Below are 114,428 nucleotides of genomic sequence, written 5' to 3' on the forward strand. Positions count from 1 at the left end.
GACATTCAGTGCGAGCACTCGCTCAGACGGTACATCAATCGTACTGAGTATAATGATTCTCACTGCAACCAGATTGAGTTCCGATCGGATGAATTTGCACAGCCGCATACCACCCATGTCAGGAAGGGAACTATCCAGCAGGATAAACGCGGGTTTGACATGCGACAGCAATCTGATGGCTGAGTCAGCACTCGGTGCGATGAGAATATCAAATCCCGCCTCAGACAGGGCCGACTCCAGGAAGTGGCTCAGCTCCTCATCACCGACTGCGATTAGTACGGCTTGCGCCAGTGTCTTATTCACTCGGAGTCCGTAGCTTGGATATCAGTCCAGATATGGTAGCGGGGCCAATCTGCCCCAACAAACAGGTACATACCCGATGGCGGCCTAGGGAATACCCTATTTATCAAGTCGGGCCGAAGGGATCGCCTTCAGCCAGGCACCGGCTACAGGCGACATCATGGGTGTAGTGGAGTGGGTTTGCTAAAGCGCCTTCTAGGCTGGGCTGGCCAATTTTTGGGCAGCCGCTCTGAAAGTGATATTGATGAAAAATCAAACACTAGCAGCAATGGCGAGATGATCTTGCACCGACGCGGCATCCAAGACTGATTAATTCCCGAAGGGCTGTTGCATTCGCCGGATCGGCTCCCTATAATGCGCAGCCTCGGTTGACGGACTCACTGTCATTGACCGGAACAGTTTTGATGCGGGGTGGAGCAGCTTGGTAGCTCGTCGGGCTCATAACCCGAAGGTCGTAGGTTCAAATCCTGCCCCCGCTACCAAAAAAGCAAAGGCGGATCAGTAGTTTACTGATCCGCCTTTTTTATTGCCGGTATTCCGGCGATTTTTCTGTTTTTACAGTTCTTTTCTAACCCCCAGCGCACTTTGGTATTGATCGTATTCGCTGTGACCAAACAGTTGGTTGTAGGTTAGATAGGCTGACCAGCCGTGGCTGAATTGCAGTATTGCGCCGACCCCGCCCTGAAAATAACTCTGATCCGGTTCTTCACCTTCGATCTCAAACGTAGAGCCTGACGTGTCGCTGACAAAGCCGGCTTTTATGCTCTCATCCTCCCGGTCAAATTCGCGGAAGTAGTGCAAGCTCGCCTGCAAGCTGAGTAAGCCCCAGTCGGTTGAGACCGGAAAATGAAAGTCGCCACCTGCCGAGAATAGTGAGGACGTTTGGGTAAACGACTCATAGCGCATGGCCAGTCCGCTGTTGTTGTCATCATCTTCCCGGTAGCTGTCGGTTTCTGTGCGCGAGTACTGCCAGGAAACCTGTGGCGAGAAAGTCGCTCTACCGTGGTTGTAGTATCTACCGGTGCGCAGATGCAGTGTCTGCAAGTCGCCGCCAACATCGGCGGAGGTATTAACCCGGATATGAGATGTGCGGCTGCCGGGCTGAAAAACGCTGTTGCGCTCAAAGTCATGGTCAATATCGCTGTAACCGAGCGCCCCATCGACAAAAACACCGTTCTTTGCAGAAAAGCTCACGAAGCCGGTCAGGCCGAGGGCGTCGCTTTCGTAGCGGCCGGCTCGTGTCAGCGCAGGGAACGCTCCTTGCGGTGCCAGCGCATCAAACTCCAGCTCGCTGCGTTGAACAGAGAAAATCAGCCCCGACACGAGCGTTTCGCTATGGCGGTAATCAAAAGTGATGGCCAGTTGCTCGGTATCGGTGGTGTAGCCTCGTTCACCGTTGGTGCCGTCGCGGTTGTCCGATTCGATCTCACCAAACCCTGCCTGAGCGGAAATGCTTAAGGGGCCAATCTTCGCCAACTGCGAGCTCAGCGCGTTTTTTTCTGCCTCTTCACTGAGCAGGGCAGCATCGCCGGCGCTGAGCATATGGCTCGGTGTTAGCGAAGATTCACTATCGCCCGACAGGTTGGCTGCTTCGGTGTTACAGCGCGCTTCAAATTGACTGCCCGAGGGTGCACTGGTGCAAGCTTGCTGATAGAAGTTTTCGAATGCTGGATTTGCTGCCAGCGCAGCGTTGGTGCTGGTAAGCAATGTTGCGCCGAGCAGTGTCTGCCCGGTTACCGCCGTTATTTTTCTCCCCCAAAACATAACAGCTTCTCCTAATTGTTGTTATTTACGCTTTAAACATAACGCACTGGGGGCAAATGGCAATATTGCCGTGAGATAAACCGTTTGGGCGTTACACTCGTAAGCATTGGTAATTGATTAAGGCGGCCTATTGAATCGATAGAAAAGATTCATTTTTTCTATTGTGCTTGGTCGCCTAAGGTAAGAGGTAACTTCGAAACCGCATCAGCAAGGAGGAACTATGCGTAACACAGCCCCTGCAATTGATATTGGCATCGAGAAGAAAACCCGTCAGGACATTGCGCAAGGCTTGAGCCATCTGCTCGCCGACGAGTACACCCTGTACCTGAAAACCCACAACTATCATTGGAATGTGAAGGGGCCGATGTTTAACACGCTACACAAGATGTTGGAAGAGCAGTATCTTGAGTTGGCCCCGGCGATCGACGACATCGCCGAGCGTATTCGTACACTGGGTGAGTACGCGCCGGGTTCTTACAAAGAGTTCGCGGAACTGTCTTCTATTGAAGAGGCATCAGGTAAGGAAGACGCGGAAGAAATGATTCGCGAGATCGTACTGGCGCGTGAAGCCGTTGTTCGCACTGCGCGTAAACTGCTGCCGACGGCCGATGAAGCGGATGATGAACCGACAGCAGACCTGCTAACTCAGCGCATGCAGGTGCACGAGAAAACGGCGTGGATGATGCGCAGTCTGCTGCAGTAATTTGTACGAGCTGAGAACGAGAAGCCGGGCACTTAGCCCGGCTTTTTTATGTTTGAACGTTTATTCTGTGTAGCGATGTTTGAGCAGTTCGCGTTCCGCTTTGCCGATGCCCAGCTCGCCCGAAAGGTAGGTGTCGACAGAGTCGTAATGTTCTTCAATGGCGCTGAAGGCGGCGCTTAGATATTCCTCGCGGGTATCCATCAAGGCCTGATAGGCGCTTAAATCTACGTCTCTTGAGCTGTCGGTGTACTTGCTGGCAAGGTATTCCAGCTCACCCTTGGGTGGGTAGTACTGGGCGGTAAGCAGGTAGTCTTCCATGATGGTGTCACGCGGTACGTCCAGCGCTGAGAGAATCAGTGCCGCAGCAAAACCGGTGCGATCTTTGCCCGCCGAGCAGTGAAACAGAAAACCGCCGTCCTCGGTCTCAAGCAGCAGCTCAAACATACGGCGATAGGTCTGGGTCTGTTTCAGGGCCAGCTCGCGATTAATCAGCACCATCCACTCAAACATTTGCTCACCGCTTACCGAGTTAAAGTCGGTCATGGCGATGGAGCGGGTGTGGTCGCCCGGTGAAATAGCGAGGTTGTGAATGGCCGCCTCGGCAAAATCGCCTAGGTCGGTAATGTCCTGCAGGTATTCGTCTTCCCGGCGAAAGTCGCAGATCACGCGCAGATTAAACTGCTGCAGTTGGGCTTTGTCGCGGGCGGTGAGAGATGACAGACGGCCGGCGCGAAAGATGCGGCCCCAGCGGGTAGTACTGCCGTCGAGGGTTTCATAGCCCCCGAGGTCGCGGATATTGGGGGCGCCTTCGAGGTCGAGGCGGCGTTGAAATTCGATTTTCTCTTTTACACTCATGGTCGCGGTCAGTCTCTTTAACAGCCCACTAGTGTACCGCGAGTGGATAAAAAAAGGGCAGCCCGAGGGCTGCCCTTACTAAATGGTCACCTTTCTGGATTAGAAGTCGTAGCGGGCTGTGATGCCTGCGGTACGAGGCTGGCCGACGCGGTAGCCGATGCGAGCTGCACCACCGGCTTCGCGATCAACAGACTGGCGGATATTTTCATCCGTGGCGTTGTTGACGAACAGCGCCAGATCCCAGTTTGCGGTTCTGCCACCCAGACGCAGGTTTACGGTCTGGTAGTTGTCCAGCTCCTGGTCGAAGTTGATAGTTGTCGCCGTCGAGTTGCCAACGGCGTTGCCGCCGCTTACGTCAATGGTTTCGGCGCCATCGGTTTGGTCAACGATTTGTGTGTAGCGAGCGCCGACAGACTGGAAGGCAGCGGTGAAGTAACCTTCCCAGTCCTGATTCCACTGGAAGTAGTTAGTTGATACCAAGGCTACAGAGTAGTCAGGCGCTGTGGGCAGTTCGTTGCCATCTTCAATACCGCCAAGGATAGTGACGTTACCGCCGCTATCGGTGGAGGTGACTGTTGAGTCCAGTTCGGCGTCGATGTAGCTGGCCGCCACACTGACTTCCCAAGCATCGGTTGGGCGTGCAGTGATTTCGATTTCGATGCCCTGGCTGTGAGCCTCTTCAACGTTGTAAACGATACGTGATGAGCAGGTGCCGGCGTCCAGCGTAGCCTGAAGATTCTCTATGTCAGAGTAAAACGCTGAAACGTTGAAGGTGCCGCGTCCGCCAAAGGCCGTTGTCTTAGCGCCAACTTCGTAGTTGATAACTTCTTCGTCATCAAACTCGTTGAAGCCGCCAAAAGTCGCCGCGTCAGCCGGAGTACACAGGTTGGTATTGATCGGATCATTGATGCCGCCGAGGCGGAAGCCTTTGGCGACTTGAGCGTTCAACATTACGTCGTCGTTGAGGTCATAGCGAACCAGCAGGCGAGGGGAGATGCCGGAGCTTTCAGTATCTTCTTCTCGCTCGGTCAGGCCGCCAAATACGCCATTGATGACAACCTCGCGATCTTCATCGAAATCGAAGAAGCGGGCACCGATCGTCATATTCAGACGGCTGGTGACGTCATATGACATTTCGCCGAACAGGGCGGTTTGCGTCAGTTCGTAGGGGATATCTGAGTAGTACAGTTCATCAACGGCGGCATATTTACCTTGCGTTGGTGCACGTTGACCACCGGCAGCTTCATAACCCGGAACCATCAATGACTGCGCGTAGTTGCGGTCGATCTGAGTGTAGAAAACACCTGCGACCCACTGGAGGGCGTCAGCATTGTCAGATGCCAGGCGGAATTCCTGGGTGATCATTTCCACGTCAGTGGTATCGGCGAGAGTTGCATCGAGTGCGTATACAGACTCGCCTTGCGGATCGCCGCTGTTAAAAAAGCCGGTTAACGCAGTGGCGTCACGTTCTACGATCACCTCACGATCTGTCCATGAGGTGATTGACGTGAATACCATTTCATTGAAATTCACCGTTGCGTCAAAATCGACCAGCAGGAACTCATCCTCAAAATTTTCTTCAAGCTGTGTGTACTGCTCGCGCTCGCCGAGTGTTATTGCCGGACGAGTGGTGGTGAACGGGTTGGCCAGTACGTTGTAGTGGTCTTCCCGATTGAAGCCGTCCATATCAATGTCTTGCCAGACGACGCGAGGTGTCAGCGTTACGTTTTCGGTGGGCTGGAATTTCAGTGCAATGCGAACGCCATGTTTTTCACCGCTGTTTACATCTTCCTCTTCACCGCCATTGGGCTGAATAGCATCGATGTAGCCAGCAAACTGTTCGGTGTAAGCAACCGCTCTAAGCGCAGCTCGCTCACCCAGAACAACGTTGGTGTGACCTTTCAAGCTGCCGCCGACTTCGCCGTCTTTGACATGCTGGACAGTGGTTGTCAGTGAGCCGCTATCTTCGGCCAAATCAGGCTCATTGCTGATATAGCGAATGGTACCCGCCAGTGAGCCTGAACCAAACAGGGTACCCTGCGGACCGCGCAGTACTTCCACCCGGTTGGTGTCGTAGAAATCCAGATCGGGAGTAAACAGTGACAGTGAGATCACGGATTCGTCGAGGTAAACACCAACCTGCTCTTTTACGCCGGGCTGGTCACGAACGATTTGACCGGCAGAGATGCCACGAATGGCAACCTGGCTTTGGCCGGGGCCAAGGTTTTGTACGGCAAGACCGGCGACGCCGTCTGCCATGGTTTCAAGGTTGGTAGCGCCAGAGCGGCGTAACTGACCTTCGGTTTTTGCAGCAATAGAGAATGGAACATCCTGCAGTGTTTCTGAGCGCTTCCGTGCGGTTACTACAACCTCCTCCAATACAGCTTGTTGAGTTTGGGCTATGCCCGGTGTGGTATATGACGCAGAAATCGCGGCGATGGCCGCGGCTAAGGACAGGTGTTTTCTCATTCTCGTCTCCCCGTGAAAACACATTATTATCTGCACGCCTATGGTGCGCAGGATTCCGCAACCGACTGTACAAAAATCGGACGCGATTTTCCACGGCTATGTTTACGCCGAATCATCCAGTTAATCAATAGCTTGTATTGATCTTCTGATTGCTTCACTCGGGCCGCAGTCTGTGTAACATACGGGCACCTTAATAAAAACGATGTGCCTATGAATGATGTATCTCAGCCTTCGCGGGCTCGCCGCGCCCTAAAATGGGGCGATGCAGAGCCCAGGGCCGTGTTTCTCCCGGCCAATGGTTTTCCTGTAGCGAGTTACGATTTTCTGTTGTCGGCGCTTGCCGAACGCTGGCCGCTACTTGGGCTTGAGAATCGCGGCGTCTGGGGCGAAGGGCCCCCGACCCAAGGCTTCAACTGGGCCAGTCATGCTGAAGACCTGCTGGGGTTTCTTAATCAAGGCACTATCGATCTGCCCATTATTGGCATGGGCCATTCGATCGGGGCGACCGTGACGGCCATGGCGGCGCGCCAGCAACCCGAGCGGTTTCGGGCACTGGTTTTGATTGATCCGGCGACCGTGCCCGGTCGCTGGCTGCCCTTACTGGTGCGACTGGTGCCCTCGTTGACCAAGCGCATGGATTTAGTGACGCGAACGCGCAATCGCCGCGAAATCTGGCCGGATGCGGAGGCCTTTGTGTCGTATCATCGCGACAAGTCGGTGTTTCGCGCGTTCTCTGAACAGGCGATGGCGGATTATGGCAAGGCTGCGCTGCGGGCCAGCGGCTCAGCCTACAAGCTGGCCTATAGCCGTGAGTGGGAGGCCTGGAATTTTCAGCATACGGCGGTGTTCTGGCCGATAGTGCGCAAGTTGTCGATGCCGACCCTGATTTTGCGTGGGCAGACGTCCTACCTTCATCCCGAGGCTGAATTTACCCGCAACGCCCGCAGGCTGCCGGAGCATATTCAGGCAGTGACCGTGCCGGGTGCAGGCCACATGCTGCCGCAGGAGGCACCGGAACAGGTGCTGTCGTTGGTGAGCGACTGGCTGGCGGCGCTGGATTGATTCCTGCGTTGCACAAGACAGGCTGCGAACACAACTTGGCGCAATATCCCAAGTTTACGGCGACAACTCCCGTCTACACTGCTTACAAACAACGATAACGCGGACCGGAGGAACCATGGCCCTGAGCTTTGACAGCGCCCGCTTGCACAACCCCTACCTGACCGAAGAGCATGAGGCCTGGCGTCACCAGTTGCGGCGATTCCTGGATGCGGAGGTGGTTCCCTATCTGGATGATTGGGAAGAGTCCGGTGAGATCCCCGATGCGCTCTGGACCAAGGCGGCCGATATCGGCCTGCTACAGTTGGGCTACCCCGAAGCCTACGGCGGCCTTTCTGAAGGCATTGACGCCTGGTACAGCAATATCACCAATGAAGAGCTGACTCGCGCCGGTTCGGCCGGTGGGCTTGCCAGCAATCTGCTGATTCACGGCATCGGTCTGCCGCCTGTGGCGCACTTTGGCAGCGAGGCCATGAAGCAGGAAGTGATTCCTCCGATCATGGCCGGTGAAAAACGCATCGCGCTCGGCATAACGGAGCCCTCGGGTGGATCGGATGTTGCGAATATCACCACCACGGCTCGGCGTGAGGGGGATCACTACATCGTCAATGGCAGCAAGACCTTTATTTCCGGTGCCATGAAAGCCAACTGGATCAGCGCGGCCGTGCGTACCGGTGGTGAGGGCGCCAGAGGCGTGTCCATGCTGCTGATTCCCACCGATTTACCCGGCGTATCTCGGACGAGACTCGACCGCAAACAGGGTTGGTGGTGTGCAGAAACCGGCACGCTGTATTTTGATGAGGTACGCGTACCTGTCGAAAACCTGATCGGCGAAGAGGGGCAGGGCTTTCTGGTGATCATGAGCAACTTCAATCCAGAGCGGATTGGCTTGGCGGTGACCATGGAAGCTGCTTCGCGAGTATGCTTGGAAGAGGCCGTGGAATGGGCGCAGCAGCGCAAGACCTTCGGCAAACGCCTTGCCGACCATCAGGTGATCCGGCACAAGATCGCCAGCATGAAGCAGAAAATCAACGCTACCCAAGCCTATATTAATTACGTGACGCAGGCCCATATCGAAAACCGTCTCAGCCCCGGCGATCTGGCACTGGCGAAAGTGCAGGCCAGTGAGACCATGGAATACTGCACCCGCGAGGCGAGTCAGATTCTGGGTGGCGCCTGTTACCTTCGCGGTAATCGGGTTGAGCGCTTCTATCGAGAAGTCCGGGTCAACGCGATTGGCGGTGGCAGTGAAGAAATCATGCGCGACTTGGCCGCACGCCAATATCAGTTATAGGAATGAGTATGACCAAACCAAAACTCTGGCACAGCTATAGTGCCCGCTCACTGCGCCCGCTGTGGGCGCTGGAAGAAATGGAGCTCGATTACGAACTGGAGCTGCTGCCTTTTCCGCCGCGGGTGTTTAAGCGCGAGTATCTGGAATTAAATGCACTCGGTACGGTGCCGTTTTTTACCCACGGCGACACGGAAATGACCGAGTCATCAGGTATCTGCTTATATCTGGTAGAAACCTTTAAGCAGTTGGATTTTGGTTTGCCGGTGGGTCACGCCGAATACGGTGACTACCTGAACTGGCTGTTTCATTCCGATGCGACGCTGACCTTCCCGCAGACCATCGCGCTGCGTTACTCCCAGCTCGAACCCAAAGATCGCCGCTTACCGCAGGCGGTAGAAGATTACAGCACCTGGTTTATCAAACGGCTCAAACGGCTGAACGCACACTTGGAAGGCCGCGAATATCTCTGTGATGGCCGCTTTACCATTGCCGATATCGCGATTGGCTATGCCCTGTATCTGGGGGAGAGTCTCGGTCTGGATCAGTTTTATGAGCCGATTGTTGTTGATTACTGGCAGCGTTTGAAATCGCGGCCGGCGTTTATCAAAGCTGAAGCCATGGGCAGTGAACAAGCGCTGTTCAAAGCTGTGAAATACCCCTTTACCGATGCGCCGGAATTGTTCTGATACCGGCCGGAAAAATAACGAGAGGATAAGCCCATGCGTTTTACCGAAGAGCACACTGCCATTCGCAACACCACCGCCCAGCTCATCGAAAAGGAGATCAATCCCTATTCCGATGCCTGGGAGGAGGAGGGCATCTTTCCCGCCCATGAGGTGTTTAAAAAGATGGGCGATCTCGGCCTGCTCGGTATCAATAAGCCGGTGGAGTACGGCGGTATGGGGCTCGACTACAGCTATCAAATGGTCTTTACCGAAGAGCTGGGGTTGATCACCAGTGGCGGTGTGTCGATGGGCATTGGTGTGCAGACTGATATGGCAACGCCCGCCCTGGCCAAGTTTGGTAGCCCTGAGCTGTGCAAGGAATTTCTGGTGCCCGCCATTGCCGGTGATGCAGTGTTCTCCATCGCGGTCAGTGAGCCCCATGCAGGGTCCGATGTGGCCGCCATTAAAACGACGGCGCGCAAAGACGGCGACGACTACGTCATCAATGGCAGCAAGATGTGGATTACCAACTCCACGCAGGCTGATTTCTTGTGTGTGCTGGCTAATACCAGCGACGACAAACCCCATCTCAATAAATCCCTGATCATTGTGCCGACCAAAACGCCGGGCGTTTCTTTCTCGGAGCGTTTGAACAAGCTCGGTATGCGCTCGTCGGATACGGCGCAGGTATTTTTTGACGAGGTTCGGGTGCCCCAGCGAAATCGCATTGGTGAAGAAGGGCAGGGTTTTGTTTACCAGATGCTGCAGTTTCAGGAAGAGCGTCTGTACGCTGCGGTCGGCTCGCTGAAAAGCATGGATTCGCTGATTGCCCAAACCATTGAATACACGCGCGACCGCAAAATCTTCGGTAAATCGGTGCTGGATAATCAGGTAGTCCATTTCCGGCTGGCCGAGTTGCAGACGGAAGTGGCTGCACTGCGCGCCCTGACCTACGATGCGGTTGAGGGCTATATCAACGGTGAAGATGTCACCATGAAGGCGTCGATGGCCAAGTTGAAAGTGGGCCGCTTGCTGCGCGAGGTAACCGATAGCTGCCTGCAATACTGGGGTGGTATGGGCTTTATGTGGGACAACCCCGTGGCCCGCGCCTACCGCGATACGCGAATCACCTCCATCGGCGGTGGTGCAGACGAGGTCATGCTCAGCATTATCTGCAAGATGATGGGAACACTGCCCAGCAAAAAGGGCTGAAATTCCCGTTTTAATTTAAGTGATTCAATGGCGCCGGCTTGCAATCCGCGGCGGCGCCGTAAAAAATGGCGCATCCCAAAGCCTCGGCGCCAGCATGTCACAAAACCAGCATTCCAAATCAGAAACTGCCAGCGCATTCAGCCGATTCCTGCGCTTCTGGCGCAGCGTCCATAAGGTCAGCCAAGAGGAATTGGCTTTTCGCTTAGGTAGCTCGCCTCGCCATATCAGCCGGCTGGAGAACGGTTCCAGTCGCCCCAGCGAATCCATGGTGACAGAGGTTGCCGAAGCGCTATCGCTCGGTAAGCGGGATCGCAACCACCTCTTAATGGCGGGAGGTTTTGCGCCGGTTGCGGAAGGCCTGGATTTCAATGCGCCCGAGCTGAAGTGGCTGCGCAAGGCCATGATTATGACCATGCGTGGGTTGGACCCTTACCCCGCGTCGGTGATGGATAGCGCTGCAAATCTTTTAATGGTGAATCGCGGGTGGGTAAGTTTTTATTCCCGGGTTGTGCCTGCAGAAGAACTTTCAAATGTTCGAAACCATTACGATTTCATTTTTGATCGCCACGGTGCGGGCAATATTGTCAGTGACTGGGAAGACACCCTGTCAGCCATTCTGATGTCGATTCAGCAGGCCTATCTCTTTACCAGTGACGAAAAAGTACGTGAAACACTGGACAGACTCACCGCCTTCCCAAGTGTTCCAGAAGATTGGCAGCAACGTGCGGCACGCACTGAACCCATGGCCAGTTTCAGGGTGCAGTTGAATGTTGCTGGCGCCCTACGGCGTTTTTTCAGTGTCAGCACCATGGCCGGTGCATTGGGGCCGAACGCTTTTGTTTCTGAGCCGCGCCTTACAATCACAACGCTGTACCCTGAGGAAGAAGGTCTGGATCTGGCTGCCATGCAGGATGAGAATGCCAGTCATCCACTTTTGTTTTACTGAAACAGTCATTAGGTTTTCGCTGATTGCGACGATAGAACTTGCTCAATACTCTGATTGAAGCAAGCAAGCGCACCCTCAAAGCGGCCAAAGGTCAGCGACTCGTTTGCACCGGATGCAAGCCCGCTCTGGATACTTTCACCAATATCAAAGTCTTCGTCCAGCGTGGTCACGGTGATGTCGTGATTCTTCTGCCAGTGAGTAAGATCTTCAGGCGTTTCAATCCGATCTGCCGGAACCAAAGTGTTCACTCGAATACGGGTTTCGTTGGCGCTAAGGGGCTCGAGCTGAATCCACGCCACATGGTCGGACTGCACCAGCAGCATATTCATTGGAAAGAGGGTGTACAACACCTGGCTGTGTTCGCGCAGTCGCCAACTTTCTTCTGGCTGTTGGCCAAGTTCAGCCAAAGATTTCTTGGCGAGGACCGAACGCAGATGGGTGCCAAAACTCCTGTACGTAGACAGATTGTCAAAGAAATACGGTGCGATGGTTTTACGGTGGGCCACCCGAAAATGGTAGGCCTCAATACCGCCTTCAACAAGAATTTTCCAGTTCGCCCGACCAAGCCGCTCGGTAGAATGCTGCAGCGTCAGATCGCTTGCGCCGAACCAGTCAAAGTCCGGTGCCAGCCCCGCAAGCGCTTCATCAATACCCGGCGCGTCTTCAGTGTTAGCCTGTACCCACAGCCAGCCATACGCTTCGCGACAACCCACCCGCTTAAGCCCCATTTTTGATCTATCCATGTCAGGAAAGCCCTGTGCCTCGTGGGGCACCCCAATCAGTTCGCCCTGACTATTCCAGGTCCACGCATGGTAGGGGCATGAAAACCGGTGCTTGCAGCCCGAGTGGTCATCGACCAAACGCGTGCCACGATGCCGACATACATTCAGCCAGGCGTGGGCGACACCGTTTTTATCGCGAGTGAACAGCAGTGGTAACCCGGCAACCGTGCGGCGGAGGAAGGAACCAGGCTCGGGCAATTCGCTGCTATGGACGACAGGGTGAGGCAAGGCGCGAAAAAGATGCTCCTGCTCCGCTGCAAAACGTTCATCGCTGATGTAGTGACTGACTGGATTGCCGGATACCGACTCATCCAGCCAGGCACGTTTGCTTTGCGCCAATCCCAGTAACTCGCGGGTCAGTTCAAGTTCAGTGCGACGTTCCATCGCGTCCTCCTGTGTATAGGCTGATCAATTCAAGGCAACTTACCAGGTGGTAGGTGAATCGTGGCCTACCATGTGGTAAGTTGTCAAGCCTGCACCGATCACCGACCAGAGTCACGATGGAAACCAAAACTCGATTTATCGAAACCGCCACCCGACTATTTGCTGAAAGAGGCTATTACGGCGTTAGTATTGCAGCTGTGGCCAATGAGCTTGCGCTGACAAAACAAGCGCTGCTGCACCACTTTGGCAGTAAGGAAAAACTGTACGGAGAAGTCCTGCAGACGATTTCCAATCGCCTGATGGAAGATATGTCGCGCATCGTTCAGGCGTCAGAAAACCCCCGAGAAGGTTTTGAAGCCTGCCTGATGTACTTCTATGACGCCCTGCAATCACGCCCCGATGACACGCTGGTGCTGATGCGCGAATTGCTGGATAACAAACAGCGCGCCGAGAATGCAAAAACCTGGTATCTGAAGCCCTTTCTGGACAGCCTTTGCGATATGGCGCTCGCCGCGTCGCCCAAGCGCCTTAAGAATCAAGCCCAAGCCTTTGTGGTGGTATATCAAATCCTCGGCGCCATGAAGTACTTTTTGGTGTCTGAGCCGACGCTAGTACAGATGTTTGGTTCGAAAAACTGGAAGGCCTTCACTGAGCACTATGAGCCTGAATTACGGGCGCTAATTGCGGCGAGATTGGACTGAGGTAGATCGACACAGCCTAATCCAAACGGCCGATCTCGCTTTATTGACAAAATGTCAATAGAAGCGGAAGGTAGCATCTCTGGATTTCACTGGAGCCTGCCGTGGCCAACCCCGCCCATCAGTCGTCGTCATCGTTGCAGACCTTGAGTCAGCGCGCTTCTCGCGAAGAACGACGCGAGCAGTTGATCAAGGTCGCGGCGCATATTGTTGAATTCGAGGGCATTGATGCCCTTAAACACGCTCGCATTGCAGAATTGGCAGGCTGCGGGCGACCGCTGGTGTATTCCTATTTCCCCAAGAAATCCGATCTCTATTTTGCAATTTCAGAATCCTTTTACCGCCGCCTCGAGGAGCGTTTTACCTGTGAGGAGCAGTATCAGGCCATTCGCGATTTTCTGGCCGGGGATAGCAACCGCAGTACCCAGCTGGAAAGTCTGATCTGGGATGTGATTGACGAATACGGCTGTGCCGGTTTGATCCTGCGCACGGTGCCGGAGCTGAACGAGGATTTTCAGGCCTACCATCAAGAGCTCGTCAGTCGTTACGAGTTTCGGTGGCAACGGTATTTTCTTGAGCTCGGAGCCGACGAGCTGGCGGCACGCTTGCTGCTGGATAACTGTACGGCCATTACCAAAAATTTTGCGCTGGCCTACCGCCGCGGGGAACTGGATCGGGTGACCTCGCTAAAGCGCACGCTGGCGGCGCTCGGGGCACTGGTGCAAAACGATATGCAGTTCATCCAAAAATCATTGAGTAAAAAATCAGCACTTTGAAGATTAAAGACAAGGAGCAAGGCATGAGTTTCAAACTGAGCATTGGCATTTATGGTCTGGAAAATCTGTATGGCGGCAATCCAAAAGGTTTGATTGAAGTGGCCCAGAAGGCGGAGCAGGCGGGGATCGATCAGCTCTCCATGACCGATCACGTGGTGATGGGCAGTCGCACGGATCGCTACCCCTACGGTGAGTTTCCTTCACCGCCCGAAACGCCCTGGCTGGAACCGATGACGATTGAAGCGGCCATTGCCGGCTCAACCGACAAAATTGAATTGTCGCAAGGCATTCTGATATCTCCGCTGCGCTCGGCGGCCCTGCTTGCCAAGCAGGTGGGTACGCTGGATGCGCTGGCGCCTGGGCGCGTTGTGATGGGCTTGGGAACCGGCTGGCAGCGCGAAGAATTTGAAGCTTCCGGTCTGCCGTTTGCGGGTCGCAAGTCTTACATGTTTGAGCAAATAGGTGCCATGAAAGCCCTTTGGAAAAACGCGCCGGCCAGTTATCAGGGCGAGAAGATTGCGTTTGACGATATCTACTGCCGCCCTGCGCCGGAGACGGTGCCTTGCTGGGTGGGTGTTAAAGCCAATGAAGAAAACAGCAAGGCCATAGCCGAGGTGGCTGATGGCTGGATTCCGATTGAGCAAGACCCTGCGGTTTTTGGGGAGGGCGTAAAAACCCTGCGTCGCGCCTTTGAAAATGCCGGACGTGATCCTGCCGAGCTGCAGGTGCGAGCCATGGTGGAGCACAAGTTCGACAGTGATGGGAATCCTGATTTTCAGGCCACCATTGAAACCATTCCAGCGATGCTGGAGGCGGGGGCGACCTACGTGGAAATCCTGCCGCTGTACTTTGTTTACGACACGGCCATGTTTGACGAATTCTTTGGCCGTCTGACTGAAGTCAAAAAACAGTATTCCTGATAATCATCTGATGAGTGCCTGACAATGGATAAAAATAATCTCCCCTGGCAGCTGGCCAACCAGTATGTGCGGATCGTCGATGACCGCCAGTTTGACGAGGCCGAAGCCATTATGTGGCCGGACTTTACTCAGCATGGGCCCGGTTTCGGTGCTGAGTCGCGGCAGGTATTTATCGACAATCTGGAGTTTCTGCGTCAGTACAGTCGCACGTTTCACCTGATTGGTTCCCAGTTTGGTGAATGGGATGGCGATACCTACAACGGTGAAACCTACTGCATCGCCTCGCATTTTTATGTGAAGCACGAGGTCGAGCACAAGATGGACATGGGGATCCGTTATCAGGAAACCATTGAAATCCGCGACGGTGTAGCGAAATACCTCAAGCGCGATCTGAATGTGGTCTGGACCGAAGACCGGCCGCTGGGAGGTAAGTGAGATGAGTCGACCTGTTGCCTTTATTACCGGGGCCAGTCGCGGTATTGGTGCCGCGACCGCCTTGGCCTTTGCTCGAGAAGGCTATGATCTTGTGCTCACCGCCCGCACCTTGAAAGAGGGCGAGCAACACGAGTACGGCAGTTGGCAGTCAACCACGACAGCATTGCCAGGTTCGCTGGAGTCAACGGCGGCGGCAGCGAAGGAATTCGGTTCCGAGGTGTTGTTGGTTCGCTCCGATATTCTTGATACCGCGTCGGTGCTGGCGGCGGCAGACAAGGCGCTCGATCACTTCGGTCGTGTGGATGTGCTGTTCAACAATGCCTGTTATCAGGGGCCGGGCAATATGCAGCGCGTGCTGGAAGTGGAGTTGGAACAAGTCGAGAAAATCTATCGCGGCAACGTGCTAACCCCGCTGGCGCTGGCGCAAAAACTGCTGCCGGGCATGCTCGAGCGAAAGGCTGGTGCGGTGATCAATATGGTGTCGGGCTCGGCGCTGAATGATCCGCCCGCACCGGCTGATGAAGGCGGCTGGGGTTTTGCCTACCCCTCCTCGAAGGCGGCGCTGATTCGGATGATGCCTTCACTGCGGGTTGAGCATAAAGACAGCGGTATACGCTTTTTCTCTGTGGAGCCGGGCTTTGTGCTGACCGAAGTTATGAAGGCCAATGGTTTTGATGACAAGATTGCCGCGCGCTTTAATCCGACTCCACCGGAGTCGATAGCCGATATCGTGTACTGGCTGGCCAGCAGTGAGGCGGCTCTGGAACACCATCACCGGGCCGTCATTTTTGCGCCGCAACTGCACAAGAAACTTTTTGGCGAGGACAAGTAGATGCTGCTGGAGGGTAAGGTTGGCTTGGTCACAGGCGCCGGCAGCGGCATTGGCCGCGCAACCGCCTGCATGTTTGCGCGAGACGGTGCGCGCGTGGCTGTGGTCGATTATCACCTCGAGACGGCCGAAGAAACCGTTGAGCTGATCCGCAAAGCAGGTGGTGAGGCACTTGCTATTCGCGCCAATGTGGCCAAGGCCGATGAGGTAAAGGCCATGGTTGAGCAAACGGTGGCGGCGTTTGGCCGGCTCGATTGTGCGAGCAACAACGCCGCTTTTGGTGGTGGCTTTGCCTTTGTGCCTGATGTTGACGAAAAGAACTGGCAGCTGGCGCAGGATGTGACGCTGAAAGGCGTGTGGCTTTGCATGAAGTATCAGATACCACAGATGCTGAAGCAGGGCGGTGGCGCCATCGTGAATATCGCGTCTCTGTCAGGGGTTCGGGGTGAGGCCATGCAGGCGCCCTACAGCGCCGCAAAAGGCGGAGTCATAGCGCTGACGCGCACTACCGCCGCTGAGTATGCCCAGAAAAATATTCGGGTGAATGCGATTAATCCCGGCGGCATTCGCACGCCGGCAATCGTGGATTACTTTGCGAAAGTGCCGGGGGCTGAAGAGCACACGGCCGGAGTCCACGCGATGCGTCGCCTTGGTGAACCCGAAGAAGTGGCGGATGCGGTGACTTACCTGTGTTCAGACCGCGCATCCTTTATTACCGGCACGACCTTAGACGTGGATGGCGGTGTGATGGTGAATCCACATACTTTGTAAGTATTTTGGTGCGAGATTGCTTCGCTATGCTCGCAATGACGATCCGGCAGTGTCATTGCGAGGAGCAGAGCGACGCGGCAATCTCGAGATGCGGGTATCGCAGTCGGGGAGATTGCTTCGCGGTGCTCGCCATGACGGTTGGGCAATGCGTCATTGCGAGGAGTCAGTTGTTGCCCATGCTGGGGGCACTTGCCAGGTCATCCGGCAACCTGAAAATGCCGCTGCCAGCAGCCTTGATCGTCTCGCCAGCCACTATGCGCCCTTGGGTATAGCCGGCAGTGCGGGTTGTCTTCAGACACTCAGCCTGTACTTCCAGCCATTCACCTTCTTTTGAGGCAGCCATGTAGTCTATGTTGATGTTCATGGTGGGCGTGCCGGCAAACTTGCCTAGTTTGAAACCGATCGCGCAGGCAAAGGCGATATCAAACAGCGCCATATATACAGCGCCATGACAGATGCCCATCGGGTTAAGGTGCTTTTTTTCGACGAGTAGCCCCACCGCTGAGCCGCGCTCGTCGATACGGATGTACACCGGTGCAAAGGCATCGTTAAAGCTGCCATCGAGTGGCATCGCGGCAAAACCTTCGGGTGGGGTGAAGTCTGTCATGGCTCTGTCTCGTTAATTTTTCACTATTGTGCAGGACAGGGGGGCGTAGGGTATTTACGGCTTGTTAATTATTTACAACGCCCGGATTCGTCTTTTGGCGACACCGTTAAGGTTTCGTTAACTTCTGCCGCGTACACTGGCCTCCAGAATTTTCAAACGATAGTCGACGGAGGAAGTATGCGTGTTTGTAAAGGGGTGGCGGTCGCCGGTCTGTCCTTGCTGATGGGCGTGAGTGCGCCGAGCTGGGCCCGCGATACCTGGTACATTGGTGCCACATCCTACGAAAGCACCATCAACAACAATACCATTCACGACCGCGAGCGTGTTCAAAACTGTACCCCTTTGGGTTGTACCAGCAACATTGTGCGTCGGGATTACCGCGGCCGTTTTGATACCGACAGGCATCCTGCGATCAGCGCCGGTTTTATCAACCGCGACGGTTGGCGTACCGAGTTTGAATACCGTGAAGGTGATTTTGGTATTAAGTCACCTGAGTCCAAAGAGGATTTTATCGAGTCGCGTCGCGTGATGGCTTCATTCTGGCGAGATTTCAAATTTAATGACTCTCCCCTTGGCTATTACGCCGGTATGGGTTTGGGTGTTGGCCAGTTGCGCCAGGGGCCGGCGGATGATGAATTTATCATGGCACAAGCCGGCGCCGGTTTGACCTTTGCAGTAACGCGTAGCCTGCAGTTGGATCTGGGATATCGCGTATATGCGGGCGAGCCCGATATCGTGCTGGAAGATGAAAACCGCGCCATTGATATGGACTACCGCGGCAATAGCTGGAATCTGGGCGTACGCTATTACCTGTATTAATCAGGTGCCGGTGATCAGCATTTGTTGATCCATCCAGTTGTCTCTTTACGTAATCCGTTGGCGCTTGGCGCCAGCGGATTTTTTTCGCCTGTACACTGCGCGCCTCAGTCGATATGCTCACCCGACACATGCGCCGGGTAGGAGACAATAATGCATAAGTGGTTCAGTGTGGTGGCTCTGGTATTGTTGACCAGCGCCTGTTCTAAAGACGCGCCGCGGCCGGTGGAGTTGCCGGATGTTACGAAAGCCGAACAGTATCCGGGGCAGTGGATAACCCACGGCCGGACCTACTCCGAGCAACGATTCTCTCCGCTCAAACAGATCACCCGTGAAAACGTTGATTCACTGGGGCTCGCCTGGAGTTTTGATCTGGGTACCAGTCGCGGAATTGAGACCACGCCGCTGGTCGTCGATGGCGTGATGTATGCCACCGCCACCTGGAATATTGTGTACGCGCTCGATGCGCGTACCGGACAGCCACTGTGGCGCTTTGATCCCAAGGTAGATCGCAGCAAGGCCGCCGATCTCTGCTGCGATGTGGTCAACCGGGGAGTAGCTTACTGGCAAGGCAAGATTTTCACCGGCACCATCGACGGTCGTTTGATCGCGCTGGATGCCAAAAGCGGTGAGAAGCTCTGGGATGTGGTGACGGTTGATCAAAGCAAGCCCTACACCATTACCGGCGCGCCGCGCGTGGTGAAGGGCAAGGTGCTGATTGGTAACGGCGGCGCTGAGTTTGGTGTGCGCGGCTATATTTCAGCGTTTGACGCCGATACCGGCAAGCAGGTTTGGCGTTTTTACACCGTACCCGGTAACCCGCACGAGGGGCATGAGTCGGAAATCATGGCCGAGGCGGCCAAAACCTGGACCGGGCGCTGGTGGCAGTATGGCGGTGGTGGCACCGTTTGGGATTCCATGGCCTACGACCCCGAACTGGATCTTTTGTATTTTGGTGTGGGTAACGGCTCGCCGTGGAATCAGGCGATTCGCAGTCCGGAAGGTGGAGACAATCTGTTCCTCTCATCCATCGTGGCGGTTAAGCCGGATTCCGGCGAATACGTGTGGCACTACCAGACCACGCCAGGCGAGACCTGGGACTACACCGCGACCCAACACCTTGTTCTGGCGGAGCTGAAGATTGATGGCGCCGAGCGCAAAGTTATTATGCAGGCACCGAAGAACGGCTTCTTCTATGTGATTGACCGGGAAACCGGCGAGCTGATTTCAGCCAATAATTATGTGCCGGTGAACTGGGCCACACACATCGATCTCAACACCGGCCGGCCGGTTGAAGTGCCGGAAGCCCGCTGGGGCAATCGCGCTCCCCACCTGCAATTGCCGGGGCCCCTAGGTGCACACAACTGGCACCCGACGGCCTTCAGCCCAGATACCGGCCTCGTGTATATCCCGGTGCTGGAAACCCCTTATATCTACGGTGATGAAGAAGATTTTCAGCAGAGTGATGTGCGCTGGAACGTGGGTGCAAACGCCGGGCTAGGCTCACTGCCGAATGACAAGGCCCAGTACCTGGCTTTGCGGGCGGCTGTGAAAGGTCGTTTGCTGGCCTGGAACCCGGTGACCCAGTCACCCGCCTGGAAAGTGGAACACGACAGCCCCTGGAATGGCGGGGTGCTGGCTACTGCCGGCGGTTTGGTGTTTCAGGGCAATGCCGACGCGAAGCTGGTGGCCTATGACGCGAAGAGTGGCGAACGTTTGTGGGAGCATTTTGCCCAGACGGGTATCGTCGCGCCGCCTATCAGTTATGAACTGGATGGCGAGCAATATATTGCCGTGGCCTCGGGTTGGGGTGGTGCGTTTGCGCTGATCTACGGAGGTCTTTTTCCGGCAGAAAGTGCACCGGGAGTAGGACGCTTGTTGGTGTTCAAACTGGGTGCCGACGGGACGCTGCCGGAATTGGTTGGTCAGTCTGCAGCAAAGCCATCAATACCGCCGCTGGAAGCGTCAGCCGATGTTATTGCCAAAGGCCAGCAACTTTACAATGCCTCTTGTCTGGTGTGTCACGGCGACCACGCGGTGTCGAGTGGTTTATTGCCCGATTTGCGCTGGTCACCGCTGTTGGGCTTGGGTGAAGCCTGGAATGCGGTCGTGCTGGGCGGTGCCCGGGCGGCTCAGGGAATGCCGGTATTTGCGTCTGATCTGGATGAGGCCGACAGCGAAGCTATTCGCCAGTATGTGATATCAGAGGCTAGAGCGCCCTTCGAGGAAAAATTCAAGGACGACTAAACCTCCCTCGTTTGGCGTAGCTGGCGTGAATTTCCCGGGCTCTGAATAGAGCCCGGTTTCGGATCAGGCTAGACTCGATAAAAACGATAAGGAGTCGACCATGACAGGTTTGTCCCACGAGCAGAAAAAAGCGTTCATCGAAAAATACATCAGTTATCACGCGGAAGCCGATCGCCGTAATGAGTGGACGTTTTTCGTCGACGAGATCTACGCGCCGGAATGCGTGTATACCTGCGAGTATGCCGGGGTGATTGTGGTGGAGGCTCGCGGGACTGATCAGATCAAGGCTACTCACTACGGTCGTGATATGCAGCACGGCTGGGAAGATTGGACCTTTCCCTATAAAGGGTTCTATGTGGGCGAGGGGAACGAGATCATTACCCACTGGATGAATCGCGGCCCGGGGCAGCGCGAGGATGGCAGTTATCGGGAAACGCCGGGGATTTCATTTCTGACACTGGATGATAACTGTCAGATTATTCGTCAATTCGATATGTTCGATCTGGCACATCAGATGAAACTCTGTGACGAGCTGGAGGATGCGGGGTTGCTGTCAGCAGCACTGAAAGAGAATTGGGTAATCCCGATGAAGCAGAAGCTGATTGCTCAACTGCAGAAAAATATGTGATTTATAAGGGCGACGATCTGTGGGGTTATACCGCCGCGTAGAAGGGCGCGGTGCCCATGGAATCCTGCATTTTGTATTCTTCAATAATCTCGCGAGCCAGCTCTTCACAGCTCCCGCAATTATTGGCGACACCCAGTGATTTGCTCACCTGACGGAAATTGCGGTCACCGCTGTCGAGAGCGCGGTGGATGTCGCGGTCAGTGATTCCGTTGCAGATACAGACAAACATGGTGTGTTGCTCGCAGGCTCTTAAAACTGTTAAGTAATGCTAATGAGAATGATTGTCAGTTTCAAGCTGTTTTTTCAATTTGTGTCGGAAATTTAATCGATAGATTTTATCTATTGAAAAGCAGGAAAAATCACCTGTGCCTGATCAGAGCAGCCGTGTATCATGCTTGTCACGCTATCTGGCCGGTTGCGCCGGTCATCATAATTTTTCTAACGCAAACCACGCTGGAGGTTAATCACCATGGGTGTACTCGTAGGTAAACCTGCTCCCGATTTTACTTGTGCTGCGGTTCTCGGAAACGGCGAGATCGTTGACGAATTTACCCTGAGCGAAACCATCAAGGGCAAATACGCCCTGATCTTTTTCTACCCGCTGGACTTCACCTTCGTGTGCCCGTCTGAGCTGATCGCTCTGGATCACCGCGTAGCCAAGTTCAAGGAACTGGGTGTTGAGGTGATTGGTGTGTCTATCGACTCTCAGTTCACTCACAACGCGTGGCGTAACACCCCGGTTGAAAAGGGCGGTATTGGTGCTGTGGGCTACACGCTGGCTGCTGATGTTCGTCACGACATCTGCCGCGCCTACGACGTTGAAGCTGACGGTGGTGTTGCCTTCCGTGGCGCTTTCCTGATCGATAAAGAAGGTCTGGTGCGTTCGCAAATCGTTAACGACCTGCCGCTGGGTCGCAACATCGACGAGCTGGTACGTCTGGTTGAAGCCCTGCAATTCCACGAAGAGCACGGTGAAGTTTGCCCCGCTGGCTGGAACAAGGGTGACAAAGGCATGAACGCCTCTCCCGATGGTGTTGCCGAGTACCTGTCTTCTAACGCTGACAAACTGTAAGTCAGACGGAAGAAAGCAAAAAGGCCGCTTTATGCGGCCTTTTTTGTGTCTACAGCTTGGTTTTTTTGCGTTTACGCGAAGGCAAGACTTCGCGGGGCGCTTCGGAGAGGCAGCAGCACGCAATGGCCGCCAAACTCCTTGTTGGCCCAGCTCAGTACGGACATGATGGCGTGATTGCGGGTATCTGCGACCAGTCGATAGGACTGGGTGTCTTCCTGTTCTTCCGTGTTGCGATAGGATACTACGGCGTGAAATAAACGATTATGCTCGCGAAGTATTCTGACATGTCCCAGCGAAAGATCGCTCCTCGATAAACGAAAAAGATCAACGGTTACCATCAGGTGGCTGCCTCAACTACTTTTGTTCAAGTGTTTCCAAGGCCTAAGCATAGGTGATCTGCTCGCAAAAATAGCGGGGAGAGTCGGGTAATATTCAGCGTTCGCCCCGGGTTTTCGGCAATATTTGGGATTTTTACTGCACAGATTTTTCAGAGGTGTGACGTATCGTCGGGCTCGGGCCAGGTCCAGCCGCCGAGAGCTTGCCAGCGGTTGACGATCGAACAGAACAGCTGAGCCGTTTTCTCTGTATCGTAAGCGGCGCTGTGTGCAGCGCGATTATCAAATGGCAGTCCGGCGGCTTCGCAGGCTTTTGCCAGCACCGTTTGGCCATAAGCCAGCCCTGACAAACTGGCTGTGTCGATTACCGAAAAGGGGTGGAAGGGATTGCGTTTGATGGCGCTGCGCTCGGCGCCGGCCATCACAAAGCCGAGATCAAAGTGGGCGTTGTGGCCAACCAGAATCGCGCGGTTGCAGTTAGTGGCTTTTACTTTCTGGCGGACCGCCTTGAGCAGTTCGCCAAATACAATCACTTCTTTTTTAGCTTCGCGATCCGGGTGCTCGGGATCTATGCCGGTAAATTCCAGAGCAGCGGGCTCCAGATTGGCCCCGGCAAATGGCTCGACCTGATAGTCGAGGGTTTCGGTGACGATCAGTTCGCCTTCGTCATTGAAGTCCACAAAGCTGGCGGCGATTTCGAGAATCGCGTCGGTGCTGGCCTGAAAGCCGCCGGTTTCGACGTCCACCACGACGGGCAGAAAGCCGCGAAAACGGGTGGCGATCGGGAAGTCCACGGGCAGGAGGTCGTCAGTCATCGATTACTGACCAGCTCAGCGTTTCGCCCGCGCGCAGGGGAATCAGCGGTGTGCCGCCCATGTCCAGCGACTCGGGTGCCCTCCAGGAAGTCTTTTCCAACGTGATGGTGTCGGTGTTGCGTGGCAGACCATAGAAGTCCGGGCCGTTGAAACTGGCAAAGGCTTCGAGTTGGTGCAGGCCGCCGACACGTTCAAAGGCTTCGGCATACATTTCAATCGCCGCGTAGGCGGTATAGCTGCCGGCACAACCACAGGCGGCTTCTTTCTTGTCTTTGGGATGAGGCGCAGAATCTGTGCCTAGAAAGAACTTGTTCGAGCCCGAGGTGGCGGCTGCCAGCAGGGCGGCCTGATGGCTGCGGCGTTTCAGAATCGGCAAGCAATAAAAGTGGGGGCGAATGCCGCCAACCAACATGTGATTGCGGTTATACAATAAGTGGTGGGCGGTGATGGTCGCGGCCACATTGGCCGGTGCATCGGAGACAAAATCGGCTGCGTCAGCGGTCGTAATATGCTCCAGCACGATCCGGAGTTTGGGGAATGCTGCTACCAGCGGTCTCAGCGTTTTATCGATAAAACGCTTCTCGCGATCAAAAATATCGACACTATCGTTTGTCACTTCACCGTGAATAAGCAGCGGAAAGTCATGCTTTTCCATCGCTTCCAGCACGGGATGCAGGGCATTGATATCGGTTACGCCGGAGTCAGAGTTGGTAGTGGCGCCAGCGGGGTACAGTTTGGCCGCATATACAAAACTGCACTTCGCCGCACGGACAATCTCTTCCGGTGTGGTTTTGTCGGTCAGGTAGAGCACCATCAGTGGCTCGAACTGGCGCGGCAGTTTGCTCATGGCAGCAGTGATGCGGTCCCGGTAGAGGTCAGCGTCCTGCACGGTACGCACGGGCGGCGTCAGGTTGGGCATCACAATGGCCCGGCCCATATAGCGGCTCATATCTTTGGTGGTTAAGGGCAGGGCGTCGCCGTCACGTAGATGAACGTGCCAATCGTCGGGGCGAGTCAGGGTAATGCGTTTCGGGGTGTTCTCAGACATGGGTGCGATCAATGCGGGTTGAGCGCGCATGCTACCGGATTCGGGGGTTTGATTAAAGAGAGGAGGGGCCCCGGGCCGCGTCGATGCGCTACACTCAAAACTGAGATTACGATTGGATGAGACACAGAATGAAGGGATTTGTCGGTCTGTTGGCAGTCAGTCTATTGACGGCGGCAATGGCAGAAACCAAGCCGCTCGAGTCCGCGACCACCGGGGTGTCCTTGCGAGTACCGGCAGGCTTCGAGGGCGACTACGATGCGGATTTTGGCGGCTACGTGCTGCAGAAGGGGCAGACCCGGCTGGGGATATTTGCCTATTCCGAAGGCACCGTGCAGGAAACGGCGCTGGCCGTGTCCACGGCCTTGGAGCAGGCGGGCATCGAGATCAACTATGATCACGAGCCGCGCTATACCGAAAAAGGCGTGTTCGAGGCCTACCCCGGCCGATTCGAAAACCAGCCCATTGCCCTGCATATCTGCGCGGTCAGAGGTGGGGAGGGCAACACCTTTTCGGCGGTGGCGATGGCACCCAAGGGCTCCGAAGCGTCGTTGAAATCTCTGGTTGAGTCCCTGTGCCGCTCAGTGCAGTGGAGTATGCCGACGGGGCGACAGTGGGCGAGATTGTTCTGGGGGCGGCGTTTGACGGCAGCCGGCAGTGCATCCAATTACTCGCAGGGCGGCGCGGGCAATTATGGCTCCTACGCCAGCGGCACCACGGAAACCTATGATTTCTGTCGTAACGGGCAATATGCTTACGATTATCACAGCGAATCATTCATGTCGATTGAAGGCATGTCGGCGTCCAGCACCAATGCTGATAATCACAATGGTCAGTGGTGGCTGGTGGTGGATATCGGCGGCAAGGCGACCATGTTGATGGATGCTACCGACGGTCGGAGCTTCGAATTTCATACGCGCGAGCAGGGCGAGGGCGTGGCCATGGGGAATACCCATTTCACGGTATCCCAGAGCCAGCGCTGCTACTAGCGCGGGTTAGCCTCTGTTGTCGGGGCGGCGAATACGGTAGAATTCCGCCCCTTTTGAACACGCTCAACCGCCGTTTCTGGAGAATTCCATGTCTGCAATCAACAAAGTCGTCCTCGCCTATTCCGGGGGGCTCGATACCTCGGTTATCGCCAAATGGCTGCAGGAAACCTACGACTGCGAAGTAGTGACCTTCACGGCTGATATCGGTCAGGGCGAAGAAGTTGAGCCCGCCCGCGCCAAGGCCAAGGCGTTGGGTATCAAGGAAATCTATATTGACGACCTGCGCGAAGAGTACGTGCGCGATTTCGTCTACCCCATGTTTCGTGCGAACACCATTTACGAAGGCGAGTACCTGCTGGGCACCTCTATTGCTCGCCCGCTGATCGCCAAGCGCCTGATCGAGATTGCCAATGAAACTGGCGCCGACGCCATTTCCCACGGTGCGACTGGCAAGGGTAACGATCAAGTGCGTTTCGAGCTGGGTGCCTATGCTCTCAAGCCCGGCATTAAAGTCATTGCCCCCTGGCGTGAGTGGGATCTGAACTCCCGCGAAAAGCTGATGGCGTATTGTGAGCAACATCAGATCCCGGTGGATTTCTCCAGCAAGAAGAAAAAGTCTCCCTACTCCATGGATGCCAACCTGCTGCACATCTCCTACGAGGGCGGCAATCTGGAAGATCCTTATTGGGAAGCCGAAGAAGACATGTGGCGTTGGAGCGTCAGCCCCGAGGCTGCACCGGACAAGCCTACTTACATTGAACTGGGCTACAAAAACGGCGATCCCGTGACGCTGGATGGCAAGGAACTGAGCCCGGCCACCATGCTGGAGACCCTGAACAAGATTGCCGGTGCCAACGGCATCGGTCGTCTGGATCTGGTCGAAAACCGCTACGTGGGTATGAAGTCCCGCGGTTGCTACGAAACGCCCGGCGGCACCATCCTACTGCGTGCCCACCGTGCGATTGAATCGATCACTCTGGATCGCGAAGTCGCTCACCTGAAGGACGAGCTGATGCCGCGCTACGCCAATTTGATTTATAACGGTTACTGGTGGAGCCCCGAGCGCAAGATGCTGCAGGCCGCGATTGATGAATCACAGGCGTTTGTAAACGGTGTGGTGCGTCTGAAACTCTACAAAGGCAACGTGATTGTTGTTGGCCGCAAGTCCGACAACTCCCTGTTCGATGAAGCCATTGCAACCTTTGAAGACGACGCTGGCGCCTACGACCAGAAAGATGCGGAAGGCTTTATCAAGCTGAACGCCCTGCGTATGCGCATTGCGGCGAACAAGGGTCGTTCGCAATTCTAGAAATCGTAGGTTCCTCGTGTAACACTTACCGCTGTTAACAACATAAGAATTAAGGGGTAAGTGTGGTGCGAAAGGGAATTTTTGGGCTGCTCATGGCTAGCCTGATGTTACCAGTTTCTGCCAGTGCGTCTGACGATTTTGGCGGTTTCTTTTCCTGGAAGGTGCTGGGTGCTGACGCACGTATTGCAGGTGAGGAAGACAATGCACTTGGCTTTGGTTTTTCGGTAGGGGCGCGTTGGAAGAAAGCGTATCTGGAGTACGACTACAGTCGTGTAACCAGTTTCAAACCTGAATTTCAGTTTGATCCATTCTCACCTTCTAGGCATGCTTTTAACCTTGCTGTCGAGCAGGACTTGGCTATTTACAGTCACAATGCCTTTGTCGGTTACCGAGTAGGTCGAATCATTTACGCTGACTTCAAGGCCGGACACAGCTACCAGCGCATCAAGGAGGCTGGTGATGAAAAGCGTGTGTTGGATGAATTTAACACGCCTGCAGCGGGCATTGAGTTGGGCCTTGGAGGCGACTCACTGACACTGGGTCTGCAATATCTGTGGCTTGGTGACAACTACAAACAGACGGCGCTGACCCTGCGCGTGTTCTGGTAACAACAAGCTTTCGAGTTCGGCTCTCACGTCATACTTAGCTCACTACTTACTGCCGCACAGGTTTTTTAAGCAGTTTGCGCTGCAAGGTGCGGCGATGCATTCCCAATGCTCTGGCGGTAGCTGAAACGTTGCCGTCATTCTCTGCCAGTACTTTCTGAATATGCTCCCACTCCACCCGTTCTACGGAGGGCGGGTTGTCAGGTACGTCGACGTCAGCAGAGACCTGTGTGTCGAAGGCGGCGAGAACCTCCTTGATAGACGCCGGTTTGCAGAGGTAGTTATAGGCGCCCAGTCGCATAGCCTCCACAGCGGTGGCAATGCTGGAATAGCCGGTCAGCATGATCACCCGGCACTTGGGCTGTTTTGCCTGCAGCAGCTCAATCAATGAGAGGCCTGAGCGGCCTTCCATTTTTAAATCGACCAGGGCTTTCTGGAAGACTTGCTTGCTCAGCAGAATTTCTGCTTCATCTACGCCATTCGCGCAGCTTATCTTGAAGCCGCGTTTTTCCAGCGCGCGGGCCATGACATCCACAAAGACCTTGTCGTCGTCCACCAGTAACAGGTTCTGTTCACTCATCGGCGGGCCCCTTAAAGACAAAGACCTCGTTTGCGGGAAGGCGCAGTTCGACGCGGCTGCCGCGAGGTTCGCGGTTGTGCCAGACCAGTTTGCCGCCGTAGCGGTGAGCGGCGGCATTACTGACAAACAAACCAAGCCCCAGTCCACGGCCCTTGGTGGTGTAAAACGGTGTGCCGAGTTTTTCGGCCTGTGCGGCGGGAATGCCGGGGCCTTCGTCTTCAATCGCAACGACCAGCTCATCTTCTTCAATAAAGGCTCGCAGTGCCACAAAGGCCGGGCTGGCGTCGGCGGCGTTATTGAGCAAGTTGATCATGGCCTGTTCGAGGGTGGTATCCATCACCATCCGCGTATCGGCTGGCAGGTCAATATCGAAATCAGCATCGTGGGTCGACGGTCTAAGCAGTTGCCAGTGTTCGTGCAGCAGGGCAAAGAATTTACGGGCGGCAATAGTATCGGTGCGACCGGCGCTGAAATCCTGGGCGGTTGAGGTCAGGCGATTAAGAATCTGTTTACACAAACCCAACTGGGAATCGAGGGTGGCCACATCTCCGCGCAGGCTCTCGGGCAGGGCCGGATCATCTTGCAGTTCATCTGTCAGGATACGCATGGTGGCCAAGGGTGTTCCCAGCTCGTGGGCAGTGCCGGCAGCCAGCGTGGCGATGGCCAAAAGTTGTTCATCCTGCAATCGCTGCTCACGCACCTTGGCCAGCGCCTGATCCCGATGTCGCACGGCGCTGGCCATTTGCACCACAAAATAAGTGATAAGCGCGGCGCTGACCGCGAAGTTAAACCACATGCCTACCACATGCAGATTCAATCCGCCGCCACTGTGGTGAGGTTCCAGCGCCGCCAGCGGGTGGTAGAAAAACATGAGTATGCTGTAAGCAGTTAGGCTGGCGCCGGCGACCAAGCCGGTGAAGTGCCAGGGCAGGGTGGTGGCGGCTATACAAATGGGAACCAGAAAAAACGATACAAAGGGGTTGCTGGCCCCGCCCGCCTGATACAACACCAGCGCCAGCGTCAGCACGTCAACGAGCAGCTGGCACAGAAACTCGCCGTCCGTTACGGGCCAGTCGCGATTGGCGCGCCACCAGGTGCCGAGCGTGATCAAGCCAATAGCGCCAAAAATCAGGCTGAGCGTCAGTATCGGCAGGGCCCAGTTCAGCACCTCAACCGCATAAACAAAGGCGGCACACTGACCCACCAGCACCACGCTGCGCAGCAGACAGAGGCGTTTCAGGTTTAAGGGCGCTGAATCGCGCAGCTCGGCGGTTGAACGTTCAGTGGTCACGTCTTGGTCGGTTCAGGGGTTGATGCGTGCAGTATACGGACTCTCCCGGAGGGTGCCAGTGCGTCAGTTTGTCGCATTCAGCCACCCGCTTTGGGTTGTTAGAATTGCGGCCTCGATTTCCGGAGGTCCCCTCATGCCTGCTCAAACCAAAGCTCTGCAAATCGCCTTGCCGCTGCTGGCCTTGATGGCCGCGCCATTGGCGTCAGGCTCCGCCGCCCATCATCATGCCGCGAGCGTCGGTCCTGCCTCACACGCACCCATTGGCGTCATGGGCGATCACCGTCACAAGGCTGGTGAGTGGATGCTGTCTTACCGGGTCATGGATATGCGCATGGAGGGCCTGATGCAGGGCTCCAGTCAGGTTTCGGCTGGCGATGTGACGGGGACGATGATGATGCCCGGCAACTACATGGTCGCGCCCACACGCATGGATATGGAGATGCAAATGCTGGGTGCCATGTACGCACCTAGCGATGATCTGACGTTAATGCTGATGACGTCGTACAAGCGCAACGAGATGGATCACGTGACGCGCATGGGTATGCGCTTTACCACGCGCTCGGAAGGTCTCGGTGATACCAAAGTTGGCGGTCTGATCCGCCTGTTTGAAGCAGATGATCACAGCCACACCCTGCATCTGAATGCGGGGCTGAGTCTGCCGACCGGCTCGATTGATGAGAAAGACGATACCCCGTCCATGGCCGATGCCAAGCTGCCCTATGGTATGCAGTTGGGTAGCGGGAGTCTGGATCTGCTGCCCGGTATTACCTGGCAAGCCTATCAGGGCGCGTATAACTGGGGGGCGCAACTGTCGGCGGTGCTGCCCATGGAGCGCAACGACAATGACTATCGCCTCGGCAACAGTGCAGCGTTGACGGTGTGGCTTGCACGTAAAGCGACAGACTTCCTGTCCTACAGCCTGCGCCTGACCGGCGAATCCCAGGGCAAAATCGACGGCGAGCGCGATGATCTCAATCCGATGATGGTCACCACCGCAGATACCGATAACTACGGCGGCGATCGTCTCAGTCTGAGCTACGGCCTGAACGCCTATATTCCCGACGGCGCGCTACGCGGTCACCGCTTCGCGCTGGAATACACCCTGCCGCTGCATCAGGATCTCAACGGCGTGCAGCTGGAGCGCGAACCCTACTTTACCGCGGGCTGGCAGCTGGCCTTCTGATCAAGCGGCCTGCTGGCCCTTGCCCCCCGTTTTGGTCGATGTCTGGCTGGATGATTTACGCGGTGATGGCTTACCGTCGTTAAGGGCATAACTGTTCAGCCCGGCTATGTGCACCTTGCGGATATAGTGCTCCCAGTCGATCACGGCGGCGTCTACCGGAAAGCGGGCGTCGCGCCCGGTTTCTCCCATCCGTCTGCCCAGTGACTGCAACTGCTCGCTGTGGAACACGTAGTTGGGCGTTGCGTAAAAGGCAAAAATTTCCGCCAGCTTGTTCATCGCATTCAGGTTGCGCAGCAAGCGCGAGGGCTGATTGCGGCCCATCAACTTCAGAGTCTTGTCGCGGGTACTTAACGTGCGGCACAGCAAAAACAGACTGACATCAAACAGCTTGCGGTTAATTACCTTAAAGGGTTTGCGCGGTTCCACCTCAAACAGTTTCTCGTAGGTCATGTGGTTTTCCTGAGCTTCGCGCATCAGATGATCCACAAAGTCACCTAGCAATAGAGGGTTGCGCGCGCCACTGCAGGCCTGATAAATCCGGTGGCAGGGCGCAGCGCTCAGCAGTTCCGCACCGGCCAGAATGACCGCGTTGGCCACCAGGTCCGCCGGGATCACATCGATCACGCCACTGCGTTTGCCGGGGAAAAACACCACTTTCTGGCGGGCGTAGGCCAGCAGTACCGCGTCGGCCACTTTGACGCCTTCTATCCAGCCGGGCGTGGGTTCTTTCAGGGTGCTTTCGATAATCGCTGGGCGTACCACGGTCAGGGCCTTGCCCTTAAGTGCCTTGCGCAGATACTGCTCACCGAGCCATTTGGTAAAGGTGTAGGTATCGTTCCAGCCGTGGCGGCGGGATTCCCGTTCGCCCAATAGCACCAGCTGTTCGGCCAGCGCCCGGCCCTGGTAGTCTTTTTCCAGTTCGGCGATTTTCCCCTGCAGCTCGGCGACTAACGGTTCAATGTCGTACAGGCCGTCCGCATCTTTGGGAAGTTCTTCTCGCGCCGGTGGATTGAAGGTCTCGTAGATTGAGCCCCGCTGAAAACCGTTGACGTAACAAGTCGATACCTGCAGCACCGGAATGGCGCCGCCGGCAGCCGACAGTGCCACAATGTTGTGCAGGCAGAGGGTGTTGATCGACAGGGCGACATCCATGCGTTCGCGAAAATTAACGCTCGCGGCGGAATGCACAATCAGGTCGAGGCGGTCGGCCAGTTGCTGAAAGGCTTCGGCCTTCATCCCGAAATTGGCTTCAGTGACTTCGCCGGTCAGGCAGTGCACTTTCTCCTGCAGAAAACGCTCGAAGGCGGCGCGATTGCGCTGGCGCAGGGTGCTGAAGACCGAGGACGACATCACCTCGGCAATAAAGCGCTCGCGAGCCGTGGGGTAGTGTCGATTACCACGAATCAGCAGGTAAATGCCGCCAACCTGCGGTAAATCCCGAATCAGTTTCTCCAGAATCACCTTGCCAAGAAAGCCGGTGGTACCCGTGATCAGCAGGTGTTTTCCGGCCAGAGAGTGCTCTACCGGACGGTTGGGTGCAGGGCTTGATTTCGGGGTGGATGTTGGTGCGGATGCTGCGGTGGTCATGAATTCCTCCGGCGAGGGTGATAATTCCAATAGGGGTTGCCGCAAAGGCTACTGCGCGTGGATTGCAGGCGCATGACAACTCAGCGGCAAATCAGATAATGCATGAAGCGCGCCAGAACCTTGGCTCCCTTGACGGTGAAGGGGAGCACTGGCAACGAAGGCTTGTAGAGTAGTGGAGAAGAATCCGTGTAGACAGGGCGCGGTGTAGGTATAATTCACGGCCCATTTGCCGGCAGATTATTGAACTTATTCCATGAGCAGTTTTACCGACGCCGTCGCCCGACGCCGCACCTTCGCCATCATTTCTCACCCGGATGCGGGTAAGACCACCATTACCGAAAAGCTGCTCTTGCTGGGCCAGTTGATTCAGGTGGCAGGAACCGTCAAGGGCAAGAAATCCGATCGCCACGCCACCTCGGACTGGATGAGCATGGAGCAGGAGCGTGGTATCTCGGTGACCTCGTCGGTGATGCAGTTCCCCTATAAGGAGCGGATGGTCAATCTGCTGGATACGCCCGGTCACGAAGATTTCTCGGAAGATACCTACCGCACCCTGACCGCAGTGGATTCGGCGCTGATGGTGATCGACGGTGCCAAGGGTGTCGAAGATCGCACCATCAAGCTGATGAACGTGTGTCGCCTGCGTGATACTCCGATTCTTAGCTTTGTGAACAAGATGGACCGCGACATTCGCGATCCGATCGAGCTGCTGGACGAAGTGGAATCGGTTTTAGGAATCGCCGCCGCGCCAATCAACTGGCCGATGGGCATGGGCAGCGAGTTCAAGGGGGTCTACAACCTCTATACCGATACCCTGCACGTATTCAAGCCGGGTCAGAACAAAGTGATTGCCGAAGATATTCAGATCAACGGCCTGGAGTCCGAGGAAGCCAAGAATCTGCTGGGCGATATGCACGAAGATTTCATCGACGAGATCGAACTGGTGCGCGGTGCCAGCCACGAGTTTGATCTGGAGGCCTACCGCGAAGGCAAGCTGACGCCGGTTTTCTTCGGGACCGCACTGGCCAACTTCGGTGTTCGGGAAATGCTGGATGGCTTTGTTGAGTGGGCGCCGGCGCCACTGCCCCGTGCTACCGAAAACCGTCAGGTCGAGGCAACGGAAGAAAAGTTCAGTGGCTTTGTGTTCAAGATTCAGGCGAACATGGACCCGCGTCACCGGGACCGTATTGCCTTCTTGCGCATCTGTTCGGGCAAATACACCAAGGGCTTGAAAATGCGCCACGTGCGCCTTGGTAAGGATGTAAAGATTGCCGACGCGGTCAGCTTTGTGGCCGGTGACCGGGAGCTGGTGGAAGAGGCAATGTCCGGTGATATTATCGGCCTGCACAACCACGGTACCATTCAGCTTGGCGACACCTTTACCGAAGGTGAAGAACTGAAATTTACTGGTATTCCGCACTTTGCACCGGAACTGTTCAAGCGCATTCGCCTGCGCGATCCGATGAAATCCAAGCAGTTGCAGAAGGGGTTGCAGCAGCTGGCGGAAGAGGGTTCGACTCAGGTATTTATGCCGCTCAATAACTCCGATCTGATCGTGGGTGCGGTGGGGGTGTTACAGTTTGAAGTTGTGGCCTATCGCCTGAAGGACGAATACAAGGTCGAAGCCATTTATGAGCCGGTCAACGTACACACGGTACGCTGGGTGGAATGCAAGGATGCGAAAAAACTCGAAGAATTCAAACGCAAGTGTAGCGATAACCTAGCCCTGGACGGTGGTGGTCACCTTACCTATCTGGCCCCCACTCGCGTCAACCTGCAGTTGACCCAGGAGCGCTACCCGGATATAGAATTCTTCTCTACCAGAGAGCACTAAATCGCGAGTACACAATAACAATGAAAGAAAGCCTGCGTCTGGATCGCTATGTTTCGAGTGTCACTGACTACTCGCGTAGCGATGCCAAAAAACTGATCAAAACCGGTGAGGTATCAGTAAACGGCCAGGTTCTGCACAATCCTGCTATCTCCGTTCCCTCTGATGCGCAGCTTGAAATAAGTGGTCAGTTTGTCCGCCAGGCTGAGCATCGCTATTTCATGCTCAACAAGCCGGATGACTATGTCTGCGCCAATCGCGATCGGCGGCATGCAACGGTGATGGATCTGCTCGACGAGGATAATCTCGATAATTTGATTATTGCCGGTCGTCTTGATCGCGATACCACGGGCCTGGTACTGATTACCGACAACGGCCAGTGGGCGCATCAGGTGATGTCACCCAAAAGCCGTTGCTACAAGCGCTACCGGGTCCAATTGGAGAAGGCGGTACCGGAAAGCGCCGTCGATCGGTTTGCGAAGGGGCTTTTTATTCAGGAAGAAAAGCGCCGTACCCTGCCTGCGCGGCTCAATCTGCTGAGTGAAAAGGAAGCCCTGCTCGAAATCTGCGAGGGGCGTTTTCATCAGGTGAAGCGGATGTTCGCCGCCATCGACAACCATGTGGTGGGTTTGCACCGGGAAGCGATTGGTGAACTGGAGCTGGATTTGTCATTGGCGGAAGGTGAATACCGGAGCCTGACAGCAGAAGAAGTCGCTATTGTGCTCGGGAATGCTCAGGCGTGAGTGACGCCTCGCTGGAGCAACTCTATGCCGCGCTGCATGACGATGTGGAATCCCTGCTGATTGCAGACGAGCATTGCTTCAGCGTCCCTCCGGTTCGAGAACTCCGCGTGGTGAGCAATCGCGTGGACGTAGCGGAGCGTATGCAGCTTGCCGGCCTGGACTGTAGCCTCAATGATTTTGAACTTGGTGAATACCAAGGCATTCGCCGCATTTACTACCGAGTTTCAAAAGAAAAGCCGCTTGTTCATCACTGCATTAATCAGGCGCTGGCGCTGCTGCCGCCGGGTGGCGAGCTGGTTCTGTCCGGTGAAAAGGGCGACGGCATCAAAACCTATTACGACAAAGCGCGCGCCTTGGTGGGTGCTGAAAAATCGCTGAAGAAGCTCAAGGGCAATGCTTTCCTCGGACGCATCGTCAAACAGTCAGAACCCTCAGGGCTACTCGACGATAGCGACTATTGCTCGCTGCGCCCCATCACAGATTCGCCTGCCCCGGGCCTTTTCAGCAAACCCGGTGTTTACGGCTGGCAGAAGATCGATCGCGGTAGTGCTCTCCTGATCGAAGCCCTGCAGGCACTGAAACCGGATCCGGAGCGTGTTCAAACCCTGCTGGATCTGGGCTGTGGTTATGGCTATCTGAGTGTGCTGGCGCATCAGCTGTTGCCGCAGACGCGTATTGTGGCGACGGATAACAATGCTGCTGCCATTGCGGCCTGTCAGCAGAATTTTGCCGAGCACGCGATCAAGGGAGAAGTCGTCGCTGCAGATTGTGCGCAGGGCATTGAACAGAGTTTTGATTGCGTGCTTTGTAACCCGCCCTTTCACAAAGGTTTTGATGTGCACGGCGATCTGACTCGCCTGTTTCTCGAGCGCGCTGCCGAGCGGTTAAAGCCAGGCGGTAGAGCATTGTTTGTGGTCAATCAGTTTATTGCGCTGGAGCAAAAAGCCGAGGGCTTGTTTGCGCGCAGTGAGCGGGTGCTTGAAGGGCAGGGCTTTAAGGTTTTGCTGTTGCACGGCCACTGAGAATTTATCACAGCGGCCGCGCGACTGAGGCTGCTTACAACAGTGACTGAATCTTTGCTTCGATCTTTTCCGGCGTTGTCGCCGGGGCAAAGCGCGCCACCACTTCACCTTCACGGTTGATCAGAAACTTGGTGAAGTTCCATTTGATTCTCTTCGTGCCAAGAACACCCGGTGCCTCGCTTTTGAGGTGGTTGAATAGCGGGTGCGCGTTGTCGCCATTTACATCGACCTTGGCGTGCATCGGGAAACTGACACCGTAGTTCAGCTGACAGAATTCCTGTATCTGACCGTTGCTGCCCGGATCCTGCTTGCCGAACTGGTTGCAGGGAAAGCCAAGGATGGTCAGCCCCTTTTCCTTGTATCTCTTGTAGATGGCTTCCAATCCTTCCAGCTGGGGCGTGAAGCCGCATTTGCTGGCGGTATTCACTACCAGTAATACTTGGCCGCGGTAGTCTGCCAGCGATTTTTTGGCGCCACCAATGGATTCTGCTTCAAAGTCATACACCGTACTCATCGTGCTCTCCCTCGTGTTCTCTATAGTTTGTTAAGTTCTGGCATTGTGCTGGAATGTCCGGAAAAAGCAATCGACCGGTCAGCCGGGTGCGGCTTCTGCCCGCGCGGGCTCACCGGTTTGCGGTGCTGTTTCTTCCTGCTCAGGTTCTTCCTGAACTGGTTCCGGAATATCCAGCTCCAGTTTTTTGTTTGGATCACAGGCGCTGCCCGAGTTGGCTGCCCGTTCAATCAGGCTTTGGGCTACCAGTGAGGCGCCGCCGGTGGCCATAGCGGCGCCGGTTGAAAGGGCCGAGGTCAGCAGGCCGCCGGCGTCGACGCCGATGCCGGGCGAGGTGATGGGGCCAGTCAGCTTGACCAGCTTAACCACCTGACTGAGGTTGACGCCCAAGCCCTTGCGGGCAATGGGCGTGAAGTTCATCGACAGCCGCTCCTTGCGAAGATTGACCTTGCCCTTGCCGATAATTTTCATTTTGCTGGTTTCAACGTGCATGGCGCGGTCGCTGGTCATAATCCCGTCTTTGACATCAAAGTACAGGGCCACACATTCCAGTTCAGTGGTTGGGTCGGACTTGGCAAAGGGATTCAGTTTGCCCACCAGCTCGCTAAAGATATCTGAGCCGATCAGGTTGACCTTATTGTTGTTCATCACCATATCCTGGGCTTTGACATCAATGGTGCCGTTGAGCGCGCTGGCCAGTTCATGGGGGCTAAGGCCTTCGGTGCGGAGTTTGATGGTGACCTTGCCGTGGCCATTGCGAATCTGGGCGGCTTGATCCAGCCCCAACCCACCTAGGTTTTTGCTGTCCATCAGCAATTCCGTGCGCACTTTGGTATTTTTGTCGGTGAACTGGCTATCCAGACTGAGATCTACCGAGCTTTCAGGAAGCGCAACGCGGCTATTGCGGGTCGTCAGGCGGCCATCCTTGAGCTGGGCGATAATTGCGACTTCATCAATCTGGTTGATGCCGGTGCGCAGGGATTTGATATCGAGGGAAATCTCCGCGTCCATGTCACGAAGCATTGTCGTGTCAATCGGCTCGCGCGAAAACAAGGGGGCATCCTCGTCTGAGGCCGCGTTGTCGGCTGCGGTCTGCGCAGCCTGAGGTGCGTCAGTTTGTTCCGCTTCCATAAAGCGGGTGTCGAGGTTGCGACCGTTGGCAATAACCTTCAGAAGTGGCCGGTCGCCATCGGTGTAGCGGGCTTCAATATCCAGCTGCTGCTCGCCCAGGGCGATGGCCAGATCGGGCGTCAGGGTTTTATCGTCGCTGTTGAAGGTGCCTGTGATCGCCAGAGCGCCGGCCTCGCGGTAGGGCAGGTTGGCAATTTTCCAGAGTTCGGCGGTGTTTGGGCTGTCCACCTTCAACTCCAGTTCCTGCCCGGCCAGACCATTGAGATTGGCTCGACCGTTTGCTGCGAGCGCTACCGTGCCGTTGAGCTTCGCTGTCAGTGTCACCTTGGCATCGGCGCCTTCCGTTTGCTTGCCCAGCGCGTGGACTTCGGCGTTCACCGCCAGTGCATCGAGCGCATGTTTGTCATAGCGCAGGTTGCCGCCACTCAGTGCCAGCGCCAGTTTTGGCGTGCTGTTTTCGCTGCGCAGTACCAGATGGCTTTCCAGTTGCTCGGCGCTCATACCCTGCGCGATCAGTGAGCCGACTTTGATATCGACATCCAGCGCCAGGTCGCTCAGCGCGCTCCAATCAATGGCCGCCTCACCTTTTTCACCCGGCTCGGTAATGGCCTGCTCCACGTCTTCTGCGCTCTCTTCGGCAGCCTCATCAAAAGTTTCAGAATTCTCGAACAATGCCTGTAACTGGTCGATATCCAGCGCCGGTGACTCGAGGCTGGCGGTCAGGTGACGTTCCTTGGGTGAAAACGTTGCCTTGCCGTTCAGGCGCTGTTCGCCGAGCTGAAGCGCGACATTGTCGAGCTGATAATGGGCACCAATGGCAAAATCGGCGGCCAGCGTAGCTTTGGGCAGCTCCGGAATTTTGGTGCCGAGCAGGGCGCTCAGAAAAGCCGTATTTTCCAGGCTGAGATTGAGCTTGCCGCGGCTGCCATCAAAGTAGGGGCGGGTGCTGACCGTTGCCTGTAGCAGGGTTTCCAGCTGCTCGTGGTTAAGGCCGACGTTGAGCGCAAGCTGGTTTTCAGACTCCAGCACAAAGTCGCCGTTTACCTTGAAAGTCTGCTCGTCGATGGTGGTCTGCAGGGTCAGGGTGGCCTTTTCGGCGGCGGTGCGTTCAAGGCTGAGGTTGCTGACTTTGATGTTGCGGGCCTGACCGGGGAGTCGAATTTCCGCCTGACCGTTTTCAATTTCCAGACTGTAAAAGGCAAAGTCTGCGGGCAGCGGCAGGGCAGTAGGTTCGCTCGGCGGCGCAGGCGGGGCATCGGATTGTGGCCAGTTGCTGCGGCCTTCGTCGTCCATGGTGTAGAAAAACGCGGGAGCATTCAGCTTTAGGGTGAAAAAAGGCGCCGATAGGCTCGGCCAGTCCGACAGCGTCAAGGTGACCTGATTGGCGCTGACCAGTGTCTCACCGCGGTAGGCTAGCCTGAACTCGTCGGCTTCAAGGCGGGTGGGCTTCAGCCCCGTCGTTAATTTGCCAAAGGTGAGGTCCAATCCAGTTTGGTCTGCCACCAGCCGGTTGAGGGGTTTCTTGAACCAGTCGGGCTGAATTAGAACGAGGGAGACGGTGGTGAGCAGCACCAGCAACAGGCTGGCCAGCACGACGAGAAAAAAACGGAATACCTTCATGCCGTTCAGGGTACCAAGGTTGAAGATTTAAAGAGTGTACGTGACAGGGCAAAACTTAGATAAATTCCGTAATTTTGTCGAAACAGCGGCCCGTCATCGAAACTGACATTATCCAGATTGTAGTAAGTCAGGGCTGTGTAGAGATTCCAGTCCTTGCGAAAACGCCAGCGGACAAAGCCTGCCAGCGCGGTTCCGCCATAGCCAGCCTCCGCTTGGTAGATCGGGCGAATGGGGGTCGCAAACTCCGCATCTACATTGTGAAAAAAGCCGTGATAACCGTCATTGCCGTAGAGAGCTTCGAGACTGGCGCCCCAGCGCACAGAGCCCGTTTGCTGAAATTCCCAGCGGAGTTCCGGGTTCAGCACCCAGCCCTCGTAGTGCATACCGCTGTCGCCGACGGAGATCAGGGCGCGACTTTTGAATTCGCCGGTGACGCGATGAGGTGAGTTCAGGGTGAATTTGTAGGTAATGGCAGGCCCGATTTCAAAAGCCGGATCGAGGTCGTCCATGCCTTCCCGGGCACTGTTATCTTCGCTGTTGACGGGCAGTGAACCGCCGCCACTGATATCCAGCTCCAGTCGTTCACTCTTGAAAAACAGGCCCTGAATGCCGTCGTCGTCCGCTTTCAGAAAGTCTCCCCGGTAAACCACGGAGGGAAACGGCAGTAAATAAAGGCTCTCTTCATCCGCGCCCAGATAATCCGGGCGGTGCAACATGACCGTGCCGATGCCCAGCTCCCACAGCGGTTTTTTGCCAGTAGCGGGCACCGGCGCCGCGTCGGGTGTCGCGGTTTCAGCCTGCAAGGGTAGGGCGATGATCAGCCCCAGCAGCGTCAGCGTGATTATTTTCAAGGTCAGGGGTGTCCTGTGGTTGAAGTCGGTCGGGCCAGCGCGCGACGAAACTGTTAGAGTGCGGCTGCCAACTTATAACATATTCTGAATTCCATAAAATTCCGAGCGTAGAGAATGTCTGATCACTGGATTTGTGCGCGCCTGTTGCGACGCTACAAGCGCTTTTTGGCTGATGTGGTGCTGGAGAGCGGCGAAGAAGTTACGGTGCACTGCCCCAATACCGGTGCCATGACCGGTTGCGTGGAGGAGGGCGCCACCGTGTGGCTGTCGGTGTCTGATAACCCCAAACGCAAGTATCCGATGACTTGGGAGATCATAGAGCGCAGCAATGGTGACGCAATCTGCGTGCACTCTGCGCGCGCCAATGCGGTGGTGGAAGAAGCGATTACCAAGGGCGTGATCGCAGAGCTACAGGGTTTTTCCCACTGCCAGCGCGAGGTCAAAATTGCCAGCGGCACGCGCGCAGATTTTGTGCTCAGCGAGCCCGGGCGCTGCGTGGTGGAAGTCAAAAGCGTCACGCTGGGTTTGGGGGATGGCTATGGTGCTTTTCCGGATGCGGTCAGCGACCGCGCGAGACGCCATGTGGAAGAGCTGATTGCTATCGCCGCGCAGGGTGATCGAGCGGTCTTGGTCTTGCTGGCCATGCACACGGGTATCGAGCGACTGGGCCCTGCCGATGGCATCGATCCGCGTTATGGCGATACGCTGCGCCGTGCCATCGCTGAGGGGGTGGAGGTCCTGGCTTACGGCTGTGAGGTTGGCCCGGAAGGTGTTCGCGCGACTGCCGCGCTGGAGTTTCTGCCCCAGTTGCCCGCGGCGATCATTGAGCGAATGTAATATCTCTCAGGCCAGATGCACTTCGCCGTCGCGTTCGCAGATGGCGACCGCTTCCAGCGCCTGTCCCAAACAGGGGCCAGCGACACATTCCCCGCTTTCAATAACAAACAGGGCGCCGTGGGTAGCGCATTGAATCAGGGCGTTGTCAGCATCCAGAAACTGGTGCTCCAGCCAGTTCAGTTCCACGCCCAGATGGGGGCAGTTATTGCGGTAGGCAAAGACCTGACCGTCGCGCTTTACGACAAACAATCCCTGCTCGTCGAGCCCGAGGCTGCCCGGGTCGTCGAGTTCGTCGCTGCGGCAAAGAAAGGTCATGGCATCTCCTGAGGTTGAGTTAAGCGGCGCGCATTGTACCAGTCAGGAAAAAGCGCGGGCAGCTCAAGACCTCAAGATTGTCTCCAATGTCAGCCAAGCGATCTCAGGTTTTTTGTTCTGGCTGAGCTTTATCGCCGATTGCTGACTTGGGGTCGGGGTGCACCTTTTCCATGGTGGCACTGACCATCTTGCTGGCGTCCAGTGGTGGCTGGAGTTCTGGCTCTTCGGGCTCGGGCGGGCGGCGGTGATCATCGTCTGCCAGCTCGAGCGCATATTCGATTTCCGGCCATAGCCGATCCACAACCGCGCGGCCTTCTTCAATGGCGTCTGCCGCCCGGGAAAACTCCAGAAAGCCAACATGAGACAGACGGGGCGACAGCGTGACGTCGGCGGGTTCGCCCGCCATCCGGCTGCGGGTGATGCGATCCTGCATCACATTGATTGCACTGAGCATCACGTTCAGCGCGCCCGGTGCCTGTGCTTTGTCGCCGCTGCTCCACAGGTTGGTAGCCGCACCTTTGATGGATTGGCCCAAGCGGCTCAGCATGGAGAATTCGCTATCGTCCAAAGCTTCGTCAGGAATTTCGGGTTCTGGTTCTTGCGTGTTTACCGAGGTAATTTTTTTCGGGGGTTTAAGTAAATCGCTGTTGAGATTGACCGCGATAATGGTCTCCGCACCCAGTGCGCGACCGACGGACACCGGCACCGGGTTTACCAGACCGCCATCCACCAGCCAGTGATTGCCTTGCGCGATGGGGACCAGAATGCCGGGGATGGCGATAGAGGCGCGTACCGCGTCCCAAATCGGGCCTTCCTGCAACCAGGTTTCGCGGCCGCGGTAGAGGTCTGTGGCAACGGCGGTGTAGCGCAGCGGGAGATCTTCTATGTTCGGGTTGCCGTAGTTTTTCTTGAAAAAATCGATCAGTCGGCCGCCTTGAGCGACGCCGCCGGAGGCCAGTAGGCGAATATCCATATAGTGGAGGATGTCGCTGTTGGTGAGGCCGCTGACCCAGTCGGCAAAGTGGTCGAGTTTGCCGCAGGCATAAACCGCCGCCACCAGTGCCCCTGCTGATGTGCCGCAGACGATGTCCGGTTTAATGCCGCGTTCTTCGAGGCGCTGAATCACACCGATATGCGCCATTCCCCGCGCGCTGCCACTGCCGAGTGCCAGTGCGATTCGCTTTTTATGATCAGCCATTGCAGAATTCCATTCCGATTACCCCAGAGGCAGCGTTAACGCGGTCAGTTACCGCACGCTATTGTCGCTATAGTGGGGGCAAGTTATGAAGCCTTCAACGCCGAAGGTCATGGCATAGGGAAAATGTTTGTGAATGTTGCGCAAATCACCGGTCGGGACGAGAGCTTTCTGATTGAGCTGACACCGCCCCATCGGTTGCATCCCCAGGTTGCTGACGCTTTTTCCCGCTTGCAGGTGCGCGCCCGGAGCGCCGGATTTGATCTGCAGCCGGTGAGTTGTTTTCGTTCCTTTGAGCGTCAGCTCGCGATCTGGAATGCTAAAGCGAACGGTAGTCGTGCGGTATTGGATGCTGACGGTAAGCCACTGTCGCGCGAACAGTTCAGCGATTGGCAGTGGGTCGAGGCTATTTTGCGTTGGTCTGCCTTGCCGGGTGCTTCCCGCCATCACTGGGGTACCGATCTCGACGTGTACGATGCGGCGGCGGTAGCACCCGACTACGCCGTGCAACTAACCCCGACGGAAGTGAATGCCCGCGGCCCATTTGCTCCTCTGCACAGCTGGCTGGATGAGCAGATCGCCGCTGGCAACAGTGAAGGTTTTTTTCGTCCCTATGCCAGAGATAAAGGCGGCGTGGCCCCCGAGCGCTGGCATTTGAGTTTTGCGCCGTTGGCCGCTGAGTGTGAGCGCTTACTTGAGAGCGAGGTGCTGCTGAAGGTGTTGCGCGAGTGTGACACACTGGCGTTGGGATCCGCGGTTGAAGCCCATTGGCAGGAAATTTTTACCCGTTTTGTCACGCCGGCCGTTTCGGCTTGCGAGCAGGAGAACAGGCAATGAGTGTGCAGCACGACAGTGACAAGTTGTGGCAGACCATTCGCGATGAGGTGCGCGAATTCAGTGAGCGCGAGCCGACGCTGGCCAGTTACTACTATGCCAACGTCCTCAGCCACCCCTCTCTGGGGTCGGCGCTGAGTTTTCACCTGGCAACGCGCCTAGGATGTGACAGTGTGCCAGAAATGACATTAAGTGAGGTCTTTACTGCGGCAATGGCCGATGACCCTGCCATACTGGAAGCTGTAGTAGCCGATATTTACGCAGTCTACGAGCGCGATCCGGCCTGCAATCACTATGTGCTGCCGGTGCTTTTTTTCAAGGGTTTTCAGGCAGTTCAGGCCTATCGTTTCGCGCATTGGCTGTGGCGAAAATCACGTCGCTCGCTGGCGCTGTTTCTGCAAAATCGCATTTCTACCACGCTGGATGTGGATATTCATCCGGCGGCGCAGCTTGGCAAAGGCATTATGGTCGATCACGCAACTGGCGTGGTGATCGGCGAAACGGCCCGAGTCGGTGATAACGTCTCATTGCTGCACGGCGTTACACTGGGTGGCTCAGGTACCGGTCATCGGCCTCGGCACCCCCAGGTGGGGGACGGTGTATTGATTAGTGTCGGCGCAAAGTTGTTGGGCAATATCACCATCGGTGAAGGCGCGAAAATTGCCGGGGGTAGTCTGGTCGTTAGTGATGTGCCGCCGCATGTCACGGTGGCTGGGGTTCCGGCAAAAGTCGTCGGAAAACCAGCTCATTACGCGCCCTCGCTGGATATGGATCACGGCATGTAAAAATTTCTATTGAAAGATCGCTCGATAAGCGTAGAGTTAGGCGCACGTAAGTAACGACTAACACGGAACGTTTGTGGCGAAAGCGGGAGGCTGGTGCTGAATTATGAGCGTTAAATTACTGGATAATCAGGCCTTTTACGGCTACCGAGTGCGGCGTACTGTCGACGGTAAACTGTATCAGGAATATTTCTCGTTAAAAGAGAATGGCAAGCGACTTGTCGGTGCAAAGAAAAAAGCGATTGAAGAGGCCGCGATGGCCCGCGATCGCGAACTGGAACAGGCGCAGATTAAGGCGCGTGAGGCAGCAAAGGATATTCGTTGCTTCAACCCGGACGGCAGTGTCAAAGGCATTAGCTATCTCCTCAAAACTGAAAAGAGCGGCAATCTGACGCCGATTTTTCAGGTTGGCATAGCCTCTGAAGTCGAGCGCAAAACGGTGTGTACCAGCTTCTCGCTGAATGCCCACGGTCGCGAAGGTGCTTGGGAAAAGGCAGTCGACGCTTACGCCCGACACAAGTCCATCAAGCGTAATTCCAAGCTCTACAAAAAGCTGAAGTCTGCAATGCCGCGCGTGGGCTAACACCCGCGCACTAACACCCGCGCACTGCCTTGTTTTTAAAGATGTTTCTCTGCTCTGGCTGCGTCGGACTCCAGTGCCTGCAAAATGGTGCAATGCTCGGCTGATGCCTCTGACCCGTCGCAGGCCGCAGACACTTTTTCCAGTGCTCGGTACATCTCTTTCAGTTCGCTGATTTTACGCGCGATGGTTGCGAGCTTGTGCTCGGCAATCTGTTTGACGTCGCCACAAGTGGACGCGTTCTTATCCACCTGAATTGACAGCAACTCGGCAATATCCGCCAGGCTAAAGCCCAGTGACTTTGCGTGAAGGATAAACCTGACTCGTTGCACCGAATCCTGTGGGTAATACCGGTAGCCGTTGTTGCCTCGCGGCGGTGGTGGCAGCAGTCCTTCGCGCTCGTAGTAGCGCAGGGTTTCGATGTTGCAGCTAGTCAGCTTGCTTAGCTCCCCGATTTTATAGCTCATAATGCGGCCCTTGATTCAGCAGCTCACGATGATTAACCCTTGAGTTAACTTTAGAGTCAAGCGACGCTATTCAATAGCCCTACCACGAACGATCGTTATTTTTACAGTGCAAGCTTCTGGATTCCTGATGCAGAGCGATGGCAGGGTGTCTGCTTCGTTATAAAAATTATAAGTTGCTGTTAAATAAATATTTTATTTGTTCTTTTGACCTGTTTGATAAGCGCCTTCGACGCTGTTGCGCTTTTCCGGTGGGGCTAAACACGAACGATCGTTAGATTTTTTCTTGGCAATTGCTGAAACTGCGGTCTATAGTTAAAACATGGCAGTCCCGAATAACCAATAATTAAGCGGTGGCGTCTATGCCTTTGATTCAATGGAATCGCTCACTTGCCTTTTGTCGCTGTGCTCTGCGGCGTTTTCCCATTCCTGGCCGAGTCCAACGTTCCGCGTTCATCCCATACTTGGCAACTCCGGAGAGGTGTTGCTGTTAAGAAGAACCTTTTTCATGTGAGTCATGCTTCAAGGCATGACCGAAACAAGCGAGAGGAGAAGACGATGAGGATAAAAATAATGAACCGTGCGCTATTAGTGGTCGCGCTTATGGCCTTCGGTACCGCTGTTCACGCACAGTGCCGTGACGCGGTGGTCTTGGTTCACGGCAACACAGGTGATCCATCCGACTGGGACAATACCTACACGGAGCTCATGTCACGTGGTTACAACAGCTCCGAGATCTTCCGACCCAGTTGGGGGAGTAAGAGCTGTGCGGCTTGCAACAATCACAACGGTTGGGAAGAAACACCCGTCTACGATGCTTTGAACAGCGCACTTAATGCGTCGTGTACCGGGAAGATCGATGTTATCGGTCATTCCATGGGGGTGACGCTGGCGGCCCAGCAAATTAACTACTTGGGCATTCAGAGCAATGTCGATACTTTTGTCGGTGTCGCCGGGGCTTATCGGGGCCTGTGGTCCTGCGGCACCTACCCCTACAATGTCCAGAATTCGACCTGTGGTTACTGGGGCCTGTCGGTATCCAGCCCCTTCCTCGACTGGCTCTACGGTAAGCCGATTGCCAACAAGGTCTACTCGATCAAGAGCTGGTATGACCAAGTGGTATGCTCGACCGGCTACTGCACAGTTGGCGGTGTGCATTCGAGTCAGATCGCCGGCGAGAACGCCAGCTACACCTACAACCAGTACGGCCATTTTTACCTGCAGGCTTATACCTACACCAAGCAGGTTGACCTGATCCAATGATGCCAACGATTGTTCGGCGTTATACGTAGCTGAACCGAAAGCATCCGCCGCCAACTAAAAAGCCACCAAGCAGCATGTCTGCTTGGTGGCTTTTTCGATGCCAAGTAGCCGTAACTACGTGTCTTAACTTTCTTCGTGGCGCTTAACGCTATCCAGAATTTCTTGCTTGGCGGCAGCGGCGTCGTCCCAGCCATCAACCTTAACCCACTTACCGGCTTCCAGATCTTTGTAGTGCTCGAAGAAGTGTTGGATCTGGTTGCGCAGCAGCTCAGGCAGATCAGTCGCCTGCTCAACATCTTTGTAAGTCGGGGTCAGTTTGGTAACTGGAACCGCCAGCAGTTTGGCGTCAACACCGGATTCGTCGGTCATTTTCAGAACGCCTACCGGACGGCAGCGGATGACAGAGCCGGCCAGCAGCGGGAAAGGCGTTGGAACCAGCACGTCTACCGGGTCACCATCTTCAGACAGAGTGTTGGGCACATAACCGTAGTTGCAGGGGTAGTGCATGCAGGTGGCCATGAAACGGTCAACGAAAATGGCGCCAGAGTCCTTGTCCACTTCGTATTTGATCGGGTCAGCGTGGGCTGGGATCTCGATGATTACGTTGATTTCGTCGGGTACGTTCTTGCCGCTTGGCACGTCGTTCAGGCTCATGGGAATCCTCTGGTGCGTTTATGAAAGAGTGTCGGCTTTGCCTGCGGCAAGCCATTGAAAGGCGCGCATTATACAGGCTGGAGCCCTCCGGTAGAAGCAAGGTGGTGTTTATTTAACCAGCCATGCAGTGGTAAATCGGGCCCCGTAAGTTCGTGGGGTTCTCAGCGCTGGTTTGGCAACCCGGCATCAAGGTCCTCCGACGAGCTGTTCAGCATCTCGTCGTGCTCCACCATGTTCCACGGCAGGTTGCCGGGCGAGATCTCGAGAAAAATCAGGTGTTTCTCGAACTTGTCGAGGATGTCGATGATGATGTCGTGCTGGTCGAAACCGAAAATATCGTAGGACTGACCGCCGAGGCGCAGGAAGACCTCAGCGCGGTAGTACACGCGATCGGTCTCCTTGCCGTGAGACATTTCCGGGAAAGCGTAATCGGGTAGCTGGTGAGCTACGAGGCGGATTTCATAGACAAAATCCACTTTGTCATCGCGCTGCACTTCCAGATAGGTACGGGCGTTTTCTTCATCCACATGCATTTGGGCTGACCAGTCCTGCTTGGCCAGCTCCCGCTTTACCCGCAGCATGGCTTTGGTCACGGTGGTGGCGATAAAGTCCTCTACCTCGTGCTTGTGCGGGAAGGTGACCAGACCGAGCAGGCGACGTTTCCACAGGCCGCGCCCGGAGGTGCCGCTGAAGCGATTGTGGATTTCCAGTTGCAGGGTGCGGTGGTGATGGCCCTCGATGATCAGGGCCCGCCACATACCAATGGCGGAGATGATCATAATGATTGAGAACGGGAGGGCGCTAGCAATCGTCATGGTCTGTAATGCACTGAGGCCGCCGGCCAGCAGCAGTACCGCTGCCACCGCGCCCTCGGAAGTGGCCCAGAATACCCGGTGCCAGACCGGGGATTCCTGGGCGCCGCCCGAGGCCAGTGAGTCAATCACCAGTGAGCCGGAATCCGAAGAGGTCACAAAAAACGTGATGATCAATATCACCGTGAGAAACGAGACAATCGACGAGAACGGCAGGATTTCATAGAGCTTGAACAGGGCGATGGCGTGGTCGGCCTGTACCTCTCCAATCAGCGCGGTGTAGCCCTCGTTCATGATCTTGTGCAGGGCGGTATTGCCGAATATGGAGAACCACAAAAAAGTGAAAATGGTTGGCACCAGCATCACGCCAACCACGAATTCACGGATGGTTCGGCCGCGGCTGATCTTGGCAACAAACAGACCCACAAAGGGAGCCCAGGCGATGGTCCAGCCGAAGATAAACAGCGTCCAGTTACCAATCCAGTCACTGCGGGTATAGGCCTGCAGGTTGAAGGTTCGCTCAACAATAAAGTTGAGGTAGCTGCCGGTGTTTTGCAGAAAACTTTCGAGAATATGAATAGTGGGGCCGGCCACAAAAACAAATAACATCAGCGAGACCGCCAGAATCATATTCAGAATGGACAGGCGTTTAACCCCTTTGTCCATGCCCGCCACTACGGAAAAGATGGCCAGGCCAGTGATCAAAAAGATGCTGACAATCTGCACGGTGGTACTGACGGGGATCTCCGGCCAGAGGTAGTTCAGCCCCGCATTGATCTGGGCAACGGACAGGCCGAGCGTCGTGGCAATCCCAAAGAGTGTGCCGAGAATCGCGAACACGTCGACTACATGACCCGCCGGGCCGTAGATTTTGTCGCCAATCAGTGGGTAGAGCGCAGAACGCATGGACAGCGGGAGACCGTGGCGGAAGGCGAAATAAGCCAGCACCAGCGCCACCAACCCGTAAATTGCCCAGATATGAAAGCCCCAGTGAAAGAAGGCAATCTGCATGGCCTGCTTGGCAGCGTCGACCGTTTCACCGGCGCCGGTGGGCGGCGAAGCATAGTGCAGTACGGGTTCGGCCACCCCGAAGAACAGCAGAGCGATGCCGTAACCGGCAGAGAACAGCATGGCAAACCAGGCCGGAAAACTGTACTGGGGATCGGCGTGGTCCGGCCCTAGCTTGATATGGCCCCAGTCGGTAAAGGCAATGCCGACGATAAAGATCAGGAAGAAGGCCACCGACAGCATATAAAACCAGCCAAAGGTGTCGGTGATGTAGCTCAGGGTGGCGCTGAAGGCGTTGCCCGCCAACTCCGGATTGCTGATGGTGCCAATCACCAGCAGCACAATCACCACAACGGCCGGCACAAACACGGGAACAAGAATGCTGCCGGTGCCCGTGAGTTTATCCTTGGTCATGGTTATCTCCCTGAATTCAGACTGTTTTTCTTCAGGGGACTTACCCTAAAGCACTGAACGCAGGAATGATAGGGTGAGCCGGTCAGGCGGCGGGTTCTAACACCATCAATGGGATCGTGCGCCCTGATACGGCAGAGGCACGCTCCTGGTAGTCATCAAAGCCTTTATAGATCTCTAACATCTTGTTCCACAGCGCCTCTTTTTCTGTGCCTTGCGCTTCACGAGCTACCATGGCGACCGGTTTGCGGCCAATTTGCATGCTGCACTCAGGATTGGCCTGCAGGTTGTAGTACCAGGCCGGGTGACCGGCGCAGCCGGCTTTGGAGGCGATCAGCACAATCTTGTCGTCCACTTCGCCATACACCAGACAAATTTCCCGCCATTCCCCGGATTTTCGGCCCTTGCAGGTGAGAATGCCAACGGGTGACATAAAGAAAAAGGTGCGCATGAGGCGCCCACCGCTTTTCTTGAACACCCACGCCTGAATGCGACTCATGCGCTGCATGATCTTGATGGCGGCGGGTTCCCTCTCCTGCGAGAAGAGTTTGAGTTTCTGCTCTGCCATAACACTCTCTGAGAATCGTTTTCGAAGGGCGAATTATCGTTGAGAGGCGGTTTGCAACCTATGACAAAATTGTCATGCCTCCAATTGGCAGACAGCTTTTAACACTGACTCAGCGACTGATACGGCTCAGCACCGCTTTCAAATAGCGCGTTTCCGGAATCGCCGGGTGCACCGGATGATCTGCTCCTTGCATGCCTTCCATCAACACCTGGGCATTGCGATCAATGTGACGCGAGGCGGCACGAACAATATCGAGTAGTTCCTCGCGGGGCATGTGCATGGAACAGGAGCCGGAGATCAGGTAACCACCGTAATTGAGCAGGCGCATGGCCAGTTCATTGATGCGGCGATAGGCGAGGGCGCCTTCTTTCAGGTCTTTTTTGCGTTTGATAAACGCTGGCGGGTCGACGATTACAATATCAAAACGCTCGCCGTCATCTTTTAACTGGCGCAGCGCTTCAAAGGCGTCGCCTTGCAGGGTTACCAGCTTGTCGCCAACAGCATTGAGCACCGCGTTTTCATGGGCTTTTTCCAGTGCGAGTTCGGATGCATCGTTGCACCAGACTTCGCTGGCACCAAAGGCTGCCGCCTGTACCCCGAAACTGCCCACATAACTGAACACATCCAGCACCCGCTTGCCCGGTGCCAGTTCGCGCAGCCAGGCTCTATTGGGCCGCTGGTCGTAAAACCAGCCGGTTTTCTGGCCAGAGGCCAGCGGAGCAAGAAAGCGCACGCCGTTTTCGACCAGTTCAACATCCTCAGGCGATTCACCGTGGACGCATTCCACCACTTCCGGCAAGCCTTCCAGTTTGCGTACGCTGGCATCATTACGCAGCAGGATCGACTGCGGCTGCAGTACCTTTTGCAGGGCTTGGAGCACCGGTTCGCGCAGGGCTTCCATACCGGCGGTGTTGAACTGTACCGAGAGGTGATCGCCAAAACGATCCACCACCAGTCCCGGCAGCCAGTCGCTTTCACCGTACACCAGTCGGTAGCAAGGCTCTGGGTAGAGCTGCTCGCGCAATTCCAGCGCCTGACGAAGGCGTTGATCGATCTGTTTTTGGCCGAAGGCTTTGCTGTCCGAGTCCAGCAAGCGGGCACAGATCAGCGAGTTGGGATTCACATAGGCTACGCCTAGGGCCTTTCCTTGCGATGATTCCACCAGCACCTGCTGGCCGGCGTCAAAGCCTTTGAGGGGCGTCGCTTTGCTGTCTACCTCATTGCTGTAAATCCACAGGTGACCTCCGCGCAGGCGGCGTTCTTCGTTTTTGTTGAGGCGCAGGGTCGGTAGGCTCATGGCGGTCACGGCAGGAATAAATGTGGCCGCCATTATCCGCGTTGCACTGACGCATTGCCAGACTGTGGCAAGATTCCGCTCTGCTGCTTGCCATGCCATAGCGGAACAGCGAGGATGAGGCTCGACATTTTGTCGCAGACCAAACAATGACCAATAACAAGAGGGGAGTCTCATGGGAGAACAAACGTCAATTCTGGGTCCTGTCGTGGTACTGGTAGCCTGGTCACTGGTGATGTGGCTGTGGATGTACGCTACCCGTATTCCGGCCATTGCGAAGGCTAATATGCAGCTGGACCCGAACGCACCTAATGGGGAGCAAATGGCGCAGTTGCCTCCCGCCGTACGCTGGAAGGCGGACAACTACAATCACCTGATGGAGCAGCCGACCATCTTTTACGCGATTGCGATTACGCTGGCCGTTCTCGGAGCCGGCGATGGCGTTAACGCAACACTGGCCTGGGCTTACGTGGGTTTGCGCGTTTTGCACAGTCTGATTCAGGTGCTGGTCAATAAAATCGAAGTGCGTTTTATGGTCTTTGTGCTGTCGACCCTGCCGTTGATTGCGCTTACCTGGAACGCGGCGATGATTGCGCTGTAACGGAAGGCATGACGATGCAGTCACCAATTGGGTTTGACCCTGACTACCATCAGGAGGCTCCGGAGCGGAGCGCGCTGGAGGCCTTGTCCGGCGATACGCTGCTGGAGTTTGGCACCTCATGGTGTGGTCATTGTCAGCGCGCAGCGCCCTGTGTGGAGCAAGCCTTGACTGCGGCCTCCTTGCGTCATGTGAAAGTGGAAGATGGCAAGGGGCGGCGTCTCGGCCGGAGCTTTGGTGTAAAGCTGTGGCCGACGCTAATCTTGCTGCGTGATGGTGTTGAGGTGGGGCGTATTGTGCGACCGACCTCAACGGAGGATGTGATGGCGCTGTTGGAAACGCCTTGAAGTCTCGCGAACACCTCGCGATTCGTGGAGTAGGGAACGCAAAATGAAAGTCGTAATTATCGGCACCGGCTTTGGCGAAAACGTTGTCGCTCCGGCCTGGCAAAGTCTGGGTTGCGAGGTCGAGATCGTTTCGCCGCGTGATGACGTAGCTGTCCGCAAGGCGCTTGCGGGCAAGCCCGACTTGGTTTCCATTCACTCGCCACCGTTTATGCATAAAGCGCATGTGCTGAGCGCATTGGAGTCCGGTAGTGCGGTTCTCTGTGACAAACCCTTCGGTATCAGTACCGGAGATGCGCGGGCCATGTATGACGCGGCGATGGAGTGTGGAGCGCCGAACTTTCTTAACTTTGAGTTTCGCTGCCGGGCTTCAAATCTGAAAGTCAAAGAGCTGGTCGACAGCGGTGCCATCGGCACCTTGCAACACGGCAGTTGGCAGGCCTGGAATCATCTACTGCGCGAGCGGAATCACGGCTGGCTGTTCGACGCTGCATTAGGCGGTGGCTGGCTGGGCGCCTATGGGTCTCACCTGATCGATAATATTTTGTGGTTGACCGGCAGTCGGGTAATTGAGTGCGGTGGCGTCAGTTCGATCAGTCAGACGCAGCGACCCGACCGCGAGGGTAAATTGCAGGACTGCACCGCAGAAGACGCCGCTTGCTTTCAATTGCTGCTGGAAAACGGATTTACCGCGAATGTCGATATCAGCGCGGCGGCGCCCCTCTATGTGGAGCCGCGTATGACCTTGATCGGCAGCGATGGAATTATTGAGCTTTACAACGATGAAGCCTTGGTGCTCAAACGCCCGGATCAACGCGAGGAAAAGTTCACGATAGAGGGTGAACATAACCAGTTTATGGGCGCGCAAACAGCCTGGCTGAAAAACGTTAAACAGGCTTTGCTTGATGAGGCGCCGCTGTCGCCTTCCTTTGCAGACGGTCTGGCGACTGCGCGGGTATTGGAGCAATTAAAACGATCTTTGGAGAGACCATGACTAAACATATAGGCATCTATCTCTATCCCATGGCCGAGGTGCTGGATTTCTCTGGCCCCTTTGAGGTTTTTACCACAGCGTCTCGCGTTTGCGCTGGCGACGAACCTTTCGCCGTAAGCCTGATTAGCGAGACGGGTGGTGCGGTGGTAGCGCGTGCCGGTTATCGCGTGGAAACTGATTTTGCCATCGATCGGCATCCGCCTTTAGATGCTCTGGTTGTGGTAGGCGGCGTGCACCATCAAGAAATGGAAAAACCTCGGGTCATTGACTGGATACGCCGTCAGGCAAGCCAGATACCAGTGGTGGCGTCGGTGTGCACGGGCGCTTTCTTATTGGCGAAAGCCGGCTTGTGTGAAGGTAAGCGGGTGACCACTCACTGGGAAGATATTCCCGATCTTAAACAGCAGTTTCCCCAGCTTGAGGTGGTTGGCAATGTGCGCTGGGTCGATCAAGGCAATCTGGTGACATCAGGGGGAATTTCCGCCGGCATAGATATGAGCCTGCATCTGGTGGATCGCCTGTATGCCCGCTCGCTGGCAGAGCGTACGGCTAAACAAATGGATTTTGACTGGCGGGAAAATCGCTAGCGCGAGTAAGGTGGCCAGCCACAGCAATCGTGCACTGTGACTGGCCGGGGGGGAGACGTATCGTGTTGTTGCTAGGCGGCAGCTTGGGCTTCGGCGGCGATCAACACCGTATCGCCATCGAGTTTGACATTGTAAGCCGCAATGGATTCATTTTCGTCTTCAATACAGCGGCCGGTAGCCAGCGCAAAATGCTGCTTGTAGATCGGTGACGCGACCACCAGTTCGCCTTCAAGGCTGCCGACGATACCGCGAGAAAGCACGTTGGCGCCACTAAAGGGATCGAAGTTATCCAGCGCGAAAACCGCATTATCGATCTTGAATATGGCAATCTGTTTACCGTCGACCAGTGCACAGACGCCGGCGTTCGGAGGAATGTCGTTGGTGGAGCACACGGCTGTCCAGTTCATGTTGTCTTCCTTTTTAAATATGTCTGTCATCATCGGCCTCGCTATCAGGCTACCGCGATCAGGTCTTTCCCCAGCTCGCGCTCTTCGTCAGTAGCGGGACGAATCTGGCCGCGCTCCTGTACAAAGACCACGTTGCTGTCGCCGCTGTCGCTGTTAACAAAGCTGCGGAACATTTTGACCTTGTCTTCGTTTTCGATGGTGGTTTTCCATTCGCACTGGTAGGTGCCGATCACGTGCGCCATTTCGGCTTCCAGTTCTTCAGCGATGCCCAGTGAGTCATTGATGATGACGTTCTGCAGGTATTCCAGGCCGCCTTCGAGGTTGTCCATCCACACGCTGGTACGCTGCAAGCGGTCAGCGGTGCGCACGTAGAACATCAGGAAGCGGTCGATATATTTGATCAGGGTTTCGGTGTCGATGTCCGAGGCAAACAGATCGGCGTGGCGCGGCTTCATACCGCCGTTGCCACACACGTAGAGGTTCCAGCCTTTCTCGGTGGCGATCACGCCTACGTCTTTGCTCTGGGCCTCGGCGCATTCTCGGGTACAACCGGACACGGCCATTTTCAGTTTGTGCGGTGAGCGCAGGCCCTTGTAGCGGTTTTCGATATCAATCGCTGCGCCAACACTGTCCTGCACACCGTAGCGGCACCAGGTGGAGCCGACACAGGATTTCACCGTGCGCAGGGACTTGCCGTAAGCGTGGCCAGATTCAAAACCGGCGTCGACCAGTTCTTTCCAGATAACGGGCAGTTGATCGACGGTAGCGCCGAACAAATCGATACGCTGGCCACCGGTGATTTTGGTGTAAAGATTGTACTTCTTGCCGACTTCACCCAGCACGATCAGCTTTTCCGGAGTGATCTCACCACCGGCCACGCGCGGTACGATGGAGTAGGTGCCATTCTTCTGCATGTTTGCCAGCATGCGGTCGTTAGTGTCCTGCAGGCCGGCGTGTTCGGCTTCCAGAATGTAGTCATTCCAGCAGCTGGCCAGAATCGAGGCGGCGGTGGGCTTGCAGATATCACAGCCGTGGCCTTTGCCGTGTTTTTCCAGCAGCTCTTTAAAGGATTTGATCTTGCCCACGCGCACCAGGTGATAGATTTCCTGACGGGTATAGGGGAAGTGCTCACACAGATCGGTGTTCACTTCGAGGCCGAGCTTGGCAAGTTCCGCGTTCAAGACCTGGCCGACCAGTGCGCTGCAACCGCCGCAGCTTGTGGCTGCTTTGGTGCAGGCTTTCAGGTCGCCCAGGGTGTGGGTTCCTTCGGCAATCGCGCTGCACAGATCGCCTTTGGTTACGTTGTTACAGGAGCAGATCTGAGCACCTTCAGGCAGGGCATCGACACCCAGACCGGCAGCGGCTGTACCGTCCAGCGAGGGCAGAATCATGGCCTCGGGGTGCTCGGGCAACTCAATGCCATTCAGCGCGTACTGCAACAGGGTGCCATAATCGTCGGCGTCGCCAATCAACACGGCGCCGAGCAGTTTGCTGGCGTCTTCGTTTACGACCAGCTTCTTGTAGACCTCAAGCTGCTCGTCGATAAAGGTGTAGCACTTCGCGCCCGGAGTGTTGGCGTGGGCATCGCCAATGGAGGCAACGTCGACACCCATTAGCTTGAGCTTGGTGCTCATATCTGCGCCGAGAAATTGCTTGTCTTCTGCGCCGCCCAGAATGTGGTCCGCGGCTACGCGCGCCATTTCGTTACCGGGGGCAATGAGGCCGAAGATACGGCCATTCCACAGGGCGCATTCGCCAATGGCATAAATAGAAGGATCAGAGGTCTGGCAGTTATTGTTGATCACAATGCCACCGCGCTCGCCAATGTCCAGTTCGCTTTGGCGTGCCAGCGCATCCTGTGGGCGAATACCGGCGGAGAAGACGATCAGATCTGTTTCCAGTTCTTCGCCATCGGCAAAGCACATTTTGTGAGTAGTGTTGTCGCCGTCGATAATCTGCTGGGTGTTTTTTCCGGTGTGCACGGACACGCCCAGATCTTCAATTTTCTTGCGCAGCAGTTTACCGCCACCGTCGTCTACCTGAACGGCCATCAGGCGCGGTGCAAATTCCACGACGTGAGTTTTTATACCGAGATCGTGCAAGGCCTTGGCTGCTTCAAGGCCGAGCAGGCCGCCGCCGACAACTGCGCCAATTTTTCCGTTTTTACTGGCTTCGGTGATCGCTTCCAGATCTTCAATAGTTCGGTAAACAAAGCAGTTCTCGCGATCGTGACCCGGCACCGGGGGAACGAAGGGATAAGACCCGGTGCCGAGCACGAGTACATCGTACTCAGCGGTGGTGCCGCAGTCAGTGCTAACCACTTTGTTGGCGCGATCAATGCTCGAAACTTTTTTGTCGTTGTGCACGATCATGCTGTGACTTTCGTAAAAGCCTTCAGTCACCATGTTCAGCGATTCCGCTTTGCGGGTTTCAAACCACGCGGTCAGGTGCACGCGGTCATACGCCGGGCGCGGCTCTTCACCGAAAACGGTGATGGAAAATTGGTCGGCCTTGCCACTCTCGACAAGTGTTTCCAGAAACTGGTGGCTTACGGGTCCGTTGCCTACCACTACGAGACGTGTTGTTCCGCTCATGCTGCTTACCTTTATCAGTTCTCCCCGAAGGTGCGGATGTCATGCGCACCGAATGTGCAGGCTATCTAGCAAGGCATGTGCCAAGTGGATGCGGGTGATCTAATGCTATGAATTTAAAGGGTTTAATTCGCTGCGTGCGAAAGTGCACCAAAATTGAGACCTGCTAACCGGGCGTGATGGCACCAAAAGGATGCGCTGGTGCAGTGCGCCGCCACCTCGTTGTGCGCGGGTGGGGCATTTCGTTTGCACCTAATGTTTATCGCGAACGAGTTATAGCGAAAAAAATCGTTATCCGTCATGGGCTTGGTATTTTTTTCAGGTGGTTGGCATAAGCCTTGCTCAAGGCCCGACAGAATCTTTAATTATTCATGGAGTCTGTTATGTCTGGCGGTAACCTCAACCTCCTGGATGTGAAGCAGCCGAATATTCGTCTGTTGCACCTGTCCTGGTTTGCTTTCTTTCTAACGTTCATGGTGTGGTTTAACCACGCCCCCATGCTCGCCTCTATTAAGGAAGCTTTTGACCTGACCAGCCAGCAGGTAAAAGCGCTAATGATTCTGAATGTGGCGCTGACCATTCCATCGCGTATCGTGATCGGTATGCTGGTAGATCGCTTTGGTCCGCGCATTATCTACACCATTCTTTTGCTGATTGGCGGCGGGCTCTGTTTGGGTTTCGCCTTCGCTGATTCCTACGAAACCATTGCGCTGATGCGATTCCTTATGGGCTTTATCGGTGCAGGCTTTGTGATCGGTATCCGCCTGGTTAGCGAATGGTTCCCGGCGCGACAGGTCGGTTTGGCGGAAGGCGTTTACGGCGGTTGGGGCAACTTTGGTAGTGCGGCCTCTGCCATGATCCTGCCGACACTGGCCCTGATCTACGGCGGTGAAGACGGCTGGCGCTATGCCATCGCGACCACCGGTGTGATGGCGATTGCATACGGCCTGTTTTTCTACACCCGTGCACGCAACACCCCCAAGGGCTCTACCTACTTCAAGCCGAAGAAAAATGGCGGGCTGGAAGTGACCAGCAAGCGCGACCTCTACTTTTATATCGGTATGTGCCTGCCCATGTACGCGGCGCTCGCTACTCTGGCCTGGAAACTGTCGCCGGCCAACCTCGGTCTGCTGACCCAAACCGCAACATATGCAACCTATGCCGTACTGGCAGTCGTGGGTGTGGTGCAGATCAGTCAGATCCTGCGGGTGAACAGCCACCTATTTACGGATGAGACGGTTCCGGAGTTTCAGCGCTACAAGTTCAAGCAGGTCGCTATTCTGAATGTGTCCTACTTTGTCACTTTCGGTTCCGAGCTCGCAGTGGTTTCCATGCTGCCCCTGTTCTTTATGGAAACCTTTGAGTTAGATGCAGTAAAAGCCGGCCTGCTCGCGTCAGGTTTTGCCTTTATGAATCTGGTGGCGCGCCCGACCGGTGGTTTCTTCTCGGATAAATTCGGTCGTCGCAAGTCGCTGACGATTCTGATTGCTGGTTTGGCGGTGGGCTATCTGACCCTGAGCCAGATTACCTCCGGCTGGCCGATTGTGCTGGCGGTAATGGCTACCATGATGTGTTCCTTCTTTGTGCAAGCAGGTGAAGGTGCGGTATTTGCGATTGTGCCTCTGGTCAAGCGCAGTATGACTGGCCAGATTGCCGGCATGACTGGCGCCTACGGCAATGTGGGTGCGGTGATTTACCTGACGGCGCTGTCGTTTGTGGATGCGTCTTCGTTCTTCATGCTGATCGCTGCCTCTGCCGCCTTCGTGTTCATTGCGGTACAGTTCCTTGATGAGCCCCGCGGTCACATGGCCGAGGTGAACGATGACGGTTCGGTGGAGCTGATTGAAGTTACCTAAGCTGGCAACCCTCTCTCGAGGGAATAGTCAGAGCCGGTTGCCTTCGCGCGACCGGCTTTTTGCGTTTTGCTGACGGGAGTGAGCATGCATCTGGATGGAACGCTGAAATTCAGCCTCGGGCAGGCGACCTTTGCCGGCGTCAAAAGCGACAACGAAGACAGCATCGGTATTCGTATTCCCGAAGGTCACCTGCTGACCACCAAGGGCGCGGTGGCGATTATTGCCGACGGTGTTTCTGCGGCGGAGGCGGGCAAGGAGGCCAGTGATACCTGTGTGACCTCTTTTCTGTCTGATTATTTTTCCACGCCGGAATCCTGGACCGTAAAAAAATCCACCCAACAGGTGCTCAACGCCCTTAACCGCTGGCTCTATGGTCAGGGGCAGCGTTTTCTTCAGCCGGAGAAGGGCTACGTTTGCACCCTGAGCTTGGTTATCTTCAAAAGTCGAACGGCTCATATATTCCATGTGGGTGATACTCGCGTTTATCGCTATCGTCAAGGCGAGTTGGAGCAGGTCACTCGTGATCACGCCACGCGTATCAATAAAGAGCAGTCCTATCTGACCCGCGCCATGGGGCTGGATATGTGGCTCGACGTGGACTATCGCACCGTCGATCTGGAAGAAGGCGATGTGTTTCTGCTGACCTCGGACGGTGTGCACGACTTTTTAAGCCGGGCTGAGTTGCGCGAACGGCTCGGCCACTTGAGCGCAGATCTGGAAGAAGACTGCAACACCATGATTGCCAGTGCTTTGGAAAACGGCAGTCACGATAATTTGAGCGCTCAGCTGATTCGGGTAGACCGATTGCCCAGCGAAGAGGCGGACGATGCCTTCCTCAAGTTAACCGAGCTGCCGTTCCCGCCGCCCCTCAGTGTCGGGATGACAGTAGACGGTTTTCTGATTGAAAAAGAGCTCCACGCCAGCTCACGCAGTCAGCTGTATCTGGTGCAGGATACTCGCAGCAACGATCCCGCCCGTTATGTGATGAAAACGCCATCGGTAAACTTTGTGGATGATGCGGCTTATATCGAGCGTTTTATTATGGAGGGCTGGATTGGCCGGCGTATCGACTCGCCCCATGTGGTTCGGGTGCTGGATGAAGATCGGGAGCGCAGTTGTCTCTACTACCTTGCTGAGTATGTTGAGGGGGAAACCCTTGAGCAGTGGATCAAGCGCCACCCGAAACCGAATATTCATTCCGTAATGGATATTGCGGAGCAGCTGATCAAAGGCGTGCGTGCTTTTCACCGCCGGGAAACCTGGCATCAGGATATTCGGCCGGCCAATATCATGATTGATGATCAGGGCCATGTAACGCTGGTGGATTTCGGCTCTTGTTTTGTGGGCGGCGTGGCTGAGATTTCAACGGTGATTGAGCGCGATGCGATTCTGGGTACGGCGCAGTATTCTGCTCCCGAGCAGATTCTTCGGCGCCAGGTGACGGCGGCAGCGGATCAGTTTTCGGTAGCGGTGGTGCTCTACGAAATGCTGACCGGCAAGCTGCCCTTTGAGGGGCAGCTGGAGCACTGTACCAGTATCGCAGCCTATTCCCGTCTGAGTTATGTGCCCGCCTATCACTACAATCCGTTAGTGCCGACCTGGATGGACGCGGCTATTCGCAAGGCGCTGAGTATCAGCCCGGAGCTGCGCTATCAGGACGTGTCCGAGCTACTGCACGACCTCCAAAACCCCAATCGCGATTTTGTGCAGCAGGCCAGCCGGCCACTGGCTCAGCGAAACCCGCTGCGCTTCTGGCAGGTGGTTGCCGCCGTACTTTTCGTCACCCAGATCATTACATTGGGCATGCTGTTCTAAGGGCCGTGGCCCCGACTTGGGGCCACGGTGCACCTTTCTGAATTTACGACTTTCTGCCATGCACCAAAATAAATTTCAGGTAGAGTAGGCGCGCGCGTCAAAATCGTGCGGCAGAGGGTTTTGTGCTCCGCGCTTGCGCAAAATAGCCACTTTTATTGGCAGGAGTGGCTTTTTTCTTTTTGGCACGCTAGTTGCTCTTACGTGAGTAGTCGATCGCAAAAAACCTATTCACTACAAACTGCTATTGGGGAAACACCGATGAAGAAATCAGCTTTAACCTGTGCGGTTCTGGCGCTTGCTGGAGCTGGGCCAACCGCCGCCGATGCGTTTATCGACGCCGTGACCGGTGGCAAGGCCTCGGGCGACTTTCGTCTGCGTTATGAGGATGTCAGTCAGGACAACGCCGTCAAAGATGCCTCCGCGCTGACCCTGCGCACCCACCTCGGCTATGAAACCGCCGAGCTAAATGGCTTCTCCGCGAAGATTGAAATGGAAGACGTGCGGATTGTGGCAGGGCAGGGCGACTACACCGTCGGTCCAACCGGCTATAACCCCGGTGAGTATTCCGTTATTGCGGATCCCGAGCACACCGAGCTGGATCAAGGTTATGTGCAGTACAAAACTGATGGCTTCACCGCTAAGCTGGGTCGTCAGGTCATGACCTATGATGGTCATCGCTTTATCGGCCACGTGGGCTGGCGTCAGGATCGTCTAACCTACGACGCGCTAAAACTGGATTATGCGCCTATGAAAGGCGTTAACCTTAGCTATGCCTACCTCGATCAGCGCAACGGTATTTTTGCCGAACAGGCTGACGTAGATAGCAAGGATCACCTCTTAAATGCAGCGATTGATACACCGGTCGGCAAGCTGGTGGTTTACAGCTATATGCTCGAGGTGGACAACGGTACCGATAACGTGCTGGATACGACCGGCGTTAGCTTGAAAGGTGACACGTCACTCGGTGAGGTGAAAGTGATGTATGCGCTGGAGTTTGCCCAGCAGGATGCGGAGCAGGGCACCGTTGATCGCGAAGCCGATTACAGTTTGCTTGAGCTGGGCGCGGCGGCTGCAGGCCTCACCATCAAAGCTGGCATGGAAACCCTCGGTTCCGATGACAGCCTGTATGGCTTTAGCACGCCGCTGGCGACGCTTCACAAGTTCAACGGCTGGGCTGATACCTTTCTCGCCACACCGGCCGTAGGGCTGGTGGACACTTACGTCAGTGTCGGTGGCAAACTGCTGGGTGGCGGCTGGACCGTAGTTCATCACCAGTACGATGCGGACGAGGAAACCACCGCGCTGGACAAGCTGGGTAATGAATTGAACGTGGTTTACGCCCGCAAGTTCGGCAAGTACTACAACGCCGGGATCAAATACGCGGACTACAACGCAAAAGACTTTTCTGTCGATACTGAAAAGCTCTGGGTTTGGGTGGGTCTGAGCTTCTGATCCAACAAGCCTGTCTCCTCCACACTGGCCTGCTTTCGCAGGCCTTTTTTATCCCTCGAAAATCCTCCGTCTGATTAGTGACAGTCGCCCGGCCAGTGCTAACATGCGCACTGACAAAACAGGCTGATCAGCAATGCATATTCATATTCTCGGTATCTGCGGAACCTTTATGGGCGGGGTCGCCCTGCTGGCACGGGAGCTCGGCCACCGGGTCACCGGCTCGGATGCCAATGTTTACCCGCCCATGAGCACCCAGCTGGAAGAGCAGGGTATCGAGCTGATGGAGGGCTATCTGCCCGAGCACCTGGAGCCGGCGCCGGATCTGGTCATCATTGGCAACGCCCTGTCGCGCGGTAATCCGGCCGTAGAACATGTGCTGAACCGAGGCCTGCCCTACGTTTCTGGCCCCCAGTGGCTGGGCGAGCAGTTTCTGCAGGGGCGCTGGGTGCTGGCCTGCGCCGGCACCCATGGTAAAACCACTACCAGCAGCATGCTGGCGTGGATTCTCGAAGATTTGGGTTACGAGCCGGGCTTTCTGATTGGCGGTGTGCCCGGTAATTTTGGCCTTTCCGCTCGCGCCGGGGGTGGCCGCTTTTTTGTGATGGAGGCAGATGAGTACGACACGGCCTTCTTCGATAAGCGCTCAAAATTTGTTCACTACCGCCCGCAGACGGTCGTACTGAATAACCTTGAGTTTGACCACGCGGATATTTTCCCTGACCTCGCCGCCATTCAGCGCCAGTTTCACCATTTGATTCGCACCGTACCCGGTATTGGCCGGATTATTCTGCCCGCCGGTGAGCCCGCGCTGGAAGAGGTGCTGGATATGGGTTGCTGGAGCGAGCAGACCCGGGTGGGCCTGAGTGATAGAGAGGCCGACTGGCAAGCCGAGATTCTCGCGGAAGATTGCTCCCATTTGCGGATACATCACAAAGGCAGTCGAGCTGAACTGAAGTGGGGGCTGACTGGGCGTCACAACCTGTTCAATGGGCTTGCGGCTATGGCGGCAGCCAATCACGTGGGCGTCACTTTGGCTGATGCGGTGGATGCTCTGTCGCGCTTTGAGGGCGTGAAACGACGCATGGAGTTGCTCGGTACACCGCGCGATATCGCCGTCTACGATGACTTTGCCCACCACCCGACCGCTATCGCTTCAACGCTTGATGGTCTGCGCCGCCGGGTTGGCTCGGCGCGGATCTTTGCGGTAATTGAACCCCGTTCCAACACCATGCGACTCGGTCAGCACCGGGCCGCACTGGCGCCGTCCACAAACTTGGCCGATGAGGTATTGTGGTTTTCACCCCCGGGGCTGGGTTGGTCGCTGGATGATGTGGTGGAACAATCCGAGGCACCCGCGGCGGTTTACCCGGAAATAGATCAGATCATTGCTCATTTGCGTACTAACGCCAAGGCGGGCGATCATATCGTCATTATGAGTAACGGTGGCTTTGCAGGTATACACCAGAAGCTGCTGACAGCATTGGCAGAGTAAAGTGACTCAGACGACCTCGACTACAGCTCCACAGCAAAGCCGTCGCGTGACGCTGGCGATGACCGGCGCCTCGGGAGCGCCTTATGGTCTGCGTCTCTTGGAGTGTTTGCTGGCGCAGCAGGTGGAAGTACATTTTATGATTTCCAAGGCGGCGCTGATGGTGCTGGCTACGGAAACTGAGTTCGCCCTGCCAGACAAAACAGCGCCAATGGCGCGCAAATTGCGCGAGCAGTTTGGCGCCAGCGAGGAGCAGCTCAAAGTGTATGGTCGCGAGGACTGGATGGCACCGGTTGCCTCCGGCTCTGGCGCACCTTCGGCTATGGTGATCTGCCCCTGTAGTACCGGCACGCTTTCTGCCATCGCCACGGGTGCCAGCAACAACCTGATTGAACGCGCAGCAGATGTTGCGCTCAAAGAGCGTCGGCAGTTGATTGTGGTGCCGCGCGAAACGCCGCTATCGAGTATTCACCTGCAAAACATGCTGACCTTGAGCCGGGCCGGCGTGACGGTGATGCCCGCCAGCCCCGGCTACTATCACAAACCCCAGTCGGTCAGTGATATGGTCGATTTCATGGTCGCTCGGGTGCTAGATCACCTCGGATTGGAACAGACTCTCGTCCCGCGCTGGGGCGAATAACCGCGCTTGCGGGAACAACACAATAAGGAAAACGGAATGCGTAGTGCTTTTATGGCGGTATACGAGCGCGTGATCATGCGACGCCCCTTGCTTGCACTGTTAGCAGTGCTGGCGCTGATTGGTGGTCTGGCGAGCTTTTTGCCAAACCTCAAACTGGATGCGTCTTCCGATTCGCTGGTGCTGGAGGGCGACAACTCCCTCAAGTTTTTCCGCGAAATCAACAAGCGCTTTGAAACTGAAGAGTTTCTGCTGGTGGTGTATCAGCCCGATGGCGAGCTGATGTCCGATCACACCCTGAGCGAATTGAGCCGCTTGCGCGATGAGCTGGCAGCGCTGCCCATGGTGTCGTCGGTGGTATCCATTCTCGATGTGCCCCTGCTCGACAGCCCGCGCGTTAGCCTGACGGAAGTGGCATCGGGCAAGATTCCCATGCTCAAGCATGAAGACACGGATCGCGAGCTGGCACTGAAGGAGCTTTCGACCAGCCCCCTTTATAAGTCTCTACTGACCAGCACCGACGGCACTACCACCGGCTTGCAGGTGAATATCAAGCGTGACGAAACCTATGCCCGCCTGCTGGAAAATCGCGAGCGCCTGAAAGAAAAGCGTGCCGAGTCCGGCCTGACACCGCTGGAAGAGCGTGAACTCGAAGTGGCCGAAGCCGAGTTTCAGGACTACCTGCCGAAAACCCAGGCCGCCATGACTGAGCTGGTGGAGAGTGTTCGCAGCATTCTCGATAAATACCGCGATGACGCCACGCTCTACCTCGGTGGGGTGCCGATGATTGCGGCCGACATGATTGCCTTTGTACAGAGCGATCTGGTGGTGTTCGGTACCGGTATTATCCTTTTTATTATTTTGCTGCTGGTGGTGATTTTCCGCAGTGTGGTGTGGACCTTGCTGCCGCTCGCGACCTGTGTGTTATCAGCTGTCTTCATGCTCGGCCTGCTGGCCATGCTCGACTGGCGCATGACGGTTATTTCCTCGAACTTTGTGGCTCTGCTGCTGATTATTACGCTGTCGATATCTATTCATTTGGTGGTGCGCTATCGAGAACTTGCGGCTAATAACGCCAACTGGGATCAACAGACTCTGGTGGCCACCACCGTACAGCAGATGGCCAAGCCCTGCTTTTATACGGCCCTGACTACACTGGTGGCCTTTATGTCGCTGGTAGTCAGCGGTATTCGTCCAGTGATTGATTTTGGCTGGATGATGACCATCGGCGTTGTTGTAGCACTGGTGCTGACCTTTATTGTGTTGCCGACGGTATTGCTGCTGATCAACAAGCCTCTGCGCTCGGCGGATGCGGATAACAGCAAAGGCTTTACCCTGCGTTTTGCCTCTGTGGCAGAGCATCATGCGGGTCTTATTTCTCTGGTGGCGGGCGTTCTCTTTGTGGGCAGTCTGTGGGGTATTTCCCAGCTCAAGGTCGAAAACCGCTTTATAGATTACTTCGACGAAAACACCGAAATCTACCAAGGCATGGAAACCATCGACGCCAAACTCGGTGGCACCATTCCGCTCGATATCATTATCAACGCGCCTGAACAGGAAGACATCGCGGAAGAGTTCAGCGACGACTTTGCTGACGATTTCGGTGACGACTTCAATGATGATTTTGGCGACGATTTCGGAGATGACTTTGGTGACGGCAAGCCGGCTGCCAAATCTTCGCACTGGTTTACCATCGCCGGTTTGGAACGGATCAAGTCGGTTCACGACTATGTGGATAGCCTTGATGAAACCGGTAAGGTGCTGTCGCTGGCCACACCCTATGAGTTGGTAAAAATGATCATGGGTGAAGGCATCGACGACCTGCAACTGGCCTTGGTGCAGCGTTCACTGCCTGCGGATATTAAGCAGATCGTGGTGGATCCCTATCTGGCTACCGAAACGGATCAGGCGCGTATTTCTGTGCGAGTAATGGAAACCAGCCACAGCCTGCAGCGGGCCGAGCTTCTAGAAGAGATCCGCACGCACTTGATTGAGGATATGGGCTTTGCCGAGGATCAGGTGCAACTGACCGGCATGCTGGTGCTCTACAACAACATGCTGCAAAGCCTGTATACCTCGCAGATTCTGACCTTGGCGGCGGTGTTTGTCGCGATTCTGGTGATGTTCTTGGTCTTGTTCCAGTCCTTGAGCTTGGCACTGATTGCACTGGCGCCGAATCTGCTGGCGGCCGGTGCGGTGCTGGGTGGTATGGGTTTGTTCGGCATTCCGCTGGATATGATGACCATTACCATTGCGGCCATCACTGTGGGTATCGGGGTGGATCACGCGATTCACTACGTGCACCGCTTTAAAACCGAGTTCCCGAACGATCGTAATTACCTCGCAACCATGTACCGCTGCCACGGCAGTATTGGCAAGGCCATGTACTACACCTCGGTGATTATCATTTTCGGTTTCTCGATTTTGGCCCTGTCCAACTTTACGCCGAGTATCTACTTTGGCTTGCTGACCGGTGCGGCTATGCTGGCAGCGCTGATGGGCTCTATGCTGCTGTTGCCGCGTTTGATCATCTTCTTCAAGCCGCTGGGTAAAGAAGCCGATGGCTGATCGGGAAGTCGCCTTGTTCCCACTGGGCACGGTGCTTATGCCCGGTGGGCGTCTGTCCTTGCAGATTTTCGAGCAGCGCTATCTGACGCTGGTGCGTCGTGCCATGAAGGGCGAGACTGAATTTGGCGTTGTGTTGCTGACACAGGGGCGAGAAGTGGGTCGCCCCGGCGTGAATACCCGCTTTGAACAAACCGCAGTATCTGCGCAGATTGTGGATTGGGATTCCCTGCAAAACGGCTTGCTGGGCATTGTGATCGAGGGTGGGCAACGCTTTAGCATCGGTAATTCACGTCAACAGGAAGACGGCCTTTGGCTCTGTGACGCGAGCTTTTGGGACGACGAGCCCGAGGTTCCCCTGCCGGAAGAACACGCAGAATGGACAGCCTTGCTGCAGCGATTGGCTGAACACCCCCATGTGCAGCGTTTGGGCATTGAGGTGGAAACTCGCGACGCGACGCGTTTGAGTAACCAGCTCGCCCAGCTGCTGCCCTTGCCGGAAAGCGATCGCTACGAATTGCTGACTTTACGCGATCCCATAGACCGTCTGGACGCCATTCACGATCTGCTCAGCCAATACGAAGAATAAGTAACGGCGCTAGAAGCGATAACTCGCCTCCACACCCCAGCTTTTCGGTGGCCCGGAAAGAAAATAGGTGTAGCCAAAGGAGGCCTGCAAATCGATGGCGTAGTAGTCGTATTCCACGTCTTCGATATTTTTCACAAAGGCGGCCAGGCTGTAGCGGTCATCTGCAGAGAACCAGCTCAGGCGCGCATTGAGCAGGTGGTAGGCATCCTGTTTGGTCGCTTCGTATTCCGCGTCATCGTTGTAGGCGCTAAACCACTGTTTGCTCTGATAGGACCCATTAACGTTGAGGGAGAGGTAGCCGTAGTCGGTGACCAGCACATCCCAGTCCACGGAGATATTAAAGTTCACATCCGGTGCTGAGATCAGATCGTTGCCGGCGAGATCCACCTGATCCTCGGGGTTGGCCAAGGTGGTGGTGTCGGCGAGCATAAGCTCCTTGTATTCAGTATCGAGCAGGCCAACGCCGGCATTCAGGAACAGGCGTTGACTGATCTGATATTGAAACTCTGCTTCCACCCCTTGAATCTCTGAGGCGCCGGCATTTTCCAGAAAGACGGAAATACCCACCACGTTGACAAATTGCTGGTCGGTGTAGTCGTAATAGAAGGCGGCAGCATTAAAGCGGGCGCGGCCATCGAGCAGGTCGGCTTTAACACCGATCTCATAGGCATCGATAAATTCAGGCCGGGCATAGGCCTCTTCCAAGTCGCGCTCAAGGTAGTACACGCCGCCGTTGTAGCTGCCGCTACGATAGCCGCGGCTGTAAGAGGCGTAGAGCAATATGTCCGGTGTCAGCGCATAGTCGGCGCCGAGTTTGCCTGTCCATTCCTTTTCAATGGCTTCCAGCGGATCCTGGGATTCCAGTGTGTAATCGCCGTGGGTGTATCCGGGGGTGCCGCTGCAAGCACCGGGATTAGCCGCGCAATAGGCAATCTGGTTAGGCGAAACAATAAGGGGCGTAAAAGCCTCGTCGCGGCCGGTGGAGTTGGCCGGCACCCAGGTGCCGATGGGGCTGCCATCGTAGCCGATTCGCGAAGTGTTGTAGTAGGGCATGTCGTTGCGATCTTCGGTATAGCGCATGCCCAGATCAATGCCGAAACGCTCGGTGGGCTCAAAGCGCACTTGGCCGTAGACGGCGCGGCTGTCTTTTTCGGTGCGCAAGCGCTGATCTACACAGCCAAAGCCCACGAGGAAGGGGGCGAGGCCCGCGGTATCCGAGTTTTCTTCGCCCACGCGCGTGTCTGGAAGGTCTTCAAAAATACAGTAGATATTCTGCAAGCCGAGATTTTCATAACCGTAGTAAACGCCGGCGATCAATTGAAAGGGACTCGCCCACTCACTGACAAAGCGCAGATCCTGGCTGTAGTAAACCGTGTCGGATGACCAGTCGATCTCCAGCAAACGCAGGGGTGAACCGTCTGTGTTGGCATCCTGAAAATACTGAGCGTCGCCGTAGGAGCTGACTGAGACGATAGAGAAGGTCTCGTAGTTCATTGTCACGTTCAGCACGGCGGTGTCGGTAGTGGTAATCAATGGCCCCATCTTGTTGGACTCGATTTCGTGAAAGTCGAGGTCTTCATGGGGGCGCGAGTAACCGGTGTAATCGATAAAGCCATTGGAGTTGGCGGTACTGGAGGTATTGCGGATGTCCACGCCCGGCTCATTGCGCACTTGCGCGGTATTGGCGTCATTTTCGGTGCGGGTGACCTTGAGAATGGCCGTGGTGTTGTCATTGATCGCCCAGTTCAAGGCCAGTCGGCCACCGCGAGTATCGGTCTGGGCACCGTTGGCGCCGCCGAGGGGATTTTCCTGATAGCCGTCATCCTTTTTGAACATCAGTGCAACCCGCGCGGACAGGGTCCCGGGTAGCACAGTGCCTTCCACAGCAGCTTCAGCCACGGTAGCGTCATAGGAACCGACGCCAGCGCGAATACGTCCATTGAAAGGGGTGTCAATCTCCGGTGTGCGGGTAATCATGTTGATGGCGCCACCGGTGGTGTTTTTGCCGTAAAGCGTCCCCTGCGGCCCGCGCAGTACCTCAAGTCGCTCCAGATCAAAGAAGTTGGCACCGTGGGAGTAAACCGCAGGCTGGTAGGCCTCATCCACGTAAACGCCAATGGGGCTGGCCTGATTGGAGTTGTAGTCCGACATGCTCACGCCGCGGATGGCAAAAATGGGCTGCACCTCGCCGTAGGGGCCGCTGACTTGCATATTGGGCACCTGCGCACCCACATCATTGGTGCTTTCCACGCCAAACTTTTCTATCGCATTTCCGGTAAAGCCGGTGATGGCAACGGGGATATCCTGAGTGCTTTCGCTGCGGCGCTGGGCCGTGACGATGACTTCCTCCAGCACCTGAGCCGTGGGCTGGCCTGAGCTGGAGCTAAGTGGAGCAAACACTGATGCGGACAAAACGCAGGCCGGAATCAGGTATTTTTTCATGGTTATCCCCTTGCCGGTTTAAGGTTATACAGGCCTTAACTTACTGACCTGACGGTTTTTTATCAATTGCGGGCGGGTTTCCACGAGCGGAAATTAAAAAATCCGCTTAGGGGGTATACGCGTATGTACTAAGTTCGGATGTCAACAGGGTAGACCATCCTGTTAGACTGTGTCAGGTGTAAACATAGTGAGAAATAGCATGCCTGTAGTTCGTATTGTGAAGGCCTTGTTGGTCCTGCCTGCCGTTGTGATTCTCAGCGCCTGCAATGACAGTAGTTCATCGGATTCGCCTGAGCCAGTAACGGCATCCAGTGTCCCCGTAGTTACCGCGCCGCCGCCGACTCTCCAGTGTGATGAATCTGAGCGATTGCCCCGGGATGAGGAGGTTCGGGTTGTTAAGGTCACCAACAACTTACGGAACGTATACGATACGGACAATTATGATTTCGATCTCCTTGAGATTGACAGCACCACCTTTGAAGTGAGCATTGCCCTACCAGAGCGCTGCCCCGGTGATCGGTTTCCGGTGGTTATTGACTCTCACGGCTACGGCGGGGAACTGTCGGGCGAGATTGATGAAGACGGTGTTGTAGATGAGACGGCACACTTTCCTCAGATTCGGGATCTGTTTCGGACCCTCCCTCATTTTGGTTACGTCGCAGTTTCCTTTAACCAGCGCGGCCACGGCGAATCCCAGCCGGATAACGGTGGTGGTCTGGCGCGAGTAATGGATCCTCAAGCCGAAACGCAAGATGCGATTCGCTTGCTCGACTGGCTGGCTGAAAATGCGGCGACTTACAGTATCTACACTGAAGACGACACCGGCATTGCCAATGACTTTCGTGTCGGCCTGATCGGCTACAGCTACGGCGGAGGTTGGCAGTTCGCGCTTGCCCAGTTGGACAAACGTGTGGATACCATTGTGCCAGTAGGTACCTGGCACAGCCTGATTAATAGCCTCCTGCCGGGCGATGCTGTGAAGCTCTCATTTGATGGCTTGCTTTGCCTGTTTGCCGAAGGTACGGGTGGCCCGGACAATCCCGACGTTACCAATACTCCTGCGGTTGAGGATATGTGCGATCTGATTGGCTACAGAAGTGCTGAGGCCAATTTCATTCGTACGAAAGATGATTTGATGAGCCGGCTGGAGAACGATCATGGCTACAAGCGTGATGTGGTGCTGCAGATGTTTAACCGCCATATGCGTCATTTCCAGAATCAAAATGGTAAAGGGCCCTGGTGCGATACAGATCGCCCCGGCTGCACTGATACCAGCACCTTTGTAGCACGCAACGTTCCTACCTTGCTGATTCAGGGCAACCGCGATGTACTCTTTAACATGACCGAGGCGTATTGGAACTACAAGTTCCTGTCTTCGCTGGGCGATCAAAAAGTGGCAGTGCTTACCAATGAGGGCGGTCATATGAACCCCCTCGATAACCTGTATGAAGGCGACTCCCATTGCGGCGACGTTGACGGCCTTGAGGTAATTCGCAAGTGGTTTGCTTATTATCTCAAGGGCGAAAGCTCGGAGGACTACGAGAACCTGTCTACCGTATGTATCTCGGTGGCGGATACCGATGATGCGCATAAAGCACAGGCCCAGGGGTTGTTACTCGATGATTTCCCCAAAGGTAGCCAGAGCGTGGCAACCGGTGGCGTGCCCACACGGCTGGAAAGCGGCAGCATCAGCATTGGTGCCGGCAGCGGGGGAACTGACGTGGCAACGCCTGCGTTCCTAGAGGTATTCACTGTTCCGGAAAGTGCAGGCGATAACTACGTCCTTGCGGGAATCCCGAGCATCGATGAAATTACCGTTCAAAATGTCGAGGGCAACCCCAATACCGCGATCGCCTTCTTCGGCGTTGGTATTCAACGCGGGGTTCGCAACATTCTGGTGGACGCTGAGGTGACTGGGCTGGTGGAAAACCCAGACTCAGGCGTGCCCTATACCGGTAATCCAAACGTCGTTGGTACCGACAGCTTTCTGTTGCCGGGAGTTGGCGAGCGCCTACAACCAGGGGATCGCGTAGGCTTGTTGTTTTATCAGCGACATGTGCAATTCAGCGCTGTGATCAGTGGTTCATCGGCCACCGGTGGCACAACCTTGGTACAGACCGCAGGGGGCGAACAGCTGCCGGTCGACCCTGTCGCATCCGCGGTCAACGCAGCGAATCCAGATATCAACGAGCCAAACCCCTATACCGTGCAGGTGCGCGGCATCGAATTGCCGATTTTTGACCTGCGTTTGCTGCCTGCCAACGCGCTCAGTCAAGGCCCGGAACCGGCTAACTGAGGGATTGTTGAGTCGGTCATAGGCCTTTGGTATAGTACCGCGCCTCGCCGATATGGCGAGGTTCGCGAGTCAATCGGAGTGTAGCTCAGCTTGGTAGAGCACTGTCTTCGGGAGGCAGGGGTCGGAGGTTCAAATCCTCTCACTCCGACCATTTTTAGATGGTCCAAAAGATACGGTTGACGCGGGTTTAAGAGGTTTTCGTTCAAGAAGCCTCTTTCCTTTTCCCTTCTGAAAAATGCCTAAGCCTTATAAGAAACGCGGTAGTCTCAGGGCTTACTCTTTAACGGGTTTAAACACCTGAATACCGCCCACGGGCTCAAAACCGCTTCTTAGAAAGAAGGGTAACTGCGGATCAACGCCGTACTTAAAGATCGAGGTCGCGGTACCTGAGAGCGTCAAGTAAAGGTTGTTGTCAGCATCCGGGACAACAGGCACCGGAAGCATCCCGGCTATCAAAGGTCGCAATCACCTCGCCAGAGCCCGGGTCAATCTGCGCGACAACGACTTTGCGTGGCTGGGGAAAAGGAGTTGCGCCGAGATCGACCTGATAACAGAGATCGAGAAACGTCCATAAGCCGGTGTCTGTGACGGTAATCAATCCGTCTACGGTTGCAACACGATCAAATAATAGATGCCAATTCAGCTGTTCCTTGGCGACGTGGTGGTAGTCCCGGCGCCACTTGATAGCCCCAGTTTTTCCATCTATAGCGACAATCGTTCCCTGCTCGCCATTAAAGGAATAGACGGTGCCGTCAGGTCCAATGGATGGGGAGGCCTGCCCCATGGTATCGCTGGCGCTCCACTTCACATCACCGCTTTCGCTGTCGACGGCGATCATTACGCCATGGTCGTCAATCGCGTAGACAAGTTTCCCGTCAGGAGAAATGGCCGGGCTGGTGCCGGAGCCGCCCCCCATTGGTGTGGCAAATGCGATCTTTATTTTTGAGTCGGCGATGTCTATGCCGAACAGTACGCCGTCTTCGGGGTTTTCTGCGGCGGAGGTGATGAACAGGCGGCCAGAGGTATTGTGAATCGCCGGGGTATTGGTGACCGCCATATTGCGACCGTAGAGAATATCCCACAGTGGCTGGTGAAAGACTTCAGCGATCAAGCCGCCTTGCCAAATACCCGGCGGCAGGTCAGCGGAGGGTTTGCCCTGGCTTACTGGCAGCGTTAGAACGGGGGCAGCCAGCTTGCCGCTGTCGCGATGAAAAAACGCCACTTTGCCGTCGCTGCTGACGCCGCCGATCCAGCCATTGGGATGAAAGACGGGAGTGATAAACAAGCCATCGATGCGGTGATCCTTGAAATTAACAACCCAGCGTTTTTCGCCCTCCGGCGTAAACGACCACAACTGATTCAAGTCGTTGGAGTAGACATTATTGTCAGTATCGATAATGGGCGCAGAAATGACGGCGCCGTAATCAACATCATCAAGTGACTGCATGGGCGGTGTTTCCCACAGCAGCTTCCCGTCGCGGCTAAAGGCATGCAGATGACTGGTGCCCTGTCCGCGACCGGTGGGCACATACAGTTGACCTTGGGTGTCAAAAATCGGCCCAACAAAAATCGCGGCGCCCTCAAGTGCTTCCCAATAGGGTTCAACCTTGGTGCTTGGCGAGAGAGGAACATAATCCGAGTTGTGGCTGTCACCGTGCACACTCACCCAGTGACTGTTAGCGTAGGGCTCGGGGCTGGTAGCAGCGACTGTCTGACTAAAGAATCCCAACGCCATGGCTGCCGAACACGATCTTATTATTCTTTTCACGCTTTGGGTCTCCTCGAGCGATAAATCCGATGTGGGCGATTGAACTACGCATCGTAAAAACACAGCCGTGCTGTCAGATTGCCATAGGAGTGGTTTATGGAAGCATCCCGCATTTGGATGAGAGGAAAAGTGACCCTGCAAGCCATTTGCACTACAGTCCGGATGCTCGATATCGGGTTTTACAGAGGGTTCGGATGAGTAAGGTAAAGCGCTCAATTGGGATAGGTGTCAACGCCTGGGTATGGACCTCGCCGTTTGATGATAGCGCAATACCGCTGATTCAAAAGGCGGTGGATATGGGCTTTGATGCATTTACCGTACCGGTCGAGGCGCCCGAGCTGATCAATGTCAGTAGCATCCGGTCTGCCCTGCAAGATTCCCCGGTTCGTTTGCATGTGTCCGGCGCCTATGGCCCCGACCGGGATTTAACGCACGACGATCCTGCCGTTCGTAAAAACAGCCTGAATTATATCCGTGACACGCTTCGGCTCTGTGAACAACTAGGCGTGAAAATATTGGCAGGACCGGCCTATTCTGCTGTGGGTAAGCGTCGGCAAATTAGCGCGGAACAAAAGAAAGTCGAGTGGGAGCGGGCGGTCGAGGGGCTGACGCAGGCGGGCAAGATGGCCGCGGATCATGGCGTGACGATGGCGATTGAACCTCTGAATCGTTTCGAGACCGATCTGATCAATACGGCTGCTCAAGTTAAGCAATTGATTCGTGATATCGATTTGCCCTCAGTCAAAATTCATCTGGATACCTTCCATATGAATATTGAGGAAAAGTCGGTTCTGGATGCAGTACGTATAGCGGGAGACGATCTGGTTTATGTCGATGCCAGTGAAAGTGACCGGGGCGCTCCGGGCTCGGGTCAGGTGCATTGGCAAGAGCTGGCCCAGGGGCTTGCCGAGATTGGCTACCGAGGTGACTGCATTATTGAGTCATTTACTCCCGATTGTAAAACCATTGCGGATGCTGCAGCTATCTGGCGGCCGCTGGCTGCCAGTCAGGATGATCTGGCAAAGGACGGCAGGAAATTCCTGGTTCAGCTTCTCCAGTAACGGCTGGCTTGCGCGGTAACCGCGTCAGGTGTAAAACAGATCAAATAACATGCAGAGGCCTCGGTTGTTAAGGTCTGACAATAATCATAAAGATGGCATAGAGAAATGACGCAAAAAGTTCTTCGAATCGGTGTACTGGGAGCGGCTCGTATTACGCCGATGGCACTGGTCTCTCCTGCACGGGAAAACCCGCAGATTGAGCTGGTCGGTATCGCTGCCCGTGATGTAAAACGCGCACAAAAATTTGCGGCCAAGCATGGGCTTACCCAAGTGTTCTCGTCTTACGAAGAGCTTTTGGCCTCGCCCGATATTGATGCCATCTACAACCCCCTGCCGAATGGTTTGCACGGTCATTGGACTATCGCGGCGTTAGAAGCGGGCAAACATGTGTTGTGTGAGAAGCCGTTTACCGCGAATGCCGAAGAGGCCGAGAGAGTGGCGGAGGTTGCACGACGTAGCGGTCTGGTCGTGATGGAGGCCTTCCACTACCGCTATCACGCGCTGACTGCGCGCATGCTTGAAATAATCGCTTCAGGTGAATTGGGTGAGCTGCGTCATGTTAAGTCGTGGATGCATATCCCGCTGGTTATCGAAGATATCCGTTGGGATTACCGACTCGCGGGAGGCACCTTGATGGACGTAGGTTGCTACGCGATACATCTGTTGCGGACGCTGGCGGGGCAGGAGCCTGAAGTGGCATCGGTCGAGACGAAACTGAAACGCGAAAACATTGATCGCCGAGTCGATGCCGAGTTTACGTTTCCCGGCGGTTTTACTGGAGAAATGCATATCTCGATGCTGTCTCGCAAGCTGATCGGGGCGGGCGCGGAAGTGACGGGGTCGCTCGGATCAATGCGAGTATTCAATCCGATTGCGCCGCAGCTATTGCATCGATTGACAGTCACTGCGGGAGGCAAGTCGCGCAAGGAGACAGTGCCGAAACAGCCATCGTCCTATGCGGCTCAACTTCAGGCATTTGCCGATGCGGTTTTGGATGGAGCCCCCTTTCCAACGACGGCCGACGATGCCATCGCGAATATGAAAGTGATTGACGCTTGTTATCGCACGGCCGGCTTGCCATTGCGACAACCGACACCTGTGTAAAGGCTTATCTCAGCGGTAGAGTCGTCGGATCAGGCTGGAAACTACTTTCAGCCGATTCACCAACAGCGACAGAAAGATCAAACCGCAGCCGATCAGCTGCGCGCCGCTCATGCTTTCCGCGAACCAGAAGGCGGCAATAATCGCCACCCATACCGGCTCCAGAATCATAATCACCACCCCGTTGCTGTGGCGCGTAAGGCTCTGGGCATAGGTTTGTACCAGAAAGCGCAACGCGGTACTGATCAGGGCCGAGGCGATAATCCAGAAGGCGAAAATGGGTTTGAACTCGGTAAGGGTTTTTGTCCAGGGTTCGAGCATCAGGGATAGCAAGCCGGTAATGATGCCCACCGAACCGAGCACGACGGTGGTTAATGCCAACACAGGAATTTTGGCGGTTTCACTGGTTCGGCCATCGGCCAGTGTGGTGGATTGGCTGTTGGCGGCCCGGGTGTTGAGATTGAAATACAGGGCAAAGATAGCGGCGGAAACCAGTAGCAGAATCTGTGCGCTTTCAAGTCGCAGGCCGTGACTTAATGACAAAAAGGCCAGACCCGTGACGGCAAAGGGCATGGCCAGCCAGGTATAGAAAGGAATGGCCTCACCGAAGAACAGCCGGGCGATCAGCGGGACCATGATGACGCCCAAGCTGGCGATAAAGGCCGCTTCGCCCACGTGGCTGGATTGCTGTAAGCCAACGACCCAAAAACTCATGGCGATGCCAAATACAGCGCCAACGCGCAGGCAGCGAATTAATCCCGACAGACCGATGGTGGGCAGCTGCTTGCGTGCAAATAGCGCCAGAAAGGCACTGGCCAGCAAAAAGCGAATTGACATGAACTGCAGGGGCGGCATCACGGTAACGGCTTCTCTGGACAGTATCCAGCCCAGCGCCGCCAGCAGTGTGACAACGAGCAGGAGCAAGTCTGATTTTGCGGTGTTGTCCAGCGGCATGGCAGGAACGTTTGTCGAGATAGAGGAAGCATTCTAACGGAAGATGCCCTCAAAGACTTGGTTCCAGAGCGCTTGCCGGGTCATTGTGCAAAGGTGAGTTATAGTTAATCCTGCAGGGCCACCTGCTTGGCATACTGCGTGAACCTCCCCAACGACAAGCAACGGTGATCCTGTGTCGCATACCCAGTTCAGCCCCGGTTATCGAAACTACGTACTCGCTATTCTGACGCTGGGTTACCTGCTGAATTTTGTTGACCGTCAGGTGATGACGATTCTGCTGGAGCCGATCAAGGCGGAGTTTGGCGCCACTGATACGCAGATGGGTTTTCTTACCGGGTTTGCCTTCGCGTTGTTTTACGCCACGCTCGGTGTGCCGGTAGCGAAACTGGCCGATAGTTGGTCGCGAACCAATGTGCTTTCCATATCCATGAGTGTGTGGAGTCTGGTGACGGCACTGTGTGGTATGGCGGTTAACTTCTGGCAGCTGGCCTTGCTGCGCATTGGGGTCGGCGTTGGTGAGGCTGGTGGTACGCCGCCATCCCAGTCGCTGGTGGCCGATTATTTCCCCCCGGAAAAACGTTCGTTTGCTCTCGGTGTGCTGTCGACCGCGCCCAATATTGGTGTGCTGGTAGGTTTGTTTGGTGGGGCGATTATTGCCGATATGTATGGCTGGCGCATGGTGTTTTTTGTGTTTGGCATTCCGGGTATTTTTCTGGCGCTATTACTGAAATTTACCGTGCGCGAGCCGGTAAAGGATAGCGGACCACTGATGCCCGAGGGTTTTATGCAGGGCATTAAGAATATTCTGGCTGTGCCGGCCTTCCCTTATATTGCGTTGGCAGTGGGCTTTACCGCGATCAGCGGCTACGGTTTTGGCGTCTGGTCACCGAGTTTTCTGATTCGGGTGCACGAAATCAGTCTGATAGAGGCGGGTCTGTATCTCGGTTTGATTGGGGCTTTCGGGGGTGGCCTGGGTACTGTGCTGGGCGGCTATATCTGTGATCGTATGGCGGCGAAGGATGTGGTTTGGCAGTTGCGCCTGCCCATGCTCGGTATTTTGATTTCACTGCCCTTGCAGATTGCCTTTCTGCTATGGCCGGAGGGTTCGGTATTTACCCTGTTTGGAAAAACCATTCCCGTTGCGATTCTTTTTATGGCGGTGTCTTCGGTCTTTGCCGGTTTCTGGATCGGGCCGACCTATGCGGCGGTGCAGAACATCGTGCCGTCTCACAGTCGCACTCAGGCTGCGGCATTGCTGCTACTTTCGTTTAATTTGCTGGGGATGGGGCTCGGACCTACGCTGGTTGGTCTGATCAGTGATGCCATTTCCGGGTACGGCGTTAGCTCGATTCGCTACGCCCTGTTGCTGAGCTTGTCGACCACGCTGGTGGGCGCCTTTTTATACTGGAAGGGCGGTAGTCACTATGTTTCCCAGATGAATGTGTCTCAGATGAAAAAGCCGCAGGCATAAAAAAGCGCAGCGGGGCTGCGCTCTCAGAGTGGGGGTGGTTTTGCTGTGTAATCAGGGGCGATTCTTTACCTTGAAGTCGGGCATTGCATTGCCGACGCGCTCTGCCATGGCAGCACCAAGCGCCTGCAGGCCGTTCAAAGGTCTGATCATTACTTCAAAGTCGGTAATCAAACCCTGTTCGTCAAAGCGAATCATATCGATGCCTTTAAGGGTTTTGTCACCCACCTTGGCACTGAATTCCAACACCACATTCAGACCGTCTTCACTGCCAAACTGGCGGTGGTAGGTAAAGTCTTCGAATATCGTGATGACGGTGCTCAGCGCAAGAATCAGCGCCGGTGCCGGGGTGTAGGGGTTGATCGACATGGGCGAGCGGAAAGTCGCGTCCGGGTGGACGATCTTTTCCAGCGCTGCGAGATCCAGCTTTTCTACCATCTCGTGCCAGGCCGCCAGTGATTTGGCGACCGCCGGATGCAGGTTGTTCGGTGCTTCTGTCATGCTGTTCTCCCTTTTATTGTTGAACCGTCTGTTACAGGCTGGCCGCCAGTCGGGTGCCCTGATTGATGGCGCGCTTGGCATCCAGTTCCGCCGCTACATCGGCGCCGCCAATAATATGGACCTTGATGCCTGCGTCCTGCAGTGCATTGGCCAGTGTGCGCTCTGGCTCCTGCCCAGCGCAAATCACGATGTTGTCCACCTCCAGAATCTCCACGCCGTCGGCGGTTTCGATATGCAGGCCCTGATCGTCAATCGCGCGATACTGTACGCCGGGCTGCATGGCAACGCCGCGAGCTTTCAGCGAGCTGCGGTGAATCCAGCCGGTGGTGGTGCCGAGTTGGGCGCCGACTTTGCTGGTTTTACGCTGTAACAAGTGCAGGCTGCGCTGAGCGGGGGAAATATCCGCGGCTTTCAAACCACCGGGTGTGGTGTAGTCGGTATCAACGCCCCATTCGCGGAAAAAAGTTTCCGTGTAGTCGCTGCCCTGCTCGTCATTCGCCGGTTTCTGATGGGCGAGATATTCTGCAACGTCAAAGCCGATGCCGCCGGCGCCGACGATGGCAACCCGGTCACCCACCTCAACGCCGTTTTTCAGCACATCGAGATAGCTCACCACTTTCGGGTGATCGACACCCGGTATTTCCGGCGTGCGCGGTGCAATACCCGTGGCGATAATGACCTCGTCGTATTCGCCGTTTTTTAAGTCGTCGGCACTGACGCGCGTGTTCAGGCGCACGTCGACATTTTTCAATTCCAGCTGACGGCGGAAGTAGCGTAGGGTTTCATTGAACTCATCCTTGCCGGGAATACGGCGGGCGATGTTGAATTGGCCGCCAATGTCCGCGTCCGCTTCAAACAGGGTGACTTTATGGCCACGCTCTGAGGCGGTGACTGCGCAGCTCAAACCGGCCGGGCCGGCACCGACCACGGCGACGCGTTTCGGTGATTGCGAAGGTTCTATCAACAGTTCGGTTTCGTGACAGGCGCGAGGGTTTACCAGACAGGAGGTGATCTTGCCGGAGAAGGTGTGATCCAGGCAGGCCTGATTGCAGCCGATACAGGTGTTGATCTCATCAGCGCGGCCTTCGCGGGCTTTCACCACAAACTGGGAGTCGGCTAGGAAGGGGCGAGCCATCGACACCATATTGCAGTAGCCTCCGGCCAGCAGTTCTTCGGCTACTTCCGGAGTGTTAATGCGGTTGCTGGTGACCAGCGGAATATTCACCTCGCCCATCAGCCGTTTAGTTACCCAGCCAAAAGCGCCGCGCGGTACTTTGGTGGCGATAGTCGGTACCCGGGCTTCGTGCCAGCCGATACCGGTATTGAGAATGGTGGCGCCAGCCGCTTCGATGGCCTTGGCCAAGGTGACGACCTCTTCCCAACTGGAACCGCCTTCCACCAGATCCAGCATGGACAGGCGATAGATGATGATGAAGTTGGTGCCTACTTTCTCTCGAACCCGGCGCACGATCTCGATCGGGAAGCGGATGCGGTTTTCGTAGGCACCGCCCCAGCGATCGTCGCGATGATTGGTGCGCTGGGCGATAAACTCGTTTATCAGGTAGCCCTCGGACCCCATGATTTCCACGCCATCGTAGCCGGCGTATTGAGCCAGCGACGCGCAGTTTACGTAGTCGTCGATGGTCTGCTCGATTTCTTCATCGGTCAGGGCGTGGGGTGTAGCAGAGTTGATGGGTGCCCGAATAGCGCTCGGGGCCACCAGGTCCTGATGATAGGCATAGCGGCCAAAGTGCAAGATCTGCATGGCGATCTTGCCACCGGCTTCGTGCACGGCAGACGTAATAATACGGTGCTCATTGGCCTCTTCTTTGGTGGTTAGTTTGGCGCCGCCGGGCAGGGGAACGCCGCGCTCATTAGGCGCGATACCGCCCGTGACCATCAGGCCAACTTCGCCCTTGGCGCGCTCTGCATAGAACGCCGCCATCCGCTCAAAGCCGTTTTCGGCCTCTTCCAGGCCCACGTGCATGGAGCCCATGATCACGGGGTTACGCAGGGTGGTGAAGCCCAAATCCAGTGGGCGGGTCAGGTTCGGGTAGTGACTCATGGGGTCTGCCTCGTACATTTGTGCAACTAGTTGCAATTAATCCTGCATCAAATTGCAACTGGTTGCAAATAATTTTGGATCGGTCAGACTTTGTCGAAATTGCCCTGTGGATGAATCTATGTCCCTCCGTCACGCCCTGTTGACTGCCTTGATTGAAAAGCCGGCCTCCGGTCTTGAGCTGGCCAAGCGCTTTGATCGCTCTATCGCCTACTTCTGGAACGCGACCCACCAGCAGATTTATCGGGAGCTGTCGCGAATGGAGAGCGAAGGCTTGATTGAATCCACGCCCGAGGAAAACGCGCGCGGGGTGAAGAAAAAGCACCGTGTCTTGCCGGCGGGGCGAAAGGAACTGAAACGCTGGATCAGCGAGGGCAGTGAGCCGGCGCCTTTGCGCGACCCGATGATGGTGCGATTGCGGGCAGAAGGGGTGGTGGGGCCGGCTGGTCTGGCGGATTCCCTGCGGGCTCAGCGCAAGCAGCATTTGGCCAAACGCGCGCTCTATCGGGAGTTTGAGGCGAAAGATTACAGTGAACCGCCGAAAGATCGCGCGGCGGCGCTGCGCTACGTAGTGCTTAAATCCGGTCTCAAATATGAAGACTACTGGATCGAGATGTTGGATGAAGCGCTGGCGGTACTTGAAGAGTTTGACGCCCAGCCTACCGAAAATTAACGATTCCACGCATTGTGCAGCCGCAAGCTGAGCGGTAGGGTTGAGCACCTGAGATCAATAACAACGCGGGGCAGATTATGCACACAATTTCCAAGCACTATATCAACGGCGAGTGGCTTGCTTCAGATGCCGTCAGCTCGGTTCACAGCATTATCAATCCGGCGACGGAAGAGGTAGTCGGCGAGCTGCATTTTGGCGGCAAGGCTGACGTGGATCGTGCGGTGCAGGCAGCGCGCGCGGCTTTCCCGGCGTTTGCTTCTTCGTCTTTGCAGAGTCGGGTCGATATTCTCAAGGCCATTGTGGCTGAGTACGAAAAGCGTTTTGACGATCTGGCTAAAGCGGTCAGCACAGAAATGGGGGCGCCGCTGGAGCGCATTGCCAAGGGCGCGCAGGTGCCGATTGGCATGGGGCATTTTCAGACCGCGATTGCCTTGGCAGATAGCATTGAATGGGAAACCCGCCGCGGCAGTGCGATCGTAACGCGTGAGGCCGCCGGTGTTTGCGCCCTGATCACGCCCTGGAATTGGCCGCTGAATCAGATTGCTTGCAAGGTGGCGCCCGCGCTTTTGTCTGGGTGCACTATGGTGCTGAAGCCCTCGGAATTTGCGGCGCTGTCTGGGCAGATTTTTGCCGAAATTATGGATGCCGCCGGGGTGCCCGCGGGTGTGTTTAACGTGGTCTGGGGCAGCGGTCCGGACATTGGCCCGCACATGGCGTCTCACCCGGAAGTTGATGTGGTTTCACTGACCGGTTCCACTGCAGCCGGTGCTTCCGTATCGCGCAGCGCGGCGGACTCGATCAAGCGCGTATCGCTTGAGCTGGGCGGTAAATCACCCAATATCATTCTTGAAGATGCACCGCTGGAAGAGGCGGTGACAAAAGGTGTGCTCCACCTTCTGAATAACAGTGGTCAAAGCTGCAACGCGCCGTCGCGGATGTTGGTGCCCGAGTCGCGTCTGGCCGAAGCCGAAGCCATCGCCGTGGCGGCGATGGGCTCGGTAAAAGTGGGCGATCCACTGGCGCCGGATACCACTACCGGGCCGCTCGCCAACGGTCGTCAGTTTGAGCGGGTGCAGGCTTTGATTGAGCGTGCCGAATCAGAAGGGGCACGCAAGCTGGTTGGTGGAACCGGCCGCCCCGAGGGATTAGATAAAGGCTACTTCGTCAAACCCACCTTGTTCTCGGTGCCGGATAACAAAGCAACCATTGCCCGGCAAGAAGTCTTTGGGCCGGTGCTGACAATGATTCCCTATCGCGATGAAGCCCATGCGGTCGAAATGGCCAACGACACAGAGTATGGCTTATCGGCCTATGTCTATGGCGGTTCGATTGAAAGTGCACGCAAGGTCGGTCGTCAGATTCGCGCTGGGCAGGTTCACTTGAATGGCGCAGGGCCAGATTTGCAGGCGCCGTTTGGTGGCTTTAAACAGTCAGGTCTCGGCCGCGAGTGGGGGCCTGCCGGGGTAGAGGAATTTACCGAGCTTCGCGCCATGCTGGGCGCTGAATGAAATGATTGGCTAAACCCGAAAACTGGCGCATAGTACGCGACTTATTTTACCCGTTTGTGAGTCGCGCTATGCCGGTTTTCAATCCTCTTTCCCGTTCTGTATCTCTTGGTCTGACCGTCGCCGCTGTTGTGGTGGCAGGTTGTACTGTTACTCACCAGCAGGCTTTAGAGCCGCTGGACTGGGTGGGAGCAGACATTGAGCGCTATCCCGTAACCGGCGCCGGTAGTTGGGCGCGACTGCGCAAGCAACCTTTGTTGTTCGGCCCGTTTACTGGCGAGGTCGTTGCGCAATCCATCTGGAGCTTGCTGCCCGCCACCACAAACTCTGACGTGCAAGTTTCTGTGGGCAGTGACAGTCCGCGTGGTCACCAGCTGAACAGCGGTACCGTGACCCAGCACAACGAATCCGAATTGCAGGTAAATTTCAGTGGGCCGGAAGGTCCGCTGGCTAATCTGCGTTGTCGTCAGATGCTTCATATTGAAGAAAAGCAAACCGGCATTCGTCGCAATGATGGCACCGACTCCATGTCGATGAAGGAAAACGTTGCCTATACCGCCGCGTTGAACTGCAAATCTAAAGGAGCGGGCCCGCAGTGGCCTCAGTGGCAACTGGATATGAGCACTAATGAGCCTGAACCCATGCAGGGTGTTCTGGAGGTTGCCGGTACCCGCTTTGATGTGGTGGGCAGTCAAGCGTCGACCATTGGCCAGGCACCGTCGACGGTCAGTTACGAAATCCGCCGTGGCGAACATACCCTGGCGCTGATTGATCGCAGTGGTGATGGCACGGTGAGTCTGTCCATGCCGGCGGGTGATCGTCAGCACAATGCCTTTGCCGGCGCCGCTGCGGTGCTGCTGCTCGCCAACGATCCTCTCCAGCCCTGACAGGGCCTGTACGCGCTTGACAGGGTATTCTCGGGAAACTAATGTAAACGTTTACGTTGCGTCATTGCTGTCCCTGTTTCTGTAACGCGAGTCTAGGATATGAATAACAACAGACCGCAGCTGAGCCGGCGGCGCCTTATTGGAGGTGTCGCGGTCGCGATCTTTCTCCTCTGGTGTCTTGAGCCTACGGCCTGGCTCTTTTACGAGCTGTACCACCTTAGCGGTATCGGCCCCGTTTACTACGGTTACAGCCTGTTTCGCGCGGGCGGCTATTTCTTTGGTCAGTCGCCTTTACATGTACCAGTGAGTTTTCTGGCTGGACTTATGATTGCGCTGCCCTGGTGGCAGGCCCTGAAATCCTTGATCGGGAGGTCATCATGAATCGCAGGCAGTTTCTGGAATGCGCCGCACTGCTGATTACCGGCGCCACGGCGGCTCAGGCCGGATTTACCTTGACCGAAGAACAGCGGGTCTATCTGGCCACGGCCCCTAACTATATCGCCAAGCCTGGTGAATTTCTGCCCGCTGAGCAGAAGGCAACGCTCGCCATGCTCACTGAAACCATTATTCCGCGCACAGAGACGCCGGGTGCAATCGATGCCGGTGTGCCACGTTTTGTGGAACTGATGGTCTTTGAATGGCTGACTCCAGAGGAGCGCGCCATTTTCCTGAATGGACTCAATGATCTGATGGCGACCACGAAGGAATCCTTTGGGGCACCTTTTGAAAATTTGAGTGAGAAGCAGAGAACCGGGATTCTGGAAGAACTTGAGGCTGACGCCAGTGACTCTCCTTGGTATGACCTGGGGAATACCGGGATGGGAGAGTTTGTTAGCGATGCTCCGTTTATCTGCAAGCTAAAGGAATTCACTATTTGGGGTTTTTTTACTTCTGAGGTGGGCGCGACTCAAGTACTGCGTTATGAAGCTATGCCGATGCGCTTCGATGGAGATTACCCGCTAGGTGAAGACGACAGCTCGTGGTCTGGCATGGTGATTTAGGGGGAAGGATGAAAGCGATTAATCAGGATTTTGATGCGATTGTCGTGGGCTCTGGCATCTCTGGCGGCTGGGCGGCGAAGGAACTGACTGAGAAAGGTTTGAAGGTGTTGGTGCTGGAGCGCGGCGCCGAGCTTCGTCACAGTGTGGACTACCTCGGTGAGCACGCGCCCGACTGGAAGTTGCCCTATCAAGGCAAAAAACCTCGTGAGCTCTACCGCGAAGAGTATCCGGTACAGAGCACCAGTTACGCCTTCAGTGAAGCAACGCGTCACTTTTTCAACAACGACAAACAGAACCCTTACGTTCGCGACGAAGGCAAACCCTTTAACTGGATTCGCGCCAACGTGGTTGGCGGGCGTTCTCTGCTCTGGGGGCGTCAGACCTACCGCTGGAGCGAACAGGATTTTCAAGCCAACGCTCAGGACGGACATGGTATCCCCTGGCCCGTTAGCTACAAGGACCTCGCGCCCTGGTATTCCTACGTAGAAAAATTTATTGGCGTCAGCGGTGAGCCGCTGGGGCTGGATGAGTTGCCCGACAGCGAGTTTTTGCCGCCGATGGGAATGCACAAAATTGAAAAAACCATCAAAGGACGACTGAAGCGCAAAGCGCCCGATCTCAAATTGACAATGGGGCGTGCGGCGATTCTGACACAAGATCATAAGGGGCGTGCTGCCTGTCACTATTGCGGCCCTTGTCATCGAGGCTGTTCGACCGGTAGTTATTTCAGTTCCCAAAGCTCAACCCTGCCTGCCGCCAAGGCTACCGGCAAACTGACCCTGCGGCCGGACTCTGTTGTCGAAAAACTGATTTATGATCCCGACACAAAGCGCATCAGTGAAGTGCGCGTTATCGATAGCCGCACAGGAGAACGTTTCTCTTTCCGCTCCAGAATCGTTTTCCTGTGCGCTTCGACGGTGGGTTCAACCCAAATTCTGATGAACTCCGCAAATGAATACTTTCCTGAAGGTTTAGGCAATCGCAGCGGTGCTTTGGGTCGTTACATGATGGATCACGCGCTGGGAATGTCGGCGTTAGGATTCTTTGTCGATGACATGGATAGCTATTGGTACGGCAATCGACCAAACGGCACCTACATTCCTCGCTTCAGGAATCTGAAGCAGCAGGATGAATCACTCGATTTTGTACGAGGTTACGGTTTTCAGGCCAATGTGGTGAGAATGAATTGGCAAACCGGCTTAAACAAGAAAGGCTTTGGTGCAGACCTGAAAAACTCCCTCCGCAAGCCCGGTATGTGGGTTTGGGCTTTGTCGGCTTTTACCGAGTGTCTGCCTGATAAGCGTAACCGGATGACGTTGCACCCAACAAAGAAAGATCGTTTTGGTATTCCGCAAGTCGTGTTTGATGCCACTTGGCGGGAGAACGAGTACAAGTTGTGGGCGGATGCCGTACAGCAGGCGGATCGTATTATGAAAGCGGCTGGCGCGGTTTTCTCGATCCAGCAGGACAGCATAGAAGTACCTATGGGGTCCGGTATTCACGAGATGGGTACGGCGCGAATGGGGGCTGATCCACAACAGGCGGTGGTTAACGCTAATAATCAAGTGCATGGCATTCCCAATCTGTTTGTGACGGACGGCGCGGCCATGACATCCTCATCTTGCGTAAATCCCTCACTTACCTATATGGCCTTTACCGCGCGCGCCTGTGATTTTGCGGTTAAGCAATTGCAAGCGGGTAAGCTTTGATCTTTTAAATCTCAGGTTGTCTGTAAAGCAGGCTCGTTTTTAAAAAGGAAGTTCACAATGAAAAACTGGCTAAAACCCGTTTTGCTGAGTTTTCTGGTGCTGCTGATAGCACTGCTTGGCTATGGCTATTATCAGTTAAAAGCCAACGGGATCATTCCCCGAAAGATTTATGAAACCGAAGCTCCCGTAGTATCTGTTTTCGACAAACCGGCGATTCTGGTGTTTACCAAAACCAACGGTTTTATTCACAAAGATGCGATTCCTGTCGCCAAGCAAGTACTGGGTGAGTTGATAGTGGCTGAGGGCTGGATCGTTTACCAGACCGACAACGGTGCGATTCATACACCGGAGCTGCTGGAAAAGTTCGATGCTATCGTCTGGAACAACGTCTCCGGTGACGTGCTGACCGCTGATCAGCGTGAGGCCTTGAAACAATGGATTGAAAACGGGGGAGGCTGGTTGGGCATTCACGCTTCCGGCGGCGATTTCAGTTATGAGTGGGACTGGTATGTCGACACGCTGATTGGCGCGCAGTTTATTGGTCACACCATGGATCCTCAGTTTCAGGATGCCGATGTCATGGTGGCTGACAAGACCGTCGAGCTTACCTCGCACCTGCCTGATCCGTGGAGCGTTAAACAAGAGGAGTGGTATGCCTTTGATCAGAATGTACGAGAGAAGGGTTACGAGATTCTGTTAACTCTGGATGAGTCTAGTTACATCACGCAGGGCGAAACCTGGATAGGCAATGACCGTATGCCCGGCGAGCACCCCATTGCGTGGCGTCATAAACTGGGGCAGGGGCGTGTACTCTATTCGGCTATTGGTCACCAGCCGCACACCTACAAAGTACCGGAGTATCAAACCTTCCTGACCAAGGCCTTGCATTGGGTGCGGGGCGAACAGCAATGACAACTATTCCGCGCAAAATCCGCATGGGCATGGTCGGGGGTGGCCCCGGTTCCATGATCGGCCCGATTCACCGCGCCGCTGCTAATCTGGATGGTCAGATTGAATTGGTTTGTGGTGTTTTTTCCAGCAAAGCAGATATCTCTAAAGCGCAGGGACGCGAGCTTTTCCTGCCTGATGAGCGCTGTTACGCCTCATTTGAAGAAATGATGCAACGCGAAGCCCAGTTGCCGAAAGGGGAGCGCATGGATTTCGTCGCGGTCGTGACGCCCAATCACCTGCATTTCCCCGTCGCAAAAGCAGCGCTGGAAAATGGTTTTCATGTCTTGAGCGATAAACCGGCTACCTTGAATCTGAGCGAGGCTGAGGCGCTGGCGGAATGCGTGCAGAAAAGCAGTTTGCTCTATGGTCTGACCCATACTTATGCCGGTTACCCGATGATCAAACAGGCCCGCGACATGGTGCGCGAGGGTCGCTTGGGCAAGGTGCGCAAAGTCTTAGTCGAGTATCCGCAGGGCTGGTTGTCTCAGGCGGGAATAGAAGCGGGTAGCAAGCAGGCCGAGTGGCGGCTTGATCCCGCGCGATCCGGTGCGAGTACCTGTGTCGGTGATATTGGCTCACACGCTGCACATCTCTCTGAATACGTGATCGGTAGCGCGATTACCGCGATATGCGCCGACCTCGGGTCGGTGGTGGAAGGTCGTCAAATGGACGATGACGCGGCAATTTTGCTGCGTTTTCAGAACGGCGCGCGCGGGGTGCTGATTGCCAGTCAGATCTGTGCGGGCGAAGAAAACAATCTCAAAATTCGGGTTTACGGAGAGCATGGGGGGCTGGAGTGGAATCACACCGACCCGAACACGCTACTGCTTAAACCCCTAGATGCTAACCCACAAGTATTTCGCGCAGGTGGCCCGGACATGACGCCACTGGCGGCGGCTAATTGTCGTACCCCCGGTGGCCACCCGGAAGGCTATCTGGAAGCCTTCGCCAATCACTATCGCAACTTCGCCGGTCAGGTGCGTGCGCGCATTGAAGGTCGTGCTGCGACTGATGTTGAGTTGGATGTTCCGGGCTTGTCTGACGCCCTGCGTGGCATGCGTTTTATTGAATCAGCGGTGGCGGCTTCGGCCAGTGAAACGAAGTGGTTTTTGCTGCCTGAGCTTCAGCTTTTACAGGAGAACACACCATGAAAGGTCCGGCTATATTTCTAGCGCAATTTGTTGGCGATGAGCTGCCTTTCAACAGTCTGGATGGGCTCTGTCGCTGGGCCGCAGACCTTGGCTACAAAGGCATTCAGCTCCCCACCTTTGAGCGGGGCCTGATCAATCTCGAACAGGCGGCAGAAAGTCAGGATTACTGCGATGAGTTGAAAGGGCGCATCGCCGATGCAGGGCTCGAAATTTCCGAGCTGTCGACGCATTTGCAGGGCCAGCTGGTTGCGGTGCATCCCGCCTACGATGAGTTGATGGACGGTTTCGCGATTCCCGAAGTGCGCGGCAATCCCGCTGCGCGACAGGCCTGGGCCGTGGAGCAACTGAAGCTGGCAGCAAAGGCCAGCGAGCGTCTGGGGCTGAAAGCCCATGCGACATTCTCGGGTGCCTTGTTGTGGCACACCTTTTACCCCTGGCCCCAGCGCCCGGCGGGCCTGGTTGAAACCGGTTTCGAAGAACTCGGTAAACGCTGGCGGCCGATTCTGGATGCCTTTGACGAGGCGGGCGTGGATTGCTGCTTCGAAATTCATCCCGGTGAAGACTTGCATGACGGCGCCAGCTTCGAGCGCTTTCTCGAGGCGGTCGATCACCATCCGCGCGCGGCGATGTTGTACGACCCCAGCCACCTGATTTTGCAACAGCTCGATTATCTCGCCTTTATTGATCACTACCACGATCGCATTAAGGCTTTCCATGTGAAGGATGCGGAGTTTCGTCCCAATGGTCGCAGTGGTGTATACGGCGGCTATCAGGGCTGGGTAGATCGCCCGGGGCGCTTTCGTTCACTGGGCGATGGTCAGATCGACTTCAAAGCCATCTTTAGCAAATTTGCTCAATACGGTTATGAAGGCTGGGCGGTGCTGGAATGGGAGTGCTGTCTGAAACATCCGGAAGATGGCGCCCGCGAAGGCGCACCTTTTATCCGCGATCATATGATTCGCATGACGGATCGTGCGTTCGACGACTTTGCCGGCGTGGATGCCGATGAAGCCTTTAATCGTAGGCAGCTCGGTCTTGAAAACTAGTGAACCAAGCGTCATTGCGAGCCCGCGAAGTAATCTAGTTATCAACAAGAGATTGCTTCGTCGCAGGGCTCCTCGCAATGACGCAGACAGCAAATAATAAAGGCTCTTAAGGGCCTATAAGAGGAATCGTATGAACACGCCACTTGATCGCAAACGACTCTTTTTGGTCGGCAACCTTTCGATCTTTATGATTGGCCTCGGCTTTGCCGTACGCGCCAGTATTGCCTCCGACATTCAAGGCGATATTTTCAATCAACTGGACCTTGCCCGCTCGGCCGGTTTGGTGGGTGAGGTGTTAGGCGCAACGTTTATCGGCTTTGCGCTTACCTTACTGTTTGGCAGTGCGCTGGTCGACAAGGTCGGTATGCGTGCCATGCTGCTGTTTTCGGCGCTGGGTTATATCGTCGGCAGTATGCTGGTCGTGGCAGCATCGTTTATGCCGGTGACCAGTGTGACCTATTGGCTGATCTTTTTGGGTTTTCTGTTGACCGGTTTGGGATGGGGAGCGGTCGAGGCGGCCAGTAATCCTATGGTGACGGCAATTTACACGGAAGAGAAAACCCATCGCTTGAATGTACTGCACGCCTGGTGGCCGGCAGGTATCGTAGTTGGTGGCGTGGCGGGCCTTGGCTTTGCCGCACTGGATTTGCCATGGCAGACCAATCTCCTCATGCTGATCTTGCCGGGTGCGGTACTCGCGTGGCTGACCTTGTCGACGGTATTCCCTGTGACGGAACGCGTTCAGGCAGGTATTTCTTACGGCGATATGTTTCGTGAGCTTTTCCGCGCACCGGGCTACGTGGTCTGGTTTTTTATCATGATGATCACTGCTGCTGCAGAGTTGGCGCCGGGGCAATGGGTAGACCTAGCGCTGTCTAACATTGTGGGTATGCCCGGTATCATCGTTCTGATTTACGTCAGCATGCTGATGTTTGTTATGCGTCATTTTGCCGGCGTCATCGCCCATCGGATTTCGTCAGTGGGGCTGCTGTTCTTCGGCTGTATTTTTGCGGCAGCTGGGCTCTACGGGCTGAGCTTGTCGACGTCTCCCTTGCTCGCTTTTATATCCGCCACTTTCTGGGGTATAGGGGTGTGTTATTTCTGGCCGACCATGCTGTCTGTGGTCAGCGAGCGCTATCCGCGCGGTGGCGCTTTGTTCCTGGGGCTGACGGGTTTCGCGGGTGGTTTGTCGATCCAGTTTGTATTGCCGCAGATGGGCGCCATTTTTGACACAGCGAAGATTCAGGCGGCCGGCGGTGTGGATCAATTGGCGACTTTGAGCGGGGCCGAGTTGCAGGAGGTCTTGCGATTTGCCTCAGTCGAGTCTTTTCAGGCGGTGGCGCTTTTGCCCCTGTTACTGCTGCCGGTATTTGGCTTGATCTGGTGGCGTGACCGTCGGGTATCCAGCGGATCTTGAGCGCATTAAACTACGTGCGAAATCCGCAGGGAATTCTATGGTTACCATCAAAGATGTAGCAAAAATGGCCGGCGTATCTATTGCGACGGTCTCGCGAACGCTGGCTGAACCTGAGAAAGTCTCGGAGAAGACGCGCGCAAAGGTGATGAAGGCCGTGGAGAGTAGTGGCTATGTTACCAATACGCTGGCGCGAAATTTTCGGCGCCGCCGCAGTAATATGGTGGTGGTGCTGGTGCCGGATATCGCCAACCCCTTTTTCTCCAATATTATTCAGGGCATTGAACGTGTTGCGCGGCGCCACCAGTACCGCATTCTGCTGGGCGATACCCAGGGCGATGTGGCAACGGAAAAAGCCTACGCCGATCTGGTTTCCCAGCGACAGGCTGACGGTGTGATCTGTCTGGGGCGCAATATTCCCTTTGCTTACAAAAAAGGCCGAAAGACGGTCGATCCAAATTGGCCGCCGTTTGCGATGGCCTGTGAATACCATGGTGACATTCCTGTGCCAACCGTGTGTATTGATAATGTGGCCGCGGCCCGTGATGCGGTAAATCACCTGCTATCGCTGGGTCACCGTCACATCGGGTTTATTAATGGCCCTGAAGATTCACCGCTTTGCGAGGACCGCTTAATCGGTTACCGGCAGGCTTTGAAAGCGGCGAAGGTTAAAACCCAGGCCGTCTTCAACGGTGATTTTTCCTTGCAGTCCGGCTATGACCGCATGAATGATTTGCTGAAGCGTGGCGATTTCACTGCGGTATTTTGCGCCAACGATGAAATGGCCATCGGTGCCCTGCAGGCTTGCCGGGATGCTGGGCTGAAACCTCCCGAAGATATGTCAGTGGTTGGTTTTGACGATATTGCCTTTGCCGAGTATACCCACCCCAGATTGACCAGCATTCATCAGCCGCGCAATCGAATTGGTGAGCAAGTTATGAACTTGATGCTATCCATGCTTGCCGGCAATGCGCCTGACACGCCGCGGCTCGTGTTGCCTCATGAGTTAGTGGTCCGCGAGTCATCGGTCGCCAAGGTAGGGTGAACTTTACGCTACCGCTAGTTGTGCAGTGTGCAACGCCAGAAGCTGATGCTGTAAGTGGGCACCTTTCCTGTAAAGGACTTAGCCGGGAAATCTGCCAGCGAAACCTTACCACTGCGCCAGCGCAGCTTTTCGCCATTCAGCCGTAGCCGCCGACTATCGAGTTTTTTGGCGATCAGTTCAAAGCCTTCGGTGGCTTCAAGGTGTGGTGGCAGGCTGATTTTCACTTCGCTGGCAATCAGATTGATCAGCAGGAGTATCCAGCCCTTGCCATCACGCGCCCGATGCAGATAGGCGCGCAGACCATCGGCGCGACTGTCGATGGCGTATACGTCCTGGCCCATCAATTGTCCCCACATCCAGCTGACCCAGTAGTCAGGGCGTGGCTTTAAGGTCAGGCGGGCAATCATGCCGTAGTCACCGCCCAGTAAGGACTGGCGCACCATGACTTTGTGTCCGAGGCGAGCGCCTTGTCCGAGTTGATCCGCCCACCAGAAACTGGAAGCCCAGCGATCTGACAAATCCGGTTGGCCGCCGCACTGGGCAGACCCCGTTTCCCCCGTCCAGAGTTCGGCATTGGGTTGAAATCTATCCCGAAGTTTTTTAAGGCGCTTGCTGTAACGCTCAAAATCTTTGAAAGAAGCGGGGTTGATCAGCGTTTTCAAGCGCGCTCTTCGCGTACGCAAGGGGCTGCGATCACTCTGAAATGGGTAGTAGTGCCAGTCGACTATATCGAGGGGCGTCGTCAGCGAAGCGAGAAAACGCGGCGTGATATTGCTGACGGGACGCACCGTTTCGCCGAGCCTTGGCCAGAAGGCGCTGCCGGGTCCGCAGATACGTGCTTTGGGGAAGCTCGCTCGAACCAGCTGGCTGAAGTGTTCGTAATCTCGGGCGAGATCTGTGGCTTTGGGTTGTGCGCGCAGACCGTGAAAGGCCCAATAGGCATTGAGTTCGTTGCCGAGCTCAAACACGTCGATAGTATAGCCCCGCGCTTTGCTGTAGTTGACGAGCTCTGCGACCTCGCTGCCTTGCCAGCGGCCGTGTTCCTTTCGTGAGAACAGACCGTACTTGCAGGTGAAGAACAGTTTTAGCTGGTTGCGCTCGACAAAGGCGTGCAGGTCGTCCCATTGCTGATGCGTAAGAACCAGAGCATCGGGCTCACTGACAGGGCGATCAAAATAATGGATTTTGTCCGCTTCGGAGCCGCCAATACGCAGATAGGCGGGCCCCAGTTTCTGCACCAGCTTGTCCAGCTTTTTGGTATTTAGATTCATTGGAGGCACGCGCAGGGTGCCGAGGCCGCGCTTTGTGTCGAGGGCTCCTTCCCACCAGTAGCCACCAGCCAGTACGGAAATATCGATAGAAAAGGACAGAAAGCGACGATCGACGAGAGCCACGGGTTCTGTGACTGGCAGGCTTAGAATGACAGTGTGATCTGCGCGTTGGCGAAGCCCTCGACTTTTTTGCCAGTGCGTCAGCAGAAATTTCAGGTGTTTGTAGAGACGACGAAGAAGAAAGGTGGCGCGCATGGACGGCAAGTTCAGCTCGGCAAAAAGTTTATTGCACCGCAGAACTGTTAAATTCTAATGAATATGGGTTAGATCTAAATGTAATTAAATTACAATGGAGTGTGGTTTTGTGGGTGCTTGAGGCGTATCATAATTAATCTTGTAAATAGTGCTGAATACGTCGTTCAGGCGGGGAAAGTGCCGTGCCACATGCAGAGATAGAGCGAGTTACCCAGAGAATTGTTGAGCGCAGTCGCGATACGCGGCAGTGCTATTTGGAAAAAATTCGCAGTGCGCACCAGCCGGGGGTATCCCGGAGCCATCTGTCCTGCGGCAATCTAGCCCACGGTTTTGCCGCCTCCGACGCGCATGACAAGTCGGCGCTGGCGGTCGACAGGGCGGCAAACTTTGCCATCGTGTCGGCCTACAACGATATGCTGTCGGCGCATCAGCCTTTCAAGACCTACCCCGATCAGATCAAGCAGGCCGCCCGCGAAGTCGGCGCGGTGGCCCAGTTTGCCGGCGGCGTGCCCGCCATGTGCGACGGGGTGACTCAGGGTCGAGAGGGAATGGAGCTGTCGTTATTCAGTCGCGATACTATTGCCATGGCCACGGCAGTTGCGCTGTCGCATGATATGTTTGACGGCACATTGGCGCTGGGGGTGTGCGACAAGATTGTGCCGGGGCTCGCCATCGGCGCGCTTGCCTTTGGTCATCTGCCAACGGTATTTGTGCCCGCCGGTCCCATGGAGTCCGGCCTGCCGAATGCCGAAAAAGGGCGCATTCGTCAGCTTTATGCCGAAGGCAAGGTCGGGCGCAAGGAGCTGCTGGAGGCGGAAAGCCAGTCCTATCACAGCGCCGGCACCTGTACCTTTTACGGTACCGCCAACAGCAACCAGATGCTGATGGAAATCATGGGCATGCAATTGCCCGGCAGCTCGTTTATCAATCCCGGAACGCCGCTGCGCGAGGCTTTGACCCGCGCGGCAGTCATGCGACTGAACGAGATCTCGCCGCTGTCTCCAGATTTTCTGCCCTTGGGCGAAATGATCGACGAGAAGAGCATCGTTAATGGAATTATTGGCTTGCTCGCCACCGGCGGCTCCACCAACCACACGATTCATCTGGTCGCGATAGCCCGTGCGGCGGGTGTCGTCATCGACTGGCAGGATATGGCTGATCTGTCCGCCGTGGTGCCGCTGCTGTGTCGTATATATCCCAATGGCTTGGCCGACGTGAATCACTTCCAGGCTGCCGGAGGGATGGCGCTGCTGATCAGAGAGTTGCTGGATAACGGTTTGCTGCATGAGGATGTTAAAACGATTGCCGGTGATGGCGGGATGCGCCGCTATTGCGAGGAACCCTTCCTGAAAGAACACGGCAGCGTGGAATGGCAGGAAGGCCCTGCCAGCTCGCTGGATGCTGAGGTGGTCGCGAGTTGTGCAAAACCTTTCAGTCGCGAAGGGGGGCTACGTTTGATGCAGGGCAATCTCGGTCGTTCAGTGATCAAGACCTCGGCGGTCAAACCTGAGCACCGGGTTGTGCGTGCGCCTGCGGTGGTGTTTGAAGATCAGAATGAAGTAAAAGAGCGTTTTGACGCGGGTGAGCTGGATCGTGATTTTATTGCGGTGGTTCGTTTTCAGGGGCCGAAAGCCAATGGTATGCCCGAGCTGCATAAACTGACGCCCGTACTGGGCGTGTTACAGGATCGGGGATTCAAGGTGGCACTGGTTACCGATGGGCGTATGTCGGGTGCCTCGGGCAAGGTTCCGGCGGCTATACACCTGATACCCGAGGCGCTGGATGGTGGGCCGATTACCTCACTACAGGATGGCGACATGATTGAGCTGGACGCAGAGCAGGGTATTTTACGCGTTGTGGACGACGCTGCATTAAAGCGCGAGTCAGCCAGCTATCAGGGTGGTCATCAGCAAGGTATGGGGCGGGAACTGTTTGCCGGTTTCCGGAAACTGGTTAGCAATGCCGAGGCTGGCGCTTCTGTGTTGGAGGTGTAAGCTCTACCTATGATGGACGCAGGACGCGCTATGTCTCAGCCCTTTGATATCGTTATTTTTGGCGGTGCCGGTGATCTGGCCTACCGCAAACTTTTACCCGCCCTCTACCGAACGGTGGCCGAGGGCAAGTTGCCCAATGGCTCGCGAATGATCGCCTGCTGCCGCAATCCCGACGACGTGGCGACCTATCACGAGAAGGCTTATGCCGCGTTGCGCGAGCATCTTTCAGAAGGCGAATACAAGTCCGATTGCGCGAAGCAGTTTCAGCAGCATCTGCAGTCGTTTGAACTCGATATCGGTAGTGCCGACCAGCGCTGGCAGAACATGGCTGAGCTGCTCGACAGCGAGGCCGACCGGGTGCGGGTGTATTACCTCGCGATACCGCCGACCATTTTTGGTGTCTGCTGCCAGAATCTGCATGCTTTCAAGCTGATTAACGCCAACAGTCGCGTGGTGGTGGAAAAACCGCTCGGCTACAACGCCGCCAGTGCTAACGCCATCAACGAAGAAATTGCGCGTTACTTTGATGAATCTGCGATCTATCGCATTGATCACTATCTGGGTAAGGAAACGGTCCAGAATCTGATGGCGCTGCGCTTTACCAATGTCATCTTTGAGCACCTCTGGGATGCCAAAACCATTGATCATGTTCAGATCAGTATTTCAGAAACGGTCGGTTTGGAAGGCCGTGCCGGTTTTTACAACGAGGCCGGTGCGCTGCGCGATATGGTGCAAAACCATTTGCTGCAATTGCTCTGTCTGGTGGCCATGGAATCTCCACACAAAATGAAAGCGAGCAGTATCCGGGCAGAAAAAGTCAAAGTGTTGGAAGCCTTGCGCCCGCTGCGCGGTGACGACGTACTGCGTAACACGGTGCGTGGCCAGTATGTGGCAGGTAATCACAAGGGTAAGCTGGTACCGGGCTATCTTGAAGAGTTAGGTGAGGCCAGCAGCAACACCGAAACCTTCGTCGCGCTGCGCGCTCATATCGACAACTGGCGCTGGGCGCGGGTGCCGTTTTATCTGCGCACCGGCAAGCGCATGAAGCAGCGTTGTGCCGAGATTGTTATCCAGTACAAGGAGGTGTCGCACCGTGTATATGACGCGGAGGCGGGAGCACTCACCCCCAACCGATTGATCATTCGCCTGCAGCCCGAAGAAAGTATCCAGCTGACCATGATGGCCAAGGATCTCGATACCCTGGATATGCGCTTGCAACCAGCGGCCTTGAACCTGAACTTTTCCGACACTTATAAACGCTTTAAGAGTGATGCTTACAAGCGATTGATACTGGATGCGGTGGCGGCCAACCCCAGCCTCTTTATTCACCGCGACGAAGTGGAGCACGCCTGGGCTTGGATCGACCCGATTATTGAAGCGTGGCAGTCATCTGACGATACGCCGCATCTATACCGCGCCGGAACCTGGGGGCCGCCGGAGTCCGACGAGCTCCTGGCCGAGTATGGCTCAGCCTGGTTTAACGCCGGGGAGCGCGCGTGAGCCAGATAAAAGAAGTTTTCTTTGACGGGCGCGTGGCAATGGTTGAGGCGCTGGTCACTCACCTGGCGGAAACCCTGAAGCAGGCGGTTGCGGAACAAGGTCAGGGTGTCATGCTGGTTTCCGGTGGCAGCAGCCCGCAGCCCGTTTATGAAGCGCTATCCCAGAAAGACCTTCCCTGGTCTGCGATTAGCATTGTGTTGGTGGATGAGCGCTGGGTGGATGTGGATCATCCCGCCAGCAATGAAGCCTTCATCCGTAGGCATTTGCTTGCCGGTGCGGCATCTTCGGCCAGATTTTTCGGCATGAAAACGTCCGCAGCTTCGCCACAAGCGGGTCAACGCGAATGTGAGCAGCGCCTCGCGGTATTGCCAGCGCAGGCAGACATCTGCCTTCTGGGGATGGGAAATGACGGCCATACGGCTTCGCTGTTTCCTTACGCTCAGGGGCTGACTGAGGCGCTTTACGGCAATCAGCGCTGCGCTGCGATTGTCGCCGAGCAGAGTGAGGTCACTGGAGAGCACACTGAACGCATGACCCTCACAGCGCCCCATTTGCTGGCGGCAAAACAGCGCGTGCTGATGATGACCGGAGATGAAAAACTGTCCACCTACCGGAAGGCCGCAAATGGAAAGGATATTGAGGCCATGCCCGTGCGCGCCATTTTAAATGCGTCAGAACCGGTGAGCGTGTTCTGGTCGCCGTAAGCTAATCAGGAATCAAATGATGGAAAGCCTCGACCATATTATGGGCCTCTGCCCGGTCATACCTGTGATCGTTATCGATCAACCGGAACAGGCGGTGCCGCTGGCGAAGGCCTTGTATCGCGGTGGTTTGAAGGTTCTGGAAGTTACCTTGCGTACGGAGTACGGTCTGCAGGCGATCACGGATATCAGCAAGGCGCTACCCGATGCGGTGGTGGGTGCCGGTACTGTCATCACCGCGGACGATGTAAAAAAGTCGAAGCAGGCAGGCGCTCGTTTTCTGGTTAGCCCGGGTTGTACCCCCTCGCTGGTAAACGCGGCGCAAGCAGAAGATATCGCACTGTTGCCCGGCATTAATACGCCGAGTGAGGCGATGGCTCTGTTGGAATTTGGCTTGACGCATTTGAAGTTTTTCCCGGCCGAGGCGGCAGGTGGCGTGCCGATGTTGAAGTCTATCGCCGGGCCATTGCCGCAGCTGCGATTCTGTCCGACCGGCGGGGTAAATCCCGATAATGCCCGCGACTATCTGGCCTTGCCCAATGTCGCCTGTGTGGGTGGTACCTGGATGCTGGATAAGGCGGCGATTGCCAATGGCGATTGGGACGTGATTGAAACGCTGTCTCGAGAGGCCGCCCGTTTAGGCTGAGCTATTTGCGTTTACGTGAGCTGGTTTTGGTGGCGTCGAGACTGTTTTTAATTTTCTTAAGCTGATATTCCACCTCCGACCCCAGCGCCAACGTCATGCCGGTAGCCAGAATATCGATGATGGTTAGAATCACAATGCGCGTGGTCATCGGCACGTAAACGGTGGTGTCTTCCAGTTCATCGCCCGAGGTAATGGTAAGGTCTGCCAGTTTTGCCAGAGGTGACGTCGGGTTGGTAATGGCGACGAGGGTGGCGCCGCTGTTTTTAACCAGCTCCGCGATCTCAATTGAAACCCGCGTGCGACCGGTGAAGGAAAACACCAGAAAACAGTCGTCGCTGGAGGCGCCGGCCGCCGCCATGCGCAGCATCAGATGGTCGTCATAAGCCACCGTGGGAATGCCGAGCCGGAACAGTTTGTGATGAGCGTCTTGTGCGATGGCCGCCGCTCCGCCCATACCGGCAATAATAATCTGGCGCGCACTGCAGAGTGTATCAACCGCTTGATCCACCGTTGTGGCGTCAATGTGGGAGCGCAGATATTCCAGTGCCGCCTGATTGGCGTTGATGCGTTTTTCAATAATGGTGTTGGCGCTGTCGCCGGTGGATACTGCCTCGGTTATAAAACTGGATTTCTTGGCCAGGTCGCGCGCCAACCTGACTTTAAAATCAGGAAAGCTTTTACAGCCAAGGTTGCGACAGAACCGGGACACCATCGGGTCGCTGACACCAGCACGGCCGGCCAGCGTCGCCGTTGCCAGATTCACGGCATCGTCGGGTGCAGCCAGAATCACATCGGCGATCTTGGTTTCGGCACGGCTGAGCGTGTCGTAGCGTGATTTCAGCAGGCTGAGAATACTCATGTCGAATCCGTTATCAGTCTGCCTACAGTATATTACGCAACAAGGGAGAAGGCTCGGTTCAGTGCCGGTGCGGCGGAGTGATAAACTGTCGGTCTTGTCCGATCGCTCCGCGACGCAGACCTACACCCTAAACCTCGCATCAGGTAATTGAAAGCGCATGCACAATCCTACACAAGCCATCTACATCGTCGCAGACATCGGTGGCACCAATGCCCGCTTTGCCTGGGTAAGGGCGGATAAGCGCGATCTGAATGGCATTGAGAAATTTCCCTGCGCTGACTTTCCCCTGTTTGTTGAAGCGGTACGTGCCTATATAAATCGTGGCCATGCCGAGTCAGTCGCCGGCATTTGTCTGGCCGTGGCCGGTCCGGTGGAGCAGGACTGGATCGACCTGCCCAATAATCACTGGGCGTTCAGTCGCCGGGAACTGGAACAGCAATTGGGCATGCCCGTCACGATAATTAATGATTTTAGTGCGCAGGTGCTGAGTATTGCGGCGTTGCGTGAAGACGCGTTGCACTGGATTGGCGAGCCTCGCCCGGCCACTGATCAGCCTGGCGTCACGGCGGTGTTGGGGCCCGGTACCGGCTTGGGTGTTTCCGGGATGATGCCTAGCGGCGAAATCATTCCGTCCGAAGGTGGGCATGTGGGGTTTGCGCCGACCACTCGGCACCAGAGTCAGTTGCTGGATGTCTTGTGGACCCGCTATGAACGGGTGTCGGTGGAGCGTCTTTTGTCGGGCATGGGGCTGGCTAATCTGTATTGGGCCAATGCGCGTTTGCTCGGTCAGGAAAAAGAACTGCCTGCGCCGGAGGTAACCACCGGGGCGCGGGCGGGTGATACCTTATGTGTTCAAGCGGTAAAGGACTTCACCGACATTCTGGGTGCGGTTGCCGGTGATACCGCGCTGGCGATGGGCGCCTATAAAGGGGTTTATCTTTCCGGCGGCATTCTGCCCCAGATGATGGACGTGATTGATGTAAATGACATCCGCCGCAGTTTTGAATTCAAGGGGCGTTTCAGCCCGCTGTGTGCCGAGATTCCGCTGGCGATTATCGTGGCGGAGCATCCCGGACTAGTGGGCTGCGCCCAAGCACTGAAATCGTCCTAGAGCGGTTCATTCAAATTCGCTATTGACCTGCATCAGCTCACTTCATAGGCTGAAAACATTTTAATAACTATGCTTTTGGGGCGCAGACGTTTTTGGCGTGCCAAGCAAGGCTTGTCGAGAACACTATGAAATTGCTGGAACCCACCCGCATCGGAACCATGGCGCTGAAAAACCGCATGGTGATGGCGCCGATGACCACCAACTACGGTAATGAAGATCAGACGCCTTCAGAACGCTTGATCGCCTTCCTGCTGGAGCGAGCCAAAGGTGGTGTGGGCTTGATCACGGTCGAAGTGTGTACGGTCGACGTAAAGCAAAAGTACCAGCCCCAGTCGTTAACACTGGGTGACGATACGTTTATCGAATCCCATCGGCGGCTGACCGAAGCGCTGCACCAGTACGATGTGAAAGTCCAACCGCAGATTACCCACCCGGGTCCGGAATCCCTGAGCGCGATGTATTCCGGCGAGATGCCGATTGCACCGAGTGCGAGCACCGGTGCCTGCACCGGATTACCAGCGCGCGAAGTCACGGTAGATGAGCTGGATGGCATTGTTGAATCTTACGCCCAGGCCGCTCGGCGAGCGCGCGAGGCCGGCTACGACGGTATTGAGTTACATGCCGCCCATTGCTATATGCTGCTAGGCACCTTCCTCTCACCCCTTAAAAACAAGCGACAGGATGAATACGGCGCAGATACGACCGAAAATCGTACCCGTCTTCTGGTGCGCGTATTAAAGCGAATCAAGGCCGTGGCCGGGGCAGACTTTCCCATTACATTGCGAATTTCCGGTTTTGAACGCATTCCCGGAGGTCGGGATTCTTACGACACGGCGGCGATAGCCCCGACTCTGGTTGAGGCGGGGGTGGACGCTTTTCATGTCAGTGGCGGGGTCAGCGATCCGATGGTTTCGCAAATGATTTGCGGCCCCGAATTTCCCGATGGCTATAATCTGCCGGCTGCGGAGGCGATTAAGCGAGTTGTTGATGTGCCAGTGATGGTCGTCGGACGTTTTCTCGATCCGGAATTTGCTGAGCAGGCGCTACAAGATGGTCGGGCCGATATGATTGTGATGGGGCGCCCCTTGTTGGCCGACCCCCACTTGCCCGATAAGCTTGCCGCCGGAAAGCTCGACCAGATTCGGCGCTGTATTTCCTGTCAGAACTGCATTGATTCCATGTTCCTGTGGCCGATGGACGCGCGCATGAACTGTGCCGTGAACCCGGCGGCCGGGCGGGAACTGCAATTGAATTACGCCCCTGCCGAGCAGCCCAAACATGTGGTTGTGGTTGGTGCCGGCCCCGCCGGTATGGAGGCGGCACGGGTAGCCGCAGAACGTGGGCATCAGGTGACTTTGCTCGAGCGGCAGCAGCGTCTGGGCGGCTCGCTGGTATTGGCATCGGCGGTGCACAGTGACAACGGCCGCTTTTTGAAGTACCTGTGCAATGAGATACAGCGATTGCCGATTACCGTTCGGTTGGGTTTTGAGGCAAGCGTTGAGTCTGTCTTGACTCTGGCACCGGATGCGGTGATTGTGGCGACCGGGGCGAAACTCGATTATCACCGACTACCCGGCATGCAGGGCTCAAATGTTTTGACGGGCGGTTTATTGCGCGCTCTGGTCAACGGTGAACTGCCTCCCGCCGCGCAATCTGTGCCGGCGCCTGTGCGCTGGGCGGCTAAGGTTTTTGCGCCACTGATCAGTCGTTACCTGACGCCGGAGCGAATTCGTTTGTTGGCAGACCGATGGTTACCCGTCGGGCGCAGGGTGGCCATTTTGGGGGCTGATTTGGCGGCTATTGAGGTGGCAGAATTTCTCGCCCTCCGTGGCCGTGAGGTGATGATTTTTGAGCGCGGAGAGTTGATCGCGCCGGAAATCGGTCCCAAGCGCCGTCTGGAGCATGAAAAGCGTCTTGAGTCGCTGAGGGTGTCAATCAATACTCGCGCGACAGTCACTGAGATTACGCGCAGTGGAATCAAGCTGGAGCTGCAAAGCGGCTTTCGCAAGATACAGGCAGATACGGTGATTGTGCCGGGAGAGCCGGTTGCGGATACCCGCTTGCATGACGCTTTGTGTGCGGCCGGCATTGACAGTCATCTGGTAGGCGATGCCAGCGGATTGGGCTTAATCGTAAAGGCAGCTTTTGAAGGACATAAAGCTGCGACTCACCTCGTGTGAGTCACAGCTCAGTGAAATGCCTGATCAGTTCGGGAGCTGATTATCCTTGCTGCGCGGGCGGACTTCGGCAGGTAACTTCTCGTAGTGCACCACACGGTTACGGCCATTTTCTTTGGCGGCATACAGAGCAATATCGGCTTGCTTGAAATACAGACTGAAATCGCCCGTATTGCCATTGGCGAAACTATCGAGGGTAGAAATACCTGCCGAAACTGATAATGGACTATATCTCGCCGGGTGATGAATGTTGCCGGCGTAGACCCGTCGTCGCATTTTGTCGACCAGCTCGATAGCTTCTTCGGTGGGTGTCATTGGAATGATGATGGCAAATTCCTCACCACCATAGCGACACACACAATCACCGGCCCGGCGGAAACTCTGCTCGATCATGTGGGCGACCGAAATCAAGGCGCGATCCCCGGCCGCATGGCCGGCGACATCGTTAAAACTCTTGAACCAGTCAACGTCGACAATCGCAAAGCTGAGCGGTTCTTTCAGTCGTGCAGCGCGGCGCAGCTCGGCTTCGGCTTGATGGATCAAGTGGCGGCGATTGTAGAGATTGGTCAGAGCGTCCTTGAGGCCGAGGGCGCGAAAATCCAGGGAGTCCTCTAACAAGCGGACGAGGTTATTCATCGATACCTCATCAACACCTTGGGTGCCAACGGAGTGATCAAAAAACCAGCTGATAACTCCGATGGTCTGGCTGCCATCGCGCAGTACAGGAACGCCCACGTAGCTACATACATCAAGATTGCCGAGCGCGGGGCAGGTACTGGAGAACATGGGGGCTACCGTGGGTTGGATCACGATTTTTCCCGTGCGCAGCACTTCTGCGCAGCCTTTACTGGCACGAATGCCATTTTGCAGGTTCAGTCCGTCTGCGGCTACGAAAGCGGCACTTTTATTAACGGGTACGGAAAACGCCGTCGCGCAGGCACCATGAAGCTGTCTGGCCAGCTGAAGAATCCGGTTCAGGTTATAATCCTGAGATTCGGTCTCCAGTCCCAACTTTTCCATCGCATGTCGGCGAGCTTCAAAAAAATCGCTGTCTTGAGCCGTTGTAATACGCATGTCCACTCCTGCTCGCGCAATTGCCTCCGTGGCTTTGGGTGGAGCTTTATAGTGCAGGGCAAAATCTCCCCTGCTTATGTATTAGCTATACGCTAAAGCTCCGAGCTTATAGATAACACGACTCAGATCGCCAGGCAGGTGAAACCTTATTTAATCGAACGGAAAACTGATATGGATCAATTCAGTCAAGGTGAAGCGAAATTGCGGGGAAAAGTGGTGAAATTGCCTTTACTCGACATATATTAGTTGGCAGGGGCTTAGCTGGGATTTTATGAGGAACGGTTCTCAGTGTATGCGGGAATTTGTCTCATAATGATGTGTCGCGCGCCTATGATGCGATGTCAAAGGCGCGGAATTACGGGTGCAGTCGCCATTCAAGCATGGCGCCAAGGCTGCGGGGCTCGCCATAGCGGCTGGCAATGCGATCGCCGGCTACCAGGGCGCCTTGTTCATTCAGGTCGTCGAGCAGGTTTCGGGCAAAGACAGAAAAGCTTAAACCTTCACTAAGGGTATAGCTGACCTTGGCGTTAACCAGCGTACGGGCGTCGGATTGCGATCGGGAATCATTGTCGGGGTCACTGTAAACCTCCGCCACATGGTTTGCGCTCAGGCTGGCGGAGAGCTTGTGCCAGTCGCGCAGAACGATACCCGCGCCAGCGCTGTATTCCGGTGAGAAGGGAAACTCGTTCCCGGCATAGTCTTCCCCGTCGTTTACAAACTCGTCAAATTCACTGTGCAGGTAGCCGAGTGAGGCAAACAATTCGAGGTGACTGGTGGCCTGCCAGCGCAGTTCCGTTTCAAGGCCGTAGTAGTGGGATTTGCCGGCATTGGTTGTGGTGGTTTCAAAGCCGGAAGTTTCCCCTATTGTGACCTGTTGATCGCGCCAGCGGGTGTGGAAGAGATTGCTTGCCAGCAGCAAGCCGTGGCCGGGCAGTTGCCAGCGAACAGCCAGTTCCCAGGTGCTGGTGTATTCAGGTTCAAAGGTGCTTACCGCACCACCGAAAAAGGAAATCGAGGTGCCGCCCGAGCGATAGCCTTCGCGATAACTGACCCCGAGCATCAGGTCATCCAGTAGATCCCAGGCCAGGGATACTTTCGGCAGAACGTCGGTAAAGGCGCCGTCGTCCGCGACGTCGTAGTCCGGGGGCACCAGACTCGGCGCGGCAAACACCAGTGCGTCGCTCATCTCATCGCTGAGGGGAATCACCGGAGCGCCGGGCAGCGGAGCGGTTAAGTCCAGGCTCAGGTCCGCGACACCGGTGTAAGCAAACTCTTCGCGGTTAATGCGCACGCCAGCCGACAAGCGCCAGCGCTCGGCAAACTGCCAGTCACCATCGATAAAAAAGGCGCCGGTCTGCACATCGCGGGTGCCGTTGATAAAGCCGTTTAGCAGCACGGTGCCGCCACCGGCAGCGACGTCGTAGCCGACGGTGCTGGTGGCCCGCTCTGAATCCGAGTAATAGAGACCAATAAAACCGTTGAGTTGCTCGCCCTGAAAACGCAGCCGCAATTCCTGGCTGGCGATGCGCTCGTCGATCGTGTTATCCGAGTAGCCGCCATCTGCTGCTGAGCGATCGAAGTCGATGATGTAGAGATCGTCGAGCTCGGTCCAGCCCGAGACCGACTCCAGTTGCCATCGCTCGCTCAGTACCAGTGATTGGCGAAGACTGTGCAGGATCGTGACATTATCCTGGCTGGTGCGAACGTTGGAGGTTTCCGTGCGCTCACCCTGAGAGGAATCGTGCAGGGGGTCGCCGAATTCGTTGCTGGAGCGCGATACGCGGTAGTCCAGTCGATAATGATCGAAAGTCGAAGGCAGCCAGGTGAATCCGGCGCGACTGTTGCGACGAATTTCTCGGCCTGCATCGTCTTCGTCGCGGGTAATGTTCTTTACGTCGCCATTGTCGTAGCGATCCTGATGGGAAACCCGAAAGCGCAGTGTGTCGCTCAGCGGTCCACCGGCAGCGATAGCATAGTCGTGACCGTCACGGCTCATGACGCCGGCGCGCAGCGCCAGATCCCAGTAGTCCGTCGGGTAGCGGCTTTCAAGAATGACCGCGCCAGCCAGACTGCTGCGCCCTTGGCTTGTGGATTGCGCGCCGCGAAAAACTTCCACCTGCTCCAGATCCCAGGCGGAAAGTGGGCCGGCAAAACTGGCGGCTTTGGCGGGGAGGGCGACGCCGTCGAGCAGTACGCTGATGGTTTCCCCTTCGCCGCCGATGCCGCCCTGCGGTACACCGCGAATCGCGATTTCGCGATCACCATTGGCCGACACCAGGTTGGCATAGCGGCTAACGATGTCTTTCATAGACGCGGCGGTACTGGCGGCGATATCCTCTGCGGATTCCACCACGACGCTGCTGACAGTTTCCGTTAGTGGTCGCGCGATCTTGTCGCCGCTGACCAGAACTTCCTCCAGCTTGGGTTGTTGGTCATTGGGTGTCGGGTCTTGCGCCAGTGTCAGTACAGGGGTGAGCAGCAGGCCGAAAAGCGGCAGGCGATGGGCTGCTTTCATCAGTGTCTCCGGGGAGTTCTCCATGTTGCCTGCCGGTGTGTCCCGGCTTGTGGCAGAATTGTGTCAGCGGCGGTATTAGACCACCGGCAATACGTAAAAGTAAATAAGAAGCGTTATCATCTTGCTTGTTTTCTTGCGGGCTGGAGTTTCAAGCTGTCGGGTTTTCCCGTCGCGAGCGTGCACGCCTTGTTACGCTTGAGTCGGGGGCATCTCGTTGTTTTTCAGGGCAGAAAAAGATAACAGGAAGTAGGAATGACAGATTTACAGTCGCTGTGGCAGCGCTTGCAGCAGAAGCAACAGGCGCTCAACGGTGTTCATATGCGAGATCAATACGCCGCCGACCCCACGCGCTTTGCGCGCTACTCGCTGCAGGCGGGTGAGCTGTTCCTCGATTATTCGAAAAACCGCATAGACGACGAAACTCTTGCATTGCTTTGCCAGCTTGCAGAGGCCAGCGGCGTGGCTGAAAAGCGCGACGCAATGTTTGCCGGCGAGGAGATCAACCACACCGAGGGGCGGGCGGTTTTGCATACCGCCTTGCGCGCGGCGCCGGATGCCTGTGTTGAATGTGAGGGGAATAATGTCATTCCGCAGGTTCAGGCGGAGTTGCAGCGGCTAGAACATTTTGTCACGGCGGTGCGCGCCGGCAGTATTCGCGGTGCCACGGGCGAGTTGATCACCGACGTGGTGAATATTGGTATAGGCGGCTCAGATCTTGGGCCGGCCATGGTTAGCGAGGCGCTGCGGCCCTATCGCGGAAACGGCCCGAACCTTCACTTTGTTTCCAATGTCGATCCGGTGCAAATGTCGGATACACTCGCCGAGCTCAAACCGCAAAATACGCTGTTCATCATCGTCTCAAAAACCTTTGCGACTCAGGAAACCATGGCCAATGCGGCCTTGGCACAAGACTGGTTGTTGGTGGCATTCGGCAGTCGCGATCAGATGCTGCAGCACTGTGTGGCGGTGACCAGCAATGCGCAGGCCGCGGGTGATCACGGCTTTGCCCAGGACCGCACCTTTCTGTTCTGGGATTGGGTCGGCGGGCGCTATTCCCTGTGGTCGAGTGTCGGTTTGTCGATTGCGCTGAGCGTCGGGATGGGTAACTTCCGAAAGCTGTTGGAAGGTGCTAGGGAAATGGACGAGCATTTTCGCTCCGCGCCGTTTTCGCACAATATGCCGGTGCTTTTGGCCGTGCTCGGTGTCTGGTATCGCAATGTGTGGGGCGCTGGTACGCACGCGGTATTGCCCTACAGTCAGCGCCTGAGTCGCTTGCCGGCTTACTTGCAGCAATTGGATATGGAAAGCAACGGCAAGTGCGTAAAGATGGACGGCAGCGCGGTGGAGAGTGCAACCGGGCCGGTGATCTGGGGCGAGCCGGGCACCAATGGTCAGCACGCGTTCTACCAGTTGCTGCATCAAGGCACGGACATGGTGCCCTGCGATATTCTGTTCGCGCTTGAGGGCGATACAGCCCATGTGGCCGAGCATCGAATGTTGTTGGCCAATGCGATTGCTCAAGGCGAGGCCCTGATGTGCGGTAAGACTGATGAGCAGTTGCAGGCTGAACTGGCCGCGTCCAGTCTTGAGAGTGAATCACTAGAACTACTTCAAGCTCACCGCAGATTCCCCGGAAACAAGCCCAGCAACGCTCTGGTATTCCAGAGTCTGTCACCCAAAGCGCTGGGAAGTCTGATCGCTTTGTATGAGCACAAGGTGTTCTGTCAGGGGGTGATCTGGGGGATTAATTCCTTTGACCAGTGGGGTGTGGAGTTGGGCAAGCAGTTGGCCAAGGGAGTGCTCGAAAAGCTCAATGAGGGGGCGGTGGTCGGTGAACCTGCCAGCCTGCAGGACTGGGTGCTGAGCGCGCGTTAATCCGGGTCCAACAAAAATTGGGTAAAGCGCTGGCTGACGGGCGTGAGTTGGCGTTTTCGAAAATGCACCACACACCAGGACCGCTTCAGCGGAAAGCCATCTACTGGCAGGCTGCGCAGCAATCCGTGTTCGATTTCTTGAGTGCAGGCGTCCAGCGGCAGAATGCTCACGCCGAGTCCCTCCATCACGCCGGCTTTGATCGCTTCCAGTGATCCCAATTGGTAAACGTGAGTCAGCTTCACCGCCTTGATCTGGGCAAACTCCTCAACCGCCAGTCGCGTACCTGAGCCGGATTCTCGCAACAGCAGGCGTTCCTGCGTTAATTCAAAGAAGCTTATGCTCTCGTTGTTGCTGAGCGGATGGTCGGCGCGTGCGACCGCTATCAGGGGGTTATCGCGAAAGGGAGTGAATTGCAGTGTGCGGTCGGGTGGTGGCGCACCGGTAATCACCAGTTCGTGCCGGCCTTCGTTTAATCGCTTCAGGGTGCGGGCGCGGTTGTCGATATCCAGCCGAATATCCACGCCCGGATTGCGTTCGCTAAAGGTGCTCAGTAGGCCGGGCAAAAAGTACTGGGCACTGCTTTCTGCGGCAATATTCAAGGTGCCCTGTACCTCACCCTTCAATTCCGCCAGCTCCATCTCCAGACTGACCAGACGCTGCTGCAAGTCGCGTGCGGCGCGCTCCAGTAGCAACCCGGCCGGGGTGATATTGAGCTGCTTGCCGATGTAATCAAACAGGGCCTCGCCCACGACGTTTTCTACCTGTCGGATCTGGGCGCTCACGGCGGGTTGGGTCAGAGCCAGTTCGTCGGCGGCCCGGGAGTAATTGCGTAGTCGGCAAACCGCCAGAAAGATTTCAATTTGGCGCAGGGTCAGGCGATGTAGGAAGGACGGGCGCACACGAGGCTCGCTGTTGGTCAGCTTAATATAAGTAAAGACTTATAGTTAATCACATTATTATCAATTTTTCCTTAAATGGCCGATCCGCTAGGGTAGGCGACTGAGTTGAGCTCCCTGTGAGAGGGCGGGAACCATGATTAAGAAGATACTGATAGCCAACCGGGGCGAAATTGCGGTTCGCATTGTGCGGGCCTGTGCCGAGATGGGCATTCGTTCAGTGGCGGTCTATACCGAGCCGGATCGCTACGCCTTGCACGTAAAGCGCGCGGATGAGGCTCACAGCCTGGGCAGCGACCCATTGGCTGGCTACCTCAATCCCCACCATATCGTGAACGTGGCGGTGGAAACCGGTTGTGATGCCATTCATCCCGGCTACGGTTTTCTTTCTGAAAACGCCGAATTGGCGCGAATCTGCAAGCAGCGCGGCGTGCTGTTTATCGGCCCGTCGGCCGAGGTGATTCACCGCATGGGTGACAAAACCCAGGCGCGGCAGGCCATGGTGGAAGCCGGTGTGCCAGTGACGCCCGGCAGCGAAGGCAACCTTTCGGATGTCGCGGAGGCGAAGAAAGAAGCCGAGCGCATAGGCTACCCGGTGATGCTCAAGGCGACCTCCGGCGGTGGTGGCCGGGGTATCCGCCGCTGCGATAACGAGGCGGAACTGGAGCGTAACTACGAACGGGTAATTTCCGAGGCGACCAAGGCCTTCGGCAATGCCGATGTCTTTATGGAAAAGTGCATCGTTAACCCGCGGCATATCGAGGTGCAGGTACTGGCTGACAGTCACGGCAATGTGGTGCATCTGTTCGAGCGGGACTGCTCCATTCAGCGTCGCAATCAGAAGCTGATCGAGATCGCCCCCTCACCGCAATTGACCCCCGAACAGCGCGCCTATGTGGGTGAGTTAGCGGTTACTGCGGCGGAAGCCGTCGGTTACGAGAACGCGGGGACGGTTGAATTTCTGCTGGCCGACAATCAAGTCTACTTTATGGAAATGAATACCCGGGTGCAGGTGGAGCACACCATCACCGAGCAAATCACGGGTATCGATATCGTACGCGAACAGATCCGCATCGCCAGCGGCTTGCCCTTGGGTTTTCGCCAGCAGGATATCAGCTATCGCGGCTATGCCCTGCAACTGCGAATCAACGCCGAAGACCCCAAAAACAATTTCCTGCCGAGCTTCGGCAAAGTGAGTCGTTACTACGCGCCGGGCGGGCCTGGGGTGAGGGTCGATACCGCCATCTACACCGGTTACGACATTCCGCCGTACTTCGATTCCATGTGTCTGAAGCTGATTGTCTGGAGCCTGCAGTGGGAAGACGCGCTGGATCGCGCCGTGCGCGCGCTCAACGACATGCGTCTGCAAGGCATTAAGACCACCGCGCCTTACTACCAGCAGATTCTGCAACATCCGGATTTTCGCTCCGCGAGTTTTGATACCAGCTTTGTGGATCAGCATCCGGAGCTGATGCAGTACTCGGAAAAAAGCCGGCCAGAGGATATTGCCCTGGCTATTGCCACCGCCATTGCCGCCTACGCCGGCCTGTAATTAATTTAGAAAGAGTCTTTTGGAGAACCCCATGAGCAAGCCTGTACAAATCACCGATGTGGTATTGCGCGATGGCCACCAGTCACTGATCGCCACCCGCCTGCGCACCGAAGATATGCTGCCGATCTGTGACAAGCTGGATCAGGTCGGTTTCTGGTCACTGGAAGTCTGGGGCGGCGCCACCTTTGATGCCTGTGTGCGTTTTCTGAAAGAAGACCCGTGGGAGCGCCTGCGTCAGTTGCGTGCAGCTCTGCCCAACACCCGCCTGCAAATGCTGCTGCGCGGCCAGAACCTCTTGGGTTACCGTCACTACGCCGATGATGTAGTGGAAGCTTTTGTCGCTAAATCCGCAGAAAACGGTATCGATGTGTTCCGCGTCTTCGATGCGATGAACGATGTTCGCAATGTGGAAACCGCGATCAAAGCAGTCAAAAAGAGTGGCAAGCACGCGCAGGGCACACTCTGTTACACCACCAGCCCGGTGCACACCGTCGAGGCCTTTGTGGAACAGGCCAAAGCTATGGCGGCGATGGGTTGTGACTCCATTGCGATCAAGGATATGGCGGGCCTGCTCACGCCCTATGCGACGGGTGAATTGATCAAAGCCCTGAAGGCCGAACTGGATCTGCCTATCTTTCTGCACAGCCACAGCACCTCCGGTCTGGCGCCGCTGTGCCAGCTGAAGGCGATTGAAAACGGCGTCGATCATATTGATACCGCGATCTCGGCCTTTGCCAGCGGCACCAGCCATCCGGCCACCGAATCCATGGTTGCGGCCTTGAAAGGCACCGAATACGACACCGGCCTCGATCTGGAGCTGCTTAACGAAATCGCGCGCCACTTCTGGGCGGTCAGAAAGAAATACCACCAGTTCGAAAGCGAATTCACGCGCGAAGATGTGTCGGTGCAGATCAATCAGGTGCCGGGCGGCATGATGTCGAATCTGGCAAACCAGCTGAAAGAGCAGGGCGCCTTGAATCGCATAGACGAGGTCTTTGCCGAAATACCGAAGGTGCGTAAAGACCTCGGCTACCCTCCGCTGGTTACGCCAACCTCGCAGATTGTCGGTACCCAGGCGGTAATGAATGTGCTGGCCGGTGCGCGCTACAAGACCATCACCAATGAGGTTAAGCGCTACCTGATGGGGCACTACGGCAAAGCACCCGCGGCGGTAGACGATGAACTGCGCCGCAAAGCCGTTGGTAGCGAAGACGTCATCGACGTACGCCCGGCGGATCTGCTGCCCGCAGAGCTCGATAAACTGCGCACTGATATTGGTGAGCTGGCAAAAAGCGAAGAAGACGTGCTGACCTACGCCATGTTCCCCGACCTCGGTAAAACCTTCCTCGAACAGCGCGCCGCCGGCACGCTTGAGCCAGAAGTGCTGCTGCCCATCGAACAAGCCGGTGGTCAGGCTGCAGCCGTTGGCGGTACTCCGACTGAGTTTGTGGTGGATGTGCACGGCGAAAGCTATCAGGTGGAAATCACGGGTGTTGGCGTAAAAGGCAAAGGCAAGCGCCACTTCTATATGACCCTCGACGGCGTGCCGCAGGAAGTTGTATTCGAAGCCCTGAACGAATATCAGGCCGAAGGCGCCAGCGGCCGCAAACAGGCCAGCCAGCCGGGTCATGTCACCACGGGTATGCCAGGGAATATTGTTGAAGTGCTGGTAGCTGTGGGGGATGAGATCAAAGCCGGTCAGCCCGTGCTGGTGACTGAGGCTATGAAGATGGAGGCTGAGGTGCAGGCGACGATTGATGGCAAGGTGGTTGCCATTCATGTGGCCAAGGGAGATCGGGTTACACCTGGGGAGGTTTTGGTGGAGATTGAGGGGTAGGGGTTTGGCGGGAGTCGCCTTCATTCTAGGTTTTTGATATTGCAGGTTTCGCCTGCTGGCGAGTTACTTCTTTTTGCATGCCCAAAAAGAAGTAACCAAGAAAAAGGGCACCCTGTTCCGCAGTCGGTTTACGCTACGCTCCAACCGATCCCTTGCGCGCTTCGCATCCGGCGGCGCAAACGGAAACTCGCCCAGCAGGGCGAAACCTGCAGCCAAAATTACCCGCCGATAACCAGCCGAGCGTCCGAAATACCCCAAAATGCTGCCTCCAGCGCCCAGCTGGTCTATAATCTCCCGCCTGTTTAATCGGGCCGCCCCAAAAAAGCACTGTTTCCGGTGTGAGCCCCACCCGTGATCGGGACAAATTTATACGGCGCGTCGGCCCTGCCGCTGCGCCGTAAGCCTTTTCTGGAGGGATGAACTATGTCAAAAGCCAAGGTTGCCGTGGTGATGGGCTCGCGCTCAGACTGGCCGACCATGAAACTCGCGGTGGAGCTGATCGAAGAATTCGGCGTTTCCGTGGAGGCTAAAGTGGTATCGGCGCACCGGACGCCGGAGCGGCTCTGCGAGTTTGCGACCCAAGCCAAGGATAACGGTATTCAGGTAATTATCGCCGGTGCCGGCGGAGCGGCTCACCTGCCGGGTATGGTGGCCTCCATGACCACGCTGCCGGTGGTTGCAGTGCCGGTCATGTCCAAGGCCCTCAATGGCGTCGACAGTCTCCTTTCTATTGTTCAAATGCCCAAGGGTGTCGCGGTGGCTACGCAGGCTATCGGCGAGCCCGGTGCGTTCAACGCCGGTCTGATGGCGGTGCAGATTCTGGCCCTGTCAGACCCTGAGTTGGCTAAGGCCCTGCAGGCTTGGAAAGACCGTCAAACTGATTCTGTTCCGGTAGAGGTAGAGTAATGCACGTCGCGATTGTTGGAGGCGGTCAGCTGGCGCGGATGACAGCGCTGGCCGGCATTCCACTGGGTATTCGTTTCAGCTTTCTGCTCGACAGTGGCGCCAACGCCGCCTGTGTTGAGCATCTGGGGCAGATAGTCTATCGCGATCAGGATGACACTCCCGAAGCGGTTTACCGCAAGCTGGGCGAGCCCCACGTTATTACCATGGAAAGCGAGCAGCTGGATGTGACGCTGCTGGAAGGGCTGGAAAAATGCGCGAAGGTTTATCCGCCTGTTCCCGGGTTTGCCAAGTGCAGCCACCGTCATAAAGAGCGTTTGTTGCTGGAAGGGCTGGGTATCCCGGTCGCGCCTTTTCGTTATTGCGAAACGCTGGATGAAGTCGAGGAAAGCGATTTCCCCTGTTTCGCAAAATCCGTCAGCGAAGGTTATGACGGCAAGGCGCAGGGCCGATTGAACTCGCTGGCGGAGCGCGATGCGCTGGCGGCCCAAGGTGATTTACGCGGCTGGCTGATCGAGAGCGCGGTTAATTTTGACTGTGAAGTCTCCAAAGTCGTGGTGCGCAGTCGCAGTGGCGAGATCAAGTGTTATCCGACAGTGCGCAACACCATGAAAAAAGGCGTTCTTGCGAGCTGCTATGTGCCGCTTGAACCCTTGTCAGACAACATCGAGCAGACCCTGACCGACTACGCTGAGCGCATTGCCAACGGCTTGGAATACGTCGGCGTGCTGGCGATCGAGTTCTTCCTGGTGGGCGAGCAGGTGATTGTTAACGAAATCGCTCCACGTGTTCACAACAGTGGTCACTGGACCATGGGCAGCGGCTGCGTGGATCAATTCGAAAACCACTTGCGGGCGATTACCGGCCTGACACTGGGAACTACGCAGCCTATAGGTGCCTCCGGCATGGTTAACCTTCTGGGAACCAAAGCCGCACCCCACGCGCTACTGCCCTCTAACGGTCGCCTGAGTTGGTACAACAAGGCACCGCGACCGGGCCGTAAAGTGGGTCATGTCGCGTTTACCTGTGCAACGACGGAAGAGCTGCTTGAGGCCATGCAACGGTTCGAGCAGGCTCTGGCGGCTTCTGATTTGTCAGACTAAGTGCATTAATACCAGCGTGCAATTTAGGCCCTTCAGGCTATTGCACAGCCCTGTTCACTCGCGATAATGGTGTTTTTTTGCGAGAGATCAGAATAATGCACCTCGACCAAGTCCACCCCGAAATCCAGCGCAACATGCGCTGGATGCCTACCATCCCCGTTCACTTGGCGCCCGTGCGCTGGCTGGTTGCAAAACTGGCCGGGATGATGCCCGGTTTCAAAGGTGACGACGACATCGCAGTGGAATGGATTAATCACAACCATTCCCAAAGCAAACTCTACCGGCCCCGCAAACCGCAATCCGATGTTGCCCTGTTGTGGATTCATGGCGGCGGCTACCTGTTTGGCCACGCCAATCAGGACGACAAGCTGGTCCAGCGGATTATTAAACGCTTGGGCATTACCGTGATTTCGGCCCACTACCGTATGGCACCGGCGGATAAATTTCCCGCCGCACTTGATGATTGCGCGGCAACCTGGCGTTGGTTGCAGGCCAATGCGGCC

At 55.9% G+C, this 114,428-nt stretch carries 101 protein-coding genes and 2 tRNA genes (2 of these 103 only partly in view); 68 read left to right on the top strand and 35 right to left on the bottom strand.

The genetic code is table 11. The features are described from left to right. Positions 1–303: the start of a winged helix-turn-helix domain-containing protein gene (locus FHR99_RS10465; RefSeq protein WP_183410601.1), read on the bottom strand. 411 nt of this gene lie to the left of the window's left edge; only the first 303 of its 714 coding nucleotides appear in the window; the start codon lies at positions 301–303; its stop codon lies beyond the left edge, outside the window. A gap of 402 nt (positions 304–705) precedes the next feature. Between FHR99_RS10465 and FHR99_RS10470 the strand changes: the two genes are divergently transcribed. After that, positions 706–782 (top strand) — tRNA-Met (locus tag FHR99_RS10470). Positions 783–855: 73 nt separating this feature from the next. On the opposite strand, the gene FHR99_RS10475 is transcribed toward FHR99_RS10470, so the two are convergent. After that, positions 856–2,064, bottom strand: coding sequence for an autotransporter outer membrane beta-barrel domain-containing protein (locus tag FHR99_RS10475; protein WP_183410602.1), 1,209 nt, complete (start codon positions 2,062–2,064; stop codon positions 856–858). Between the two features lie 220 nt (positions 2,065–2,284). Here FHR99_RS10475 and FHR99_RS10480 point away from each other — a divergent pair, with 220 nt between their 5' ends. Then, positions 2,285–2,767: a Dps family protein gene (locus tag FHR99_RS10480; protein WP_183410603.1), complete on the top strand. Its 483-nt coding sequence runs from the start codon at positions 2,285–2,287 to the stop codon at positions 2,765–2,767. Between the two features lie 60 nt (positions 2,768–2,827). On the opposite strand, the gene FHR99_RS10485 is transcribed toward FHR99_RS10480, so the two are convergent. Together FHR99_RS10485 and FHR99_RS10490 are read right to left on the bottom strand one after the other, a co-directional pair. Then, on the bottom strand, positions 2,828–3,622 hold the full coding sequence (locus FHR99_RS10485) for a tyrosine-protein phosphatase (protein ID WP_183410604.1): 795 nt from the start codon (positions 3,620–3,622) through the stop codon (positions 2,828–2,830). Between the two features lie 99 nt (positions 3,623–3,721). Continuing rightward, entirely contained in the window at positions 3,722–6,091 is a 2,370-nt protein-coding gene (locus tag FHR99_RS10490; protein WP_246386722.1) for a TonB-dependent receptor, read from the bottom strand. 210 nt (positions 6,092–6,301) lie between these two features. Between FHR99_RS10490 and FHR99_RS10495 the strand changes: the two genes are divergently transcribed. From FHR99_RS10495 to FHR99_RS10515, 5 genes are all read left to right on the top strand, one after another. After that, positions 6,302–7,153, top strand: a complete 852-nt coding sequence (locus FHR99_RS10495; RefSeq protein WP_183410606.1) for an alpha/beta fold hydrolase — start codon at positions 6,302–6,304, stop codon at positions 7,151–7,153. 115 nt (positions 7,154–7,268) lie between these two features. Then, positions 7,269–8,444, top strand: coding sequence for an acyl-CoA dehydrogenase family protein (locus FHR99_RS10500; protein WP_183410607.1), 1,176 nt, complete (start codon positions 7,269–7,271; stop codon positions 8,442–8,444). A gap of 8 nt (positions 8,445–8,452) precedes the next feature. Next, positions 8,453–9,130, top strand: coding sequence for a glutathione S-transferase family protein (locus FHR99_RS10505; protein ID WP_183410608.1), 678 nt, complete (start codon positions 8,453–8,455; stop codon positions 9,128–9,130). A gap of 33 nt (positions 9,131–9,163) precedes the next feature. Then, positions 9,164–10,321 carry an acyl-CoA dehydrogenase family protein gene (locus FHR99_RS10510; protein ID WP_183410609.1) on the top strand — a complete coding sequence of 386 codons (1,158 nt, stop codon included), beginning with the start codon at positions 9,164–9,166 and terminating at the stop codon, positions 10,319–10,321. 94 nt (positions 10,322–10,415) lie between these two features. Continuing rightward, positions 10,416–11,267, top strand: coding sequence for a helix-turn-helix domain-containing protein (locus FHR99_RS10515; RefSeq protein WP_183410610.1), 852 nt, complete (start codon positions 10,416–10,418; stop codon positions 11,265–11,267). An 8-nt stretch (positions 11,268–11,275) separates the two neighbouring features. Here FHR99_RS10515 and FHR99_RS10520 read toward each other — a convergent pair whose 3' ends face one another. Continuing rightward, positions 11,276–12,433: an aromatic ring-hydroxylating oxygenase subunit alpha gene (locus FHR99_RS10520; protein ID WP_183410611.1), complete on the bottom strand. Its 1,158-nt coding sequence runs from the start codon at positions 12,431–12,433 to the stop codon at positions 11,276–11,278. A gap of 116 nt (positions 12,434–12,549) precedes the next feature. Between FHR99_RS10520 and FHR99_RS10525 the strand changes: the two genes are divergently transcribed. The 6 genes from FHR99_RS10525 to FHR99_RS10550 all read left to right on the top strand — a co-directional run bounded on the left by FHR99_RS10525 (position 12,550) and on the right by FHR99_RS10550 (position 16,862). Continuing rightward, complete coding sequence (locus FHR99_RS10525) at positions 12,550–13,134, top strand: TetR/AcrR family transcriptional regulator (RefSeq protein WP_183410612.1); 585 nt, start codon at positions 12,550–12,552, stop codon at positions 13,132–13,134. Between the two features lie 101 nt (positions 13,135–13,235). Continuing rightward, the gene (locus tag FHR99_RS10530; RefSeq protein WP_183410613.1) at positions 13,236–13,907 is read left to right on the top strand and encodes a TetR family transcriptional regulator; all 672 of its coding nucleotides are present in this window, start codon (positions 13,236–13,238) and stop codon (positions 13,905–13,907) included. 23 nt (positions 13,908–13,930) lie between these two features. Next, a complete protein-coding gene (locus FHR99_RS10535) occupies positions 13,931–14,827 on the top strand; it encodes a TIGR03619 family F420-dependent LLM class oxidoreductase (RefSeq protein ID WP_183410614.1) in 897 nt (298 codons plus the stop codon). Between the two features lie 24 nt (positions 14,828–14,851). Then, positions 14,852–15,262: a nuclear transport factor 2 family protein gene (locus FHR99_RS10540; RefSeq protein ID WP_183410615.1), complete on the top strand. Its 411-nt coding sequence runs from the start codon at positions 14,852–14,854 to the stop codon at positions 15,260–15,262. Position 15,263: 1 nt separating this feature from the next. Further along, entirely contained in the window at positions 15,264–16,094 is an 831-nt protein-coding gene (locus FHR99_RS10545) for an SDR family NAD(P)-dependent oxidoreductase (protein ID WP_183410616.1), read from the top strand. Continuing rightward, the gene (locus tag FHR99_RS10550) at positions 16,095–16,862 is read left to right on the top strand and encodes a glucose 1-dehydrogenase (RefSeq protein WP_183410617.1); all 768 of its coding nucleotides are present in this window, start codon (positions 16,095–16,097) and stop codon (positions 16,860–16,862) included. Between the two features lie 163 nt (positions 16,863–17,025). Here the strand turns inward: FHR99_RS10550 and FHR99_RS10555 are convergent, their stop codons facing one another. Continuing rightward, positions 17,026–17,469: a PaaI family thioesterase gene (locus tag FHR99_RS10555; RefSeq protein WP_183410618.1), complete on the bottom strand. Its 444-nt coding sequence runs from the start codon at positions 17,467–17,469 to the stop codon at positions 17,026–17,028. A 177-nt stretch (positions 17,470–17,646) separates the two neighbouring features. Between FHR99_RS10555 and FHR99_RS10560 the strand changes: the two genes are divergently transcribed. From FHR99_RS10560 to FHR99_RS10570, 3 genes are all read left to right on the top strand, one after another. Next, complete coding sequence (locus tag FHR99_RS10560; RefSeq protein WP_183410619.1) at positions 17,647–18,288, top strand: outer membrane protein; 642 nt, start codon at positions 17,647–17,649, stop codon at positions 18,286–18,288. Positions 18,289–18,438: 150 nt separating this feature from the next. Beyond that, positions 18,439–20,532 (top strand): PQQ-dependent dehydrogenase, methanol/ethanol family, encoded by a 2,094-nt coding sequence (locus tag FHR99_RS10565; protein WP_183410620.1) that lies wholly within the window; start codon positions 18,439–18,441, stop codon positions 20,530–20,532. A gap of 100 nt (positions 20,533–20,632) precedes the next feature. Further along, a complete protein-coding gene (locus tag FHR99_RS10570) occupies positions 20,633–21,160 on the top strand; it encodes a nuclear transport factor 2 family protein (RefSeq protein ID WP_183410621.1) in 528 nt (175 codons plus the stop codon). Positions 21,161–21,185: 25 nt separating this feature from the next. Here FHR99_RS10570 and FHR99_RS10575 read toward each other — a convergent pair whose 3' ends face one another. Next, the gene (locus FHR99_RS10575; RefSeq protein WP_183410622.1) at positions 21,186–21,389 is read right to left on the bottom strand and encodes a (2Fe-2S)-binding protein; all 204 of its coding nucleotides are present in this window, start codon (positions 21,387–21,389) and stop codon (positions 21,186–21,188) included. 240 nt (positions 21,390–21,629) lie between these two features. Between FHR99_RS10575 and FHR99_RS10580 the strand changes: the two genes are divergently transcribed. After that, positions 21,630–22,232, top strand: coding sequence for a peroxiredoxin (locus FHR99_RS10580; RefSeq protein ID WP_183410623.1), 603 nt, complete (start codon positions 21,630–21,632; stop codon positions 22,230–22,232). Positions 22,233–22,303: 71 nt separating this feature from the next. Here the strand turns inward: FHR99_RS10580 and FHR99_RS10585 are convergent, their stop codons facing one another. The 3 genes from FHR99_RS10585 to pyrC form a co-directional block, all read right to left on the bottom strand. After that, positions 22,304–22,570: a hypothetical protein gene (locus FHR99_RS10585; protein WP_183410624.1), complete on the bottom strand. Its 267-nt coding sequence runs from the start codon at positions 22,568–22,570 to the stop codon at positions 22,304–22,306. A 149-nt stretch (positions 22,571–22,719) separates the two neighbouring features. After that, entirely contained in the window at positions 22,720–23,382 is a 663-nt protein-coding gene (rnt, locus tag FHR99_RS10590) for a ribonuclease T (protein WP_183410625.1), read from the bottom strand. Next, on the bottom strand, positions 23,375–24,430 hold the full coding sequence (gene pyrC, locus FHR99_RS10595; protein ID WP_183410626.1) for a dihydroorotase: 1,056 nt from the start codon (positions 24,428–24,430) through the stop codon (positions 23,375–23,377). Before pyrC ends, rnt begins: the two co-directional genes overlap by 8 nt. Before the next feature lie 128 nt (positions 24,431–24,558). Between pyrC and FHR99_RS10600 the strand changes: the two genes are divergently transcribed. The 3 genes from FHR99_RS10600 (at position 24,559) to FHR99_RS10610 (ending at position 27,333) form a co-directional block, all read left to right on the top strand. After that, positions 24,559–25,416, top strand: coding sequence for a hypothetical protein (locus FHR99_RS10600; RefSeq protein WP_183410627.1), 858 nt, complete (start codon positions 24,559–24,561; stop codon positions 25,414–25,416). 88 nt (positions 25,417–25,504) lie between these two features. Next, positions 25,505–26,725 carry an argininosuccinate synthase gene (locus FHR99_RS10605; protein ID WP_183410628.1) on the top strand — a complete coding sequence of 407 codons (1,221 nt, stop codon included), beginning with the start codon at positions 25,505–25,507 and terminating at the stop codon, positions 26,723–26,725. Positions 26,726–26,829: 104 nt separating this feature from the next. After that, the gene (locus FHR99_RS10610; RefSeq protein WP_183410629.1) at positions 26,830–27,333 is read left to right on the top strand and encodes a hypothetical protein; all 504 of its coding nucleotides are present in this window, start codon (positions 26,830–26,832) and stop codon (positions 27,331–27,333) included. A gap of 46 nt (positions 27,334–27,379) precedes the next feature. Here FHR99_RS10610 and FHR99_RS10615 read toward each other — a convergent pair whose 3' ends face one another. Together FHR99_RS10615 and FHR99_RS16595 are read right to left on the bottom strand one after the other, a co-directional pair. After that, positions 27,380–27,910 (bottom strand): response regulator transcription factor, encoded by a 531-nt coding sequence (locus tag FHR99_RS10615; protein WP_183410630.1) that lies wholly within the window; start codon positions 27,908–27,910, stop codon positions 27,380–27,382. Next, positions 27,903–29,201 (bottom strand): ATP-binding protein, encoded by a 1,299-nt coding sequence (locus FHR99_RS16595; protein WP_183410631.1) that lies wholly within the window; start codon positions 29,199–29,201, stop codon positions 27,903–27,905. Before FHR99_RS16595 ends, FHR99_RS10615 begins: the two co-directional genes overlap by 8 nt. Before the next feature lie 133 nt (positions 29,202–29,334). Between FHR99_RS16595 and FHR99_RS10625 the strand changes: the two genes are divergently transcribed. Then, on the top strand, positions 29,335–30,384 hold the full coding sequence (locus tag FHR99_RS10625; RefSeq protein WP_183410632.1) for a transporter: 1,050 nt from the start codon (positions 29,335–29,337) through the stop codon (positions 30,382–30,384). On the opposite strand, the gene FHR99_RS10630 is transcribed toward FHR99_RS10625, so the two are convergent. Beyond that, positions 30,385–31,971: a fatty acyl-CoA reductase gene (locus FHR99_RS10630; RefSeq protein ID WP_183410633.1), complete on the bottom strand. Its 1,587-nt coding sequence runs from the start codon at positions 31,969–31,971 to the stop codon at positions 30,385–30,387. It lies immediately after the preceding gene. A gap of 253 nt (positions 31,972–32,224) precedes the next feature. Here FHR99_RS10630 and FHR99_RS10635 point away from each other — a divergent pair, with 253 nt between their 5' ends. Genes FHR99_RS10635 through FHR99_RS10645 form a run of 3 tightly spaced genes read left to right on the top strand, consistent with a single transcriptional unit; the run spans position 32,225 to position 35,567 of the window. Continuing rightward, entirely contained in the window at positions 32,225–33,805 is a 1,581-nt protein-coding gene (locus FHR99_RS10635; RefSeq protein WP_183410634.1) for a peptide chain release factor 3, read from the top strand. Between the two features lie 20 nt (positions 33,806–33,825). After that, positions 33,826–34,545 (top strand): pseudouridine synthase, encoded by a 720-nt coding sequence (locus FHR99_RS10640; protein ID WP_246386725.1) that lies wholly within the window; start codon positions 33,826–33,828, stop codon positions 34,543–34,545. Continuing rightward, on the top strand, positions 34,542–35,567 hold the full coding sequence (locus tag FHR99_RS10645; protein ID WP_183410635.1) for a methyltransferase: 1,026 nt from the start codon (positions 34,542–34,544) through the stop codon (positions 35,565–35,567). The genes FHR99_RS10640 and FHR99_RS10645 overlap by 4 nt, the downstream gene beginning before the upstream one ends. A gap of 34 nt (positions 35,568–35,601) precedes the next feature. On the opposite strand, the gene FHR99_RS10650 is transcribed toward FHR99_RS10645, so the two are convergent. The 3 genes from FHR99_RS10650 to FHR99_RS10660 form a co-directional block, all read right to left on the bottom strand. After that, a complete protein-coding gene (locus tag FHR99_RS10650; RefSeq protein WP_183410636.1) occupies positions 35,602–36,081 on the bottom strand; it encodes a glutathione peroxidase in 480 nt (159 codons plus the stop codon). Between the two features lie 78 nt (positions 36,082–36,159). Then, the gene (locus FHR99_RS10655; RefSeq protein ID WP_183410637.1) at positions 36,160–38,829 is read right to left on the bottom strand and encodes an AsmA family protein; all 2,670 of its coding nucleotides are present in this window, start codon (positions 38,827–38,829) and stop codon (positions 36,160–36,162) included. Between the two features lie 5 nt (positions 38,830–38,834). After that, positions 38,835–39,680, bottom strand: a complete 846-nt coding sequence (locus FHR99_RS10660) for a MipA/OmpV family protein (RefSeq protein WP_183410638.1) — start codon at positions 39,678–39,680, stop codon at positions 38,835–38,837. Positions 39,681–39,794: 114 nt separating this feature from the next. Between FHR99_RS10660 and sfsA the strand changes: the two genes are divergently transcribed. After that, positions 39,795–40,517 (top strand): DNA/RNA nuclease SfsA, encoded by a 723-nt coding sequence (sfsA, locus tag FHR99_RS10665; RefSeq protein WP_183410639.1) that lies wholly within the window; start codon positions 39,795–39,797, stop codon positions 40,515–40,517. A 6-nt stretch (positions 40,518–40,523) separates the two neighbouring features. On the opposite strand, the gene FHR99_RS10670 is transcribed toward sfsA, so the two are convergent. Both FHR99_RS10670 and FHR99_RS10675 read right to left on the bottom strand, forming a co-directional pair. Continuing rightward, positions 40,524–40,832 (bottom strand): Rieske (2Fe-2S) protein, encoded by a 309-nt coding sequence (locus tag FHR99_RS10670; protein ID WP_183410640.1) that lies wholly within the window; start codon positions 40,830–40,832, stop codon positions 40,524–40,526. 103 nt (positions 40,833–40,935) lie between these two features. After that, entirely contained in the window at positions 40,936–42,030 is a 1,095-nt protein-coding gene (locus tag FHR99_RS10675) for a patatin-like phospholipase family protein (protein WP_183410641.1), read from the bottom strand. A gap of 129 nt (positions 42,031–42,159) precedes the next feature. Here FHR99_RS10675 and FHR99_RS10680 point away from each other — a divergent pair, with 129 nt between their 5' ends. From FHR99_RS10680 to FHR99_RS10690, 3 genes are all read left to right on the top strand, one after another. Beyond that, on the top strand, positions 42,160–42,864 hold the full coding sequence (locus FHR99_RS10680) for a M15 family metallopeptidase (protein ID WP_343067521.1): 705 nt from the start codon (positions 42,160–42,162) through the stop codon (positions 42,862–42,864). Further along, the gene (gene cysE, locus FHR99_RS10685) at positions 42,861–43,646 is read left to right on the top strand and encodes a serine O-acetyltransferase (protein WP_183410643.1); all 786 of its coding nucleotides are present in this window, start codon (positions 42,861–42,863) and stop codon (positions 43,644–43,646) included. Before FHR99_RS10680 ends, cysE begins: the two co-directional genes overlap by 4 nt. Positions 43,647–43,749: 103 nt before the next feature. Further along, on the top strand, positions 43,750–44,226 hold the full coding sequence (locus FHR99_RS10690; RefSeq protein WP_183410644.1) for a hypothetical protein: 477 nt from the start codon (positions 43,750–43,752) through the stop codon (positions 44,224–44,226). Positions 44,227–44,261: 35 nt separating this feature from the next. Here the strand turns inward: FHR99_RS10690 and zntR are convergent, their stop codons facing one another. Beyond that, the gene (gene zntR / locus FHR99_RS10695) at positions 44,262–44,690 is read right to left on the bottom strand and encodes a Zn(2+)-responsive transcriptional regulator (RefSeq protein WP_183410645.1); all 429 of its coding nucleotides are present in this window, start codon (positions 44,688–44,690) and stop codon (positions 44,262–44,264) included. Between the two features lie 570 nt (positions 44,691–45,260). On the opposite strand from zntR, the gene FHR99_RS10700 reads away from it, so the two are divergent. Next, a complete protein-coding gene (locus FHR99_RS10700; RefSeq protein ID WP_246386727.1) occupies positions 45,261–45,950 on the top strand; it encodes an alpha/beta fold hydrolase in 690 nt (229 codons plus the stop codon). Between the two features lie 123 nt (positions 45,951–46,073). Here the strand turns inward: FHR99_RS10700 and ppa are convergent, their stop codons facing one another. The 4 genes from ppa to FHR99_RS10720 form a co-directional block, all read right to left on the bottom strand. Beyond that, positions 46,074–46,604 carry an inorganic diphosphatase gene (ppa, locus tag FHR99_RS10705; RefSeq protein WP_183410647.1) on the bottom strand — a complete coding sequence of 177 codons (531 nt, stop codon included), beginning with the start codon at positions 46,602–46,604 and terminating at the stop codon, positions 46,074–46,076. A gap of 161 nt (positions 46,605–46,765) precedes the next feature. Beyond that, positions 46,766–48,838, bottom strand: coding sequence for a BCCT family transporter (locus FHR99_RS10710; protein ID WP_183410648.1), 2,073 nt, complete (start codon positions 48,836–48,838; stop codon positions 46,766–46,768). 82 nt (positions 48,839–48,920) lie between these two features. Beyond that, on the bottom strand, positions 48,921–49,403 hold the full coding sequence (locus FHR99_RS10715) for a nitroreductase/quinone reductase family protein (RefSeq protein ID WP_183410649.1): 483 nt from the start codon (positions 49,401–49,403) through the stop codon (positions 48,921–48,923). A gap of 109 nt (positions 49,404–49,512) precedes the next feature. After that, positions 49,513–50,700, bottom strand: a complete 1,188-nt coding sequence (locus tag FHR99_RS10720) for a class I SAM-dependent rRNA methyltransferase (RefSeq protein WP_183410958.1) — start codon at positions 50,698–50,700, stop codon at positions 49,513–49,515. A gap of 172 nt (positions 50,701–50,872) precedes the next feature. Between FHR99_RS10720 and FHR99_RS10725 the strand changes: the two genes are divergently transcribed. The 4 genes from FHR99_RS10725 to FHR99_RS10740 are packed head-to-tail and all read left to right on the top strand — an operon-like array spanning position 50,873 to position 53,220. After that, the gene (locus FHR99_RS10725; protein ID WP_183410650.1) at positions 50,873–51,298 is read left to right on the top strand and encodes an MAPEG family protein; all 426 of its coding nucleotides are present in this window, start codon (positions 50,873–50,875) and stop codon (positions 51,296–51,298) included. Between the two features lie 8 nt (positions 51,299–51,306). Further along, entirely contained in the window at positions 51,307–51,642 is a 336-nt protein-coding gene (locus FHR99_RS10730) for a thioredoxin family protein (protein ID WP_425488619.1), read from the top strand. A 43-nt stretch (positions 51,643–51,685) separates the two neighbouring features. After that, complete coding sequence (locus FHR99_RS10735) at positions 51,686–52,633, top strand: Gfo/Idh/MocA family protein (protein WP_183410652.1); 948 nt, start codon at positions 51,686–51,688, stop codon at positions 52,631–52,633. Next, entirely contained in the window at positions 52,630–53,220 is a 591-nt protein-coding gene (locus FHR99_RS10740; protein ID WP_183410653.1) for a DJ-1/PfpI family protein, read from the top strand. The genes FHR99_RS10735 and FHR99_RS10740 overlap by 4 nt, the downstream gene beginning before the upstream one ends. A 71-nt stretch (positions 53,221–53,291) precedes the next feature. Here the strand turns inward: FHR99_RS10740 and nirD are convergent, their stop codons facing one another. After that, a complete protein-coding gene (gene nirD, locus FHR99_RS10745) occupies positions 53,292–53,627 on the bottom strand; it encodes a nitrite reductase small subunit NirD (RefSeq protein ID WP_246386747.1) in 336 nt (111 codons plus the stop codon). Positions 53,628–53,671: 44 nt separating this feature from the next. Beyond that, on the bottom strand, positions 53,672–56,221 hold the full coding sequence (gene nirB / locus FHR99_RS10750) for a nitrite reductase large subunit NirB (RefSeq protein ID WP_183410655.1): 2,550 nt from the start codon (positions 56,219–56,221) through the stop codon (positions 53,672–53,674). A gap of 380 nt (positions 56,222–56,601) precedes the next feature. Between nirB and FHR99_RS10755 the strand changes: the two genes are divergently transcribed. The 7 genes from FHR99_RS10755 to FHR99_RS10785 all read left to right on the top strand — a co-directional run bounded on the left by FHR99_RS10755 (position 56,602) and on the right by FHR99_RS10785 (position 66,621). Beyond that, on the top strand, positions 56,602–58,074 hold the full coding sequence (locus FHR99_RS10755) for a NarK family nitrate/nitrite MFS transporter (RefSeq protein ID WP_183410656.1): 1,473 nt from the start codon (positions 56,602–56,604) through the stop codon (positions 58,072–58,074). Between the two features lie 84 nt (positions 58,075–58,158). Continuing rightward, positions 58,159–59,889, top strand: coding sequence for a bifunctional protein-serine/threonine kinase/phosphatase (locus tag FHR99_RS10760; RefSeq protein WP_183410657.1), 1,731 nt, complete (start codon positions 58,159–58,161; stop codon positions 59,887–59,889). A 258-nt stretch (positions 59,890–60,147) separates the two neighbouring features. Further along, positions 60,148–61,341, top strand: a complete 1,194-nt coding sequence (locus FHR99_RS10765; RefSeq protein WP_183410658.1) for an alginate export family protein — start codon at positions 60,148–60,150, stop codon at positions 61,339–61,341. A gap of 133 nt (positions 61,342–61,474) precedes the next feature. Beyond that, positions 61,475–62,833 (top strand): UDP-N-acetylmuramate:L-alanyl-gamma-D-glutamyl-meso-diaminopimelate ligase, encoded by a 1,359-nt coding sequence (mpl, locus tag FHR99_RS10770; protein ID WP_183410659.1) that lies wholly within the window; start codon positions 61,475–61,477, stop codon positions 62,831–62,833. Between the two features lies 1 nt (position 62,834). Next, positions 62,835–63,470 carry a flavin prenyltransferase UbiX gene (locus tag FHR99_RS10775; RefSeq protein WP_343067523.1) on the top strand — a complete coding sequence of 212 codons (636 nt, stop codon included), beginning with the start codon at positions 62,835–62,837 and terminating at the stop codon, positions 63,468–63,470. A gap of 36 nt (positions 63,471–63,506) precedes the next feature. Beyond that, positions 63,507–66,035, top strand: a complete 2,529-nt coding sequence (locus tag FHR99_RS10780) for an efflux RND transporter permease subunit (RefSeq protein WP_183410660.1) — start codon at positions 63,507–63,509, stop codon at positions 66,033–66,035. Next, a complete protein-coding gene (locus tag FHR99_RS10785) occupies positions 66,028–66,621 on the top strand; it encodes an LON peptidase substrate-binding domain-containing protein (protein ID WP_183410661.1) in 594 nt (197 codons plus the stop codon). The genes FHR99_RS10780 and FHR99_RS10785 overlap by 8 nt, the downstream gene beginning before the upstream one ends. A gap of 9 nt (positions 66,622–66,630) precedes the next feature. Here the strand turns inward: FHR99_RS10785 and FHR99_RS10790 are convergent, their stop codons facing one another. Then, positions 66,631–69,063: a TonB-dependent receptor gene (locus tag FHR99_RS10790; RefSeq protein ID WP_183410662.1), complete on the bottom strand. Its 2,433-nt coding sequence runs from the start codon at positions 69,061–69,063 to the stop codon at positions 66,631–66,633. A 199-nt stretch (positions 69,064–69,262) separates the two neighbouring features. On the opposite strand from FHR99_RS10790, the gene FHR99_RS10795 reads away from it, so the two are divergent. Further along, complete coding sequence (locus tag FHR99_RS10795) at positions 69,263–71,359, top strand: alpha/beta hydrolase family protein (RefSeq protein ID WP_183410663.1); 2,097 nt, start codon at positions 69,263–69,265, stop codon at positions 71,357–71,359. Positions 71,360–71,433: 74 nt separating this feature from the next. After that, positions 71,434–71,510: transfer RNA gene (locus FHR99_RS10800), tRNA-Pro, on the top strand. Positions 71,511–71,771: 261 nt separating this feature from the next. Here the strand turns inward: FHR99_RS10800 and FHR99_RS10805 are convergent. Next, positions 71,772–73,094 (bottom strand): outer membrane protein assembly factor BamB family protein, encoded by a 1,323-nt coding sequence (locus FHR99_RS10805; protein ID WP_183410664.1) that lies wholly within the window; start codon positions 73,092–73,094, stop codon positions 71,772–71,774. Between the two features lie 227 nt (positions 73,095–73,321). Between FHR99_RS10805 and FHR99_RS10810 the strand changes: the two genes are divergently transcribed. Both FHR99_RS10810 and FHR99_RS10815 read left to right on the top strand, forming a co-directional pair. Further along, positions 73,322–74,188 carry a sugar phosphate isomerase/epimerase family protein gene (locus FHR99_RS10810; RefSeq protein ID WP_221200464.1) on the top strand — a complete coding sequence of 289 codons (867 nt, stop codon included), beginning with the start codon at positions 73,322–73,324 and terminating at the stop codon, positions 74,186–74,188. Between the two features lie 105 nt (positions 74,189–74,293). Then, positions 74,294–75,292, top strand: coding sequence for a Gfo/Idh/MocA family protein (locus FHR99_RS10815; protein ID WP_183410665.1), 999 nt, complete (start codon positions 74,294–74,296; stop codon positions 75,290–75,292). 9 nt (positions 75,293–75,301) lie between these two features. Here FHR99_RS10815 and FHR99_RS10820 read toward each other — a convergent pair whose 3' ends face one another. Then, complete coding sequence (locus FHR99_RS10820; protein ID WP_183410666.1) at positions 75,302–76,243, bottom strand: DMT family transporter; 942 nt, start codon at positions 76,241–76,243, stop codon at positions 75,302–75,304. Positions 76,244–76,415: 172 nt separating this feature from the next. Here FHR99_RS10820 and FHR99_RS10825 point away from each other — a divergent pair, with 172 nt between their 5' ends. Further along, the gene (locus FHR99_RS10825) at positions 76,416–77,714 is read left to right on the top strand and encodes a spinster family MFS transporter (RefSeq protein ID WP_343067527.1); all 1,299 of its coding nucleotides are present in this window, start codon (positions 76,416–76,418) and stop codon (positions 77,712–77,714) included. A gap of 51 nt (positions 77,715–77,765) precedes the next feature. Here FHR99_RS10825 and FHR99_RS10830 read toward each other — a convergent pair whose 3' ends face one another. Continuing rightward, positions 77,766–78,212: a nuclear transport factor 2 family protein gene (locus tag FHR99_RS10830; protein WP_183410667.1), complete on the bottom strand. Its 447-nt coding sequence runs from the start codon at positions 78,210–78,212 to the stop codon at positions 77,766–77,768. Positions 78,213–78,243: 31 nt separating this feature from the next. Next, a complete protein-coding gene (locus FHR99_RS10835; protein ID WP_183410668.1) occupies positions 78,244–80,277 on the bottom strand; it encodes an NADPH-dependent 2,4-dienoyl-CoA reductase in 2,034 nt (677 codons plus the stop codon). 118 nt (positions 80,278–80,395) lie between these two features. Between FHR99_RS10835 and FHR99_RS10840 the strand changes: the two genes are divergently transcribed. The 11 genes from FHR99_RS10840 to FHR99_RS10890 all read left to right on the top strand — a co-directional run bounded on the left by FHR99_RS10840 (position 80,396) and on the right by FHR99_RS10890 (position 91,656). Further along, complete coding sequence (locus FHR99_RS10840; RefSeq protein WP_183410669.1) at positions 80,396–80,947, top strand: PadR family transcriptional regulator; 552 nt, start codon at positions 80,396–80,398, stop codon at positions 80,945–80,947. Between the two features lie 77 nt (positions 80,948–81,024). Then, the gene (locus tag FHR99_RS10845; RefSeq protein WP_183410670.1) at positions 81,025–82,455 is read left to right on the top strand and encodes an aldehyde dehydrogenase family protein; all 1,431 of its coding nucleotides are present in this window, start codon (positions 81,025–81,027) and stop codon (positions 82,453–82,455) included. A 68-nt stretch (positions 82,456–82,523) separates the two neighbouring features. Further along, positions 82,524–83,339 carry a hypothetical protein gene (locus tag FHR99_RS10850; protein WP_183410671.1) on the top strand — a complete coding sequence of 272 codons (816 nt, stop codon included), beginning with the start codon at positions 82,524–82,526 and terminating at the stop codon, positions 83,337–83,339. A 99-nt stretch (positions 83,340–83,438) separates the two neighbouring features. Further along, positions 83,439–83,720 (top strand): hypothetical protein, encoded by a 282-nt coding sequence (locus tag FHR99_RS10855; RefSeq protein WP_183410672.1) that lies wholly within the window; start codon positions 83,439–83,441, stop codon positions 83,718–83,720. After that, a complete protein-coding gene (locus FHR99_RS10860) occupies positions 83,717–84,340 on the top strand; it encodes a gluconate 2-dehydrogenase subunit 3 family protein (protein WP_183410673.1) in 624 nt (207 codons plus the stop codon). Before FHR99_RS10855 ends, FHR99_RS10860 begins: the two co-directional genes overlap by 4 nt. Before the next feature lie 8 nt (positions 84,341–84,348). Next, positions 84,349–86,049, top strand: a complete 1,701-nt coding sequence (locus tag FHR99_RS10865) for a GMC oxidoreductase (protein WP_183410674.1) — start codon at positions 84,349–84,351, stop codon at positions 86,047–86,049. Positions 86,050–86,106: 57 nt separating this feature from the next. Further along, positions 86,107–86,961: a ThuA domain-containing protein gene (locus FHR99_RS10870; protein ID WP_183410675.1), complete on the top strand. Its 855-nt coding sequence runs from the start codon at positions 86,107–86,109 to the stop codon at positions 86,959–86,961. Further along, positions 86,958–88,151: a Gfo/Idh/MocA family protein gene (locus tag FHR99_RS10875; RefSeq protein WP_246386750.1), complete on the top strand. Its 1,194-nt coding sequence runs from the start codon at positions 86,958–86,960 to the stop codon at positions 88,149–88,151. The genes FHR99_RS10870 and FHR99_RS10875 overlap by 4 nt, the downstream gene beginning before the upstream one ends. Beyond that, positions 88,148–89,197: a sugar phosphate isomerase/epimerase family protein gene (locus FHR99_RS10880; RefSeq protein WP_183410676.1), complete on the top strand. Its 1,050-nt coding sequence runs from the start codon at positions 88,148–88,150 to the stop codon at positions 89,195–89,197. The genes FHR99_RS10875 and FHR99_RS10880 overlap by 4 nt, the downstream gene beginning before the upstream one ends. A gap of 130 nt (positions 89,198–89,327) precedes the next feature. Beyond that, positions 89,328–90,614 (top strand): MFS transporter, encoded by a 1,287-nt coding sequence (locus FHR99_RS10885; protein ID WP_183410677.1) that lies wholly within the window; start codon positions 89,328–89,330, stop codon positions 90,612–90,614. Positions 90,615–90,651: 37 nt separating this feature from the next. After that, positions 90,652–91,656 (top strand): LacI family DNA-binding transcriptional regulator, encoded by a 1,005-nt coding sequence (locus FHR99_RS10890; RefSeq protein ID WP_183410678.1) that lies wholly within the window; start codon positions 90,652–90,654, stop codon positions 91,654–91,656. A gap of 14 nt (positions 91,657–91,670) precedes the next feature. On the opposite strand, the gene FHR99_RS10895 is transcribed toward FHR99_RS10890, so the two are convergent. Then, a complete protein-coding gene (locus tag FHR99_RS10895) occupies positions 91,671–93,182 on the bottom strand; it encodes a glycosyl hydrolase family 79 N-terminal domain-containing protein (protein WP_183410679.1) in 1,512 nt (503 codons plus the stop codon). A 182-nt stretch (positions 93,183–93,364) separates the two neighbouring features. Between FHR99_RS10895 and edd the strand changes: the two genes are divergently transcribed. The 4 genes from edd to FHR99_RS10915 are packed head-to-tail and all read left to right on the top strand — an operon-like array spanning position 93,365 to position 98,023. Continuing rightward, entirely contained in the window at positions 93,365–95,176 is a 1,812-nt protein-coding gene (gene edd, locus FHR99_RS10900; protein ID WP_183410680.1) for a phosphogluconate dehydratase, read from the top strand. 30 nt (positions 95,177–95,206) lie between these two features. After that, positions 95,207–96,676 carry a glucose-6-phosphate dehydrogenase gene (gene zwf / locus FHR99_RS10905; RefSeq protein WP_183410681.1) on the top strand — a complete coding sequence of 490 codons (1,470 nt, stop codon included), beginning with the start codon at positions 95,207–95,209 and terminating at the stop codon, positions 96,674–96,676. Next, entirely contained in the window at positions 96,673–97,380 is a 708-nt protein-coding gene (gene pgl, locus FHR99_RS10910) for a 6-phosphogluconolactonase (protein WP_343067529.1), read from the top strand. The genes zwf and pgl overlap by 4 nt, the downstream gene beginning before the upstream one ends. A gap of 19 nt (positions 97,381–97,399) precedes the next feature. Next, positions 97,400–98,023, top strand: coding sequence for a bifunctional 4-hydroxy-2-oxoglutarate aldolase/2-dehydro-3-deoxy-phosphogluconate aldolase (locus FHR99_RS10915; protein ID WP_183410682.1), 624 nt, complete (start codon positions 97,400–97,402; stop codon positions 98,021–98,023). Position 98,024: 1 nt separating this feature from the next. Here FHR99_RS10915 and FHR99_RS10920 read toward each other — a convergent pair whose 3' ends face one another. Next, positions 98,025–98,882, bottom strand: coding sequence for an SIS domain-containing protein (locus FHR99_RS10920; RefSeq protein WP_183410683.1), 858 nt, complete (start codon positions 98,880–98,882; stop codon positions 98,025–98,027). Positions 98,883–99,039: 157 nt separating this feature from the next. Between FHR99_RS10920 and glk the strand changes: the two genes are divergently transcribed. Continuing rightward, on the top strand, positions 99,040–99,993 hold the full coding sequence (glk, locus tag FHR99_RS10925; RefSeq protein ID WP_183410684.1) for a glucokinase: 954 nt from the start codon (positions 99,040–99,042) through the stop codon (positions 99,991–99,993). A 125-nt stretch (positions 99,994–100,118) separates the two neighbouring features. After that, complete coding sequence (locus tag FHR99_RS10930; protein WP_183410685.1) at positions 100,119–102,173, top strand: oxidoreductase; 2,055 nt, start codon at positions 100,119–100,121, stop codon at positions 102,171–102,173. A 24-nt stretch (positions 102,174–102,197) separates the two neighbouring features. Here FHR99_RS10930 and FHR99_RS10935 read toward each other — a convergent pair whose 3' ends face one another. After that, complete coding sequence (locus FHR99_RS10935) at positions 102,198–103,244, bottom strand: sensor domain-containing diguanylate cyclase (protein WP_183410686.1); 1,047 nt, start codon at positions 103,242–103,244, stop codon at positions 102,198–102,200. A 355-nt stretch (positions 103,245–103,599) separates the two neighbouring features. After that, positions 103,600–105,759, bottom strand: coding sequence for a TonB-dependent receptor (locus tag FHR99_RS10940; RefSeq protein ID WP_183410687.1), 2,160 nt, complete (start codon positions 105,757–105,759; stop codon positions 103,600–103,602). Between the two features lie 252 nt (positions 105,760–106,011). On the opposite strand from FHR99_RS10940, the gene pgi reads away from it, so the two are divergent. Next, positions 106,012–107,634 (top strand): glucose-6-phosphate isomerase, encoded by a 1,623-nt coding sequence (gene pgi, locus FHR99_RS10945; RefSeq protein ID WP_183410688.1) that lies wholly within the window; start codon positions 106,012–106,014, stop codon positions 107,632–107,634. Here pgi and FHR99_RS10950 read toward each other — a convergent pair. After that, positions 107,631–108,533, bottom strand: coding sequence for a LysR substrate-binding domain-containing protein (locus FHR99_RS10950; RefSeq protein ID WP_183410689.1), 903 nt, complete (start codon positions 108,531–108,533; stop codon positions 107,631–107,633). The two genes, pgi and FHR99_RS10950, sit on opposite strands and share 4 nt — an antisense overlap. Before the next feature lie 133 nt (positions 108,534–108,666). Between FHR99_RS10950 and FHR99_RS10955 the strand changes: the two genes are divergently transcribed. The 5 genes from FHR99_RS10955 to FHR99_RS10975 all read left to right on the top strand — a co-directional run. Continuing rightward, positions 108,667–110,082 carry an acetyl-CoA carboxylase biotin carboxylase subunit gene (locus FHR99_RS10955; RefSeq protein ID WP_183410690.1) on the top strand — a complete coding sequence of 472 codons (1,416 nt, stop codon included), beginning with the start codon at positions 108,667–108,669 and terminating at the stop codon, positions 110,080–110,082. 31 nt (positions 110,083–110,113) lie between these two features. After that, entirely contained in the window at positions 110,114–111,919 is a 1,806-nt protein-coding gene (gene oadA, locus FHR99_RS10960; protein WP_183410691.1) for a sodium-extruding oxaloacetate decarboxylase subunit alpha, read from the top strand. 423 nt (positions 111,920–112,342) lie between these two features. Beyond that, positions 112,343–112,825, top strand: a complete 483-nt coding sequence (gene purE, locus FHR99_RS10965; protein WP_183410692.1) for a 5-(carboxyamino)imidazole ribonucleotide mutase — start codon at positions 112,343–112,345, stop codon at positions 112,823–112,825. Then, complete coding sequence (locus FHR99_RS10970) at positions 112,825–113,925, top strand: 5-(carboxyamino)imidazole ribonucleotide synthase (RefSeq protein WP_183410693.1); 1,101 nt, start codon at positions 112,825–112,827, stop codon at positions 113,923–113,925. The genes purE and FHR99_RS10970 overlap by 1 nt, the downstream gene beginning before the upstream one ends. Before the next feature lie 95 nt (positions 113,926–114,020). After that, positions 114,021–114,428, top strand: partial view of an alpha/beta hydrolase gene (locus FHR99_RS10975; RefSeq protein ID WP_183410694.1) — the 5' end (the start) only. 513 nt of this gene lie beyond the right edge of the window; the window shows 408 of its 921 coding nt (coding positions 1–408); the start codon lies at positions 114,021–114,023; its stop codon lies beyond the right edge, outside the window.

This window comes from Litorivivens lipolytica (assembly GCF_014191715.1).
Classification (GTDB): Bacteria; Pseudomonadota; Gammaproteobacteria; order Pseudomonadales; family Spongiibacteraceae; genus Litorivivens; species Litorivivens lipolytica.

Coding starts and splice junctions, on each gene's coding strand:
- FHR99_RS10475 (WP_183410602.1), bottom strand. CDS start 2,064: ATGTTTTGGGGGAGAAAAATAACGGCGGTAACCGGGCAGACACTGCTC.
- FHR99_RS10480 (WP_183410603.1), top strand. CDS start 2,285: ATGCGTAACACAGCCCCTGCAATTGATATTGGCATCGAGAAGAAAACC.
- FHR99_RS10485 (WP_183410604.1), bottom strand. CDS start 3,622: ATGAGTGTAAAAGAGAAAATCGAATTTCAACGCCGCCTCGACCTCGAA.
- FHR99_RS10490 (WP_246386722.1), bottom strand. CDS start 6,091: ATGAGAAAACACCTGTCCTTAGCCGCGGCCATCGCCGCGATTTCTGCG.
- FHR99_RS10495 (WP_183410606.1), top strand. CDS start 6,302: ATGAATGATGTATCTCAGCCTTCGCGGGCTCGCCGCGCCCTAAAATGG.
- FHR99_RS10500 (WP_183410607.1), top strand. CDS start 7,269: ATGGCCCTGAGCTTTGACAGCGCCCGCTTGCACAACCCCTACCTGACC.
- FHR99_RS10505 (WP_183410608.1), top strand. CDS start 8,453: ATGACCAAACCAAAACTCTGGCACAGCTATAGTGCCCGCTCACTGCGC.
- FHR99_RS10510 (WP_183410609.1), top strand. CDS start 9,164: ATGCGTTTTACCGAAGAGCACACTGCCATTCGCAACACCACCGCCCAG.
- FHR99_RS10515 (WP_183410610.1), top strand. CDS start 10,416: ATGTCACAAAACCAGCATTCCAAATCAGAAACTGCCAGCGCATTCAGC.
- FHR99_RS10520 (WP_183410611.1), bottom strand. CDS start 12,433: ATGGAACGTCGCACTGAACTTGAACTGACCCGCGAGTTACTGGGATTG.
- FHR99_RS10525 (WP_183410612.1), top strand. CDS start 12,550: ATGGAAACCAAAACTCGATTTATCGAAACCGCCACCCGACTATTTGCT.
- FHR99_RS10535 (WP_183410614.1), top strand. CDS start 13,931: ATGAGTTTCAAACTGAGCATTGGCATTTATGGTCTGGAAAATCTGTAT.
- FHR99_RS10540 (WP_183410615.1), top strand. CDS start 14,852: ATGGATAAAAATAATCTCCCCTGGCAGCTGGCCAACCAGTATGTGCGG.
- FHR99_RS10545 (WP_183410616.1), top strand. CDS start 15,264: ATGAGTCGACCTGTTGCCTTTATTACCGGGGCCAGTCGCGGTATTGGT.
- FHR99_RS10550 (WP_183410617.1), top strand. CDS start 16,095: ATGCTGCTGGAGGGTAAGGTTGGCTTGGTCACAGGCGCCGGCAGCGGC.
- FHR99_RS10555 (WP_183410618.1), bottom strand. CDS start 17,469: ATGACAGACTTCACCCCACCCGAAGGTTTTGCCGCGATGCCACTCGAT.
- FHR99_RS10560 (WP_183410619.1), top strand. CDS start 17,647: ATGCGTGTTTGTAAAGGGGTGGCGGTCGCCGGTCTGTCCTTGCTGATG.
- FHR99_RS10565 (WP_183410620.1), top strand. CDS start 18,439: ATGCATAAGTGGTTCAGTGTGGTGGCTCTGGTATTGTTGACCAGCGCC.
- FHR99_RS10570 (WP_183410621.1), top strand. CDS start 20,633: ATGACAGGTTTGTCCCACGAGCAGAAAAAAGCGTTCATCGAAAAATAC.
- FHR99_RS10575 (WP_183410622.1), bottom strand. CDS start 21,389: ATGTTTGTCTGTATCTGCAACGGAATCACTGACCGCGACATCCACCGC.
- FHR99_RS10580 (WP_183410623.1), top strand. CDS start 21,630: ATGGGTGTACTCGTAGGTAAACCTGCTCCCGATTTTACTTGTGCTGCG.
- FHR99_RS10585 (WP_183410624.1), bottom strand. CDS start 22,570: ATGGTAACCGTTGATCTTTTTCGTTTATCGAGGAGCGATCTTTCGCTG.
- rnt (WP_183410625.1), bottom strand. CDS start 23,382: ATGACTGACGACCTCCTGCCCGTGGACTTCCCGATCGCCACCCGTTTT.
- pyrC (WP_183410626.1), bottom strand. CDS start 24,430: ATGTCTGAGAACACCCCGAAACGCATTACCCTGACTCGCCCCGACGAT.
- FHR99_RS10600 (WP_183410627.1), top strand. CDS start 24,559: ATGAAGGGATTTGTCGGTCTGTTGGCAGTCAGTCTATTGACGGCGGCA.
- FHR99_RS10605 (WP_183410628.1), top strand. CDS start 25,505: ATGTCTGCAATCAACAAAGTCGTCCTCGCCTATTCCGGGGGGCTCGAT.
- FHR99_RS10610 (WP_183410629.1), top strand. CDS start 26,830: ATGTTACCAGTTTCTGCCAGTGCGTCTGACGATTTTGGCGGTTTCTTT.
- FHR99_RS10615 (WP_183410630.1), bottom strand. CDS start 27,910: ATGAGTGAACAGAACCTGTTACTGGTGGACGACGACAAGGTCTTTGTG.
- FHR99_RS10625 (WP_183410632.1), top strand. CDS start 29,335: ATGCCTGCTCAAACCAAAGCTCTGCAAATCGCCTTGCCGCTGCTGGCC.
- FHR99_RS10630 (WP_183410633.1), bottom strand. CDS start 31,971: ATGACCACCGCAGCATCCGCACCAACATCCACCCCGAAATCAAGCCCT.
- FHR99_RS10635 (WP_183410634.1), top strand. CDS start 32,225: ATGAGCAGTTTTACCGACGCCGTCGCCCGACGCCGCACCTTCGCCATC.
- FHR99_RS10640 (WP_246386725.1), top strand. CDS start 33,826: ATGAAAGAAAGCCTGCGTCTGGATCGCTATGTTTCGAGTGTCACTGAC.
- FHR99_RS10650 (WP_183410636.1), bottom strand. CDS start 36,081: ATGAGTACGGTGTATGACTTTGAAGCAGAATCCATTGGTGGCGCCAAA.
- FHR99_RS10655 (WP_183410637.1), bottom strand. CDS start 38,829: ATGAAGGTATTCCGTTTTTTTCTCGTCGTGCTGGCCAGCCTGTTGCTG.
- sfsA (WP_183410639.1), top strand. CDS start 39,795: ATGTCTGATCACTGGATTTGTGCGCGCCTGTTGCGACGCTACAAGCGC.
- FHR99_RS10670 (WP_183410640.1), bottom strand. CDS start 40,832: ATGACCTTTCTTTGCCGCAGCGACGAACTCGACGACCCGGGCAGCCTC.
- FHR99_RS10675 (WP_183410641.1), bottom strand. CDS start 42,030: ATGGCTGATCATAAAAAGCGAATCGCACTGGCACTCGGCAGTGGCAGC.
- cysE (WP_183410643.1), top strand. CDS start 42,861: ATGAGTGTGCAGCACGACAGTGACAAGTTGTGGCAGACCATTCGCGAT.
- FHR99_RS10690 (WP_183410644.1), top strand. CDS start 43,750: ATGAGCGTTAAATTACTGGATAATCAGGCCTTTTACGGCTACCGAGTG.
- zntR (WP_183410645.1), bottom strand. CDS start 44,690: ATGAGCTATAAAATCGGGGAGCTAAGCAAGCTGACTAGCTGCAACATC.
- FHR99_RS10700 (WP_246386727.1), top strand. CDS start 45,261: ATGAACCGTGCGCTATTAGTGGTCGCGCTTATGGCCTTCGGTACCGCT.
- ppa (WP_183410647.1), bottom strand. CDS start 46,604: ATGAGCCTGAACGACGTGCCAAGCGGCAAGAACGTACCCGACGAAATC.
- FHR99_RS10710 (WP_183410648.1), bottom strand. CDS start 48,838: ATGACCAAGGATAAACTCACGGGCACCGGCAGCATTCTTGTTCCCGTG.
- FHR99_RS10715 (WP_183410649.1), bottom strand. CDS start 49,403: ATGGCAGAGCAGAAACTCAAACTCTTCTCGCAGGAGAGGGAACCCGCC.
- FHR99_RS10720 (WP_183410958.1), bottom strand. CDS start 50,700: ATGAGCCTACCGACCCTGCGCCTCAACAAAAACGAAGAACGCCGCCTG.
- FHR99_RS10725 (WP_183410650.1), top strand. CDS start 50,873: ATGGGAGAACAAACGTCAATTCTGGGTCCTGTCGTGGTACTGGTAGCC.
- FHR99_RS10730 (WP_425488619.1), top strand. CDS start 51,307: ATGACGATGCAGTCACCAATTGGGTTTGACCCTGACTACCATCAGGAG.
- FHR99_RS10735 (WP_183410652.1), top strand. CDS start 51,686: ATGAAAGTCGTAATTATCGGCACCGGCTTTGGCGAAAACGTTGTCGCT.
- FHR99_RS10740 (WP_183410653.1), top strand. CDS start 52,630: ATGACTAAACATATAGGCATCTATCTCTATCCCATGGCCGAGGTGCTG.
- nirD (WP_246386747.1), bottom strand. CDS start 53,627: ATGAACTGGACAGCCGTGTGCTCCACCAACGACATTCCTCCGAACGCC.
- nirB (WP_183410655.1), bottom strand. CDS start 56,221: ATGAGCGGAACAACACGTCTCGTAGTGGTAGGCAACGGACCCGTAAGC.
- FHR99_RS10755 (WP_183410656.1), top strand. CDS start 56,602: ATGTCTGGCGGTAACCTCAACCTCCTGGATGTGAAGCAGCCGAATATT.
- FHR99_RS10760 (WP_183410657.1), top strand. CDS start 58,159: ATGCATCTGGATGGAACGCTGAAATTCAGCCTCGGGCAGGCGACCTTT.
- FHR99_RS10765 (WP_183410658.1), top strand. CDS start 60,148: ATGAAGAAATCAGCTTTAACCTGTGCGGTTCTGGCGCTTGCTGGAGCT.
- mpl (WP_183410659.1), top strand. CDS start 61,475: ATGCATATTCATATTCTCGGTATCTGCGGAACCTTTATGGGCGGGGTC.
- FHR99_RS10780 (WP_183410660.1), top strand. CDS start 63,507: ATGCGTAGTGCTTTTATGGCGGTATACGAGCGCGTGATCATGCGACGC.
- FHR99_RS10785 (WP_183410661.1), top strand. CDS start 66,028: ATGGCTGATCGGGAAGTCGCCTTGTTCCCACTGGGCACGGTGCTTATG.
- FHR99_RS10790 (WP_183410662.1), bottom strand. CDS start 69,063: ATGAAAAAATACCTGATTCCGGCCTGCGTTTTGTCCGCATCAGTGTTT.
- FHR99_RS10795 (WP_183410663.1), top strand. CDS start 69,263: ATGCCTGTAGTTCGTATTGTGAAGGCCTTGTTGGTCCTGCCTGCCGTT.
- FHR99_RS10805 (WP_183410664.1), bottom strand. CDS start 73,094: ATGGCGTTGGGATTCTTTAGTCAGACAGTCGCTGCTACCAGCCCCGAG.
- FHR99_RS10810 (WP_221200464.1), top strand. CDS start 73,322: ATGAGTAAGGTAAAGCGCTCAATTGGGATAGGTGTCAACGCCTGGGTA.
- FHR99_RS10815 (WP_183410665.1), top strand. CDS start 74,294: ATGACGCAAAAAGTTCTTCGAATCGGTGTACTGGGAGCGGCTCGTATT.
- FHR99_RS10820 (WP_183410666.1), bottom strand. CDS start 76,243: ATGCCGCTGGACAACACCGCAAAATCAGACTTGCTCCTGCTCGTTGTC.
- FHR99_RS10830 (WP_183410667.1), bottom strand. CDS start 78,212: ATGACAGAAGCACCGAACAACCTGCATCCGGCGGTCGCCAAATCACTG.
- FHR99_RS10835 (WP_183410668.1), bottom strand. CDS start 80,277: ATGAGTCACTACCCGAACCTGACCCGCCCACTGGATTTGGGCTTCACC.
- FHR99_RS10840 (WP_183410669.1), top strand. CDS start 80,396: ATGTCCCTCCGTCACGCCCTGTTGACTGCCTTGATTGAAAAGCCGGCC.
- FHR99_RS10845 (WP_183410670.1), top strand. CDS start 81,025: ATGCACACAATTTCCAAGCACTATATCAACGGCGAGTGGCTTGCTTCA.
- FHR99_RS10850 (WP_183410671.1), top strand. CDS start 82,524: ATGCCGGTTTTCAATCCTCTTTCCCGTTCTGTATCTCTTGGTCTGACC.
- FHR99_RS10855 (WP_183410672.1), top strand. CDS start 83,439: ATGAATAACAACAGACCGCAGCTGAGCCGGCGGCGCCTTATTGGAGGT.
- FHR99_RS10860 (WP_183410673.1), top strand. CDS start 83,717: ATGAATCGCAGGCAGTTTCTGGAATGCGCCGCACTGCTGATTACCGGC.
- FHR99_RS10865 (WP_183410674.1), top strand. CDS start 84,349: ATGAAAGCGATTAATCAGGATTTTGATGCGATTGTCGTGGGCTCTGGC.
- FHR99_RS10870 (WP_183410675.1), top strand. CDS start 86,107: ATGAAAAACTGGCTAAAACCCGTTTTGCTGAGTTTTCTGGTGCTGCTG.
- FHR99_RS10875 (WP_246386750.1), top strand. CDS start 86,958: ATGACAACTATTCCGCGCAAAATCCGCATGGGCATGGTCGGGGGTGGC.
- FHR99_RS10880 (WP_183410676.1), top strand. CDS start 88,148: ATGAAAGGTCCGGCTATATTTCTAGCGCAATTTGTTGGCGATGAGCTG.
- FHR99_RS10885 (WP_183410677.1), top strand. CDS start 89,328: ATGAACACGCCACTTGATCGCAAACGACTCTTTTTGGTCGGCAACCTT.
- FHR99_RS10890 (WP_183410678.1), top strand. CDS start 90,652: ATGGTTACCATCAAAGATGTAGCAAAAATGGCCGGCGTATCTATTGCG.
- FHR99_RS10895 (WP_183410679.1), bottom strand. CDS start 93,182: ATGCGCGCCACCTTTCTTCTTCGTCGTCTCTACAAACACCTGAAATTT.
- zwf (WP_183410681.1), top strand. CDS start 95,207: ATGTCTCAGCCCTTTGATATCGTTATTTTTGGCGGTGCCGGTGATCTG.
- FHR99_RS10915 (WP_183410682.1), top strand. CDS start 97,400: ATGGAAAGCCTCGACCATATTATGGGCCTCTGCCCGGTCATACCTGTG.
- FHR99_RS10920 (WP_183410683.1), bottom strand. CDS start 98,882: ATGAGTATTCTCAGCCTGCTGAAATCACGCTACGACACGCTCAGCCGT.
- glk (WP_183410684.1), top strand. CDS start 99,040: ATGCACAATCCTACACAAGCCATCTACATCGTCGCAGACATCGGTGGC.
- FHR99_RS10930 (WP_183410685.1), top strand. CDS start 100,119: ATGAAATTGCTGGAACCCACCCGCATCGGAACCATGGCGCTGAAAAAC.
- FHR99_RS10935 (WP_183410686.1), bottom strand. CDS start 103,244: ATGCGTATTACAACGGCTCAAGACAGCGATTTTTTTGAAGCTCGCCGA.
- FHR99_RS10940 (WP_183410687.1), bottom strand. CDS start 105,759: ATGAAAGCAGCCCATCGCCTGCCGCTTTTCGGCCTGCTGCTCACCCCT.
- pgi (WP_183410688.1), top strand. CDS start 106,012: ATGACAGATTTACAGTCGCTGTGGCAGCGCTTGCAGCAGAAGCAACAG.
- FHR99_RS10955 (WP_183410690.1), top strand. CDS start 108,667: ATGATTAAGAAGATACTGATAGCCAACCGGGGCGAAATTGCGGTTCGC.
- oadA (WP_183410691.1), top strand. CDS start 110,114: ATGAGCAAGCCTGTACAAATCACCGATGTGGTATTGCGCGATGGCCAC.
- purE (WP_183410692.1), top strand. CDS start 112,343: ATGTCAAAAGCCAAGGTTGCCGTGGTGATGGGCTCGCGCTCAGACTGG.
- FHR99_RS10970 (WP_183410693.1), top strand. CDS start 112,825: ATGCACGTCGCGATTGTTGGAGGCGGTCAGCTGGCGCGGATGACAGCG.